The organism is Streptomyces sp. NPDC099050, from assembly GCF_044759865.1.
In the GTDB taxonomy this organism is placed as follows: domain Bacteria; phylum Actinomycetota; class Actinomycetes; order Streptomycetales; family Streptomycetaceae; genus Streptomyces.
Genome location: NZ_JBIWAE010000016.1, coordinates 102,493 through 216,896 on the forward strand (window position 1 = coordinate 102,493; position 114,404 = coordinate 216,896).

Genomic DNA, 114,404 nt, shown 5'->3' on the forward strand with positions numbered 1-114,404 from the left:
CGGCCACCTCGGCGACGGTGACCGCGGCCGAACCGGCGCACAGCCGGAGCGCGAGGACGTGCTCGGCGCCGAGGGGGGCGCGCGGGCGCACCCCGGTCGCCGTCACCAGCGACAGCAGGTCGAGGGCGACGGACGCTCGCGTCCGCCCGCCGCTCGCGGTGTACGGCCGGATGACCCGGCCCGCCGAATCGTCCAGCCACGGCGCGTCGCGCGGTCCCCCCGGTGCCGTCGCCCCCCTGGCGCGGGCCCTCATCGCTCCGCGTCGGCGACGGGCCGCCTCGGCGGGGCGGCCAGGTACGGGCGGACGCTCTTGACCAGCATGGCCATCTCGTAGCCGAGCACGCCCGCGTCGGCCTCCCGGTCGGCCAGTACGGCCAGACAGGTGCCCGATCCGGCCGCCGAGACGAAGACGAGGGCGGTGTCGAGTTCGACCACCACCTGCCGGACCTCGGCGCCCTCCGCGAACCGCGACCCGGCGCTGCGTCCCAGGGCGTACAGCCCGGAGGCGAGGGCCGCCAGGTGGTCGGCGCTGTCGGCGTCGAGTCCGTGCAGGCAGGTGACGAGCCCGTCGGCGGTCAGCAGGACCGCGCTGCGCGTGTACGGAACCCGCTGGACCAGTCCGCTGAGCAGCCAGTCGAGGTCCGAGAGCCGGGTGGTCGTCGTACTGATCGTGGTGGCCGTGCTGATCGTGGTGGCCGTGCTGATCGTGGTCGCCGCTTCGCCGCCCATGGGGGTGCGCTCCTTAGCTGTCGGGTGAGGGGCCGGGGTCACGTCTGGTGCTCCGACTGGGCGAGGCCGAAGCCCCGTTGGAAGGCGGCCATCAGGCCGGGGTCGTGTAGGGGCCGCTCCGCACCCTCGCCGCCGCCCGGCCGGGGTGCGGGGGCCTCCCGCAGCTGGGGCACGAGGTGCTCCTGGGCCCGCCGGCGGGGCAGCGGGGGCCGCTCGCCGCCGTCCCTGGCGGCGGGTACGGCGGAGAGCGGCGGGGCGGGGGGCGCCGGCACGGTCCTCACCGGCGCCGGGACGGCGGGCGCGATCGGGGCGCCGGAGGGCTCCGGCCCGGGCCGTACCCGTACGGGCTCCAGGCGTGCGGCTCCCACCCCCTCGCCGGTCCCCCAGGCGGTGGCCCGGGAGCCGCCCAGGGCGTCGGCCGCGCTCGGCGCCTCGGCCCCCAACAGCTCCTGGGGCAGGACCAGTACGGCGAGCACGCCGCCGTAGATGTTCGACTTGAGCTCGACGGCGATCCCGTGCCTGCGGGCCAGCGCGGAGACGACGAACAGACCGATCCGCCCGTCGGCCAGCAGGTGCCGGACGCTGATCTGGTCGGGGTCGCCGAGCAGGGCGTTCATCCGGTGCGCTTCCTCGGGCGGCATGCCGAGGCCCCGGTCCTCCACCTCGACCGCGATCCCGGCCGTCACCCGCTCCGCGCGCACCACCACGTCGGTGTCGGGCGCGGAGAACACGGTGGCGTTCTCGACGAGTTCGGCGAGCAGGTGCACGACGTCGGCCACGGCGTGGCCGCGTACCGAACCGCCCGCGGGGGGCACCACTTTGACCCGGGTGTACTGCTCGACCTCCGCGACCGAGGAGCGCAGTACCTCGCTCAGGTCGACGGGCCGGGTCCACTGGCGGCGCGAAGCCGCTCCGCCGAGCACCGCGAGGTTCTCCGCGTGGCGCCGGATCCGGGTGGCGAGGTGGTCGACGTGGAAGAGCTCCTTGAGCAGGTCCGGGTCCTCGACCGTGTCCTCCAGGTCGTCCAGCAACGAGATCTCGCGGTGCACGAGGGACTGGAGGCGGCGGGCGAGGTTGACGAAGACCTCGACCTTGCGGTCGCTGTCGGAGGGCGCGACGGGGCCGCCGAGGCGAACCAGGGTCGCGTGGGCCTGTTCGCGGGCGCCCCGCAGTTCCTGGGCCAGCAGCCAGAACTCGTCGACACCGGCCGTCTCGGGGCCGAACGACGGCGCGGCCGGCCCGCCGCGCACCGGGCGCGCGGGCAGTTCGCCCCGCTCCAGCCGGTCGGCGGTGGTGTGCAGCTCCTGGCGGCCGCGGACGCTGGAGCGGCGCAGTGCCTCGCAGCGGTCGCGGACGGTCTTGGCCGTGCGCTGGGCCCCGAGCAGGGCGGCCGAGAGCGCGCCCGCGAAGAGCAGCGCGCAGCCGCTGAGCACCGGCCACAGCCGGGGGTCGCGGGCGCCCGCGCCGCCGCCGAGCTGGAGCGCGAAGATCACCGCGGCGGCGCCGCTGAGCCCGGCGGCCAGCGTGGGCAGCAGGGCGGCGCGGATCAGCTGGGGCCGTATCTGCCGACCGGGACCGGTGACGGCGTGTCTCGACGGGGAGTGGCGGGCGGCGCGGAGTCCGGACATCGGCGTCCTCGGTAGGTGGGGCCCGGCCCCCGGGCTTCCCGGGATCCGGTGTTGATCACCGGATACCCACGCTAGACCGCATGCTCGGCCCCAGGACGGCCAGTTGGGGAACTTCGCCCGGGTGCTTCCCGCTCCCGATGGAGCGCTCGTACGACAGCCCGAATGCGCCGGGAGCGCGCACTCCCCGGCGCCCCGCGGGCACGCGCCGCCTCCCGGAGCCCCCGCCCGCACCTCGCCCCCCTCCCGCCCCACCGACTGCGCTCGGCTACCGAGGAGTCACATACTCCACTTCGGCATATGCGGTCCCATTTCGAGAATCCCCTAGGTAGATGCAGCCATAAAGGGCTGCTAGAGTCCGCATGCGCTGCTCATGACAGAGCGGCGAAAGGGCCGAGTCCGTACCCCTGGCCTGCCCCTGAGCGGCGTACATCCGCGAGGCAGGCAGCCGTTGTGATGCCGTGACAGCTCCGCACCCACGACGACTCCCGTGCCGCAAGGCTCAGCCGATCGCCCAGCGCCATTCACCCATCACCCATCACCCAGCACCCAGCACCCAGCAACCCATCGAATGGGGAGATCCACATGACCGCAGGACTTCTGCGCCGCTTCGCTGCGGGCAGGACGCTGCTCCTGGGCGCCGTACTGACCCTGGCCGTGCCGGGAACCGCCTACGCCAACACCGTGAGCGTGACCGTGAAGACCCCCGGAGCCACCAGCGGGCCCGGCTCCGCCAACTCCGAGATATCGACGCACGCGGACTGTTCCGGCGGCCTGATCTCCGGCGGCGGCATCAGCCAGGCCATCGGCACCGGCGCTGGTGTGAACGGCAACCATGTCAACGGCACCTCGCCCAGCTCCGACGGCACCACCGAATACACCGGCTCCACCGGTGTGGTTGGCACCGACGTGACGCACTGGCTCGGCATCGGCGGTACCGGGGGCCAGGTCAACGCCTCCTTCTCCAGCACCCCGTACGCGATGTGCTTCACCAGCAACCTGATCAACCACACCCAGGTCGTCATGAACAAGGCCAACACCCCCACTACCGGGGCGACGGTGGGACGCGTCACCGCGACCTGCCCGGCCAACACCCGCCTGCTCGGCGGCGGCGCCCGCACCACCCCGGGCAACACAGGCAGCTACAAGGTGATCGCGAGCTTCCCCACCTTCAACAACTCCGGCCACAGCTACGGCGCGAAGGCCGCGGCGGACGGAGAGACCAACCACGACTCCTGGACGGCCGTCGGCTGGGCCGGCAGCTCCAACAGCGCCAACTACACCTACGCCTACGCGATCTGCAGCGGAAGCGGCATCAACGTCAGCGGCGCCACGGTGAAGGTCCGATTCAGCGAGGTCAGCGGCCCGACCTCCGGCAGCACCGGACAGACGGCCACCGTGGGCTGCGCCGGCGGTGACGGGAAGCTGGTCAGCGGGGGCGCCGCCATCAGCGGAGGCAGCGTGACGACCACCGACTTCACCGGCCCGGGGGCGGGCGGCGACCACCTCAACGGAAGCTTCCCCAGCACCTCCGGCGGCAGCCCGGTCGGCGACGGGACCACCACGGCGGCCTACTGGACGGCCGCCGCCCACACCGGCGGACAGTCCTCGCCCGGCACCTACACCGACGTCTGGGCGCTGTGCGCCGACGACGGCGTCTGAGACAGCGATTGCGGACGACCGGCCACGCACAAGGAAGCAAGAGAGAGAAGACCGATGATCACGAAACTCCGGCGGGGCTCCGCCACCGGCAAGGCCCTGATCCTGGCCGCCCTGCTGACCGTGGCGGTGCCGGGAGCCGCGTACGCCAAGACCGCCGATGTCACCGTCATCACTCCCGGGGCCACCATGGGCCCCGCGACCCCCTTCACCGGGGTCTCCTCGCACGCGGACTGCCCCAACGGCCTGGTCTCGGGCGGCGGCGCCGACCAGACCATCGGGAACGACGGGAGTTCCAACGGCAACCACGTGATGGGCATGGTGCCCAGTGCCGACGGCGCCAACGAGTACACCGATACGCCGGGGATCGTCGGCAGGGACGCCACGCACTGGATGGCGTTCGGCGGGAGCGGCAGCCACAGCAGTGCCGCCTTCTCCACCACCCCCTACGCGATCTGCCTCCAGAGCAACCTGATCCGGCACACCCAGGTGGTCATGAACAAGGCCCCCGGGCCCTCCACCGCGCTGACGCACCGTCTCGTGACGGCGACCTGCCCGGCCGGCACGGTCCTGATCGGCGGCGGCGCCCGCACCACCCCGGCCAGCGTCGGCAGCCTCAAGCCGATCGCCAGCTTCCCCACCTTCAACGACGCCGAGCACCACTTCGGCTCGATCGCCGCCGGTGACGGCGAGAGCGACCCCAACTCCTGGACTGCGGTCGGGGGGATCGGCGGCGGACGCGGCCAGGACAACATGACCTACGCCTACGCGATCTGCAGCGCGGACGACATCAACCTCAAGCACGTCTCCACGACGGTCCGCTTCACCGAGGTCAGCGGCCCGAACACGGCCTCCACGGGACAGACCGCCACAGCCGGCTGCTCCCGCGAGGACGGACAGCTGGTCAGCGGGGGCGCCGCCATCAGCGGAGGCAACGTGACCACGACCGACTTCAGCAAGGCGACTTCGGGCGGCCCGCACCTCAACGGCAGCTTCCCCAGCACCTCTGGCGGCAGCCCGGTCGGCGACGGGAGCTCCAACCCGTCGCACTGGACGGCAGCCACCCGCAGTGGCGGTTCGCCCTCCCCGGGCAGCTACTCCGACGTCTGGGCGCTGTGCCTGGACGTGCAGCACGGGCACCGGCGGTAGCTTCCCTCCGGGCGGCACCGCGACACCCGCAGCACCACCGCGACACCGCAGCACACCGGAGCGGGCCCTCCCGCATCAGGAGGGCCCGCTCCGGCTCCGTTCCAAGCCGAGGGGTCTACGACCCCACCGCCTCCGGCTCCTCACGGGTCACGGCTGTCGGCCTCCCGACCACGGCGGGCCGGGCCGCCGTGACCGGCGGGGGCGAACCCGCGGCCACGAAGGGCCGCCACCACGGCGCGCTCGGCGCGTCCGCCGCACCCGGCTCGAACGGCTGCCCCGGCACCGGCAGGGCGATCGCCGCCCCGACACCCTCGGCGGCGGTCACCGTGCCCTCGCCCGGCTCGTCCCACGGATGCGGGGCCAGGTTGAAGGTGCCCCAGTGGATCGGCAGCATCGTGCCGCGCGCGGCCCCGCCCTGGAGGTCGAGGTGGGCGCGCACGCCCTCCTCGGGCGTCATGTGGATGTCGGTCCAGAACTCCGAGTACGCCCCGATCTGGATCATCGTCGCGTCGAAGGGGCCGTGCGCCGCGCCGATCTCCTTGAAGCCGGAGAAGTAGCCGGTGTCCCCGCTGTGGTAGATCCGGTGCTCGTCGCCCGCGACGACCCAGGACGCCCACAGGGTGAACTGCTGGTTGCGCAGGCCGCGCCCGCAGAAGTGCTGGGCCGGGGTGGCGGTGAGCGAGAGTCCGGCGACCTTGGCGCTCTCGTTCCAGTCGAGCTCGCGCAGCCGGTCGGCCGGGACGCCCCAGCGCTCCAGGTGCGCGCCGACGCCGAGCGGGACGGCGAATACCGTGTCCGTGCCGGCCAGGGCCTTGATGGTCGGCAGGTCGAGGTGGTCGTAATGGTCGTGCGAGATCACCACCACGTCCACCTCGCCCAGCGAGGCCAGCGGTACGGGGACCGGGTGCAGGCGCTTGGGCCCGGCGAAGGGGAAGGGGGAGCACCGCTCGCCCCAGACCGGGTCGAAGAGGACCCGGCGCCCGTCGATCTCCGCGAGCACGCTCGAATGGCCCATCCACGTCAGCCGCAGGCCGCTCGCCGGGGGCTTCGAGAGCTCCGCGAGGGTGGTCGGGTAGACCGGGATGGGAGCCCCGGGGCTACGCCGGAGCCGCTGCTCCTTGTGGAAGTAGATCTTGGCGAACTCGGCCATGGATCCGGAGGGTCTGGTCCTGGTACCGGCCGGGTTCTGGAAGATTCCGTCGGCGAAGTTCGGCGAACGCCGGATCCGCTCCAGCCGGGCACCGGACGGGTCCGCGCCGAAGGCTTCGGGCCGCAGTGCGCGCAGCCGTGGACGCAAGGGACGGGAGCCGGTCAAGGCGCCTCCAGTGTGGGGGGTGCGGGCAGGGCGTTCTCATGATTACCACCATCCCAACGCGCGACACCCCCCAAGGATTCCGCCGCGCGCCCGCGAACGCGCCCCGCCCCCTGCCCGCCGGGCCCCGCGCGACCTCCCGTTCCTCGCCTACAGCGGCAGCAGGTCCGGCCGCTTCGGCTCCACGTGGTCGCCTGAGGACTCCCCGCGCAGCCGCCGGCCGATCCACGGCACGAGGTGCTCACGGGCCCAGTGGATGTTGTCGCGGGTGGTGTCCACCGAGCCGCGCGGCCGCATCGGCGGCCAGGGCTGGTCCGGATCGGCCGGCGTGTCGAGGCCGAGCACCTGGGCGGCGCGCAGGGCGACCCTGGTGTGCCCCTCGGGCGAGAGGTGCAGCCGGTCGCCGTCCCAGGCCCGCCGGTCCTGTATGGATTTCAGCGACCAGAGGTCGAGTACGGGGCACTCGTACCGGTCGGCGATCGACCGGACGTGCGCGCTGAACGTCGCGATCTTGCCCCGCATGTGCTTGAGGACCGGGACGTCGCGCGTGTCGAAGCCGGTGGTGATCACGACCAGGCCGACGGATCCGGTGAGGTCGCGCACGGCCGCCTCGTACCGCTCGGCCACGTCGTCCGGATCGCTGCCGGGCCGGATGATGTCGTTGCCGCCCGCGCAGAAGGTCACCAGGTCCGGTGCGAGCTGCTTGGCCCGGGGGACCTGCTCGGCCACGATCTGGTCCAGCAGCCGGCCCCGTACGGCCAGGTTCGCGTACCGGAACGCGCCGGAACCGGCCTGCGCCCCGGATTCGCCCGCCCCGCCGGGGCCGCCGGGGCCGCCGAAGTCGTCGGATGCCCCGGAGTGCTCGTACCGCTCCGCGCACCGATCGGCCAGGAGGACGGCCAGCCGGTCCGCCCAGCCGAGGAAGGTGACCCCCGGTCCCGGGTCCCCCACGCCCTCGGTGAAGCTGTCCCCGAGCGCCGCGTACGAGCCAATGGTCTTGGTCTTGAATGTCGTCGTCGCTGCCACGGGAGCCCATACTTCACCGCGGATCATGACCTACGCGACCGTAGCCAGGGCCTTACGGACCGTGATCTTCACCACCCCGCGCCATAATGGAGGGAACGGCGGGTGGAAGGGGACGTCCCGTGCCATCGGCTCTGCCGGGGGGCGAGGAGACCCACGGCCCGTTCTGGTCCGAGCCGGGGGCGCTGCTGGAGCACGTGCCCGTGGCCGTCTTCGGTGTCGATGACGGCGACCTCGTCTGCTACTGGGGGCCCGGTGCGCGGGACCTCTTCGGGTACGACTCCGCCGCAGTCCTGTCCGAGCCCGGCGCCGTTCTCTTCGCCGACGGGTCCCGGAGCGGCTCCGGTTCCTGCGCCCGGCTCACGGAGCGGGGCCGGACCCTGGGGTACTGGAGGGGCCGGCTGACGGCGCGGCATCGTGACGCCACGGTCTTCGCATGCGGTTTCCGGGCCTTTTCCGTGCGGGGAGCCGGAGGACGTTCGGTGGTGATGGTCCTGGCGAGCCGCAGCGACGAGCTCGACCGGGTCAAGACCAACCTCGCCTTCCTCGACGCCCTCTTCGAGACCTGCCCCATCGGCCTGCTCATGCTCGACCCGGACCTGCGGTACGTCCACCTCAACCAGGCGCTCGCCGACATGGACGGCCTCCCGGTCGAGGCGCACCTCGGGCGGCCCATCGACGAGTTCATGCTCGTGTCCGACGGCGGCGAGTACCGGAGCATGCTCCGGGCCGTCGCCCTGGGCGGGCCGCCGGTCGTGGGGGCGCTGGTGGGCACGCGCCCGCGCGGGCATCCGGACAGTGACCAGGTACGGTCGGTGAGCTTCTTCCCCCTGACCCAGGCGGTCGGCTCGCGCCCCGGAGTGGGCGGGCTGATGGTGGACGTGACCGACCGGGAACAGGCCATCCTGGAAGCCACCGCCGGCCGTCGGAGGCTGACCCTGCTCGCCGGGGCCTCCACGCGCATCGGGACCACCCTCGATCTGAACCTCACGGCCCAGGAGCTGGTCGACGCGTCGATGCCGGACTTCTGCGACGGCGCGGTGGTCGAACTCGTGCAGTGGACGGACGAGGCAGCGGATTTTGACCCGGGGCGACCGCTCGTCACCCGCCGGATCGCATCGGGGACGATCCTGCCCCCTCCGGCCACCGAGCTCGTGAGCGGGGTGGAGACGGTGCGGTATCCGCCCGGCTCCGTCATCCACGACATGCTGCGGACCGGCCGCGCCATCTCCGCCGTGGTGAACGAGGAGTTCCTGGCCCGGACCGTCCTCATCGAGTCACGTGCGCGGCTCCTGGCCGAGAGCGGATTGGCCTGTGTGCTCATCGCCCCGCTCATCGCCAGGGGCACCGTCCAGGGAATCGCCATGTTCGGCCGGTCCGCCCACCGGCCGGCCTTCACCAGGGACGACGTCAGCCTGGCCGGTGAGCTCGCCTCACGTGCCGCGATCTGTCTGGACAACGCCCGTCTCTACGGCCGCGTCCAGGACATCTCGCTCACCCTGCAACGGGCTTTGCTGCCCAGCGTGCTGGCGACCAGCCCGTACGCGGACGTGGCCCACCGGTACGTACCCGGCAGCCGCATCACCGAGGTCGGCGGCGACTGGTACGACGTGATCAACCTGCCCGACGGCCGGGTCGTCCTCGTGGTGGGCGACGTGATGGGGCACGGGGTGTCGGCCGCCGCGGCCATGGGCCGCCTCCGCATCACCACCAAGGCCCTGGCCAGGCACGACAGCGAGCCCTCCGACCTGCTCGCGGAGCTCGACGCGTGCGCCCAGGAGGCGGGCATCGAGCTGGCGACGTGCCTGTACATCGCCTACGACCCGAAGAGCGGCCGCGCCCGCGTCGCCAGCGCCGGCCATCCCCCGCCCCTGCTGCTCAGGCCGGACGGCACGGTCGAGACCATCGACGACGTGCTGGGAGTCCCTCTCGGCGTCGGCGGGTTCCCCTTCCGGACGACCGAGATCGAACTCCCCGGGAGCACGACCCTCGCGCTGTACACCGACGGCCTCATCGAGGCGCGCGGCCGGGACATCGACACCGGCCTGGAAGCGTTGCGGGTCGAACTGCGGGGAGCCCCGGGGCCGCTGGAAGCGATGGCGGACCACATCCTCGCGAGCCTGCTGCCCACCCCGCCGACCGACGACACCGTCCTCGTCCTCGCCCGCGTCCACCGCGCTCCGTAGACCGCGTGTGAGACCGCGTGTGCGCGATGGGGGCGATGGGGGCGATGGGGGCGATGAGGGGGTCACGGGTGTCCGGGAGGCCGTAACAGGTTCCGGAAGGCAGGCTGGTCCCATGGGGTCACATCCTCGCCCGCCTCCCGGCCGAACGGGGGGTCACGGAGCGCTCCTGTTCGCACTGGCCCAGTGCGCGCCCTTCGCGATCGCGCTGGGCGTGCTGGGCATCGAGCTCTCGCCCGCACACGACCTGGTCACCGGCCCCGTCCTCACCACGACGCCGGCACTGGCCGCCCTGACGATGGGCCCGGTGGGCACGCTGTCCGCGGCAGCCCTCGCCGCGGCCGTGAACGCCACCTCCGCGACGTACAACCAGTCCTGGGGAACCCAGACCCAGCTCATCATCGGCAACTTCCTGGGCATCGTCGTCGTGTCCGTGGCCGGCGTCACCCTGAGTAACGCGGTACGTGCGCGCAGGCAGAGCGAACTCGACCAGGTCCGCCGGATCGCGGTGGCGGCTCAGGAGGTCGTCCTGCGGCCCGTTCCCGAATTCCTGGGCCCGGTGCGGGCGGCCAGCATGTGCCTCGCGGCCGGGACGGGAGCACAGGTGGGCGGGGATCTGTACGAGGCCGTACAGACGCGCTACGGCGTCCGGCTGATCGTGGGGGACGTGCGGGGGAAAGGGCTGTCCGCCATACGCGCGGTCGCGGTGGCCCTGGGCGCGTTCCGGGAGGCCGTGCACTACGAGCACGAACTGCAGGAGGTCATGAACCATTGCGCGGCCGCGCTGCGGCGGGAGGCGACCGTCCCGGGCACCTACTCCCAGGCGGAACTCCCCGAAGTCCTCCTGGAGGGATTCACCACCGCGCTCATCGCCGAGGTGCCCGACGAACCGGTGGTGCACCTGGTCAGCCGCGGCCATCCGCCTCCACTGGTGCTGCGCCAGGGCAAGGTTCAGGCCCTGATGCCCGCCTCCCCCATGCCGCCGCTCGGTCTCGAAGACCTCGTCAGCGGCCCTCCCGCCCCACCTGAGAGCCATCCGTTCCTTCCCGGTGACCGGCTGCTGCTCTACACCGACGGCGTGATCGAAGCCCGCAACCGTGCCGACGAGTTCTTCCCCCTGCCGCAGGCCATGGAGCGGATACCCGCGGGCACCTCCCCCCAGCAGTTCCTGGACGAACTGCACCAGGCGTTGATCCGCCACACCGAGGGCCTCTTGACGGACGACGTGGCGATGATCCTCATCGACCGGCTCCCGCGCAGCGCCCTCGGCTGATCCACCACCGCATGAGCTGAGCCCACGAGCACAGTCCGCGCCGAATCGGCGAACCCCCGACCCCATGCATCACTCTGCGTCGCATCGGCAGTCGCCCGGGCTCTCCGGCGGGCAGCCCGCATTACGCGGCAAGCAGTGCCCGGCCGGCGACCCCGGGATCTGAGTCTTCATCAGAATGCTTGCCAGATTGACTACTTCAGTGTCCGGGCATCGCCCATAGGTGGCCCCGGCCGGCCCGCAGCCCAAGGGGAAGTGATCGAGTCAGGCGACGGCGCGGCGGGAGCGGGCCACGACCAGCGCACCGAGGCCCACGCCGATCAGCGCGAGCACCACGGCCACGACGGACCCACCACGCCCGGAGCCGCTGCCGACACCCCCGTCTGCCCCGGCCAGAGCAACCACACCAACGATCAACCCGACCAGCCCCAGCGCCAGACCCACGATGGCCCTGACCCGTACGTTGGCCGCACCGCCCCGACTGGCGGCCCGCAGGGACAGTGCACCGAGGACCACGCTGATCAGGGCGAACACCAGGGCCACAGCGGAGGGACCTCGCCCGGATCCGCCGTCGCCTTCGGCGAGCAAGACGTTCGCGGACGCCGGTGCGGCAAGCCAGAACCCCGCGAACACGGCGGCTGCGGTGGCGGGAAGCAAGTGACGGACGGACATGGGGACCCCTTCAACCTTCATGACTGGAACAGGGGAAAGCGTAAGTACCTGCGTATTCACTGGTCGTCATGCCGTGGTAGCCGTTGTGCCTACCTTCGGGGCGGTACACCTTCGAGGTGACGCCTGCTGTTGCAGCAGTCGTCTACTGCAACCGCAGCATTCGCTCGCAGATCTCCGAGCCTCCGCAGCGGCAATCTGAGTGCCAATGGCCGCTGGCGGCCGTTCTGTCCGCAGTTACCGGCCGCCTGCCGAAGGAACCAGATCAAACGCCCGTCTCAGCAGCCCGGAGCATCCGGGAAATCCCCGGCCGGTCGAACCCACTTCGGCAACTCGGTTCGCCGAGGCGGAAGCACCCGGCGCGTTCAAGTTTTGATGATTGACCCATCCGACTGCCGCGGGCTATCGTCCAAGCGGCCTACGCCGATCCAAACCAATTGACAATAAAATCGGGGGACTTCATGAACACGCAGGAAAACTCACCGGGGATCAGATCGGGCCGGGCCGTAGACATCGCCCTATGGACGTGCCAGGCACTCTTGGTGCTGGTCTTTCTGGCTGCCGGCTCCGCAAAGCTCCTCGGCGCCGAGGCCATGGTCGAAGCCTTTGACGACATCGGAGCCGGCCAGTGGCTCAGGTACTTCACCGGCGTCGCCGAGGTTGCAGGCGCCCTCGGCCTGCTCGCGCCGCGCCTTGTGGGACTCGCCGCGCTAGGACTGGCCGGCTTGATGATCGGAGCGGTGATCACGAACATCATCACCGACGCGTTCTCCGTCCTGGCAGTGATTCTGCTCCTGCTCAGCGCCACGGTTGCGTGGGGGCGCCGGGAACGCACCAGGACCCTGCTCCGTCCTGCCACCGTCGGCTAGGGTGATCGCCTCCCTGGCGAGGGCTTCGTTCTCGGCCGGGACAACCTTGATCGCCATGTTCCCTCACCCGTCGAGGGACAACAGCAGGTTGCCGGCGGCGCCATGGGGCGCTGCCGGCAACCTGAGTCGGTCCCGCAGTAGATCAGCCGCCGTTCAGCTTCCGCTGAACGAACTCGTAGCTCAGGTCACCGATCTGCGGTGCGTACTGGTGCGTGGCCGCGATCGCGGCCGGGAAGTTCTCGCCGCCCCAGACCCGGCTCTCGCCGCAGTCCTTCGCGAAGTCGGTCCAGTTGCTCCACTGCAGGTTCATGTCGTTGGCGGGGGTGACCCCCGGCTCGACCAGCGAGGAACCCTTGGCCACCGGCACGTTGATGTGGGCCGCGTCGGTGCCGGTGAAACGTCGGACCTGCTGAGCGAAGGCGAGGCAGAGCGAGGACGAAACGGAGGGGTACTCGGCGGAGTCTGCTGAATTCCCGTTCAGGTATCCCTTCCACTCCTTTCCGCTGATGTCGCCGACCGTGCCCTTTCCGACCCCGCCCCATGCGGTGACGTTCTTGTCCCCGTACAGGTAACGGACCGCGCTCACCGGCCGGACGGAGTCGAACTTCCGCTTGAAGTGCCACGTGGCAATGGTGACGTCGACGAAGGCGACGTCGGAAGAGGTGATGTACTGCACCATCTTCTCGATGTCGTACTTGCCTGCGGTGACCACAGGAGTTCCAGCGGTGGTGCCGAACGTCACGACCTTGTCGTTGAAGAGCTCGGCCGCCATCTTCTTTCGGTCGTCCAGCTGCGCCGACGCCTTCAGGACCTCGTCGGCCTGAGCCTTGTAGGCCTTGCGGTTGTGGTGATTGCTGCTGGTCGGCGGCGACACCGCGAACCGGTCGGGGCTTTCATACGTGAACGGCTTCACCCGGCCGTAATAAGGGGTCGCGAACTGCTGAGCCTTGTAGACGTTGTTCGACGAGGTGACGTTCGGCTGCCAGCGGGACGGGTTGCGGAGCCAGTCCACGGTGTTGGCCGGCTGATATCCGGTGTAGTCGCTATAGGGCTGCCGGTTGTACTTGCGGCCACCCTCATCGCCGTCCCGGTTGGAACCGTCGCCCTTCCTCGCCGCAATCGCATTCTTTGCGGCGAGAATTCCGATTCCGCTCGGAGTGGTCGGGTCTTCCGCGGTGTTGTTGGGATCGAGGCCCGCCGACTCCATCATTTCGAGCCAGCGCGACTTGTACTGCGGAAGGAATGTGTTGAGCGAGGTGAAGGCGGAGTAGATGACCGCAATGTTCTTGTTGCGTGTCGTGTGTTCCGCTGCCGGCCGTCGGCCGAGGTCCGAGAAGATGCCCTTGGCCGTCGGGTGGTACGGGGCTATGGCATCGAACCACGGCATCTCGATCAGTATCGCGTGGTCCACCGTCAGCGTCACCGCACGGCCCGAGCTCTGGTCGCGCGACACCCGCTGGAACTTCGGATAGACGACTCCGATCAGGGCGTTCCCCTGATCGAGGTCGAAGGTTGCGGTTGCCGCCTGCGGCGCCTGCGGAGCCGCGGGCGCCGCGCTGGCCAGCGATCCCACCAGTGCCAACGAAGCGGCGATCGCCACCATGTATCCCGGGCGCGGACTCTGCAGCCGCCTCAAATTCGTCACCGAAAATTCTCCTTTGGATCGAACTTCGAGTCTTGAAGCGATCGTCTACGGGAGGGAATCGGGATGTCTATTACTAGCGCCGCCATGCCCTGCCAATCGCCATGAGATTCAAAATGAGGCTAGTCGAGGCACTTCCTCCAGTCCACTGCTCGATCGAGTAGTTTCCACTACTCGACATGAAGCCTTGGGGGCGTTGCTCGCAGCGAAACCCCGGGCCATGATGGTGCGGATGCAGCCAGGAATGCATACGGCCTTCCGGGGACGGAATTCTCCCACCTATCGAAAGGCGCGTATTTCGATGCGGCATGATCAAGAGCCCCCGGAATCGGAAGATCCCGAACACGCCCGGCTCGTGGCCGCGGCGCAGGACCTTCCCCCGCTCCTCATGCCATGGGGCACCGCACAGGTCATCGAGGGCCTGCATCGGACGCCATCGGCGAAGCCCCGGGGTGACCGGCTCCGGACCGGGCTGCGGCGGCTGCTCCGGAGGATCTTCCCGTCGCGGTGAAGGCCATCCGGCAGCGTCCGCACGCCGGCCGGGGGCGCCGGCGCCTCAGGAACCGTTCGGGGCCGTTCCCTTCGACCATGCCTCGATGAGGTCGGTGGCCTGTTCGGCGTTGAGGCGCGGATCGCACAGCGAGGTGTAGCGACGCCGCAGATGTTCCTCGCTCTCCACGGAACCGCCGATGCATTCCGTCACGTCGTCCGCCGCGACCTCCAGGTGGAGGCCGCCGGCATGCTGCCGGTTCTCCTCGAGGACGGTGCGGAATCGCACCGCCTCCGTGATCACGTCGGCGAGATGGCGTGTCTTCAGTCCGGACGGTGTGGCCACCGTGTTGCCGTGCATCGGGTCGCACAGCCAGATCACCGGATGCCCCGCATTCGCCACACTGCGCACGAGGGGCGGCAGTGCCTCCTGGATCCGGTCCCGGCCCATCCGCGGTATCAGGATGAGGCGGCCGGGCTCACGCCGCGGATCGAGCGCCTCGCAGACCCTCAGCACATCGTCAGGACTCGCGGTCGGTCCGATCTTGCACCCCACCGGGTTGGCCACGGAGGAGAGCATGGCGACATGCGCGTGGCCCGGTGCGCGGGTCCGTTCTCCCATCCACGGCAAGTGCGTGGAGGACAAGTACAGTTCGTCCGTCTCCGGGTCCCCGCGGATCAAGCGGGACTCGTAGTCGATGACCAGGGCCTCATGGCTCGACCACACTTCCTCCCCTGCCGGCGCACGTCCGCCGTCCCGGCCGCGCGTCCGCATCACCCGGTGCACTTCGGCGGCGGCCTCGTAGGCCATCACCATGCGCCGCGGATTGTGCTGCCGGGTCAGCACCGTGGGAATCGCCGAGTTGATCAAATGTCCCCGGAAGGAGGGGATGGTCTGTCCGCCGTGGCGTTCGGTCTCCTGTGACCGGGGTTTGGCGAACTGTCCGCCCATGCGGCCGACCCGGACGACACTCTGCCCGGTAAGTGCACCGAGCCGGTCTCCCAGCCTGTCGATGAGCCGCAGCTTCTGCGTCACGTGCCCAGGCGTGCACTCGTAGAAGCTCTCGGCGCAGTCGCCCAGTTGCAGCAGGAGGGCGTCGGACGGCTCCAATCGCGACAGCGCCCCTCGCAGTCGCCGCACCTCGGCGCCCGTGACCAGGGGCGGAGCCGAGGCCAACTCATCGCACGCTTCGGCATAGGCGGCGTGATCGCGCCAGTCCGGTTGCTGGTCCGCCGGCATGTCCTCCCACGGGCCGAGTGGGGCGAGGTCTGCCGTAGCGCTGGATCGCTCCATCAGCACGCAGCGCCTCGTACCCGCTGGACCACGGCAGCCGGGTCGAAGGGGACCTCGTTCCCCCGCCAGGCCACGTGATGGTCGGGCCTGAGCAGGACGAGGTCGCGTTCCCATGTCCGGCGGGCGGTCGCGTCGGTCACCACCTGGTGGCTGACCGGCAGACCTTGAGCCGCCGCCGCTTCCAGGAGCGCGTCGGCCCTGCCGTCCCCGGCGAAGTCGATGAGGGTGAAGGACGGGCCGAACAGCTCGTAGATCGCTTTGCCGTCCTCCAGGAGGAGACTGGGCGGACGCCCTCCGGGCCAGGTCGTCGGCGTGTACTCGGCCGGGCTGTACGGGGGTTCGGCGGCGTCCTCGTGGCAGATGACGGGCGAGCCGTTGTACCGGTAGCCCAGTTCGATTCCCCGGTACTCGTTCTCGCCGCGCTCGGCTTCGAGGAAGGCTGCGACGGCCTCGAGCGGGGCGCCCCCTCGGAGGAGTTCCCCCGCCTTGAGGTGCACGCCGAGGTGCCGGTGCGACGTGTGGACGTTGCGCAGACCCACCGGGTAGCGCTCGGTCTCATAGCTGTCGAGCAGGCCTGGGCCGCCGAAGCCCTTGATGAGGGCCGCGAGCTTCCAGGCCGCGTCGACCGCGTCGCCGATCCCGGTGTTCATTCCGTACGCGCCCGTCGGGAACATGCGGTGGGCGGAGTCCCCCGCGAGCAGGACCCGTCCGTCGCGGTACCGGTCGGCGATCATGAAGCCGGGGCGCCAACGGGAGGTCAGGAGGACCTTGTCGATCTTCAGGTCCGTCTGCATCGTTTCGAGCAGGAAGGCCTCCGGATCGGCCGGCGGCGTATCGAACTCGGCGGGGTCCATGCCGTTGACGTGCACGGTCCAGGTGTCCACCTCGTCCTGGGCGATGATGATGTAGCGGAAGGCGAAGTAGTGCCAGAACCGCCCGTGCCGGTGCAGGGTGTCCAGGTCGCGGCTCTTGAAGTGCACCATGAAGGCGCCCGGCAGTCCGGGTACGTCGAAGCTCTCCTCCCCGATGCCCAGGGCAAGGCGGACCTGGCTCGAGGCACCGTCGCAACCGATCACGTACCGGGATCGGAGTCGGACCTCCTCACCGGTCATCTCATCGACCAGCAGGCTGGCCACCGCCTCGTCGTCCTGGGTGAGCGAGTCGAACCGCAGCCCGCAGCGCAGCTCGATGAGGGGCTCGCGCAGGCAGTGGGCACGCAGGACCGGCTCCAGCTCGATCTGGGAGATCCGCTGGCCGGGCTGGCCCGGTTCGGTGCCGTCGTTGATCTCGGTGATGCGTAGCCACTGCTCGGACACCGAGGGAAGGTTCCACGAGGTGATCGGCTCACCGGCAAGGCCGGTCGACCAGATCACGTCGGCCTCGTGCTCGGGGCCGACTCCGGCGGACCGGACATCGTCCGCTATGCCGAGTCGCCGGAAGAACTCCATGCTGCGGGAGCTGACGTAGTCCAGCTTGGGATGACTGGACGTCTCGAACTCGCGGTCGACGAGAACACTGGGCACGCCTTGGCGGGCGAGTTCCAGGGCGGCGACCATGCCGACTGGGCCCGCGCCCACGATCAGAACCGGTACCGGATCCACGTTTGCCCCTCCAAAGGGGTGTGGGGCGGCTCGACCGCCCCACACCGTTCGCGGTTGTTCAGCGTGCTTCGCTGGGGACCGGGGTCTGCCGGTCGAGCTGGTCCGCGCCGTCGGCCGGCGCTTCCTTCCGAGCCGGAATGACGGCCCCCGTGAGGGCACGGACCTGCATCTCGGCGAAGGCCGCGTCGTTGCGCTCGCTGCTGGTGATCGTGCCGATGTAGCCGAGCAGGAAGGCGACGGGTATGGAGACCAGTCCGGGCTCGAAGTCGACGAACTTGAAGTCGGCGTCGGCGAAGATGGCCGCCTCGTCACCCGACACTCCGTTGGAGAACACGACCAGGAACATGGTCACGGCGATCCCGCCGTAGACCGCCCACTTGAGTCCCGCGGTGTTGAAGCGCCGCCAGTACAGCGAGTAGACGACCGCCGGCAGGACCGCGGCGCCGCCGAGGTCGATGGCCGTCGGGATGAAGACGTGGGTGAGCACCGGCAGCATCGCGACACCGGCGACCACGGAGACGATCCCGATGATCGCGACGTTGCGCCGGATGGCCTTCAACTCGGCTTCGGGTCCCAGCTTTCGGCCGCGCACCACGCTGATGTCCTTGCTGATGGACGTCACCACGTTGATCAGCAGGGCCGCCAGGACCGCGGCGACCACCAGCAAGGAGATCGCACCGAGTGCGCCGACCATGGCCGGCCCGCCCAGTTCGTCCGCGAGCTTCGGCAGGGTGGTGTCACGGTGGGCCGCGATCACGCCGATTTCCTTGCCGCCGAGGATCGCGACGGCGCCGAGGCCGAGAAGGGACATGCAGGCGTAGAAGCCGACGACGAGCATCGATGCCCAGCCGACCGACTTGCGCGCGTCCCGTCCGCTGCGCACCGCGTAGTTGCGCATGAAGAGGAACGGGATGCCGGCGGTGCCGACGACGATGGAGAAGACCTTCGACAGGTGGACCCACGGGTCCGCCTCCGGCGGAGCGGAACGCGTGGAGCCCTCTCCGAACAGGCGGCCGGGGCCCAGCAGGTCGTAACCGCGCTTGTCCGGCTTCGCGTTGGCCTGGGCGTCCTCCAGCAGGCTGAAGACGTTCAGGTTGTACTTGGCCAGTGCGAACACGGTCAGCACTGCCACGAGTCCCATGACCAGAACGGCCTTGACCATCAGCATCCGGGTGACGCCGAGCATCCCGCCCATGAACACGTACAGCACGATGATCAGGCCGACGACGATGGTCACGGCGGCCACTGCCGGCAGGGACTCGAGGCCGAACAGCCGGTAGATGACGAAGGCGAGCGCGGCCATGGTGACGATCAGGAACATGACGTAGGTCAGCAGAACGACCACGGCCGACGCGGTCCGTGCCGTGCGCTCGTCGGCGCGCAGGGCGAACAGGTCACCCAGCGTGTGCCCGCCCACGTTGCGCAGCGGCCCGGCGTATATCAGCAGCGATACCACCATGGACATGGTGAAGGCCGTCAACAGGAGTACGGCGTCGAAGCCGTTCAGCGCGATGTGCCCGGTGATGATGACCATGGTCGAGTACATGATCGGCGCCGTGGCGAACGCGAGGGTGTTCTGCGGGACGCTGATCCGCCGGCCCGCGATGAGGAAGTCCGAGGAGGTGCGTGCGCTGCCGCGCGCCTTCCTCACGATGACGAAGAGCAGGATGCCGATGGCGACGGCGATGGGGATGGCGACGGCCGGCGCCGCCCAGGTGTTGTCCACCGGGGGCGGCGGGTCCGCGAGGAATACGGCGATCCGGGACGACGGATCAGCAAGAACGTCGGTCATCGGAGGTCTCCTTCCAGGTCGGCCCGGATCTGCTCACTGAGGGGATCCAGCTGGGTGCGCGCAAATCGCAGGTACACGCCCGAGAGCGTCACCACGAGAGCGAACGACAGGAGGACGAACAGCAGGCCCACGTTCATGGGGCCGGCGATCCCCTGCCGGAAGAAGTCCGGCGCGAACGCGGCCAGCACGATGACGAGGAACCACCACCCGAGGAAGATGACGCTCGCCCAGAGCGTGAAGCCGTTCGATCGTCGTTTTAGGGCCTGGAACGGAGCACTGTCGTATACAGCGACATAGCGGTCACCGTCCACTGGCGAGTCCATCGTGTCCATGACACTCCCCTGTTGAGGACGTCGCACAGGACGACGTCGCGATGTGGTGGTTAGTACGGCAGTCTCGGCCATCCCTCCCGCCGGGGCATGGCCCATTCACGGGAACTCCGGCGTGCCGTGGAGAGATGGCGTGATGACCCGGCCGAACCGCGCGAACGTGTGATGTCCTGCGGCGGCGGCGGGGCCGATGGTGTCCGAATGACGCCAGTACCGGAGACAGACGCATGGACGTACGACGACTTCACGAGCGGTGAACTCGATCCCGCTCGCTGGACCGTCATGGCAGTACAAGGGGTCGACGGGCAGCGGCACCTCTACCAGGACCGCAACGCGCTCGTGCGAACCGGTGACGGGCGACTGGAGTTGACCGTCGACCCGTTCACCCGCTTCCACGACACGGACCCGCGGCAGAACAACGCCAAGCAGATGTACCAGTCCGTGCGGCGCTTCCCCGTGCCGGCGACGGGGCAGCTGACGTTCGAGGTCGACATGGGGGTACGGACCCTTGGCCAGATCCCCTACGACCCGGTCGACGCCTTCGGCACGGTGAACCTGTTCGACCTGGACACCGGCGTCGTGCTCAACACCGCCGCGACCAACGACACCGTGTACGCGGTCGTCGAGCGACTGGTGCTACCGGGCGTGACCGCGCCGCACGACCACTACATGCACAGGGTCATCCTGGACGTGCCGACGGAGCCGGGGCGTGAGCACCACTACGCCATCACCTACCGGGCTGAGACGCAGGAGGCCCAGTGGTACGTCGACGGCCGGCTCACGTACTGGGCGCGGCTTCCGGTACCGGTGGCCGCCTTCAGCGCGGGCATGGCCCTGTTCTCGGCCCGGGATCTCTCCCGCTACACCCGCGCGGAGCGGGAGCACGGACAGGGCGCGGCCGGCTGGTGGGGGCCTTGGCGGGTCAGGACGAGCGCCGGCTGAGCACGGCTCAGATGAGCACGTCTCCGCCGTCGATGTTGAGGTTGACACCGTTGACCGAGCGGTTCCGGAGCAGGAACGTGATCGCCTCGGTGCAGTCCTGCATCGTCACCGGCCGCTTGCTCAGCGCACGCGTTTCGGCAGCCTCCCGCGCGCCCGGCTTGTCGCTCCAGAACGGCGTGTCGGCCACGATGCTCGGGTGCAGCGCGTTGACCCGGACCGGCGAGAGTTCCACTGCCAGCGTTCTGATCAGCGCGCCGATGCCGCCGTTGGCGGTCGTCACGGTCGTCGAGCCGGGGTAGGGCCGGTGACTGGCAAGACCGCCGAGCAGTACGGCCGCGCTGTCGTCCGTCAGCTTCGGGGCGAGAGCGTGCAGGACCGCGGTGTAGCCGATGAGCTTCACCGTCAGGAGGCGCGCCGCATCGGCCGGGCGGTACTCGCGCACCGTGTTGAAGTCCCGGTCGAGCGCCGAGAGCACCAGCCAGTCGACTCGTTCCACGTCGGCCAGGGCGGCCGCGATCCCTTCCGTGTCGACCAGGTCCAGCGCGATTGCGCGGGTCCGCCCGCCGATCTCGTCGGCTATGGCCTTGGTCCGGTCCTCCGTGCGGCCGGTGATGACCACGTCGTGCCCTTGCTCGGCGCACGACTGGGCGAAGTGCCGCCCGATTCCCGACGTTCCACCGATGACGACTACCTGGGTGCGGTCGGACATTGAGGCATTCCTTTCTCTTCGCTCCGTGCGGCGGACCGCGGAGCGAATCACGTGAACAGGGGATGGTTTCGCGTGGGTGACGCGGCCGGCTACTGCTGCAGGTCGGACAGCACGTCATGCGTGGACAGCGGCACCGCGCAGCGGTCCGCGGCGTAGCGCAGGGCCATGAGATGGTCGTCGAGCGACAGGTCGGCCAGTGCGTCCGCCACCAGGAACGGTTGGATGTCGCGGCTGAACGCGTCGCTGGCGGTCATGAGGCAGCCCATGTGCGCGTAGACGCCGCAGACGATGAGCTGGTCCCTTCCCAGTCGCCGCAGGCGTTCCTCCAGATCGCTCCGGTAGAACGCGCTGTAGCGCCACTTGGTCAGCACCGCGTCGTCAGGCTCCGGGGCGACATCGTCGGCGATGCCGCGGTCGGCCTCCTCGACGCCCATGCCAGGACCCCACAGGTCGTGCAGCAGCCCGCGGTCCCGGCGGCTCATGCCACCCGGCTGAGCCGTGTACATCACGGGCACTCCGGCCTTGCGCGCCGTGGCGAGCAGGCTCGAGACGTTGGAGACCAGTTCGGTCATAGGAGACTGACCGGCCGGGAACGGGCGCAGGAAGTACCGCTGCATGTCGTGCACCAGCACGACGGCCCGGTCCGGGTGCGGGCGCCAGGGCACCGCGGCGTTCGGCAGATCGCCGTCGCCGGGCATCCGGTACGGCGCGATCGGGGACATGGCCATGATTCACCTTCTGTTTCGTCCGATGGCCTCACGCATGCAGCGCTGCGCCGCCGTCCACGTACAAGTCCTGCATCGTGATGTGACCCGCTTGGTCGGACACGAGGTACGCGACCGCCTCGGCCACGTCCTGCGGCCGGGCCAGCTTCCCCAGCGGAATGCCGACGCGGTACGCGGCCGGCGAGCCCTCGATCACTCCTCTCGCCTCGGTGTCCTCACCGAGCATCGAGCGGAGCATGGGTGTGTCGGTCGATCCCGGCGAGACGACGTTGCACCGGATGCCGTGGTCGGAGAGCTCCAGCCCCAGGCATCGGGTGAACTGGGCGGCCGCGGCCTTCGAAGCGGCGTACGCGGCCATCTCCGTGCGCGGCACGCCCGCGGCGTTGGACGCCACCGTCACGATCGCACCACGGCGGCGGCGGAGCATCCGCTGGGCCACGGCGCGGGACACATGGAACACGCCCCCCGCATTGACGGAGAAGGTCTCCTGCCACTGCTGGTCCGACAGGTCGACCACCCTGCCGGTGTGCAGGACGCCGGCCGAGTTGACGAGGATCCCGATGGGTCCCAGCTCGTCCTCGATGTCCCGTACGAGGGCCTCCACCGCGTCGCTGTGGCACACGTCGACGAGATAGCCGTGGGCCGACCCGCCCCCGGCCCGGAGTTTCTCCACAACGGTTCCGAGCGCCTCGACGTTGCGGTCCACAACGGCGACGTGCGCTCCCGCGCCGGCCAAAGTGGACGCCACGGCGGCTCCGATGCCCTGGGCGGCACCGGTGACCAGTGCGACCGTCGAGTCGATTCCGGTCAGTTCCATCAAGCGCTCCTGCTGCTCGTGACGGCTTGCTCGGCGTCGTACCCGAACAGCCACTCGTGCCTGTCGAGACCCGACGCGGTCTGCGCGGCAGAGTCGCGGTGACGCTGCGCTCCTCCGTCCTCCAAGTGGAAGGTCTTGGCGTTGTCGCGGGACTGCTGCTGGATGCGGGTGGTGCGGGGAAGGCGGATGCGCTCGTAGCGGCGCAATGCCGCGGTCAGCCGGTCGGGGCCCGCGACGGCCAGGCAGGCCGCGAGCACGACCGCGTCTTCGATCGCCTGGTTCGCGCCCTGCGCCTGGAAGGGCAGCATCGGATGCGCGGCGTCACCGATCACGGTCACGCGTCCTGCGCTGAGCCGGTCCATGCTCTCGCGGTCGTGAAGCGCCCATCGGCTGACGGTCTGCGCCGCCCCGATGAGGTGCGTGACGTCCGGGTGCCAGCCCGCGTACGCGGCTGCGAGCTCGGTGACCTCGCCCCGCGCCGCCCAGGACTCCTCCCGCCAGTCCGTGGCGGGGAGGGTGGCGCCGAAACTGACCTGGCGGCCGGCCGACACCGGATAGCAGACGACGTGCTGGTCCGGTCCGAACCACAACCGCACGCGTGGCTCGGTGAGCAGATGGGGCACCCGTTCCGCCGGAACCAGGCCCCGGTAGATGGTCTGCCCCGAGTACCGCGGCCGGTCGGCCACGATCTGCTCGCGCGCGACGGAGTGGATGCCGTCGGCTCCTACGATCAGGTCCGCCTCGACCGTCGTACCGTCGGACAGGTGCAGCAGCGCCTCGTCCGATTGCTGCGTCACGCCGACGCAACGGGCACCGAGGTGCACCCGGTCGGACGGGACGAGCGAGAGCAGAGCGCCGTGCAGGTCAGCACGGTGCACGGTGTAGTAGGGAGCCCCGAACCGCCGTTGGCACGAGTCCCCCAGCGAAGTCCGTTGCAGCAGCGTGCCGCTGTCCCAACGGCGCATCTCGATCGCCTGCGGGGTGACCGCGAGGTCGCGCAGCCGATCGCGCAGGCCCAGCCGGCGCAGCAGCCGCGTGGCGTTGGGGGCCAGTTGGATTCCTGCCCCCACCTCCGCCAGGCGCTCCGTCTGCTCGTAGAGGTGGCAGTCGATCCCGGCCCGGCGAAGGGCTGCGGCGAGGGCGAGGCCGGCGATTCCGGCCCCGGCCACGACGACCCTCATGTGCGGCATATCGAACCCATCAGTAGTAGAGGAGCGCTTTGCCCCAGTCCTCGTCGGGACCGAACAGGCTGCGGGGCTTGACCACGTCGGGCATGCTGGTCAGCGCGTCGTGCGGGATCAGGGTCCCGGGGGCCAGTCCGACGACCTCGGTTTCGACGCCGAACTCGGCCCGCACCAAGGCGGCCAACTCCGCTGCGGCGGCCGCCCGGTGCTCCTCGGGCACCTCGATCTCGATGCGCAGGACCGTCGGTTCCGCCCTAGCGCGCCAGAACAGCACCTCGTACGAGTCCGGGAGGGTGAACACGAGTTCCTCCAGCCCGTACTGGGTGATGCTCCGGGAGCCCACCCGGTAGCCGAAGGCCGCTCTGCCGAGCACCTTGACGGTGGGCAGGTTCCAGCCGCACGCGCAGTCGTCGTAGGAGACCGACACGTCGTCCTCGAGGTTGTAGCGCAGCAGGGGCATCGCCTCGCGGAACAGCGGCGTCACCACGAGCCGGCCCTCGCCGTCCGCCCGGACGGTGCCGGTTCGCGGGTCGTACACCTCGAACAGCGCCCGGTCGGCCCACAGGTGCAGACGGCCGTTCGGGCACTCCCCGGCGAGGCTGCCGGTCTCCGTGGAGCCGTACTCCTCGATCACCGGCACCCCCCACAGCCGGCTGATCCGGCTCCGTCGCGCGGGGGTGAGGGGCTCGCCTCCGACGAACAGCGCGCGCAGTGCCGGGAAGTCAGTGCCGGGCCGGTGGCCGGCAGCGGTCGCCGCGGCGGCCCAGATGAGGCATTCGGTCGGCACCGACCAGGTCAGCGTGACGTCGAGGTCGTGCATGACCCGTTCCACACGGGCGTACGGCATGGCCAGCGACCGGTTGTCGCCGGGGACCACGGTGGCCCCGTGCAGCCGGGCGGCGGCGTGAGCGAGATGGCCCGTCAGCAGCAGTGCGTACGGTGTGCGCACCAGGAAGACGTCCTCGGCGGACATGCCGATCCACTTGCGGGCGAAGCGCTCCGCCAGGTCGACCCAGTCCTCCGCCGTGTAGTAGGAGGGCGTGGGATTGCCCGCGGTCCCGCTCGACTCGTGGTAAGTGGCCAGCCGGGCCTTGGGGACGGCGAGCATCCCGAAGGGATAGTTGTCCCGCAGGTCCTGCTTCGTGGTGAGCGGCAGGGCGGCCAGGTCGGCGATGGTCGTCGGCAGGGCCGCCGCGTCCAGTCGCTCGCGGTAGAACGGCGAGCGGGCCGCCCAGGCGACGGTCTGCTGCAGTTGTTTCTCCTGAAGGAGAAGCAACTCCTCCGGCCCGCTCCACTCGCCCAGCTGCGGCAGGTTCGAGCTTGGTTGATTCACCACTTTTCCTCTCCCAGTAATCGGATCGCGTTGCCCCAGGCCACCTGACGCCACTGATCGGCGGGTATGCGCAGCGCCTGGAACTTGGCCAGCTCCACGGACGGGTGCTGGAGCGGGTACTCGGATCCGAACAGCACCCGTCCCGCGCCGAGGCGGTTCAGTGCCGCCTCGGCCACGCAGGTGTAACCGCCGGAGGTCTCCAGCAGGATGTTGAGGTCGTCCTGGATCAGGGTGAGCGCGTAGAAGTCGATGTTGCCGATGCCGCTGTGCCCGAGAACGAAGTTCACCTGCGGGAAGCGGCGGGCGAGATCGACGAGGTCGGCCACGCCCGCACCACGGCGGTCCAGGCACACGACGTACACCGGGTGGCCGAACTCTGCCGCGACTGACATGAGTTCGGCGATTCGGGGATCCGACAGGCCGACGCCGTGCACCGCCGGCGAGATCTCCAGGCCGCGGAACTCCCCCGCCCTGTCCCGGTACAGCGTGGGCGGACGGTGCGGATTGGCGAAGTAGAACGGCACCAAGCGCCCGCCGGATCCCGAACAGGCTTCCAGCACCGCGTCGTTGTCGGCGTCGGTCTCGACGTACCCACCCTGAATGAGCTGGCGGGACAGGCGGTCCAGGTCGATCGTGCCGCCCGCGCACACCACCGCCCGTTCCAGCCCGCAGTCGTCGAGGGTCGACAGGAGCCGCTCACGGGCCCCCGGGCGGGGGGCCAGACGTACGTGGAAATCCAGGACGGGCGGTGCGGTCGACGCGGCCGCCGCCCGTTCCCCGGTGGGGGCGTCGCTCACTTCTCGATGCAGAACTCGTCGATCGGGTAGCCGACGTGGCGCTTCTCGACCGGCAGGTAGCCGAGCACCTTCGTGCCCGGCGTCAGCTCCGTGACGTTCAGCACCGAACCGCCGGGACCGAGGATCCGCACGTGCCAGTCGTCCTGAACGATGAGGTTGACCGTCACCCCCGAGGGCGAGACCGCGTCGATCGCGAGCAGCGGCCGCGTCTCGATCTTGACCCGGCCCACGGTGACGACCCGCGACTTCCCCTTGGAGTCGACGGCGAGCACGCGACCGCCGGAAACGAGCTCGCTGAGGTAGTTGGTACGCCCGTTGGCCGACATCGTGTACGAGTGCAGGGCGCCGGCGTTGACCCGGAACGGCCGGGTCGGCATGTACGGGAGGGGGTGGGTCTCGCTGCAGGAGAGGATCATGCCCGTGGAGTGCGAGCCGACGAGGATGCCCTCGTCGAGACCGAAGTTCGTGCAAGTGTCGACGCAGGCCCGCTCGCCCATTCCCGCGCGCCGGATCCCCGTGATCTCGAGCTCCACCAGCGACAGGTCCGCCGCCTTGCTGACCGCGGCAGCCTTCAGCTCCGTGGCGTCGCCCGGGACACGGGGAGCGAGCATCACGCCGTCGGAGCCGTGTTCGAGGACGCCGAAGACGATCTCACCCTCCTCCACATCGGCAACCTGCGTGATGATGCTGCCGTCGGACCCGGCCGCGGCGGCCAGCACGATCTCCAGCGGGATCTTGGTGGGGTCCCGGAAGTACAGCAGGCTCCACTTGTCGAGCCGCGCCGCCCGGCAGGCGTCCTCCAGGCTGTCGGCATCCTTGATCTCCACGTACCGGCCGAACTCCACATCGGGGTACAGCTGCGCCAGCTCGGCGGGCTCTCCGTGACGAGCCGGGTCGACTATGACCAGGTCAACGGCGTCCAGCTTCTCCGGCAGCGGCTGGTTCAGCGGAAACAGCACCTTCTTCACCGTCGGGGGCAGCAGCTCCAGGTCGGCCGGATCGGCCGCCACAATGGCGTCCACCCGCTGGTGGATGGCTTCTTCGACGATGGCTTCCTTGGCTCCGTTGACGTTACGGATGTCCAGCCAGCACAGCTTCACGGGTTTCTCCTCAGCAGAAGGCAAGGGAATTTCACGACAAAAGGGCAAGGCGGTCGTTCACACCGTCCCGATCCGGGACGCGCGGCAGTTCGTGCACCAGCCGTGCGATGGTGGTGGCCATCCAGCCGGGCCGCTCGGCCTGGAAGACGTTGCGTCCCATGGCCACGCCCGCCGCACCGCCCCGCAGTACGTCGGACACGTAGGCCTGGACGGCTCCGGGGTCGGCCGACCGCGCACCGCCGGCGACGATGACCGGGATCGGGCAGGCCCGTACCACGTCCGCCATCTGTTCGGGTGTGCCCGCGTAGTCGGTCTTGACGATGTCCGCGCCGAGGTCAGCGGCCAGCGTCGCCGCGTGCGCCACCAGTTCGGGCGCGTGGGAGTCGCTGATCTGCGGTCCGCGGGCGTACACCATGGCGAGCAGCGGAACGTTCCAGCGGTCGCACTCCTCCGCCACGGCCGCCAGATCGGCGATCTGGCGGGCCTCGTGCCGCGACCCCATGTTGACGTGGACGCTGACCGCGTCGGCGCCCAGCCGCAGTGCCTCCTCGACGTGGGCGACGAGGTACTTCGCGTCCGGATCGGGGGCGTGCCGGGTGCTCGCGTTCAGGTGCAGGATCAGCGACATGTCGCCGAACCAGGTGGGGTCGACGTGGCGGAGACTGCCCTTGTGCAGCACCACGGCGTCGACGCCCGTGCCGGCGAGCTCGCCGACCAGTGAATCCAGGTCGCCCGGCCGCAGCGGTCCGTCGGTGACGGAATGGTCCAGCGGAACGACGAGCAGGCGCCCGTCGCCATGCCGGAACAGGCGTCGCAAGCGGAGACTTCGAGCGAACGAAGCATTGTGTACAACCACTGGGTGTCCTGCCTCTCAAACGGTGGCGGAACGGCCGGAGGTCGCTGACGCGGCGTCCATCGGCATGTCCCGGTCGAGGTGGAATTCACGGTGCAGGGCCTCGACCGCATCGACGGTGCGTTCCTGCGGCACGATCACGGAGAGCCTCATCTGGGATGTGGAGATCCAACTCGTCGGAATCCCCGCCGCGGCCAGTGCCGCCATGAGCCGGGCCGTGTACTCGGGACGGCTGAGCAGGCCCATGCCGACCACCGAGACCTTGCCGACGTTCTCATCGAAGTGCACGCCACCGCCGTAGGAGACGGTCACCGCGTGCAGCGCGGCCCGGACGGAGTCGGTCTGGCTGCGCCGGATCGTGAATCCCATGCGGAACTCGGTTTCGTGTGGACCGGACCTGGCCACCAGGTCCACGACCGCCCCCTGTGCGGCCAGTACCTCGAACACGTCGGGAGCCAGGTCCCGACGGCTGTCCCGGCAGTGCACCAGCACACGCGCGACATCGGTGTCGTGGGTCACTGCCACGACAACCCGTCGCGTCTCCAGCGACCGGTCGTCCTGCCGGTCGGCGACGATGGTTCCGGGCGCCTGCGTCGAGGCGTTCCGAACGCGCACTTCCACTCCTTCCATGGCGGCCAGTTCGATGCAACGGGTGTGCAGGACCTTCGCGCCCGCGAAAGCCATCTCCGCCATCACGCCGGGGTGAACCCACGGCAGGCATCGCGCCGCGGGCAGGATGCGGGGGTCGGCGCTGAAAACGCCGTCCACGTCGGTATGGATCTCGCAGGCCGAAGCACGAAGTCGAGCTGCCAGCGCGACCGCGCTCGTGTCGGAGCCGCCACGCCCCAGCGTGGCGGTGTCCCCGGTCTGGCCGACCCCTTGGAATCCTGTGACCACGGCGACCTTGCCGCCTTCCAGGGCCTCCAGAACGCGTCCCGCCCCGATCCTCGAGATGAGCGCGTCGCCGTGCCGGTCGGTGGTCTCGATCCCGGCCTGATGGCCGGTCAGTGAGATCGCCGGCACCCCCAGCCCGTTCAGGGTGAGGGCCATCAGCGCCGCCGACTCCTGTTCACCGACGGCCAGCAACTGATCCAGTTCCCGCGACGGGGACGTCGTACCGATGTCGGCCGCGAGTCGCAGCAGCTCATCGGTTCTGCCGCCGCGTGCGGAGACGACCACGGCCACGGACGATCCGCTCCGACGCGCCTCCGCGATACGGAGGGCGGCGTGACGAACGCGGTCAAGCGTCTGCAAAGAGGTACCGCCATATTTTTGGACCAGCACATCCACAGTCGTATTCACCGCTCTCGTCGAACTGGCATGCCACGACACTAATCACGGTGAAGCACCCAGCCCACTACCCACCCGAGTAGTGCGACCTTGTTCAGTTGTTCACGCCATACGGGAGAGCCGTTACCTGAAACACGTGATGGCGGCTTCACGTGATGGTGCAACACCTTTTGGACCCTCAATATCGAGAGGGGTAATCTGATCTCACGCAAAGGGGAGCGATATGTATGGGACGGATTCGAGCATGGCCGGCCCCCCGGATGTCCTGGCCGGCCTCGGCGAGGACGGCCGCGCCTTCGCCCTGCTCTACCGGCCCGGCTCAACGCAGAACGCTCGCGTGGAGGTCCTGACCGGTGAGGTCTGCGAGGTGCGCGGCCTCGCCGAACTACCGCTGCCCGACGACACGGCGGGCGGCGCGCAGCACGACCTTCTCGTCGCGGTTCCGTACCGTCAGGTCACCGAACGCGGCTTCGACTGCCTCGATGATCACGCACCCCTGCTCGCCATGCGCATCCACGAGCAGGCCGAGCTCAGCCACAGTCAGGCCGTCGAAGGCCTGCCCGAGCTGAACGTGGGCGTGTCCGAGGCCGGATTCGACATCAGTGACGAGGACTACGCGGCGATCGTCGAGCGGGTGTTGCGTGACGAGATCGGGCAGGGCGCCGGGTCCAACTTCGTCATCCGGCGCTCCTTCGGCGCACGGCTGGACGACTACTCGCTGCGCACGGCGCTCGCCATCTTCCGGCGGCTCCTGACCGGCGAGCTCGGATCGTACTGGACGTTCCTGTTCCACACCGGGGCGGAGACGTTCATCGGTGCGTCGCCGGAACGGCATGTCAGCGTGGCCGATCACACCGTCTCCATGAACCCCATCAGCGGGACCTACCGGCACCCCTCGACCGGCCCGGACATTTCCGGGATCCTTGAGTTCCTGAACGACCCCAAAGAGGCAAACGAGCTCTACATGGTCGTCGATGAGGAACTGAAAATGATGGCGCGCATGTGCACCTCGGGCGGCAGGGTTCACGGTCCGTTCCTCAAGGAAATGGCGCGCCTCACCCACTCCGAATACGTGCTGACCGGGCACAGCGATCTCGACGTGCGCGACGTGCTGCGCGAGACCCTGCTCTCACCGGCCGTCACCGGCAGTCCGCTCGAAAATGCCTTCAGGGTCATCCGCCGTCACGAAACGACGGGCCGTGGCTACTACGGCGGCGTCCTCGCGCTGATCGGCCGCGATGCCGGGGGAGGCCGTACGCTCGACTCGGCGATCATGATCCGGACCGCGGAGGTGGCCGACGACGGCCGGCTGCGCCTGGGCGTCGGCGCCACCCTCGTCCGTGACTCCGACCCCGACTCGGAAGTGTCCGAGACCCGGGCCAAGGCTGCGGGTGTGCTCCAGGCGCTCGGCCTCACACCGCAGGCCGCCGGCGCCGGCCCGGGCGGCGCGGCGACCCCGGTGGGTGTGCGGGCGTCACCGGCCGCCGATCCTCGGGTTCGCCGGGCGCTGAGGTCCCGCAACGGCACGCTTTCGCGCTTCTGGCTCGACGGTGCGCACCGGACCACATCACACCCGGCGCTGGACGGGCGCCACGTGCTGATCGTCGACAACGAGGACACCTTCATGGGGATGCTCGGCCATCAATTGCGAGCGCTCGGGCTGCGGACCACCCTCACTCGATTCGACAGCCCCGTGTCTCCGGAGGAGTTCGACCTCGTCATCGTCGGCCCCGGCCCCGGCGATCCCCGGAACGCTCAGGACCCGCGCATCGGCACGCTCCGCGCGCTCACGCGCGAGCTGCTCGGCGGCGGTGTTCCGTTCCTGTCGATCTGCTTGGGCCATCAAATACTCGCCACCGAGCTCGGGCTCGAACTCGTACGGCGTCTGGTGCCCAACCAGGGCGTCCAGAAACTGGTGCACCTCTTCGACCGGGACGAACTCGTCGGGTTCTACAACACCTACGCCGCTCGCGCCCCGCACGATTCCCTTCCCGGCACCGCACATCGCAAGCCCGTGGAGATCAGCCGGAATCCTCGGACCGGCGAAGTGCACGCCCTGCGGGGATCGGGCTTCCGATCCGTGCAGTTCCATCTCGAATCCGTCCTCACCCAGCACGGACCGCGGATCCTCGGCGAGCTCCTCAGCTCATTGCTGGACGAGGCGGGGAGTGCCCTTGCTCCCGGGGCGCCCGCGGGAGCACGTCACCGGTAGGACAGCCATGGCACGTCCCCTGACCGGAAGGCGGCCTGAACGTACTGTGCGGGCGGTAGTTGACGCTCCTCCATCAGAGGGACTCGCCCGGGACAAGATCCGGTTAGGGTGCGCCTATGAGCACACAACTGTCCCGCATCTGGGCCCAGGTCAGGGACTGGGTGATCGCGTTCGGCGTGGCGGCGGTGCTGCTGTTCACCTCGCTGTCCGAGGATCACGTCACCACCAACCTCGACCTGCTCGGCTACGCGCTGGTGGTGACGAGCGGCCTCTCCCTGGCCGCCGGCCGCCGGACCCCGGTACCCGTCCTGGTCGTCACGGCTCTGTGCGTGGTGGGCTACAACGCGGCCGGCTTCGAAGTCCCCGCCGTGGCCTACCTGTTCGCGGTGTACGCCACCGTGCGGTCGGGGCACCGCCTCGCCACCGCGGTGGTGTCCGTGGTGCTGCTGCTCGGCCTGCCCTACGCGGTCATGGCCTCCCCCGCGGGCGTGCCCGTAGGGGACGCGTACGCGCAGGCGCGCGGGGTCCTCCAGCTGGCCTGGCTGGTCGCTGCCGCCGCCGCGGGCGAGGCGCTGCGGCAGGCCGAGCGGCGGGCGGACGAAGCCGAGCGCACCCGTGAGGAGACCGCGCGGCTACGGGCGACGCAGGAACGGCTGCACATCGCCCGGGAGTTGCACGATTCGCTCACCCACCAGATCTCGATCGTCAAGGTGCAGGCCGAGGTCGCCGTCCATCTGGCGAGGAAACGTGGCGAGCAGGTGCCCGAGTCCCTGCTCGCCATCCAGGTGGCCGGCCGTGAGGCGACGAGGGAGTTGCGGGCCACCCTGGAAACACTGCGGGACGACACCAAGTCCCCGTCGTACGGACTCGACCACGTCCCCGAACTGGTCCAACGCGCCCATGGGATCGGCCTGACGACAACGCTGACGATCGAGGGGCAGCGTCCGGACGTGTCGGACGCCGTCGACCGGACCGCGTACCGGATCGTCCAGGAGTCCCTCACCAACGTCGCGCGCCACGCCGCCTCCGCCACCGCGTCGATCCGGATCGACTACCTTCCGGACTCCCTCGCCATTCGGATCGACGACGACGGTACGGCCAAGGCGGGCTCCGTCCCGGTGCCGGGCGTCGGACTGTCGGGGATGCAGGAACGCGTCACGGCCCTGGGCGGCCGCCTGCGGGCGGAACCACGCTCCGGGGGCGGCTTCTCGGTCCTGGCCGAACTGCCGGTGGCGCGCATCTCATGATTCGTGTGCTGCTGATCGACGACCAGCCGCTGCTCCGCAGCGGGTTCCGCGCGCTTCTCGACGCCGAGGACGACATCGAGGTGGTGGCGGAGGCCGGCCACGGCAAGGAGGGGCTGGCCCTGGCCAGGCAACACCTGCCCGACATCGCACTCGTCGACATCCAAATGCCGGTGATGGACGGCATCGAGACGACCCGTCAGATCGCTGCGGACCCCTCCTTGGCCGGGGTGCACGTGGTCATCCTGACCAACTACGGCCTCGACGAGTACGTGTTCAACGCACTCCGCGCCGGCGCCGCGGGGTTCCTCGTCAAGGACGTCGAGCCCGATGATTTCCTGCACTCCGTACGGGTCGCCGCGCGCGGCGACGCCCTGCTCGCGCCGTCGATCACCAGAATGCTGATCAGCCAGTACGTCGCCAAGCCGCTCGGAGCGGAAGTCGCCGAAGGGTTGGAGGAGCTGACCAACCGCGAACGCGAGGCCGTCGCCCTGGCCGCGCAGGGCCTGTCCAACGACGAGATCTCCGGCCGCATGGTGATCAGCCCGCTGACGGCGAAGACCCACATCAACCGGGCCATGATGAAGCTCCACGCCCGTGATCGCGCCCAACTGGTGGTCTTCGCCTACGAGTCCGGCCTGGTGGTGCCCCGAAAGAATTGAGAAGCAGTCAGCGGACCCGGCGGGGGTCCGGGTCCGCTGACCGTATGTGAGGCTCAACCGATCGCCGTGATCTTCGGTTGGGCCGGATGGGGTTAGATGAAGTCCATGGTCCCGGCCGCCCACTTGTAGTGCGACTCGAGCTTGTAGTACTCCCCCTCGGGCGCCAGCGCGACACCATAGACGAACTTGCGGTCGGCGCCACCGTAGGGAACACCGCTCACGAACTTGTCGATTTCCGGTTCGATCTGGACGGGAAGGGCCTCCAGGTCCGTCGTCGTCACCGCGAAGCAGATCCGCTCGATCTTCGACGAATCCCAGCTCAGCGTGACATAGAGACCGAATGCCTCCTGCCCGAGCTTGAGCATCTGCTCGCTCGGCTCCGCGAATCCCAGTTCGTGGAGCATCGACGCGATCGCGTTCGACTCAAGGCACTCGGCGGGCACGTCGTTGAAATATACGTTCACCGTTCTGTTCTGGTAGTCGATCCCGATCACACCGACTTTGTCGTCCAGTCCGTGGCGGGTGAAGAACTCACCGTTGTCGGCCAGGCTGCGCGGCATGGAAGGCAATTCCACGAACTTGGACAGCTGCTGCAGGTCATCCGGGGTGAAAAACGCGTAGATTTTCTTGAACCCGCCTACGACACCGATGTCGATGGCGTGACTGTCGATGGGCAACCGTGCCTGCATCTCGGAGAGCAGGGCCCCGACCGGGTGATCCGTCCCGGCCACGAGGCCGTTCGACAGAGCGAGGGCGTACGGGTCCTGCTTCTTCGGATACGTCGTGAAGCGGCAGTCGAGCTCGCCTACGTGACGCACACCGGTCGCCACCCTGAAAGCGACCACGGTCGAGTCGTGCGCGAAGGTCTCCCCGTACGTGTTCAGGATGGGCCAGACCTTGTCGGGCGAGCAGGCTACGTCCAGGAGCCGAGCTGATTCCTCAAGGATCGAATAGAGTTCCGTCGACGCAGAAGTGCCGGACATGCATCCTCCAATGGGTTCCCGCCGAGCGAGAAGCTGATTTCGTGAAAGCGCGGGCCCGTCCCGGAACCATCTGGCGGTCGCCGTGACCGGCAGTCGCGGCACTGGAATCGCCAGTGCCGGCGCTCCGTCGGCGTCGGCGTGCTCACCGAGCGGGACGGCCTTGCCGTGGGCCCGTCCGAGGCGGCGAGCTGGTCCTTTGCCGTGCCGGGGTGGTGGCACGGCTGGCATCGAGTACGACCAGAGCCCGGTCGGTACGGTGCTCGATCTGCCCTTCCACATCGATCCGCCCGTCCCCGCTCGCCTTGGTGATCAGGTCGAGTTGATCCAGGTCCCCGACCTCCTCTCCCGGCCGAGGGGGCGACCACGCGTATATTCAATCTCGCAGTCCCATGAATTACCGAGATCACGTCATTTCGAGCACAGGCTGCAAGCCCTGCCAAAATGGGCGTCGGCCCAGCTGGTTTACGAAACGGCTCATCCACGCCTCTATGCCGCCCCACACGTGATCAACACGCTTCAACACTAACCACGGGCCGTCAACCTGCCCACTACTCACGCAAGTAGTGACCGAGTGGTGCAGGTCGCGTGCGCTACTCAAGACCCACTTAGCCGAGCGGATGGTCCTACGCCCACTGAATGAGAGACTGACTGGACTGCATATTCCAGCCCTCCGAACACCGGAGATTATTGGATCCAAGCAAAGTGTCATGGCGTGACACAGGGAGCAGTCTGCTCGGATGATGTTCAGGGCAACACGGGGGTAAACATGAATCCATTGATAGGGCGTGAACACGTACTGTCGACGCTGGTCAGCCATTTGGATGCCGTATCACAAGGTTCCGGCGGCTGCGTCATAGTGGAGGGGCCGTTCGGTATAGGAAAGACTCACCTGCTGAAGGCCGCAACCATGGAGGGGGCGGAACGAGGCCTGACCGTGGTCGCCGGGCAGGCAAGCGGATCCGATCAGCCTGTCCCCATCCACTTGCTGATCAACCTGTTGCGGCACGTGATGTCCGGTGAGGCCGACTTCGACGATCTGGTTCGCCCGGACAGAAATCCGTTCTGGCTGATGGACCGGGTGGGCGAACTGGTCGAATGCGCGGCACGCAGGCACCCCCTCGTGATCGTTCTGGACGATGCCCAGCGGATCGACGATGTCAGTGGTCTGGCCCTGCGGGGGCTCGTGCAGTCCCTCGCCTCCTCACCCGTGCTGTGGCTCCTCGCACATCGTCCTGTTCCCACCCGGTCGCTCGCCCAGCACGCCCTCGGCTGGCTGCTCGACCATGCGGCGGTCAGACTCCCCCTGAGCGCGCTGGACCAGGAGGCGGTGGCCGAGCTGTCCGCCGGCATCCTCGGTGCCGCACCCGATGCGTCCGTGCTCGGCTGGGTGGACAGCTGTGGCGGTAACCCCTGGCTGGTCGAGAACCTGCTCGACGCGCTCGTCCAAGCGGGACAGGTCGTCATCGTCGACGGCAAGGCTTCGGTGGTGGCCGACCGTCTGCCCGAAGGTGTGGTCCGCGCCGTCAGCAGCCTGTTGGGCGAGATGCCCCACGCGGTTCGGCGTCTCCTCGTTTCCGGCCGACGGATCGGCCGTACCTTCAGGGCCGAGGAGGCGGCCGCCTCGCTCGGCGGGTCGGCCCCCGATGTCTCCTCGAGCGTCGACTGGGCCGTGAGCGTGGGTCTGGTGCGAAGGGAGGGGGCGGAGCTGGCGTTCCGTCACGGGGTGATCGAGGAGGCGCTTGCCCACGGCGCGTTCCAGGAGCACGAGCCCCTCGTTCCCGAGACTGCCGACGGGGATCCTCAGACCCCACCCGCGGACCCGCCCTCGCCCGTTCTGGACCGGCAGCCCGCCGTGGGCGGCGTCGCGAGCGCCCAGCACGAACTGCCGGAGCGGGTCCCGGCCCCGCCGATCGTCATGCTCGCGGCCCCACCAGCACCGCAGTCGGCCGAATGCGCTTGCTACGGCACGGCCGCTCGGGCCCTGTCAGCCCTGGGTGATGCGTTCGACGAAGTACCGAGAAGGCTCGCAGGAGCCCTGCGTCTGCTTGCCGGGGCAGGGCGGGGCACCGAAGCCGTCCGCCTCGCGGACCTCGCCCTGCGCCCCGGTATCGCGGCGGCGGCCGAGGCACAGCTGGTGCTCCAATTGAGTCAGGGGTTGCGGGACACCGATCGCTCCAGCCTGTCGGCGGAGTTCCTCCGCCGAACGCTGAGCCGGCACGACGTCGGGGAGTCGGATCGTGCGGAGCTGCACGGCGCGCTCGCGGAGATCACGAAGGGCGCCGACGGCATCGCCGATCCGGCGACGACTCCGCGACCCGCCCGGTCCAATGGCCCCGTACCGGCGGGCGTGTCCCGTCGGGGCCCTGGATGGGGGCTGCGGCCTGCGGCTAGTTCGACCTGCGACACGTGCGAGCGCCCGCTGTGGACGTGGCTGGTCCGCGCCCTCGGCGCCACCGATCAGTTCGAGGAGGCGACGGCAGTTCTCGAAGCCGTCAAGCAGGAGGCTGAGCGGTTCAACGAGGCCTGGCCCGAGTTGCTCTGGTACGGCCATCACGCCGAGCTGCTGGCAGCGACGGGCCGGCACGAGGAAGCGCGTGGCGAAGCCGAGGCCGCTCTTCGGTTGGCGGACCGGTCGGCACCGGAGGACACCGTACCCGCACGAGTCGTTCTGGCCCGGCTCAGCATGCATCGCGGCGATCTCGCCACCGCTGAAGCTCAGTTGCGCGTGACCGAGCAGCTGGTGACAGGCGAGGGAGTGGCCGACAAGGGTCGTCTGGACTGGGCGCTCGCACTGTTCCACGCCGCGAGCGGGCGTCCGGCGGCGATGGTCCGGACGCTGATCAACATCGAGGGGCGGGTGGCGCCCGACCCGCTCCTCTTCACCGAGTCCCGGACGGCGGCCGCCATGCTCGTACGGCTCGCCAAGCAGGCCGGATTGGCTACCGAGGCCGAACGGGCTGCCGAGTTCGCCCGGCACATCGCCTCCCGCAACCCGGGCGTGCAGTCCCTGGCAGGTTGCGCCGAACACGCGGAGGGTGTCCTGCGGAACGACATGGTCGCCTTACACCGTGCCGTGGAGCTCTATCGGCACGCCCGGCCGCTGGCGGCGGGTAGCGCGCTCGAGGACGCGGCAGAGGTCGAGCGGAGCATGGGGAACAGGACCCGAACCATTCGGCTCCTCGAGTCCGCGATGGATCTCTACCTGGATTCCGGTGCGCAGCGCGACATGGCCCGGGCACAGAAGAAGCTGCGCCGCCTCGGCGTGCACGAAGTGCGTGAACCGGGTGCCGACCGGCCAAAGTCGGGATGGGAAAGCCTCACTGGTGCGGAGCTCCGCGTCGTGCGGGCGATCGTCGACGGCAAGACCAACAGAGAGGCGGCGAGCATGCTGTTCCTGTCACCCCATACCGTGGACAGTCATCTCCGGCGCGTGTTCTCGAAGCTCCACATCAACAGCCGGGTGGAGCTGACCAAGCACTTCATCGTGCACGGCCCCTCGCCCATCACGACCACATCCCATCGACCCGGATCCGCCTGCTGATTCACGTTGTTGCCACGGACGCGGCTGCGGCGGCCGGCGCGGAGCGCCGCGCCGGCCAGCCCGCCCGCTCCACGCCGGGAGCCCGAAGGCCTGCGGTGCCATCGAGTGGAAGGCTGGCAGGTCCGCCGGTTCGTGATGCGGCGGACCCCCCGCTCGGACGGCCCGGGGCCGACTTCCGCCCGCCTACGCCACGGCCCCCCGGACAGTCGAATCGAGAGACGCCGCGTCTCGCCCCGCCGTCCGAGAGGCCGTGACCTACTCCCCTTCGATCGAATAGATCGCAGCTCTACTCGAATAGGTCGCAGCTCCGCGCGCCAGTTCCAATCGACTGTTGATATTCAGCTTCCTGTACACCTTCCTGAGGTGATAGTTCACCGTGTGAGCGGATAGGTGGACACGCCTGGCAATCTGTTGATTCGTCATCCCCGTGCTCACGAGGCACGAGATGCGCCGCTCCATGTCGGAGAGACCCGACCAGCAAGCGGCATTCACCAGCGATGACGCCTCCTCGGACATCCCCTGCGAAGGATTCGAAGGATCCGAAGGATTCGAGGGACTCGACGGATTCGCGGGAAGCCAGGCAGAATTCTGCCTGCGAACGGGCGACTTCGCACCCTTGAGCTTGGCGAGTTCCTCTGTCGCCAGCGCGACCGAGTTCGGATCCGGCGACTGTGCGATCACGCGCGACAGTCCCCCCGCATCTCCGTTTGCCACAGCGTTCGCGTGCATGGCACCGAGGCTGAGCACGGAAATTCCGGGATTGTCCCCCGCGAGTCCGTCCACTGTGTCGAGGACACTGCGCTTGAGGCCGGCGTCACCCACGTCCAGCGCAAGGCGGACCAGGAACGCAGCGGCAGCCGGGTCCTCGATGTACAGACCGCGCTGAGTCGGCAGATAGCCGTACTTACGGGAAAACAGATCGACAGCAGCCCTCGGACCCTCCCTTTTCACCGCGATACGCACTTCCGTCCAGGCGTACTGCGGCGAGTAGAGCACGGCCTGATCCGTCTCGAATTCGCTTTGCACCCGCTCCAGGTACTCAGTCGCCCTGGGCAAGTCCCCCGTGTAGAGGGCGACGGCACTGAGCACCGAGTACGCGAGGGGCCGGAGCACGGGAACGGCATCCCGCTCGACCGCCGCGGTCGCCAGCTCCGCCTGCCGGCGAGCGTCGCCGAACCGTCCAGCCTGGAGGAACAAGCGAGAGCGCATTGCCGCGGGCGCGGCGTCCCAGACCCGCGTGCCCAGTTCACGCAGGCCGGCTTCCGCGTCATTTATCAACGCCTCGGCCTTCTCGAATTCCCGCAAGTTCGCAAGCTTCCCGGCCAGAGCCAGCCGGAACTGAAGGCGCCAGAGGGGGTCAGCACTGTCGCTGTACCGCACCGCGGCGCGCCCCAGGCTGAGACCCTCACCCAGCTCCCCGGCGCGCCAGCGGGCATTGGAGAGCGCCGTCAGCGCCATCAGCGCGGCGACATCACCCCGCCCTCTTCCCCGCTCCCTCAAGATCCTCTCGGAGCGGTTCTCCGCTTCTTCCATGCCGAGCAGGGAGTATCCCAGGATCACAGAAGCTTCCGCATCGAGCCGGGCGGGAGCCGAACTCACGGTGCTGGCCATGACGCGCTCCGCCGCGCGTATTCCAGCCGTCGCCTTTCCGTCCATGATCAGGCCATGGGACCTGGAGTACGCCTCACCCGCCTCCGCTCCGACCCCATAGGGCGGGGCGGCCGGACGGTCGGCCGTCCACAGGGGCGTCCCCGTCACATGAAGCTGCCGATCATGAGACTCGGCGCGCCTGCCGGAGTGCCCCTTCGCCTCGCGTTGCAATGCACCACGCACGGGGGCGGGGATCGACTCGATCACCCCCATCAGGAGGAAATCGCTCTGGAACACGAGTTGATGTTCGTCTGCGGCGACGAAACCCGCATCGATCGCCTCGTCCAAGGAAGAGAGCAGACTGGCCGAGGACTTGTCCAGCATCCTGGATACGTCCTCCAGCATGAACGATCTACCCAATACCGCGGCAACCTTCAAGAAGCGCTGACAGTTCATGCTAAGATCATTTAAGCGGCGCTTCACGAATTCCAGAGCGCGGTCAGGGAGTCGACGTTCGGTCAGACGGACCGTGCCATCGCGTTCCCTTACCAGCCCTTCCTCGACGAGTCCGAGAGCGAATTCGGCCAACAGTCGAGAGTTTCCGCCGGCGTCGACCGTGAAGTCCAGGAGACCTTGGTCCGGTTCACCACCGAGGATGTCCCGCAAGATCTGCCCGTCAGAATCTTCACCATTCAGCTCACCAAAAGCCCGGCGCTGGGTGACAATTGCACCGTCGCTCAGCACTCTCGACCCATTGCATGCCATTGTTAGTTTCGTTGTCATAACCCCGGCTTACCCCCGTATATAGTCCGGCGTGCTGCAACTTGCACACTTATTGCATTCAGTTGTTCGCCGAGCGTCCAAGCAGGACCTTGTTGACATTTTCGGCGAGTAAAATCCAAACCTCCCGTGGCGATCTTACCGAATCCTTACCCGCAACGTAAGAGAAGCGATGCGGATTCAAATGTTCCACTTTTGACTTGGTAAACACTTGGGATAGCGCCATGCATTCCATTTGACGGATGCGAAACCGTGACATAAGTAAGGGGCCGCACACGAGGTCGGCACGTCCGGCTCGTCGGTGATTGACGGCGTCTGGGACGCAAAGTGCGGGGAACCCGCCGAGGGTTCCCCGCACTTCGACTCGGGGAAGGGTCAGACCCTTACCTCTTCTTCCTCGACTCCGGCCCGTGGAGCCGGGATCGTCTTCGGTGCCTTGCGGCCAGGCATCCACCAGTTGGCGTTGCCGCACAGTTCCATCACCGCGGGGACCAGGATCATCCGGATGACGGTCGCGTCGATGAGCACGGCGACGGCCATGCCCAGGCCGATCTGCTTGATCGAGACGTCGGAGCCGAGCAGCGAAGTCGTGAAGACGGCGACCATGATGGCTGCCGCGGCCGTGATGACCTTGGCGGTCCGAGCCAGCCCGTGAGTGACGGACCTCCGCGTGTCTCCGGTGCGCTCGTACTCCTCACGGACCCGCGAGATCAGGAAGACCTCGTAGTCCATCGACAGACCGAACAGGAGCGGGAACATCATCATCGGCACCCAGGTCGTGATCGACATTTCGGTCGGGAACCCGAGGGCCGAGCCGAGCCATCCCCACTGCACGACCGCGACGAGCACACCGTAGGCGGCTCCGATCGACAGCAGGTTCATCACGGCGGCTTGCAGCGCGATCGTGACCGACCTGACCAGTGCGACCATCAGCACCAGGGACATCAGGATGACGATCGCGACCATCCAGGGCAGGCGGCTGCTGGTCTCCTCCGAGAAGTCGATCGCGCCGGCATTCGGGCCGCCGACGTAGACCTTCTCGCCGGCAGATGCCTGGAGCAGCACCTCATCGCGGAGCTCGTGCACCAGATCGGCGGTCGCCGCGTCCTGAATTCCGGTCTTGGGGAAGGCCATGAACGTGGCGGCCTGCTGATCCTTGCTGACCCGCGGCTCCGTGACGTAGGCGATGCCCTCGGTCTTCCTGACCGCTTCGACCACAGGGCTCAGATCAGTGCCCTTGGAGTCGACCCGGGTGGCGAAGATCAGGGGTGCGCCGTAGCCCGGGCCGAAGCCCTCAGAAACGATCTTGTACGAGGTGTAGCTGCTCCTGTCGCGGGGCTGGACGCTCGCGTCGGGCAGGCTCAGCTTCATCGACAGCGCGGGGACTGCCAGTACCAGCAGGCCCGCGCCGGCCAGGACGGCGGCGAGCAGCGGCTTGCGCTGCACCACTGCCGCCCAGCGCTCGGCGGGAGTGCGGCGCTCCCGGGACGGGGCGCCGTCGGTCCGCTGCCCGCGGGGGGTACGGCGGGGCAGGCGCAGCGAGTTGATCTTGTATCCGGTGAAGCCCAGGAACGCCGGGAGCAGGGTCAGGGCGGCGACCATTGTCACCAGCACGGTCACCGACGCGCCGATGGCCACGCCGGTCATGAGCCGCTGTCCCATGGCGATCAGGCCCAGCAGTGCGATCACTACGGTCGTACCGGCGAACAGCACCGCGTGTCCCGCCGTGCTGATGGACTTGACCGTGGCCGTCTCCGGGTTGTCACCCGCCTCCAGGCTCTCGCGGTAGCGGGTCACGATGAACAGCGCGTAGTCGATGCCGACGCCCAGCCCGATCAACGCGGCGACGAGCACGGTGAAGTCCGGCGAGGGGACCAAGAATCCGACGATCTTGATCAGGGCGATACCGCCGACGATGGCCATGAGCGCGGTCACGATGGGCAGACCCATCGCCACCAGCGACCCGAAGGCGATGAACAGGATCACCGCTGCCGCCAGGACACCCACGCTCTCGGCCGGACCCTGCGGAGGCGTCTCGGCCTTCTCTGCCTTCTCTCCGCCCAATCCCAGCGTCAAGCCGTCACCCGAGGCATCCTTGACCAGCGTCACCAGGGGCTTGACCTCGGTCTTCTTCACATCCTGGTCGGTCAGCGGAATGGTCGTACGGGCGATACGGCGATCCTGCGTCACCAGCTTCTCGTCCTGATACGGCGAGGTCACCGGACCCGTGATGGGCGAGGCATCCAGATCGGCGACGAGCTTCTCGATCTTCTGCCGAGTTGCGGGATCATCGATCCCCTTCTCCGCCTTGATCGCGAGCGTCAGGGTGTCCCCTTGCTGTTCGGGGAAGTGCTTCTCGATCAGAGCCTGCGCCTTGGCCGACCCCGAATCACCACCGGTGAAGTCGTTGTCGGGGGCGGCGCCAAAGCCGAAGCCGACGAACGCCAAGGCGATCACGCCGACGATCCACGTCATGAGGACCAGGCGGCGGCTCCGGAAGCAGAACCGGGCCAGCCTCGCCAGAGCTCCATCCATGTGGGGAGTCTCGGTTGGCATGATCTCTCCTCGAGTTGTTGAGCGTTGGGCCCAATGCTCGCGGCCGGACTCCCCTGCGTCGATGTGCATATGCAGGCACTATGGCTCTACTGCTACTGCGGTTGGTGTACTGCTTCCGCGGTACTCGGGGTCTTCTCCTGACCGTCAAGTGGCCCGCAGATGAAGCTCGGTGGCATCCGCACGGTCGGACAGCGACCACGAGCGGGCCACCTGATCCGGCGCGATCGCCCTAAGGCCGTGACGGCCGGGGTGGGGGCGGTGGCCGGGATCGGTTCCGAGATCCCGTCCGGTCGAAAGATCGGGCGGGATCGTCGCCGTTTCAGGGGCCGTTGGGGCACGCGGAGCGGCCCCGGATACCCGGGGCCGGCGAGGTGCGACACAGCGGACGGTCCGGAATGCCGCGGAACGAATGTCACGGAGAGTAGGGTCCGTGCGCTTGGTGTTCGTTCGGGAGGCTGCATGAAGATCGCTCCGCGATGCCCCATGTGGCACCCGTGCAAAGCGGGTCTACCGCATCCAGGCCAAACGTACGCCCGAGGAGTCCAGTTCCCCACAGTCCTCTCCGGCGAGAAGGCCGTGGACTGTGTCATCTCACCCTGAATCGGAGAGAAACCGTGAGCTCTGATGCGCCGCCCCCGCCAGACATCTTGCTGGACCCGGAGGTTCTTCACGAGGCGGACGGGATCTGCGTCTGGCACACCGGGCTGGTGCGCGGGCCCGCCGGTTCGGTCCTGACGCTTGTCGTGGACGCACCGGAGGGGCGGATCGAGGGGGCCGAGTGGGAGGAGTTCGACCCGCTGGGCCCTGCCGGGATGACTCTCCGCGGGCCGGACATCCCGGGATTCCTCGTGCCGTTTCACGACGTGGAACGTGAAGCACGCCGTTACCGGGCGACGGGACAGTTCGGCGATGTCCGAGTGGACGATGCCCACCTGCAGTTCTGGGTACGCCCACTGGGTCTGCGGCTGATCGACTTCATCGGTGAGGCCCAGACCGGGCGCCGGCTGGCCTTCGTGGTCGAGCCCGAGGTGCTCTATCGGGAGCAGGGCAGGGCCGTCTGGCACCCGGGCGTGGTGCGAGGGCCGAGCGGGCTGTTCAGCTCCCTGGAGGTCCGCGCAGAAGGCGGCGCGGAGACAGAACTCCTCGGCGCCGGCTGGCAGCTGGGGGACCGCCCTGAGAACGCTCCGCTGCCGCTCAGGATCACGGCCGAGTCCGGTGAGGCCCTCCTCGACCTGCCCACAACCGTGCTCGGCAGCGAACGGGCCCTGCGGGCGTACGGCTGGCTCGCCCCGGAGCGGAGTCCGGGCCTGCGCCTCCACTACGAGGTGCCTCCCCTTGGAGTACACGTCGTCCGCGGCATCCCCGGCAACGCCTGCGGCTGACACCTGCGCCACGAGCACCTTGAGCACCTTGAGCACAAAGGATTCCAAGGCCACGCCCCCATCCTCCCCGATGGTTCATACCTCGATTACGTCCGCTGGTAGACAGTGTGATGGGGTGGGTCCGCGCGAGATGTGCAGCGCATGGACACAGAGGGGCACGAAAATGCAGGACACCACACGTCGACATGGGCCGTGGCTGAGGGCTGCGGGAGTCGTCGTCGCGGCGTTGGCGGTCAGCGCGGGCACGGTGATGCCGGCGGCCGCCGATACCGACTCGTGGGGCTACCTCACGAAGATGAAGGCCCGGGAGATGTGGAAGGTTGCGGACGGCAGCGGCATCACGGTGGCCGTCATCGACAGCGGCGTCAAAGACGGCTCGGGCTGGAAGAGCTCGTCCGTGCTTCCCGGCGTGTCTTACATCGAACCCCCCTTCGAACGACCGGACATCACGTACCCGCCGCACGAGGACTTCGTGGGGCACGGAACCAGCATGACCGCGGCGATCGTCGGCGACGGCTCGTCAGGAGGCCCCAAGGGCCTGGCTCCCGGTGCCAAGGTGCTGCCCATCCGTACCAGCGTCGGCACGCCCATGGCGTTCGCCGTCGCCTCCGAAGCCGCCCGGGGCATCCGGTACGCGGCCGACAACGGTGCCAAGATCATCAATCTCTCCATCGGCGTGACTCCGGACTGGCCGATGGACAAAATCAAGCCCGCCGTCGAGTACGCCCAGAGCAAGGGCCTGCTCGTCTTCGCCGCCATGGGCAACGAGGGCGAGCGCAAGAACTGGTCCAACGCCATCGCCGCCCTGCCGGGGGTCATCGGGGTAGGAGCCGTCGACGAGACCGGCAAGGCCATGCCGTTCAGCTCCCACGGGCCCGACACGGACCTGACCTCCATCGGTGACGAGGTCCAGATCCGCTGTGAGGAGAACAGGGGCTGGTGCGTGGGGAACGGCGGCACCTCGTACGCGACGTCTCTGGCCTCCGCCTCCGCCGCGCTCGTCTGGTCGGCCCACCCCGACTGGACCGCGAACCAGGTGGCCCGCGTCCTCATCCAGACCGCCGGCGGCCCCGTCGACGGCTCCACGCGCAGCGACTGGATCGGCTACGGAACCATCCGCCCCCGCAAGGTGCTGCTCGACCACGAGGGAGACCCGGGAGCGCCCGAAGTCGACCCCCTGGCCCCGCCGGCCCCGGCGAAGGCCCCCACCCCCAGCACCGACCCGACAGCTGCGGCGCCGCTCCGGGCGGAAGCCGCGGATGCGGAATCCGGCCTCCCCTGGCAGTGGCCGGCCCTCGGCGCCTTCGCCGCCGTGGGCCTCGGCCTCGTCGCCACGGTGATCGTCAAGCGGCGTCATCGTTGACCGTCCGAGGCCACCCGGCCCTCATTCGCTCCGGAGCGAGCTTCGACTGGCCCAAGGCGGTGATGATCCACGGCGCACGGCGCAGAGTCGCAAGCTGGCGACATGGGTGGGACCGGGACCCCCCTCCGGTCCCGGCCCCACGGTTCAGGCCCCACGGTTCAGGCGAGCAGCCGGGTTTCGGCGCTCGGTAGGTGGTTCCACCAGTGGCCGTAGCGCCGGTAGACCTCCGGTTCGCGGTCGGCCAGGAAGGCCGTCAGCGCCCGGGCCTCGCCGGCGAGGGCCTGCCAGACCTCCTCCGGCAGCGGGTGGAAGGCGGTGGCCTCGATGCCGGCGCCGGACGGCCGCCACACGCCGGCGACGTGACCGTCGACCAGCAGGGTCGCCAGGGTGTCGCCGTTCATCCGCGCGACAAGCTTGCGGTAGGGCGGCGGAACGATGCGGCTCCGGTCGGCGTAGGCCAGCAGCACGCTGTCCCACATGGCCATCAGCCGGGGCGGCGCCGGCGTGTCCTCCTGCGGACGCGGCGCGCCCTGGACGTCGAACAGTTCCTCGCCCGCCGGTCCCGTCAGCCGGTCGAGCCGTCCGGAGTGCTCCAGCGCGCCAAGGGCCCGGCGCACCCTGGTCCGCTGGACCAGGGAGAACTGCGCCACGTCCGCCACCGACGCCGGCCCGAACCCCTCCAGGTAGCGCAGGACCAGCGTCCGCAGGGATTCCTCCGAAGCCTCCGGGTCCGCCGGTACGGTGCGCGGCCGGCTCGGGGGCGCGACGTACGAGGGACGTTCCCCGAACGACCACGGCGCGGCGGTGGGCGCGTGCAGCAGCGGTGCGTACTGCCGCAGTCCCCACCACGCTCCCGGCCGCGGCGCGGCCCCCAGCCGGTGTCCGAGCCAGGCCTCGCACTCCGCCGTCGTACGGGGCCGGTCGGCGAAGTCCAGCAGCTCCGGCACGAGGGCGTCGGCGTCCTCGGCCGTCAGCCCCGAGTCCGTGAAGCGGGTCCCGAGCCGGGCGGCCCGTACGGACGGCTGCACGGCCTCCCGGAAGGCCGGGTAGTCCTGCGCGTGCACGGCGTGCAGGGTCAGCCGCATCAGCGTCGACTTGAGGACCTCGCGCCCCGTGAAGGCGGCGTCGAGGTCCGACGGGTCGAAGCCGGCGAGCCGGTTCCACAGCGCGAGGTACGGCGAGGCCGCGAGCTGCGCCTGCAGGGCGACCACCCGGCGGACCGCGTCACCGACGCCCATCACCTCGCGCCGCAGCAGCAACTGCCGTGCGAGGGTGGAGCGGTTGAGCTCCCTTGCGCTGATCTTCATGCCACGCCCGTCCCGTCCCGTGCCGGAACGCGCAGCCTAACCGGCACCTCCGACAGCGCCTCGGATTCAGATGCTGACGCCCTTCGACCGCAGGTAGGCCAGCGGGTCGATGTCCGAGCCGTACGAGGGCCCGGTGCGGATCTCGAAGTGCAGGTGCGGGCCGGTCGAGTTGCCGGTGGAACCGGAGAGGCCGATGCTCTGGCCGCCGGTGACGCTCTGGCCGGACGAGACGGACAGCTGGGAGAGGTGCGCGTACTGGCTGTACTTGCCGTCCGTGTGCCGGATGACCACCTCGTTGCCGTACGAGCCGCTCCACCCGGCGGAGACCACGGTGCCGGCGCCGACCGCCCTGACGGTGGTGCCGGTGCCGGCGGAGAAGTCCACACCGGTGTGGTAGCCGCTGGACCACATGGAACCGGCGGTCTTGTACGCGGTGGAGGGGCCGCCGCCGACCGGGGCGACGAAGCCGGTGGACGCGGAACCGCCCTGCTGCTCGGCGGGCGCGGCGTCCTCGGGGGCGGCCGCCCCGTCGTTGGAGCCCGACTCGGAGGAACCCTCACCGGAGGAATCCGACGAATCGCCAGAAGTGGAAGAACCGAACGAAGCGGACTTCTTGGCCGGCTTCGGCGTTCCGGCCGGCGCGGACTCGGCGGCCGCGGCCGGAGCCGCGCCCTTCGCGCCGAGGGTGAGCTCCAAGCCCGGGTGGATCAGCGACGGGTCGGTGCCGACGGCCTCGCGGTTGTCCGCGTAGAGCTGCTCCCAGCCACCGGTGAGCTGCTGGCGCTCGGCGATCTTGGAGAGGTAGTCGCCCGGCACCACGGTGTAGACCGTGGGGGCGCTCTGCGCGGCGGCCGGCGCGGCCTGGAGGGCGGCGCCCGCCTGCAGAGCCACGGCCTGCAGAGCCACGGCCTGCGCGGCCGCCACCTGCGGGGCCAGGACCGGAGCGGCGGCGGGCGCCGCGGCCGGGACTCCCGCGGCGTGGGCGCCGGTGGCGCCGAGCAGCGGAAGCGCGAGGGCCGCGCCGCCGGTGCCGGCGGCGGCGAATCCGCGGGATATCGAGCGGGACTTGGGACGGCGGTGCTTACCCGTTCCGTGCATGGTGAATTCCTCTCCGACGCCTGCGAGGTGAGCTGTCGGGTTCGGACTGGAGATGTCCGGCCGCCCCTGTGCCGGTGAACAGCACTTGTACGGCTTCACCCCGAGCTGTCCCGTTGTAAAGATCTCAACCGGAGATCCGGAACAGCGGCTTACCTGGTTCCCCCGCTCCTGCCGCGCGCGTGAATAGTCGGGTGCGGTTTCCGGTCGGCGGCAGGATTAGGCGGTCCGTCCGGATCGATCGCGAACGTAATCGAGTGCGGCCGCAGGGAACAAGTCATGAATTCCCCAATGGAATCTTGAAGATGACGGGCCGCCGGAATTCTGGTCACCCTCCGTCCATTCCGCGCCTCCAACAACCGCCCCAGCAAGGCAATTCGACATTCGCGATCAGCCACTCAACGTCACCGTATGATCTGGCTCACGGAGGCGTGTCCGATCTCGCCTCTCGCTATGGCAAGTTGGCCATAACCGGCGCAATTCGGACACCATCAACGACGACCACACGGAGGAGCCCGGTGACCCAGCCGATACCCCAGAGTCCGCACGAGGAGCCGGCACTGACCGGAGTGCGCAACTTCCGCGACGTGGGCGGGCTGCCGACCACGGACGGCCGCAGGGTCAAGTCGGGACTACTGTTTCGAAGCGGACATCTGGCGCATGCCACCGAAAGCGACGCGGAATTCCTCGGGTCGCTCGGACTGCACACCGTCTTCGACTTCCGCAACGGAGCCGACCACGCGCTGGAGGGTCCGGACGTGGAGCTGCCCGGGGTGCTCAACGTCAACATCCCGCTGTCCGATCCGGCCGACGGCAGCGAGTTCTGGAAGATGGTCCGCAACGGGGAGCTGGCGGACCTCCGCGAGCTCCTGGGCGAGGGCAGGGCCGCCGACCGGATGTCCCGTTCGTACCGGGCGATGATCCGTACCCGTACCGCCGAGCACAGCCGGGTGGTGCACGCGCTCGCCGAGCACAGCGTCCCGGCCCTCATGCACTGCGCGGCCGGGAAGGACCGGGCCGGCCTGTCGATCGCCGTCACCCTGCTCGCGCTGGGCGTGGAGCGGGAGGCGATCCTGGCGGACTACCTGGAGTCGAACGCGCCGCACAACCGCTACCGGGTCCGCCGGGGCAGCGACGCGCCCGAGGCCCGCGCCCCCGAGGTGATGGAGCTGCTCGCCCCGCTCTTCGACGCCCGCGCCCCGTATCTGACCACGGCCTTCGACACCATCGACGAGGAGTGGGGCGGCGTGGAGCGCTACCTCGCCGAGGGCCTCGGGCTCATGCCCGAGACCCTCGCCAGCCTCCGCGAGCGGCTGCTGGACTGACGCCCCACGAGGTGGGCCGTCGCCGACCGCCGAGCCGCCGGCTCAGCGGTGCTCAGCGGTTGGCGACGGCCTGCTTCACCAGCGTCCGGCCGAAGTCCCACATCAGCGCGCCGCCTCCGTGGGCCTCGTCCATGACCGCGCGGAAGGCGCCGACGAACCGGTCGACGTCCGCCTCGTCCACGATCAGCGGCGGGATCAGCTTGATCACTTCCAGGTGGTCCCCGGAGACCTGCGTGAGGATCCGGTGCTTCTGCAGCAGGGGCACCACGACCATCTGCGCGAACAGCCCCTTGCGCGCCGCCTGCAGCATGGTCCAGCGGCTGCGCAGGCCCAGCGAGGACGGCCGGCCGAACTCGATGCCGATCATCAGCCCGCGTCCCCGTACCTCGTGGAGGAGTTCGTACTCGTCCACGAGCGCGGCGAGCCGCCCGCGCAGCAGGTCGCCCGTCGCGCGGGCCCGGGCCACCACCTGCTCGTCCTCCATGACGGAGAGGACGGCGAGCCCGGCCGCCATCGCCTGCGCGTTGGAGCCGAAGCTGGCGGAGTGGACGAGCACCCGGTCCATGGAGGAGTAGACCTTCTTGAAGATCCAGTCCTTGCCCAGGGTCGCGCCGACGGGCACGTAGCCGCCGGACAGGGCCTTGGCCACGCAGACCAGGTCCGGTTCGACTCCGGGCTCGTGCTGGTAGGCGTAGAAGTCGCCGGTCCGTCCGAGGCCGGTCTGCACCTCGTCCGCGATCAGCAGGGCCCCCCGCCGGTGCAGGAGCTCCTGCGCGGCGAGCAGGAAGCCGGGCGGCGCGGCGAGCACCCCCTTGCCCTGGATCGGCTCCACGACCAGGGCCGCCACGTCCCCCTTCCCCAGCTCCCGGTCCAGCGCCTCCAGGTCCCCGAGCGCGATCGCGGTGTCCGGCAGCAGCGGCGCGAAGCCATCGCGGAAGCCCGCCTCCCCGTTGACCGAGAGCGAGCCCGTGGTGAGCCCGTGGAAGGCGTGGTCGCAGTAGAGGACCCTGGGGCGCCCGGTGGCGTACCGGGCGAACTTCAGGGCGGTCTCCACCGCCTCCGTGCCGCTGTTGCCGAAGAAGACCCGGTCCAGGTGCGGACTGTGGGAGAGCAGCTTCTCGGCCAGCAGCCCGGGCAGCGGCTGGCAGTCGAAGCGGGTGAGGTCGGCGAGCTGGGCGTCCAGCACGTCGTGCAGGGCGCGGCGGACCACCGGGTGGTGGCGGCCCAGGCCCATCACTCCGAAGCCCGCCAGCATGTCGAGGTAGTCGTTGCCCTCGGCATCCCAGAAGTGGGCTCCCTCGGCCCGCACGTACACCTTGTCGAACCCGATGGTGTGCAGCATCCGGGGCAGCTGGTGGTTGAGGTGGCGGGCGTGCAGTTCGTACCGCTCGCCACCCCGCTCGGCCAGCAGGGCGCCGAGATCGAAGCCGGTCATGCCGACTTGTCCCTGCTCCCGCCCCCCACGGTCTCGCGGACGGCCCGCAGCGACTCCTTGAGCGAACCCATGGTGGCCAGCACGGCCGTGGGCTCGTACCCGCAGTGCGCCATGCAGTTCGCGCAGCGCGGGTCCTTCCCGCGGCCGTACTTGCTCCAGTCGGTGTCCTCGATCAGTTCCCGGTACGAGGGGACGTACCCGTCGCTCATCAGATAGCAGGGGCGCTGCCAGCCGAAGAGCGAGTAATTCGGAATGGCCCATGCGGTGCAGGGGAAATCGGCTTTGCCTTCCAGGAAGTCCAGGAAGAGCGGGGAGTGATTGAGGCGCCAGCGCCGCCGGTTGCCCCCGGCGAAAGCCTTCTTGAAGAGTTCTCGGGTCTGTTCGACGCCGAGGAAGTGCTCCTGGTCGGGAGCCTTTTCGTAGGCGTAGGCCGGCGAGATCATCATCTCGTCCACCTGGAGATCGTCATTGAGGTAGTTGAGGACCTCGATGATGGTCTGCGGGGTGTCGGTGTTGAAGAAGGTGGAGTTGGTCGTCACCCGGAATCCGCGCTTCTTCGCCTCCTTGATGGCCTCGACCGCCTCGTCGAAGACGCCTTCCTTCGCGACCGACTCGTCGTGGCGCTCGCGCAGTCCGTCGATGTGCACGGCGAAGGCGAAGTACGGGGAGGGCGTGAACTTCTCGATCTTCTTGCGCAGCAGCATCGCGTTGGTGCAGAGGAAGACGTACTTCCGCTTGGCCACCAACTGGCGCACGATCTCGTCGATCTGCGGGTGCATCAAGGGCTCGCCACCCGCGATGGACACCATCGGCGCGCCCGATTCCAGCACGGCGCCCACCGCCTGGGCCACGGGCATGCGCTGCTTGAGCACCCCGGCCGGGTGCTGGATCTTCCCGCACCCCTCGCAGGCCAGGTTGCAGGCGTAGAGCGGTTCCAGCTCGACGATCAGCGGGAACTTCTCGCGCTTGCGGAGCTTCTGTTCGAGCAGGTACGTCCCGACCCTGATGGTCTGTCGCAGTGGCATGGCCATCTGGCTCACCTCCTGGGGAGCAGCAAAGAACGGTGCCATTCGTAAAACGCGGGCAGTACGGCACGCAGTACGCGAAAGGCCGATATTCCCCCGCGGACGGTGCCGATACGGACGAGCTCATGCTCCGGAGCGTCCACGATCACCCGGACGGCCGCAACCGGGCGGTCCGCGGCCCCCGGGACGCTCCCGCCCCGGGTCGCGGTCCAGAGGGTGGCGGCCGATTCCATGTCGACCCCGACGGCGCCGCCGGCGCGCAGCCGGGCGCGCTCCTGGCCCCGGACGACGTGGTCGGATCCGGTCAGTGCACCGAGGTGTACGGTCCGGCCGGGTACGGCCCGGGCCAGCGCCTCGGCGAGCAGGGCGGTACCGGCGCAGGCGACCGTGCCGCGCGGGTCCCGGGTCTCCTCGGCGACGATCAGGTCGCCGGGGCTCATGCCGGGCAGCAGCCCGGCGCAGAAGCCGGTGGCGAGCACGGCGGCGCCGTGCAGCCGCGGCTCGGCCAGTTTGCGGCCGACGGCGCGCTCGGCCGCGCGCGGGCCCATGCCGGTGCGCAGGACCTCGTACCGCCCGGGCGCGCCGCTCTCGCGGACGCCGCGGTACGAGGTGCTGCGCAGGGCGGTCATCTCGATGCGCAGGGCGCAGGCGATCAGCAGCGGCGGCGGGGCGGCCGCGGCGGGGCCGCCGGTCATCGGGCTTCCCCGGGGGACGGGGCCGCGTGAAGGAGGGCGGCGGGATCCGCGTACCGCCCGCCCGGGCCGAACGGTTCTCCGTACAAGTAGCGGCCCAGCGCGGTGAGCGGGAAAACCTGGCGGTACAGGTGGTAGTTGATGGAGAAGTCCCAGGGGAATCCGGTACCGGTGAAGTACGGCTCGTCCCAGGTGCCGTCGGGGCGCTGCGTGGAGACGAGGTAGCCGATCCCCCGCCGCACGGACGGCGCGTCGCGCTCCCCCGCCGACAGCAGGGCCATCAGCGCCCAGGCCGTCTGCGAGGCCGTCGAGGCGCCCTTCCCCGCCCAGGACGGGTCCTGGTAGGAGCGCTGGTCCTCACCCCACCCCCCGTCCTCGTTCTGTACGGATTCCAGCCAGTGCACCGCCCGCCGGATCGCGGGGTGCGAGGGGGCGAAGCCGGCGGCGGTCAGCGCCGGGACCACCGAGCCGGTGCCGTAGACGTAGTTGGTGCCCCAGCGGCCGAACCAGCCGCCGTTGGGGTCCTGTTCGGCGAGGAGCCAGGCGATGCCGCGCCGGGTGCGCGCGTCGCCCGCCCGGCCCTCGACGGCGAGCATCTCCACGACGTGGGCGGTGACGTCGGCCGAGGGCGGGTCGATGACCTCGCCGAAGTCGCAGAAGGGCAGCTTGTTGGGGAAGGGGCTGGTGTTGTCGGCGTCGAAGGCGCCCCAGGCCCCGTTCTTCGACTGCATGCCGAGGTTCCAGGACACTCCCCGGGCGATGGCCCCCTCCATCCGCGCCGGGTCGGGGTGCTTGACGCGGCGCAGGGCGAGGACGACCTCGGCGGTGTCGTCGATATCGGGGTAGTTGTCGTTGTGAAACTCGAACGCCCAGCCACCCGGGGCCAGTTGGGGCCGCCGTACGGCCCAGTCCCCGCTGCGCACGATCTCCTCGCCGAGCATCCAGTCGGCGGCCTTGACCAGGGCGGGGTGGTCGGGGCGCAGTCCCGCGTCGGCCAGCGCGATGGCCGCCAGGCAGGTGTCCCACACCGGGGACTGGCAGGCTTCGATCATGCGGGCGCCGTCCGCGCGCCAGACGGCGAAGCGGTCCAGGGACTCCAGTCCGGCGCGCATCACCGGGTGCCGCAGGTCGTAGCCGAGCAGGTGCAGGGCGATGACGGAGTACACGGCCGGCGGCTGGATGCCGCCCCAGCAGCCGTCGTTCTCCTGCCGTTCCACGATCCAGCGTCCGGCGCTCGCCATGGCCGCCGCGCGCAGCCGGCGCGGGGCGAACCGGCGGTAGACGTGCAGGGCCTTGTCCATCCGCTGGAAGGCGCCACTCCAACTGGCCAGCGGCGCAAGCTTCTTGGCGGGGTACGGGGTCCGCGCGTCGGCGTGCAGCTCGTCCAGGGCGAAGGGGCCCGGGCGGACCGGGCGCAGGGCCGATACCACGGTGAGCGGGACGATCGTCTGCCGGGCCCAGCAGCCGAAGTCGTAGATGTTCAGCGGCACCCAGGGCGGCAGGAACAACAGTTCGGGCGGGAGTTCGGGCAGATGGTCCCAGCTCCACCAGCCGAACAGCGCCAGCCAGATGCGGGTGAAGACGCGGGCGCCCGCCAGTCCCCCGTGGGCCCGGATCCACGCCGAGGCGCGGGCCATGTGCGGGGCGTCGGGCGCGTCTCCGGCGAGGCGCAGGGCCACGTACGCCTCGATGGTGGCGGAGAGGTCGCAGGGGCCTCCGTGGAAGGTGGCCCAGGTGCCGTCGTCCTGCTGCTCCCCCCGGATGAACAGGGCCGCGGCCCGGGTGGTGGCCTCGTCCCGGATCCCGAGGAACTGGCGCAGCAGCAGGTCCTCGGCGTCCATGGTGACGTTGGTCTCCAGGTCGCCCTTCCACCAGCCGGCCTCGTCCTGCCGCTCCAGCAGGTCCCGGACCGCCCGCTCGATGGCCTCCCGAACCGCGCGCAGCCCGGCGGGGCCGGGGATCGGTCCGGGGTCCGGTCCGGGGTCCGGGCCGGCGCCCGGGGCCGGGCCCGGCGGTCCGGCGGCGCGCCCGGGACCGGGCTCGTTCGGGTCGGCGCCGCAGGCATGGGCGCCGCCGTTGGTCGTCGCAGTCATGGCTTCCCCTATGCGTGCAGTGTCCTCTGCTGTCATCCGCTGTACTGGGGGCCGCCGTCGGACGGTACTACCGGCAGGCAGTACCGTCCGGCGACTCGCGATTCATATGCGCGTACGGGTGGCGATCACCTCTTGCGCACGACGACGAAGTCGGCGAGCGCGACGAGCTGGTCGCGCACGCGCTGGTCCATGTCCACGTCGTCGAGGGCCTTGATGGCGATCTCGTACTGGCGGCGCGCCTCGTCGGCGGTCCACCGGCGGCCGCCGGCGGCCTCGATGAGCGCGGCGCGGGCCGCGAACTCCTCCTCGGAGAAGTTCTCGAAGTCGTTGCTCTTGGCGTCGGCGGCGAGCAGTTCGGTGAGTTCCTCACTGGCCGGTCCGCCTGCGGCGAGGGCGGCGACGACGGGGAGCGACTTCTTGCGCTGGCGCAGGTCGCTCCAGGTCTGCTTGCCGGTGGACTCCGGGTCGCCCCAGATGCCGAGGAGGTCGTCGACGGCCTGGAAGGCGAGGCCGAGGTGGTAGCCGTACTCCTCCAGCTTGTCGGCCGTACGGTCGTCCGCGCCGCCGAGCACGGCGCCGATGGAGACCGCGCAGGCGAGCAGGGCGCCGGTCTTGTTGCCCTCCATCTCCAGGCATTCCTCGACGCTGACGCTCTCGCGGTGCTCGTAGGAGATGTCCTGGGCCTGGCCGTCGATGAGCTTGCGGCTCGCGGTGGTCAGGCGGCGGGCCGCGCGGCCGGCCTCGACCGTGCCGAGTTCCAGCAGCACCTCGTTGGCCAGGGCGAACAGGGCGTCGCCGACCAGGATGGCGAGGGCGGGTCCGTGGACCTTCCACACCGTGTCGCGGTGGCGGCGCTGCTCGTCGCCGTCCATCAGGTCGTCGTGCAGCAGCGAGAAGTTGTGGACGAGTTCGACGGCGACGGCGCCGGGGATGCCGACCTCGGCGGCGGCGCCGGCGGCTTCCGCCGAGAGCAGGGCGAGGGCGGGGCGCACGGCCTTGCCGCCGTCGCCGTCCGCCGGGTTGCCGTGGGCGTCGATCCAGCCGAAGTGGTAGGCGGCGACGGTGTCCATGGGCGCGGCGAGCCGGTCCACGGCGGCGCGGAGCACGGGCGTCGAGAGCGTACGGCCTCGTTCGAGGAGGGCGAGCGTGTCCGCCTTCTCCCCGCCGGCCGGGCCCGCACTGGCGTCCGTGTTCTCGACGGCCGGATTCCCCGGGTTCACTGGCTCTCCTCTGGTTCCTGTACGTACTGCGATGCGTGGTGCTGCGGTGCGTGGTGCTGCGGTGCGTGAAGCTGTGGTGCCGGCGGCGCCGGTACCGGTGGCGCCTACGGTGCCGGTGGTGGTCATACCGCCTCCTGCAAGGGGTGTTCGCGGTGGCGGCCCAGCGGCACGAGCGCGGCATGGGCCGCGCTCAGTCCGCTGCGGACGGCGCTCTCCATGGTCGCGGGCCAACCCGTCGCGGTCCACGCACCGGCGAGGTAGAGCCCCGGCGTGTCGGTCCGGGCTCCGGGCCGGAGCCGTCCGACGCCGGGGCTGGGGGCGAAGGTCGCGGTGCGCTCCCGGGTGACGAAGAAGTCGCGCACCTTGGCTCCGCGCGCGGCGGGCAGCAGCCGTTCCAGCTCGGGCAGGTACTTGGCGCGCAGGACCGAGACGGGTTCGTCGATGTCCTCGTGCGCGACGGACTGGGAAAGCGCCAGGTACTGGCCGCCGTCGGGGAGTCCGGAGGAGTCGGTGCGGTCGAAGACCCACTGCACCGGGGAGCCGAGGGCCGCGAAGAACGGCTGCTTCAGCACCTTGCGGTCGTACACGACGTGCACGTTGAGGATCGGCGCGGTGCCGATGTCGAGCAGTTTGTCGGGGTCGGCGAGCGCTCCGGCGGGCAGCAGCCCGTGCGCCTCGCGCTGCGGGACGGCGAGGACGACGGTGCCGGCCTCGAACGAGTCGCCCTCGGTGGCCACCCGCCAACCGCCCTCCGGAGTACGGGAGATGTCCGTGACCCGGGTGCGCAGTTCGGTGCGGACCCCGGCGGCGTCCAGGGCCTTGCGGGCGAGGGTGTCGTGCAGGTCGCCGAGCGGTACCCGGGCCCAGCCGATGTCGGCCGCGCCGTTCTCGGAGAGCAGGCCGGTCTTGAACACCATGGCGGCCAGACCCAGCGAGGACTGCGCGGCGGTGGCGTTGAGCGTGGCGATGCCGACGAGGTCCCACAGCGCCTCGATGGTGCGCGGGGACTGGCCGTACCGGCCGAGCCAGGTCGCGAAGTCCACGCCGTCGAGCGCCGGGTCGGCGGGGTCGAGGCGGCGCAGCGCGAGGGCGGCGCGCCCGACGGACGCCCGCTCGGCGAGCGAGAGGTGCGGGTAGCGGGCCAGCGAGGCCGCCAGGTGCAGCGGTACGGGCAGGGCGCTGCGGCGCAGCCGGCCGAGCCGGGGGCCGCCGGGGTGGGCGACGTCGAGGACGGGTACGTCGAGCCGGTCCTGCAGCGGCGCCAGGCCGGCGCCGTCGACGCGGTCGAGGAACCACCGGTAGGCGGTGCAGCAGCGCAGGTAGACGTGCTGGCCGTTGTCGACGGTCAGTTCCCCGCGCTTGAAGGAGAACGCCAGGCCGCCGAGGCGGGGCCGGCCCTCCAGCAGGGTCACCCGCAGGCCGGCGTCGGCGAGTTCCAGCGCGGTGGTGACACCGGCGAGTCCGCCGCCGACGACCACGGCCCGGTGCGCGCTCATGCGTCCTCCTCCGTCACTCCCACGGACGCCGCCGGGCGCCGCGGGGTTGCTCCCGTCCGCGCTGCTGCCGTCCGTGTTGCTCCCGGCCGCGTTGCTCGCGTCCGTGTTGCTCCGGTCCGCGCTGCTCCCGCCCGTGCTGCTCCCGGCCGCCCCGCCGACGCGGCTCGCCGGCCCGCCGTCATCAGAGCCGCCTCCTGGTGCTCTGGCGCGCGATGGTCCGCGCGTCCAGGCCGGAGAGGCCGCGGACCGCCACGTACGCCTTCTCGTGCGGCGGCAGCGAGACCCGGCCGCGGAGCACGGCCTCCGGCTCGCGCTCGATGCGGTCGAGCAGACGCCGGTAGATGCCGGCCATGGCCGCGACGCAGGCGCCGCTGCGCCGGTCGAGCAGGGGGAGCAGCCGGTAGCCCTCCACGAACAGGGCGCGGGCGCGCCGGACTTCCTGGTGGACGAGCCCGGCGAAGTCGGCGCCGCTGGGCATCCGCGCACTGTTGAAGCCGTCGGAGCAGCCGAACTTGGCGAGGTCCTCGGCGGGCAGGTAGGTCCGCCCGTTGCCCGCGTCCTCGCGAACGTCCCTGAGGATGTTGGTGAGTTGCAGGGCGAGACCGAGGGTGTCGGCGTATTCGCCGGCCCGTGCCGCGTCGTGCCCGGCCGCGCCGGCGTGCCCGCCGGAGTGCGCGGTGCCGAACACGCCGAGCGAGAGCCGGCCGATGGCTCCGGCCACGCAGCGGCAGTAGACCTTGAGGTCGTCCCAGGTCTCGTACGTCTCCCCGCGGACGTCCATGAGGACGCCGTCGATGAGTTCGTCGAGCCCTTCGAGCGGGATCGGGAAGCGGCGCGAGGCGTGCGCGAGGGCGACCGCGACCGGGTCGGTGTCGTCCTCGTCGACCTCCTCGGCGCGGATCCGGCCCAGCAGGGTGCGGGTCTCCTCCAGCCGGGCCAGTTTGACCTCGTGCGGCAGCGTGCCGTCGCCGATGTCGTCGACCCGCCGGGAGAAGGCGTACAGCGCGGACATCGCCTGCCGCTTGTCGGCGGGCAGCAAGCGGATGCCGTAGGCGAAGTTGCGTGCCTGCGAGCCGGTCACGGCCTCGCAGTAGCTGTAGGCGGCCGAAATCGGTGCGGACATCGCCGTCGGCACGGACGGCGCGCCCGGTGCGGACGCGTGTGTGGGGCCCTCCACGATCGGGCTCACCCCTTTCTCGGCGCTGTGCGCAGGACGGCGGCCACCTCGCGGAGCAGGACGCTCTTGGTGGCCTTGGGCGGGCCGGGGAGGACGTCGAAGCCGGCGGCGGTGACGGCTCGCAGGGCGGCGCGTCCGCCTCCCACGAAGCCCGCGAGCAGCAGCCGGAGCCTTCCGTGGACGCTGCCCACGAGCGGCGTGCCTTCGTCGAGGAGCTCCCGCGCCCGTTCGGTTTCGAAGGCGACGAGGGCGCGTACGGACGCACCCGCGGACGGGGCCTTCAGGTCGGTCTCGGTCACGTGGAAGCGGCGCATGTCCTCGCCCGGGAGGTAGATCCGGTCCCGGGCGAGGTCCTCGGCGACGTCCTGGAGGTGCTCGGCGATCTGCAGGGCGGTGCAGACGGCGTCGGAGCGGCGGATCCGCTCGGGGGTGCTGGTGCCGGTGAGGTCCAGCACGAGCCGCCCCACCGGGTTGGCGGAGAGCTCGCAGTAGCCGACGAGGTCTCCGTACGTCGCGTAGCGCGCGACCCGCTGGTCCTGGCGGTTGGCTTCGATGAGCGCCAGAAACGATTCGGGGGTGAGGCCGTGGGCGCGCACGACGGGCTGCAGGGCCAGCATCAGGGGGTGGCGCGGGGGCCCGTCGGTGCCGCCGAAGACGCGCTTCAGGTCGGCTTCGAGGGCCTCGAGCATGGCGAGCCGGTCGTCCGTGGCGGCGGGGTCGAGCCCGAGCAGCACGGCGTCGTGGCCGCCCGGGGCGAGGTCGCCGTCGCCGATGTCGTCGACCAGGCGGGCGTACCCGTAGACCGCCATCAGGCCCTCGCGCCAGGCGCGGGGCAGGAAGGCGGGGGCGACGGGGAAGTTCTCGGAGCGCGCCTTGCCGAGGGTGGCGGCGCCGGGGCGGGCGGGGAGGGAGCCGGAGAAGCCGGACGGCTCGTGCGGCCGGGAGCTGGTGCCGTGCCCCGGGGTCACCGCCCGCCACCCGCGGCGGGGACGGCCGTCGTGCCTGGGGGCCGGAGAATTCCCGTAGCCATTGCCGTCACATCTCCCGTTCTACACTGCCAACCTAAAACATCCCATTTCGGACACGCCGCCGCACTTTCCCCGGGGCGTACCGGGATATTCACCTATGGGGGGAATCGCCCCTTCTTGCCCACGATTGAGGCCTGGCCCAGCTTACGCTGTACAACGCCGCCGGACCTCGACGGGTATTCGCTCCACCACACAATGTCGCCCGCGCACCGCTCACGCGAAAAGGCGCGGTCCCGCGCGCCGGGCACCCGTACGGCATGCGTACGGCATGCGACGGCCCCCGCCGCCGGACGCGGTGGGGGCCGTCGGTGCCGAACCGTCAGTTGGTGGCCTTCTCGTACGCCGCGACGACTTCCTCGGTGGGGCCGTCCATCAGGAGTTCGCCCCGCTCCAGCCACAGCACCCGGTCGCAGGTGTCGCGGATGGACTTGTTGTTGTGACTCACGAGGAAAACGGTTCCCGCGGTCTTGCGCAGTTCCCGGATCCGCTCCTCGGAACGCACCTGGAACTTCCGGTCACCGGTGGCCAGCGCCTCGTCGATCATCAGGACGTCGTGGTCCTTGGACGCGGCGATGGAGAAACGCAGGCGGGCGGCCATGCCGGAGGAGTAGGTCCGCATCGGCAGGGAGATGAAGTCCCCCTTCTCGTTGATGCCCGAGAAGTCGACGATGTCCTGGTAGCGCTCCCGGATCTGCGCGCGGGTCATCCCCATCGCGAGACCACCGAGGACCACGTTGCGCTCGCCGGTGAGGTCGTTCATCAGCGCCGCGTTGACACCCAGCAGAGAGGGCTGGCCGTCGGTGTAGACCTTGCCCGACTCGCAGGGCAGCAGGCCCGCGATGGCCCGCAGCAGGGTGGACTTGCCGGAGCCGTTGGAGCCGATGACACCGATGGCCTCGCCCCGGTACGCCGTGAAGGAGACCCCGCGCACGGCGTGGACCCGGCGGACACCCGGTGCGTCGCCGCGCCGGCGGACTATCTTGCTGAGCGCCGCCGTGGCGCTGCCCTTGCCCGCGCTGCCGGTGTTGACCCGGTAGACGATGTGGACGTCGTCGGCGATGACGGTGGGGACGTGCCCCTGGTTGTTCTCAGCCACGGCCGTAACGCTCCTCAGCCTTCCAGAAGTACACGAATCCGCCGATGCCGAGCAGGAGGGCCCAGCCGACCGCGAAGGCCCAGACGTGCGGCGGCAGGTTCTCCCGGCCGTACCCGTCGATGAGCGCGAAGCGGATCAGGTCCATGTAGATCGCGGCCGGGTTCCACTGCAGGATGTCCGCGATCCACGGGGGCTTGCCCTCGAGCATCGTGTTGATCGAGAACATGACGCCGGAGGCGTACATCCACGTACGCGTGACGAACGGCATGAGCTGCGCAAGGTCGGGGGTCTTGGACCCCATCCGGGCGAAGACCAGGGCCAGGCCGGTGTTGAAGGCGAACTGGAGGATCAGCGCCGGGATCACGAGCAGCCACGACAAGGACGGGTAGTTGCCGAATCCGATCGTGACCACGAACACGACGACCATCGAGAACATCAGCTGCTGGAGCTGCTGCAGCGAGAACGAGATCGGCAGCGAGGCGCGCGGGAAGTGCAGGGCGCGGACCAGGCCGATGTTGGCCGGGATCGCTCTGACACCCGCCATCAGCGAGGTCTGCGTGAAGGTGAAGACGAAGACACCGATCACCAGGAAGGGGATGTAGTCGTGCTTGTCGATGCCCCGCCCGGCGTTCAGGATCAGCCCGAAGATCAGGTAGTAGACCAGCGCGTTCAGCAGGGGGGTCGCCACCTGCCAGATCTGGCCGAGCTTCGCCTGGCTGTACTGGGCCAGCAGCTTGGCCCGGGAGAACGCGATGATGAAGTGGCGGCGCTCCCAGAGCTGGCGCACGTACTCGACCAGGCTCGGTCGGCGTCCGCTGACGGACAGGCCGTACTTCCTGGCGAGCTCCGCGGAGCTCAGCCCGGCGTCTTCGGACGGCCGCCTGCTCGTGGCAAGGGTTCCGTCCTGGGTTGTGTCACTCACAAGATGAAACTTTCCGTCTTCATGATGCGGCAGAAGGTGGCATCGGGCCTGAGTCGATCGGTTCGTGATCGCGCCATGGTCTCAGACCCGGACGTTTCAGATGACAGGCGGTCGGCCCAGCCGGGTCAGCCGCCAGACCGTACGCCATCTCATGGGGCGCCGGGGACCGCAGGAGGTGGTCCAGCCCTCCTTGAAGCCGCCGAACCAGGCCTTGAGCGCGGGCCCCGAGGGCTTGCGCAGGAGCGTCAGCAGGAGCCAGACGCCCACGTAGACCGGGACCAGCGGGGCGGGCAGGTTGCGGCGGGCGAGCCACACCCGGTTGCGAGCCACCATACGGTGGTAGACGGCGTGCCGGGACGGGGCCGTGGTGGGGTGCAGGAGCACCATGTCCGCGCGGTAGTCGATCTGCCACCCGGCGTCGAGCGCCCGCCAGGCCAGATCGGTCTCCTCGTGCGCGTAGAAGAACTGCTCCGGGAGGTCTCCGACCTGTTCGAACACCTTCGTGCGGACGGCGTTGGCGCCGCCCAGGAAGGTGGTGACGCGCGAGGAGCGCATCGGGTCGGAGGCGCGCAGCCGGGGGACGTGCCGTCGCTGCGTCTCGCCGCTCTGCGGATCGGCGATCCGGAAGCTGACGATGCCCAGCTCGGGGTCCTCGGTGAAGGCCTGCCGGCACAGCTCGGCGGTGTCGGTGCGCTCCAGCAGTCCGTCGTCGTCCAGGAAGAGCAGGACGTCCACGTCGAAGCCGCCCGAGCCGGCCGACCCGTCGGCGCCCGCGGTGCGGAAGGCCTCGATGCCGACGTTGCGGCCGCCCGGGATGCCCAGGTTCTCGGGCAGCTCGACGGTGCGCACGCCCGCCGTCGGGTCCGCCAGGCCGGGGAGCGGTACGCCCTGGCCGACGACGACCACCTCGACCGGGGCCCCGTCCTGCCGGGCCACGGAGTCGAGGAGCGCCTTGAGCTCGTCCGGGCGGTTGCCCATGGTGATGATGACGGCGCCCAGCCGCAGCGGCGCCGTCACTTGAGCCTGCTGGAGGCCAGGACCGACACCAGGTGCAGCACCGTCTGGAGCAGCGCGATGCCGGCGAGCACCGCGACGCCGAGGCGGGAGAAGTACAGGTCGCCGCGGACCTGGTCCAGGACGGCCAGCACCAGGATGAGCAGCGAGGCCTCGATGCCGAGGACCAGCCGGTGGAACTTGAGCGCGGCGGCGGCCCGGCGGGCGAGCGCCATGCCGGAGGAGCGCGGCGTGGCCGCCGCGTCCTGGACCACGGGCTTGCCGGCCTGGTGGCGGGCGACGCCGACCAGGTCGGTCTCGGCCTTGATCAGGATCGCGCCGAGCGCCGCGAGGGTGCCCAGGAAGGCCCACAGCCAGTCGATGCGCCCGGTGCCCCACAGGTCGGAGGCGCGCAGGCCGAAGCCGACGAGCACCGCCGCGTCGCACAGGTAGGCGCCGACCCGGTCGAGGTAGACCCCGGACAGCGAGAACTGCTTCTTCCAGCGGGCGACCTCGCCGTCGACACAGTCGAGCAGCAGGTACATCTGCACCGCGACCACGCCGAGGACGGCGCCCCAGATGCCCGGCACCAGCAGGGCCGGGGCGGCGAGGACTCCGGCGAGGGTCATCACGTAGGTCAGCTGGTTGGGCGTGACCTTGGTGGTGACCAGGAGGCGGGTGATGCGCAGGGAGATCTCGCGCATGTAGAGGCGCCCGCCCCAGTGCTCGCCGCTGACCCGGTCCTTGACGCCCGCCGGGTGAACGACGGGCCGGAGTTCAGCTACGGATGGTCTTGGCATAGTCGGCGTAAGCGTCCCTGATCTCGGCGGCGGACAGGTTGAGGTGCTCCAGGATGGTGAACCGTCCCGGACGGGTCTGGGGTGCGTACTCGACTGCCGCGACGAACTCGTCCACGCTGAACCCGATCTCCTCGGGCAGCACGGGCAGGCCGTGACCGCGCAGCACCTGGACGAAGAGCTCGGACTGCTCCTTGGCTCCCCGCAGGTGCATGGCGAAGGCGGCACCGATGCCGACCTGCTCGCCGTGGAGCGCGGAGCGTCCCGGGTAGAGCAGGTCGAAGGCGTGGCTGATCTCGTGGCAGGCGCCGGACGCAGGGCGGGTGTCCCCGCTGATCGACATGGCGATGCCGGTGAGGACCAGTGCCTCGGAGAGCACGGTGAGGAACTCGTCGTCGCCGCAGCCGCCGGGGTGGCGCAGTACGGACTCTCCCGCGGTACGGGCCATGGCCGCGGCCAGACCGTCCACCGGCTCGCCCGTGATCTTGTGCGAAAGCTCCCAGTCGGCGATCGCCGAGATGTTGGAGAGGCAGTCGCCGATGCCCGAGCGGACGAACCGCACCGGGGCCTCGCGGATCACGTCGAGGTCGATCACCATGGCGATCGGCGTCGGGACCCCGTAGGAGCCCCGGCCGTTGTCGTTGTCCAGGGTGGCGACCGGTGAGCAGATGCCGTCGTGCGCCAGGTTGGTGGCGACGGCCACCATGGGCAGGCCGACCCGCGCCGCGGCGTACTTCGCCACGTCGAGGATCTTTCCGCCGCCCAGGCCCACGACCGCGTCGTAGCGGTTCCCCTTTATGTCGTCGGCGAGCTTGACCGCGGAGTCGATGGTCCCGTCGATGACGGGATACCAGTCGGCGTGCGGCAGCACGGGCTCCAGCTTGGCGCGCAGCACCGCGCCGGAGCCGCCGCTGATGGCGATCGCGAGCTTGCCGGACGAGGAGATCCGCTGGTCGGCCAAGAGGCCGGCCAGGTCGTCCATCGCGCCGCGGCTGATGTCGACGACCAGGGGCGAGGGGATGAGCCTCGTCAGTACTGGCATGCGATCGTCCGGCCCTTGGCGAGGTCGTCGTGGTTGTCGATCTCGACCCACTTGACGTCACCGATGGGGGCCACGTCGATGGTGAAGCCGTCGTTGACGAGCTGCTGGTAGCCGTCCTCGTAGTAGAGGTCGGGGTCACGCTCGAAGGTGGTCTTCAGGGCCTCGGCCAGCGCCTCGGCGGCCTCCGGCTCGATGAGCGTGACGCCGATGTACTCGCCGGTCGCGGTGGCCGGGTCCATCAGCTTGGTGATCCGCCGAACGCCCTTCTCGCCGTCGGTGATGACCTTCATCTCCTCGTCGGCCAGGCTCTTGACCGTGTCGAGGGCGAGGATGATCTTCTGGCCCTGGCCGCGGGCGGCGAGCAGGGTCTTCTCGACGGAGACGGGGTGGACGGTGTCGCCGTTGGCGAGGATCACGCCCTGCTTCAGGACGTCACGGGCGCACCACAGGGAGTAGGCGTTGTTCCACTCCTCGGCCTTGTCGTTGTCGATCAGCGTGATCTTGACGCCGTACTTGGCCTCCAGCGCCTCGCGGCGCTCGTACACGGCTTCCTTGCGGTAGCCGACGACGATGGCGACCTCGGTCAGGCCGACCTCGGCGAAGTTGCCGAGCGTCAGGTCGAGGACCGTGATGCTCTCCTCGGCCCCTTCGGGTCCGACGGGCACGAGGGCCTTGGGCAGGGTGTCGGTGTAGGGACGCAGGCGGCGTCCGGCTCCGGCAGCGAGGACGAGGCCGATCATGCTGGTTCTCCTTCGTCATGTACGGCGGGTGCCCCGGAGGAAACCCAGAAGCGGATGCTCTCCACGAGCACCACGAGTGCCACGAACACGGCGAGGGCCGTGAGCGCGACGGGGAAGTCGACGGCGCGCGACGCCAGGACGGAGGCCAGGACCGTGATCAAGAGGATCCGGCCTTCGTGCCCGCCGATCGTCCGCACCAGCCAGTGCGGGGGGGCGCCGGTGCCACCGCGGATGCGGTAGACCGTGTCGTAGTGATGGTAGGCGACCGCCGCGACCAGTCCGAATGCCGCCGGAAGGGCCCCAGGGACGTCCGCCTTGGCGGCGAGGATCAGGACGGTGGTGTATTCGGCGGCCCGGAAGACGGGCGGCACGAGCCAGTCGAGGGCCCCCTTGAGGGGCCGGGCGACGGCCGCGCCGGCGAGTACGGCGTAGAAGGCGGCGGCGACGATCACCTGGCTGCTGCCGAACCCGTAGGCCCAGGCGGCCCACAGCAGGGCGCCCGAGCCGACGACGGCCGCGGCGATCCCGGCCCCGGGGGCCATCCGGCCCACCGCGCGGCCCGTGAGCTCGGCGACCGGGCCCGAGTCGGCCAGGTCCGCCAGGGCCTGGGCGGCCCGGTCGGTCCGCTTCGCCTTGCGGGTCAGCGAGCGCAGGACCCGGCCGGCCGTGGTGTACAGCGCACCGAAGGCGCAGCCGGCGAGGAGGGCGTAGAAGACGATCCGCGGGGTGGTGAAGGCGATGAGGACCGCGATCATGGCCCAGCGCTCACCGATCGGCAGGATGATCATGCGCCGCACCCAGACCGTCCAGCCCCGACTGTCGAGCTTGTCGGAGAGGGCCGCCGTGGGGCTGGTGTTGGCCGTGGCGTCGTGGTTGGCCTCGTTGAAGGCGAAGTCCACGACGTGCCGGCAGGTCATGAGGATCATGGCGCCCAGGGCCAGGGCCCAGACGTCATCGCCGTTCCTGGCCGCGCCGAGCGCGAGACCCGCGTAGAAGGAGTACTCCTTCGCGCGGTCGAAGGTGGCGTCGAGCCAGGCGCCCATCGTCGAGTACTGGAGCGAGTAGCGGGCGAGCTGCCCGTCCGTGCAGTCCAGGACGAAGGAGACCAGCAGCAGCACGCCGGAGGCCACGTAGCCCCAGCGGTCGCCGGTGGCGGCGCAGCCGGCCGCGATCAGCGCGGTGATCAGCGAGGCGGTGGTGACCTGGTTGGGGGTCAGTCCGCGGCGCGCGCACCAGCGGGCGATGTAGCGCGAGTACGGGCTGACGAAGAAGGTGGTGAAGAACCCGTCGCGGGACTTCACGGCGGTGCGCAGCCGGACGGCCTCGTCGTCGACGGCCGCGACGGCGGCGTCCGCCGCCCTGCGCTCGGCGGTGGTGGCGGGCACGGAGGCGACGAGGGTGCCCAGCTCGGGGCGGTGCACGGGGGTGCCGTCGGCCTCGACGGCGGCGGCGAGCCGGTCGGGGTACGGGCCGTGGCCCGCCGGGGCGGACGCGTCGAGCGCGGCGGCCCGGTCCAGGGCCGCGCGGGCGCCGGACTGGACGGCGAGGGCTCCGGTGACGGCGCAGGCGTCGAACCGCGGGTCGGTCAGTGCGAGCCGCAGCGCGTGCACGTGTCCGACGAACTCCGCGTCCACGACGGCCACCCGCTGCTCGGCGGGTACGCGCGCCAGGGCGGCGGCGGTGTCCGACGGGGTGGCCGCGGGGTGGACCTCGAAACCGAGGGAGCGCAGCTCATCGGCGAGCGCTGATCCGGGCACCGGCAGGCCGGTAAGGATGACGGTCGGCAGACGAACTCACTCCTTGCACACACACGGGTAACGGGCGCCGGGTGGGCCGGCGGCACGTCGGCAGAGGCTATCGGATGAACGGAAGCAGGGGTTCACCGCCTGTTTACGCTCCGATAAGCCGAAAATCACGGGCCTGTCGGTCCTGTGCCGATCATCATTGACGATCGGTGGGAGCGATCACAAACCAGCCTGCGCACCGCTGCTGTTAGGGTGGTCGCAGACGCGTACGAGTTCCGCCAAAGCGTCCCAATCGCCCGAATGTCACACGAGACGTGACGAAAGAAAGAAAGAGGTGGGGTTGATGACCGTCGCAGGCGTCGCCGCCCAGCGCAGCGCACTCCGGTACATCCCCCTCTCCTTCCGGGCGTCCGGCCGGGCCTGATCACACCGATCACCCGCGTCGGCCGGAGCCCCCTTTCAAGGGTTCACGTTGACCGACCACACCGGTAACACAAGCAACTCCCACACCACCGACTTCAGCACCCGGGGCGACCTCTTCTTCGAGGCGTTCCTGGAGCTGCACCGCGGCCTGCCCCGGCAGTCCCCCGGTTCCGAGGCGACCACCCGCCACCTGCTGTCCCTGTGCGGACCGCTGCCCGAGCGGCCCCGCGCCCTGGACCTGGGCTGCGGTCCCGGCCCCAGCGCCCTGCTGCTCGCCGCCGAGGCGGGCGGCCTCGGGGCCGACGTCACCGCCGTCGATCTCCAGGACGGCTTCCTCGACGAGCTCCGGACGGCCGCCGCGGCCCGCGGGCTCACCGACCGCGTCCGCGCCGTCAGCGCGGACATCGGCGACCTCTCGGCGCATCCGGACGGTTCCTTCGATCTCGTCTGGGCCGAGGGTTCGGCCTACAACATCGGCTTCGCCACCGCGCTCGCGCGGTGGAAGCGGCTGCTCGCCCCCGGCGGCACCCTGGTGCTGAGCGAGTGCGAATGGACCGTCGACGAACCCTCCGCCGGAGTCCGCGCCTTCTGGGACCCGCACTACGCGCTGCGCTCCACCGCCCGCAACCTGGCCGCCGTCCAGGCCGCCGGCTACCAGGTGCTCGCGGTCCACCGGCAGCCCGATTCCGACTGGGCCGCCTACTACGGTCCGCTCGGCGAGCGGACCGCCGCGGCTCCGGAACCCTCGGGTCCCGAAGCCGCGGCCGCGCTGGGCTTCGTACGCGAGGAGATCGATGTACGGGAGCGGTACGGACACGAGTACGGGTACACCGCCTACGTCCTGCGGCCGGTGACGGCCGGGGACGGCGACGCGTGGCCGGTCCGCCCCGAGACGGCCGGGGACGCGGCCGCCGTGCACGCGGTGAACTCGGCCGCCTTCGGGACCCCGGCCGAGGCCGACCTCGTGGACGCGCTGCGCGCGGACCGCTCCTGGCTGCCGGGTCTCTCCTACGTGGCCGAGGGCCCGGACGGGTCGGTCGCGGCGCACGCCCTGCTGACCCGGTGCGAGGTGGACGGGGCGCCCGCCCTGGCGCTCGCCCCGGTGGCGGCCGCTCCCGGGCTCCATCGCTCGGGCGCCGGCAGCGCGGTCGTACGGGGGCTGCTCGCGGCGGCCGCGGAGCGCGGGGAGAACCTCGTGCTCGTCCTCGGGCATCCCGAGTACTACCCCCGCTTCGGGTTCGTGCCGGCTTCGCGCTTCGGAATCCGGGCACCGTTCGAGGTGCCCGACGAGGCGATGATGGCGCTGGTGCTCGACGATTCGGTGCCGGTTCCGGCGGGCACGATCAAGTACCCGGCCCCGTTCGGGGTTTGATGCCGGGTCCGGCCCGCGGCCGGACGAACTGACGGATCCGCACGCTCCGCTCCTCGCCGCATATCACGCGGCGGGGGGCGGACATGCGCGGATCACCGAAGTGGGGGCAATCCCCATTTGTACGGCAGACTGAAAGCCGAAGTCCGAAGCGAAGGATGGGTATGCCGACCACACCAGCCACCGCCGCGAACAGTGCGACCACCGGCACCGGCGCTCAAGAACCGATCATGCTCGAACTGGTCGACGAGTCCGGCAACACCATCGGTACGGCGGAGAAGCTCTCCGCCCACCAGGCCCCCGGTCAGCTGCACCGGGCGTTCTCGGTGTTCCTCTTCGACGCGCAGGGCCGGATGCTGCTCCAGCAGCGCGCACTCGGGAAGTACCACTCCCCCGGCGTCTGGTCGAACACGTGCTGCGGTCACCCCTACCCCGGGGAGTCGCCGTTCGCGGCGGCCGCCCGGCGGACCCACGAGGAGCTGGGGCTGTCACCCTCGCTGCTCGCGGAGGCGGGGACGGTCCGCTACAACCATCCCGACCCGGCGTCGGGGCTGGTGGAGCAGGAGTACAACCACCTGTTCGTGGGACTCGCGCAGCGATCGGCGCGGCCGGATCCGGAGGAGATCGCGGACACCGCCTTCGTGACCGCGGAGGAACTCGCGAAGCGGCACGCCGAGGTCCCGTTCTCGGCCTGGTTCATGACCGTGCTGGACGCGGCCCGGCCCGCGATCCGCGAGCTGACGGGCGACGCGGCGGGCTGGTAGTCGGCCCTCGGGCCGGTGGCCTTCGAGCTGGTGGCCGTCGGGCCGGTGGCCGTCGAGCTGCTGGCCGTCGAGCTGGTGGCCGTCGAGCTGCTGGCCGTCGAGCTGGTGGCCGTCGGGCCGGTGGCCTTCGCCGGCAGCGGTCGCCGGTGGCCTTCGGGCCCGGCCGGGCTCAGACCGCCGAGGTCGGGGTGGCCGCGGGTGACGCGAGGGCCGTGGTGAGCGGCAGCGCCGCCCAGATCACCTTGCCGCCCGTGGAGGTGTGCTCCACGTCGCAGACCCCGCCGGCCTCCAGCGTGATCTCCCGGACGAGGAGGAGGCCCCGGCCGCCGGTCTGGCCGAAATCGGCCTCCAGCGCCTTGGGCCGGTACGGGTGGTTGTCCTCGACGGCCACCCGTACCCACTCCCGGCCGATGGCCACCTCCACCGCCACCTCCGGCGAGAGCACGGCCGCGTGCCGGACCGAGTTCGTCACCAGTTCGGAGACGATCAGCAGCAGGGAGTAGACCAGGTCGCGGTCGGCCGGCACCTCCTGGCGGCCGAGCAGGTCACGGACCGCACGGCGGGCCTGCGGAACGGATTCTTCTACCGCGGGTGCCGTGAATCGCCACACTCCCTCGTATGCGAGGGGGGCGGCCTCGACCTCCGGCTCGTCCCCCTTGACTGGCGGGACGCTCCCGCTCACATCCATCTCCCGGCCCCCGTCTTCACGCTCGATCGTCTGCACACGTCAAGAGTGGGGACCGGACCGCTCCGGGCCGGACCACTGACCAGAAGTCAGCAGCAATCGGACACTTTCTGACCGCTGGCGTATGACAGAGTCAGTTGTTCGACCGTTCCTGATCTTCTGGCAGGCTCTTCTCGGGCGCTACGGGCGTCTCGGGCGCGGGCGCTCCCGCCCCGGCCGGCGTCAGCGGAACCTCGTCGTCCCTGACCAAGCCCAGGATGCGGCGGGCTCCCATGCCCACGGCGATCAGACTCAGGCCGTCGAACAGCAGCGCGAGGGAGAAGAACGCTCCGATCACGTACAGGCTGCTGCCCGGCCAGTTCGCGAGGATCAGCAGGCCCAGCAGGATGCCGAAGGCGCCCTGGACCAGCGTCAGCCCGAGGTGCGCCCCGCGCACCACCACGGCGCCAGCCAGCCGGAACACCCCTCCGGTGAGGAACAGCAGCGCGGCGAACATGGTGAGCGCCTCCGCGCTCGCCTCCGGGCGGCGCAGGATCACGAAACCGGCCGCGATGTTGATCGCGGCGACGATGACGGCGAGCCAGAAGTAGTTGCTCTTGCGCGACTGGATCGCCTGGAGCAGGCCGACCACGCCGCCGAACAGCAGCAGCCAGCCGAAGAGGAACATCGTGGTCAGGGTGGCTACGCCGGTGTAGACGAGGCCCACCAGACCGGCCACCACCAGGAGCGCCCCGAGCAGGGCCATCCACGCGAAACTGCGGCTGACCTTCTTCTTGTCGGCCTTCACGTCCTGTGGACCCGTACGGTCCCCACGATCGCCACGGTCTGCGCCCATGGACGCGCCACCTTTCCGCTGCCCCCCGACGGACCTTCGGACCCCGCGACTGCCTGCCGGTCCACCGAGCTGCTGGCGACCGGTCTCTTGATCATAGGTTTGACCGTCCGGGATAGCATCCGGCGCATGGACGCCGCCCTCCTCTCCTCCGTCGCCGACGGGGTCGCCACCGTCGTGATCTCGCACCCCGCCAAGCGCAACGCCATGACGGCCGCGATGTGGCGCGGCCTGCCGGAGCTGCTGGCCGGGCTCGCGGCGGATCCCGCCGTACGGGTGCTGGTCCTGACGGGGGCCGGCGAGACCTTCTGCGCGGGGGCCGACATCTCCTCCCTGACCGGGGACGAGGACCCGCAGGCCCTGGCCGTGGCGGCGGAGGAGGCCCTCGCCGCCTTCCCCAAGCCCACGCTGGCCGCGATCCGCGGGTTCTGCGTGGGCGGGGGCAGCCAGCTGGCCGCCGCCTGCGACCTGCGCTTCGCGGAGGAGGGTGCCTCCTTCGGGGTGACGCCGGCGAAGCTGGGCATCGTGTACCCGGCCTCGTCCACCCGGCGCCTGGCCTCACTGGTGGGCCCGTCGGCTGCCAAGTACCTCCTCTTTTCCGCCGAGTTGATCGACGCGGAACGGGCGCTGCGCACCGGGCTGCTGGACGAGCTGCTCCCGGCGGGCCAACTGTCGAAGCGCGTGACGGAGTTCACCCGGGTCCTGGCCACGCGCTCCCAGCTCACGCAGAGTTCGGCGAAGGAGTTCACGGACGGCCGCACGGACCGGGACGCCTACTGGGCGGCGCAGGCCACGGCGAGCGGGGACATCACGGAGGGGGTCGCCGCGTTCCTGGAACGGCGCGCGCCCGCCTTCACCTGGACTCCTCCTTCGGAGTGACCGGGGCCGTCGGGGTGACCGAGCGGAGCAGCGCGACGATCTCGGCGGGCGCCTTGTCCGGGGAGCCCGCGTCGTAGGGCGGCTTCGGGTCGTACTCCGTCATGAGCTGCACGGCCTGCGCGTACGCGTCCCCGGCGATGCGGCCGAGGAGCGCGAGCCCCATGTCGATCCCCGCGGACACCCCGGCGGCGGTCACGTACTTCCCGTCGAAGACCACCCGCTCCGAGACGGGCTCCGCACCGAACGGGGGCAACCGGTCCAGGTACAGCCAGTGACCGGTGGCCCGGCGCCCGTCGAGCAGGCCGGCCGCGGCGAGCAGGGTCGAGCCGCTGCAGACGGAGGTGGTCCACGTACTGGTGGCGTCGACGGCCCGCAGCCAGTCGAGGACCACGGGGTTCCGCATCTCCCGGTCCGTGACCTGACCCCCGGGCACCAGGACGATGTCCGGCCGCGTCACCTCGTCGAGACTTCACCCGGCTCGGGCTGCTGACCACCGTGCCGGCCCTCGCCGCCGCGGTGACGGCCCTGTGGGCGGCCCTCCCGCTCCTCGGCACCTGACCCCCGGGTCCCGGGCCGGAGCCCCGCCCCGGGACCCGGGGCCCGGACGTGCGGGGCGCGGATAGGATCGGGGCATCATGACTGCAACCCTCGTCGCCAAGAAGCTCACCGCCGCGCACGGTGAGCGCACGCTCTTCGCCGATCTCGACCTCGTCGTCGCCCCGGGCGATGTCATCGGCCTCGTCGGCGTCAACGGCGCCGGGAAGTCCACCCTGCTGCGGATGCTCGCCGGGCTGGACGCACCCGAGACCGGTGAGCTGCGCCTCTCCCCGCCCAGCGCCGCCGTCGGCCACCTGCCCCAGGAGCCCGAGCGGCGCCCCGGCGAGTCGATCCGCGAGTTCCTGGCCCGCCGTACCGGTGTGGGCGCGGCGCAGGCCGAGCTCGACGCGGCGACGCAGGGTCTGGTGGACGGCACCCCGGGCGCGGACGACGCGTACGCGGACGCCCTCGACCGGTGGCTGAACCTCGGCGGGGCCGACCTCGACGAGCGGGCCCTGCAGGTCGCCGACGACCTCGGACTGTCGGTCGGTCTGGACCTGCCGATGACCGCGCTGTCCGGCGGCCAGGCCGCCCGCGCCGGACTGGCCTCGCTGCTGCTGTCCCGCTACGACGTCTTCCTGCTCGACGAGCCCACCAACGACCTCGACCTCGACGGTCTGGAGCGTTTGGAGCAGTTCGTGAAGGGGCTGCGCGCCGGCACCGTCGTGATCAGCCACGACCGCGAGTTCCTCACGCGCACCGTCACCAAGGTCCTCGAACTCGATCTGGCGCAGCAGCAGATCAACCTCTACGGCGGCGGCTACGACGCCTACCTGGAGGAGCGCGAGCGGGCCCGCAACCACGCCCGCGATCAGTACGACGAGTACTCCGACAAGCGCTCCGCCCTGGAGGACCGGGCGACGATGCAGCGCGGCTGGATGGACAAGGGCGTGAAGAACGCCAAGCGCAAGTCCACCGACAACGACAAGTCCGCCAGGAAGTTCAGCGCGGACGCGAGCGAGAAGCAGGCCTCGAAGGCCCGCCAGACGCAGCGCGCGATCGAGCGGCTCGACGTGGTGGAGGAGCCGCGCAAGGAGTGGGAGCTGCGGATGGAGATCGCGGCGGCCCCGCGCTCCGGTTCCGTCGTCGCCACCCTGCGCGAAGTGGCGGTCCGGCGCGGGGACTTCGCCTTCGGACCGGCGAGCCTGCAGATCGACTGGGCGGACCGGGTCGCCATCACCGGCGCCAACGGGGCCGGCAAGTCCACCCTGCTGGCCGTGCTCCTGGGCCGGCTCGCCCCCGACTCCGGTTCCGCCACCCTCGGCTCGGGCGTCCTGGTCGGCGAAGTGGACCAGGCCCGCGGCCTGTTCCTCGGCGACGAGCCGCTCATCGAGGCCTTCTGCGCCGCCGTGCCCGACACCGAACCGGCGGAAGTCCGCACCCTGCTGGCCAAGTTCGGCCTGAAGGCGGCGCACGTGACCCGCCCCGCGGCCACCCTCTCCCCCGGCGAGCGCACCCGGGCGGCCCTGGCGCTGCTCCAGGGGCGCGGGGTGAACCTGCTGGTGCTGGACGAGCCGACGAACCACCTCGACCTGCCGGCGATCGAGCAACTGGAGGCCGCGCTGGAGGCCTACGAGGGCACCCTGCTGCTGGTCACGCACGACCGCCGGATGCTCGACGCGGTCCAGGTGACCCGCCGCCTGCACGTCGCGGACGGCAAGGTCACCGAGGTCTAGAAGGTCACCGAGGTCTAGACCGAGTCCGGCCCAAGATGCCGAGCGGCGCGTGCGCGACTAGCCTTTGTGAGTGAGAGCCGCAACCGCGGAGCACGCCCCCATGGCCGGACGTCGCACGTCGCCAGGGCAGGCGGACCTGTATTTCCGCACTTCGGCGGCCCTGTATCCGATCCCGCGCTGCGCCCACGCGTACGCAGCCCGCGGTTTCGTCCTTCGCGCCTCGCAGAGGTTCGAGGAGGGCGGAAGGAAAGGGAAAATCCTCATGTTTGCAACGAGAGCGAAGCGCCTCTTCGTGGTCTCCGCCGCCGGTCTCCTGATGGCCGGCGGGGCCGCGCTCGGCACGGCGGGCACCGCCTCGGCGGCGACCCCGGCCCAGCACGTCAGTTACGTCGCCGGTGGCTGGGGCCACGACGACGACAACGGCTGGCACCACGGCGGCTGGTGGGACGACGATGACGACTACGGCTACGGCGGCTACGGCGGCCACGGCGGCTATGGCGGCTACAACCACGGCGACTGCTGACCCCTCCTCCAACCCAGGCGTGCGCGGCCCTGCCCCAGGGCCGCGCACCGGGCTGCCGCGAGGCTCGCGTCAGCTCCCGTCCGGCCGGTCCGCCGGAGCCCGCCGGGTGCGGGCCATCTTCCGGGCCACGAACCCGCGCGGGAGGTGGCGGGCGGCCAGCGCGTACGCCTGGTAGCGCCGGCCCGTGATGCTCACCGGGCGGCGCCGGGCCAGGTCCTTCAGGGCCCGGGCCACCACGGCGTCCGGCTCCAGCCACACCGCGTCGCGCAGGGCGCTGACGTCCATCCCGGCGCGCTCCTGGAACTCGGTGCGGGTGAATCCCGGCACCACCGCCAGCACCCGGACCCCGTACGGCTCCATGTCCACGCGCAGCGACTCGCTGAAGGCCGTGATCCAGGCCTTCGCGGCGCCGTAGGTCCCGGTCGGCAGCAGTCCGGCCACCGAGGAGACGTTGAGGACCGCGCCGCGGCGGCGCTCGCGCAGGCCCGGGAGCACCGCGTGGGTGAGCCGGAGCGGCACCCTGACCAGCAGGTCGAGCATCCGCTCCTCGTCCTCGACCGGGTTGTACGGGAACGGCGCCGGGAGCCCGAAGCCCGCGTTGTTGACCAGCATGTCGACGGGCCGGGCCCGGTCGGCGAGCCGGTCGGCGACGGCGCCGAGCCCGCCCTCGTCGAGCAGGTCGGCGGGCAACACCTCGCAGACGGTGCCGAATTCCCGGGCGAGGCCGGCGGCGACGGCTTCGAGGCGGTCCTTGTCGCGGGCGACGAGGATGAGGTCGCAGCCCTTCGCGGCGAAGCCGCGGGCGAAGGCGGCGCCCAGTCCGGCGCTGGCCCCTGTGATCAGTACGGTGGTGGTCAAGAGACGTTCACTTCCTGGCTGTCGGGCGTATCGCGTGTCTCACGCGGTGAAACCGGCCGTGGCCGGTGAGGCGTAGGCCTGGGCCACGTCCACGAGGAAGCGGGTCTCGCCTTCCAGGTCGCCTCCCTCGGCCGAGGTCTGGAGGGCCGCGGGCAGCTCCAAGGCGTTCCCGTCGGGCCGCTGTTGCGGGATCCCGGCGAGCTTGGCCTGCCGTGCCTCCTTCAGTACGCAGGCCAGCGCGGCCGCGCCCGCCCGCTGTTCGGGTACTCCGCTGCCGGCCACGTGGCTGCGCGCGAGCTCCGGCACGCCCGGGGCGACGTACTCCCCCAGGATCAGGATGGCGTCGCGGGTCTCGATGACCTTGCGGTACACGAGCAGGTTGCGCGGGACCGGCGGCCACAGCAGTTCCAGCACCCGGCCGCCGCGCGGCTGGTTGAGGGCGACGTGCGGGACGGCGTGGACCAGGTCGCGCCAGAGCGGCCACAGGCGCCAGGCGGTGGCGGTGTCGGCGGCCGTGCGGCGGAAGGTGAACAGTGTGGGGACGAGGATCGCGGCGGCGCGGAGCAGTCCGTGCGCGTTCATCAGGAGCGGGTTCGCGGGCATCGCCCAGGTGAAGCCGAAGACCGCCTTGAGCAGGTACACGAACCAGAACGCCCCGGCGAGCGCGGTGCCCAGGCCGAACAGCAGCAGTCCGGCGGCGAGGCCCCGGCTCTCGGCGCGCCGGCTGTACCGCCAGCAGACCAGTACGCAGACGGTGTTGGCGATCAGGTGGGCGGAGATCAGCACCAGCCAGTACGCGAGGGAGGGCACCGGGTCGCCGGCCGGCGGGATGGTGTGCGTGCCGTGGGCGGGCGCGGCCGCGTCCAGGGCGACGAGGACGGTCAGCCAGAGGACCGTGCCGGCGCCGGAGGCGATCTGGAGCCGGCGGCCACGGGTGGCGGCGGCCACGAAGTAGAGCACGGCGCCGGCCGACAGGACGCCGATGAGGTTGCGCACCAGCCCGATGGTGTGCGCGTAGCCCGGGTCGCGGCCCATGGCGTAGGCGACGACGTCGGGGAGGTTCAGGGTCATCGCGGCCGCGGCGGTGGCCACGGCGAGCCACAGGCCCCGCTGGTGCGGGGCGCGCAGGGCGCCGGGTGCGCGGAGCAGGACGGCGACCCAGAGGCACACGACGCTGGGAACGGCGAGCGCGTCGCCGAAGGCGATCAGATCAGAAGCCACGGTGGACCGGCCCCCGCCCGCGTCGCTCGTAGCCCATCGCGGACTCCAGCCGGGCGAGCGTGTCCCGCCCCGTGGGGCCGTGGCCGAGGTGCGGGCCGCGGGTCCCCGTGCGGATGCGGATCATGCTGGCGAGCATCTCCGCCTCCCGCTCCTGGCGGGTGGTGTAGTTGGTGCGTCCGAGCACGGTGGGCACGGGTCCGTCCGGCCCGCCGGCGCCCGGGGGGTCCTCGACGGGGACTTCCAGCGAGTGGTGCCCGAAGAGGATGTGGCCGAGCTCGTGGAGCACGATGTGCTCCCGGTGCAGCGGGGTGGTCTGGGCCTCGTAGAAGACGTAGTCCACGTCGGCGGTACCGACCCACAGGCCGCACACTCCGGACTCGGCCGCCTCCCTGGGCAGCGGGTGGAGCCGGATGGGGCGGCCCCGCTGCTCGGCTATCCGCTCGCACAGTCCGTCGAGGGAGAAGGGATGTGTCAGGTCAAGACGGCCGAGAATCGCCTCGCACCGTTTGCGCAGACTGGGCTGAGGGTGGCGCATGTGTTCCCTCTTCGGACCCTTTCTCGGGCAACGATGGTAGGCGTGCGTGGGCTGGAGCATGGCGTCCTTGGTCTTCAAGGCGGCCTCGGGAGTGCTGTCCCGGGGGGAGAAAGCGGAAGCCCGCTCGCCGGAAGACGAACGGGCGTTCCGTCATGCCTACAGATCATCCGGATGAGTTGGCAAGGTATGTCCCCATGTCGGGTGCCTATTCAGCCAATCCGGCACGCACTGTCACGAACGGCTAGCGGCCCCGGCCGCCCTGCTGGTCGGGGCCGCTGAGTCCCGCGCGGCGCAGGGCGTCGGCCATCGCGCTGTTGGCGGGGGCCGGAGCGCCGCCGCCCTGGCGCTGGCCGCCGCCACCCTGACCGCCCTGGCGCTGGCCGGCGCCTCCCTGACCGCCCTGACCGCCCTGGCGGCGGCCCTTGCCGCCGTCGCGGGAGCCGCCCTGACCGCCCTGGCCCCGCTCGCTGCCACCCTGACCGCCCTGGCCGCCCGCGCCGCGCTGCTGCGGGGGTCGGCCGCCGCCTCGCCGCTCGCCCCGCTCCTCGCGCTGCCTCGGCGCACCGCCTTCGGCGCCGCCGCGCTCCGCCTCGTCCTCCAGGCGCAGGGTCAGGGAGATCCGCTTGCGCGGGATGTCCACGTCCATGACCTTGACCCGGACGATGTCGCCCGGCTTCACCACGTCCCGCGGGTCCTTGACGAAGGTCTTGGACAGCGCCGACACGTGCGCGAGCCCGTCCTGGTGGACGCCGATGTCGATGAAGGCGCCGAAGGCGGCCACGTTGGTGACCACGCCCTCCAGGATCATCCCGGGGGCCAGGTCGCCGATCTTCTCGACCCCCTCCTTGAAGGTCGCCGTCTTGAACGCGGGCCTGGGGTCCCGGCCCGGCTTCTCCAGCTCGCGCAGGATGTCCGTGACCGTCGGCAGGCCGAAGGACTCGGTGACGAACTGCTCCGGCCGCAGCGAGCGCAGCACACCGGTGTTGCCGATCAGGGCCGCCACCTCGCTGCCCGCCGTCTTGCCCATGGTGCGGACCACCGGGTAGGCCTCGGGGTGCACGCTGGAGGAGTCCAGGGGGTCGTCCCCGCCGCGGATCCGCAGGAAGCCCGCGCACTGCTCGTACGCCTTCGGGCCGAGCCGGGCCACGTCCTTCAGCCCCTTGCGGTTGCGGAAGGGGCCGTTGGCATCGCGGTGCGCCACGATGTTCTCGGCGAGCCCGCCGCTGATGCCCGACACGCGCGAAAGCAGCGGCGCGGAGGCGGTGTTGACGTCGACGCCGACGCCGTTCACACAGTCCTCGACCACGGCGTCGAGCGAGCGCGAGAGCTTCACCTCGGACAGGTCGTGCTGGTACTGGCCGACACCGATCGACTTCGGGTCGATCTTCACCAGTTCGGCGAGCGGGTCCTGCAGGCGCCGGGCGATGGAGACCGCGCCGCGCAACGACACGTCCATGTCGGGGAGTTCCTGCGAGGCGAAGGCGGAAGCCGAGTACACGGAGGCACCGGCCTCCGAGACCATCACCTTGGTGAGCTTCAGCTCGGGGTGGCGGGTGATGAGGTCCGCGGCGAGCTTGTCGGTCTCCCGGGAGGCGGTGCCGTTGCCGATGGCGACGAGCTCGACCGCGTGCTCCTTGGCGAGGCGGGCCAGCTTGGCGAGCGCGTCGTCCCACTTGTTGGCGGGAACGTGCGGGTAGATCACCTCGGTGGCGACCACCTTGCCGGTGGCGTCCACCACGGCCACCTTCACGCCGGTGCGGAAGCCCGGGTCCAGCCCGAGCGTGGAGCGGGTGCCGGCGGGTGCGGCGAGCAGCAGGTCGCGCAGGTTGGACGCGAAGACCCGTACCGCCTCGTCCTCGGCGGCGGCGCGCAGCCGGGAGCGCAGGTCGATGCCGAGGTGTACCTGGATCTTGGTGCGCCAGGCCCAGCGGACGGTGTCGGCGAGCCACTTGTCGCCGGGACGGCCTCGGTCGTTGATGCCGAAGCGGCGGGCGACCATGCCCTCGTACGTGGAGGGCCCGGGCGTCTCACTCGGTTCCTCCGGCTCCAGGGTGAGGTCGAGGACGTCCTCCTTCTCCCCGCGGAGCATGGCGAGCACGCGGTGCGAGGGGAGGGCGGTGAACGGCTCGGTGAAGTCGAAGTAGTCGGCGAACTTGGCGCCCGCCTCCTCCTTGCCCTCGCGGACCTTCGCCGCGAGCCGGCCGCGGCCCCACATCCGCTCGCGCAGTTCGCCGATCAGGTCGGCGTCCTCGCCGAACTTCTCGGTGAGGATCGCGCGGGCGCCCTCCAGGGCTGCGGCCGGGTCGGCCACGCCCTTGTCCGTGTCGACGAACGCGGCGGCCGCCACGGCCGGTTCCTGCGAGGGATCGGCCAGCAGCCCCTCGGCGAGCGGCGCGAGGCCGGCCTCGCGGGCGATCTGTGCCTTGGTGCGGCGCTTGGTCTTGAAGGGGAGGTAGATGTCCTCCAGCCGCGCCTTGGTGTCGGCCGCGTTGATGCGGGCCTCCAGCTCGGCGTCGAGCTTGCCCTGCTCCCGTACGGAGTCGAGGATCGAGGCGCGCCGGTCCTCCAGCTCGCGCAGGTAGCGGAGCCGTTCCTCCAGGGTGCGCAGCTGGGCGTCGTCGAGCATCTCGGTCGCTTCCTTGCGGTAGCGCGCGATGAACGGCACGGTCGAGCCGCCGTCGAGCAGCTCGACGGCGGACTTGACCTGCCCCTCCCGTACGCCGAGCTCCTCGGCGATCCTGCCTTCGATGGACATCGTCACTGTGCGGTCCCGCCTGCCTTCGTACGTGTACGTGACGCCGCGTGGTGCGTGCTGTGTGCTGCGTCGGAAGGCTGCCAATTGTGGCAGGTGGCGGCCGCGGACGTCGGGAGCCCTGTCCGTACGGGGTCTCAGGCCTTGCCCATGAGGTCCCCGGGGAAGGCTCCGGCGACGAAGGCCCGCACGGTGAACCCACCGCCGATCTCCGCGAGCCGGGCGACCGCGGCCGCGCCGAGGTGCTCGTACGGAGCCTCGTCCAGGCGGTCGGTCTCCGTCTCCAGAGCTTCGCGCAGCGCCGCGCCCCCGGGGGTCAGCTCGCCCTCGGAATCGAGCAGTCCGCGCTCGCGCAGTCGGTCCGCGGCCGCGTCCAGGTCGGACTGCTCCCAGCCGCGGATGTACTTGAGGTACTTCGGCGTCATGCCGTGGCCGCTCGCCGTGTGGCTGACCAGGGCCTCGACCGGGTCCAGGCCGACGGTGAGCAGGGCGACCAGGTGCCCGTCGCCGCGGTGCTCGCGCAGCAGGGTGGTGGCGTGCCACAGCTTGAGGTGCGGCTCCTCGGGTACGGGGAGGTCCGCGTGGGCGGAGTAGAGCGTACGGGCGTGCCGGGTACAGGCCTCGCTCGCGCGCATCGCCAGGGTGGCCGCCTCGGCCATCTCGGGGGACGCGAGGGTCTCGTCGCCGAGCAGCCGGCGCAGCGTGCTGTCCGCGGCCCGCAGCCGGGCGGCGAGGACCTGCGCGGGGGTGGCGGTGTCCCATACGGCGGGGAGGTGCCGGGCCACGAGGTCGTGGCGGTAGTTGTAGAAGGTCGCCGTCACCGTGCCCGCGCCGACCGCGCCCATGGCGGCGGAGCGGGAGGCGAGGTTGACGGCGTTGCGGTCGGTGATCCCGAGGGCCGCGAACTCCTTGCCGAGGTCGGGCGAGAAATAGACGGTCGAGTGCAACGGGTTGATCGCCCCGTGCCAGCAGCTGCGGGCGGCGCGCGCCGGAAGAGTCATGGCGCGCAGGCTAACGACTGCTTGGTATGGAGAGAAGGGCGGGGTACGGCCGGACCGGTGGCGACCCGGTAACGGGAAGGGGCCTTCCGGCCCGCGGGACCGGCCCGCGGGCCGGTCCTACGGGGGCGCGGCTACTTCAGTTCGGCTCCGGTGGCGACGACCACCCCGTAGAGCTCGGTGACCGTGGCGAGGGCCGCCTGGTGGATCTGCCGCGCCGCGAGGGCGCCCGCCGGGCTCTCCAGCGCCCGGGTCGCCGAGGCGTCGGCGACGACCGTCGGGGCGTAGCCGTGCAGGAAGGCGCCCTCGGTGGTGAACAGGGTGCACATGTTGGTCATGAACCCGGCGATGATCAGGTTCTTCCGGCCGGTGGCCCCGATGATCTCGTGGAGATCGGTCCCGTGGAAGCCGTTCGGGACGGACTTGGTGACGACGGCCTCGCCGGCCCGGGGGGCGACGGAGGCGTGGAGGGTGCCCGGCTCGGTGTCGACGCCGTAGCCGCCGTCGCGGATGTGGACGACGGGGGTGCCGGCCTCGCGGGCGCGGGCGAGGAGCCGGGAGGCGGAGGCCAGCGCCGGTTCCCAGCCGTCGAGTTCCATGACGCCGCCGGTGTAGGTGTTCTGGTAGTCGACCAGGACCAGGACCGCGTCCTCGAAGGTCGCGGGGGTCTCGTCGAAGCCGTTGAGCTGACGCAGGGTGGTCGTAGCCATAAGGGTGCCGTTCTCACGAGGGTGGGGTGGGTTCGCGGCCGGCGCGGGGCCACATCGGCAACGCTAGGACGCGGCGAGGGCCCGGGCAATGACGGCCGGGCCGCAGATCCGGACATCGGTCCGCGCAGGCCGCGGGCGGTGCACCGGGTCTCTCCGCCACCCTGACCGGGCGTGTTCGGCACGGGCGTTTTTCAGACGCATGGCGATCATGTGACAGGAGGGGCCATGGACATGACGTGGGGTCCTGGGCATGAATACGGTCGAACGGAAGCCACTCCCCTACCCATTTGGAGTTCAAGGTGCACCGCAAAGTCATCGCTCCGAGCGTGCTCGCCGCCTCCCTTCTGCTGGTGATCCCGGCGTCGGCGGCGAGTTCCGTTCCGGGCGCACCGGGTATCGGCGATCCCTACTACCCGGCCAGCGGCAACGGCGGGTACGAGGTGTCGCACTACGACCTGCGCCTCCGGTACCAGCCGAAGACCGACCTGCTGGAGGGCACCGCCACCCTGCTGACCACCGCCAAGCAGGACCTGTCCCGCTTCAACCTCGACTTCGGCCTGGACGTCAGCGAGATCCGGGTCAACGGGGTCAAGGCGAAGTTCGCCAAGTCCGGCGTCTCGGAGCTGGAGGTCACCCCGGCCTCCCCGCTGCAGCGGGGCAAGCAGTCGAGCGTGGTCGTCAAGTACGCGGGCAAGCCCTCGGAGTTCAAGGTCGACGGCTGGTCGGCGTGGCAGCGCACCCCGGACGGCGGCGTCGCCGCGCAGGAGCCCGATGCGGCGGCCTGGTGGTTCCCGAGCAACGACCACCCGCTCGACAAGGCCACCTTCGACGTGTCCGTCAACGTGCCCGACGGCACGCAGGCCATCAGCAACGGCGTGCTGCAGTCGCAGAGTTCGCGGCTGGGATGGACCCGGTACAACTGGCGCTCGAACAAGCCGCAGGCCACGTACCTCGCCACCCTGGCCGTCGGCAAGTTCGACATCACCACCGACAAGACGGCGAGCGGGCTGCCGATCCTGAACGCGTACAGCCAGGACCTCGGCGACAACGCGGGCGCGGCGCGCGCGAGCGTGGAGCGGACCGGTGAGGTCGCGGAGTGGCTGGAGGGGGTCTTCGGGCCGTACCCCTTCAACGCGCTCGGCGGGTACGTGCCGAACGTGCCCAGCGGGTTCGCGCTGGAGACGCAGACCCGGCCGTTCTACAGCCCCCGGCAGTTCGCGAACGGTGCGAACGTGTCCGTGGTCGTGCACGAGATCGCCCACCAGTGGTACGGGGACAGCGTGTCCGTCGACAACTGGAAGGACATCTGGGTCAACGAGGGCTTCGCCCGCTACAGCCAGTGGCTGTGGTCGGAGAAGGAGGGGGAGGGCACCGCGCAGGAGCTCGCCGACTGGGCGTACGGACAGCGTCCGGCCGAGGACCCGTTCTGGCAGGTCAAGCCGGGTGACCCGGGTCCGGAGAACCAGTTCCACGGGGCCGTCTACGACCGTGGTGCGATCGCGATCCAGGCGCTGCGCAACCACGTCGGCGACGAGAAGTTCTTCCGGATCCTGAAGGGCTGGCCGACCGAGCGGGCCTACGGCAACGCCAAGGTCGGCGACTTCGTCCGCTACGCCGAGAAGATCTCGAACCAGCCGCTCGCGCAGCTCTTCGAGACCTGGCTCTACACCCCGGGCAAGCCGGCCGCCTCGGCCCTGAACCCGGTGAAGGCCTCGACGGCTCCGGGCCCCCGCACCCTGCGCGCCCCGGCGGCCGGCAAGGCGGCCGAGCCGAAGTCCTGGAAGAAGATCGCCGCGACGAACACCGTGCACGACGCGCACTGACCCACCACCGTACGAAGCTGCGCGCCGTCGCCCCTCAGCGGGCGGCGGCGCGTACGCGCGCCCGGGCCGCGCGGGCGATCGGGAGGTAGCGCAGGCGCTCCGGCAGGAGGGGTACGAGGAGGCGCAGGACCGTACTGAACCGGCGCAGGCGGCGTTCCTGGGCCGGAGTCCACTCCAGGCCGATGGCGGCGCGCGCCTCGGGCGGCATGTAGCCGGCGGTGACGAAGGCCCGGAAGTGCAGGAAGGCGGCCCGCAGGACGGGCCAGGTCAGCCGCAGCAGGAGCCGGACCGGCAGCGGGCCTCCGGCGGGGCGGGGCAGGGGCGCGTCGGTGGCGAGGAGTTCGCGGGCGACCTTGGTGGGCTCGATCTCCTCGGCCAGCATGCGGTGGTAGTACGGCCAGTACTCCTCGATGCTCTGCGGCATGTCCCGGTCGTGCAGACCGAGGATGCGGCCGACCTGGAGCCACTCGCGGTAGAGCTGGCGCTCCTGCGCCGGGGTGAAGGGGCGCAGCAGGTAGCGCCCGGCGTACAGGTAGACCGGGAAGCCGGTGGCGTGCACCCAGGCGTAGCAGGCCGGGTCGAGCGAGTGGTAGCGGCGCCCCCGGGTGTCGGTGCCCTGGATCTCCTTGTGCAGGCGGCGCACCCGGCGCCCCTCGGCCGCGGCGTCGGCCCCGCCGTACACCCACAGCTGGACGGAGCGCAGGGAGCGCTCGCCGCGGCCCCAGGGGTCGGTGCGGAAGACGGAGTGCTCGTCGACCCCGGCGCCGATGGCGGGGTGGGCGACCTGCAGGGTGAAGGCGGCGGGCAGCATGAGCAGCGCGCGGACGTCTCCGGCGATGGTCCAGAGCACTCCCCCGGGCGGTGGGGGCTCGGGGTCGCGCCGCTCCGTCGTGCTCATGCGCGTGCCCCCAGGGTGTCGAAATTGCCGTTCTCCCAGTATGCAGGGGGTCCGGTGGCTTCCGCCGGAGCCTGTGGACGGTGCATCCTGCGGCCATGAACCTGTCCCCCTCGGCCTGGCTGCGGGAGCTGGCCCCCTGGATGCTGGCCGGCACCGCCGTGACGCTGGCCCTGGTCTTCGCCGTGCTCTTCGCGCTGTGCGCGGCGGCGTACTTCCTCCAGCGGTTCCGGCGGCGCCGGGAGGACGCCCCGGGCGCCCGCGACACCTCCGGCGCCGCGGAAGCGGGCGGTCTCGGCGGCTTCACCTGGACCTCCGCGCAGGACGAGGACCGGCGGGCCGGCTGAGGGACCGGCCCGGAACGCCGAAGATGTACCCCCTGCGTCCAGAAACCCGTGTCACAGGTGTTACCGCGAAGTAACCCTGGCTGCTTGGATGGCGGAGCCGATCTTCCCCCACAGGAACGAGGGAACCTCCATGCCCAAGACCCAGCCCCGCGGGACCCGCGCCGCCTCCGCGGCCGTCGCCGCGATCGCCGTCGGATCGCTCGTGGCGACCGCGGCTCCGGCCGCCACCGCCGCCGAGAGCGCCGCCGCGCCGCGGCTCAGCGTCCTGTCGTACAACGCGTTCCTGATGAGCAAGAGCCTGTACCCCAACTGGGGCCAGGACCACCGGGCGGCCGAGATCCCCAAGGCCTCCTGGTACCAGGGCCACGACGTGGTCGTCCTCCAGGAGGCCTTCGACAACGGGGCCTCCGACGCCCTGAAGGCCAACTCGTCCGCGCAGTACCCGTACCAGACCCCGGTCCTGGGCCGCAGCAAGAGCGGCTGGGACGCCACGGGCGGCGCCTACTCCTCCACCACCCCGGAGGACGGCGGCGTCGCGATCCTCAGCAAGTGGCCGATCGTGCGCAAGGAGCAGGTGGTCTACAAGGACGCCTGCGGCGCCGACTGGTGGTCCAACAAGGGCTTCGCCTACGTCGTGCTGAACGTGAACGGCACCAGGGTCCACGTGGTCGGCACCCACGCCCAGTCCACCGACCCCGGCTGCGGCGCGGGCGAGGCGGCGGAGATGCGCGCCCGCCAGTTCCGGAACATCGACGCGTTCCTGGACGGCAAGAACATCCCGGCGGCCGAGCAGGTCATCGTGGCGGGCGACCTGAACGTCGACTCGCGCACCCCGGAGCTGGCCACCATGCTGGCCAACGCCGACCTGGCCGGCTCCGACACCCGCACGGGGCACACGTACTCCTTCGACACCGCGCTGAACTCGATAGCGAAGTACCGCTACCCGACCGACCCGCGCGAGGACCTGGACTACGTGCTCTACCGCAAGGGCAACGCCCGCCCGGCGAACTGGGAGAACAATGTGGTCCTGGAGCAGTCGGCGCCCTGGACGGTCTCCAGCTGGGGCACCTCCTACACGTACAGCAACCTCTCCGACCACTACCCGCTGATCGGCCGCTGATCCTGCGCTGATCGGGCACCGCGAAAGGGGGTGTGTCCGCCGCGATCCGGCGGGCACACCCCCTTTCCGCCCGTGGGCCTGAGGCGATCAGCCGTTCGCCTTCGCCCGCTCCCACTCGCTCGCGTAGTCGTTGAAGATGGCCCGCAGGTGGTGGCCGATCTTCAGGTAGTCCAGGTCGTCGAGGTTGGCCAGGGAGACGCGCACCGACCACTGGGGGCCGTCGAAGCCGCCTCCGTTGAGGAGGACCACCGAGGTCTGCTCGGCGAGCCGGAACAGCGGGTCGACGGGCTCGTAGTTCTTCTCCAGGAAGTCCGCGAAGTCCTTGCCGTGCACCCGTTCCGCCTCGGCCAGCAGGTCGAGCTCGATGTAGTACCCGGCCCGCTTGTCGTCCTCGGAGATCTTCATCTGGGCTCCCTCCAGGAGGAGGTCGAGCCTGCGGTGGACGATCTGCCGGATCCGCTCCTTGTACGCCTGGCCCTCGCCCAGCATGTCGAAGAGGGAGAAGAGCACCATCATCGTCTGCTGCGGCAGCGAGAGGCCGGCCGTGTGGTTGAGGGCCACCGACCGGGAGTCCGCGACGAGCCGGTCGATGAAGCGGATCTTCTCCGGCTCCAGGCTGAGGGTGCCGTACCGCTTGGCGAGGCGGTCCTTCTGGTCCTGGGGGAAGTTCGCGACCATCTCGTCGATGACGTTGTCGTCGTGCAGCCCGATGACGCCGAGCCGCCAGCCGGTGCAGCCGTAGTGCTTGGAGTACGAGTACACGAGCAGGGTGTTGCGCGGCAGGTCGGCGGCGATCGAGCGGAAGCCGGGCACGAAGGTGCCGTACACGTCGTCCGTGACGATCAGCAGGTTCGGGTTGCTGGTGGCGACGATGTCCTTGATCTGGTTCGCCACCCGGTCGCTCAGCGCGAGCGAGGGCGGGTTGGAGGGATTGACCAGGCAGACGAGCTTCACGGCGGGGTCGGCCAGCTTGGCGACCTCCTCCTCCGGGTAGCGCCACTGGCGCACGCCGGTCTCGGCGAACAGGCTCGCGGAGACGTTCACCACCTCGAACTCGAAGGTGTCGAGCTCGGGGATCTCGATGTACGGGGTGAACACCGGGGTCATCAGGGCGATTTTGTCGCCCTTCTTCAGGACCCCGTTCTTCATCAGGGAGTCGAAGATGTAGCACATGGCGGCGGTGCCGCCCTCGGTCGCGAACAGCGACAGGTTGTTGCCCTCCGGCGGCCTCTTGCCGAACATCTCGTCGGCGACGTAGCCGCGCACGATGTGCTCCGCGTGGGTCAGCATCCGGTCCGGGACCGGGTAGTTGTCGCCCGTGATGGAGTCGGTCAGCTCGTGCACGAAGGCGTCCTTGTCGAACGGCCAGCGCGACAGCGCGTACTGGACGCACGCGGACAGCATCTCCACGCCCGGCAGGTCGGGGTGGCGCCGGGCCCAGGACTCGAACCGGTCCCCGATGCCCTTCTTCTCCGGCATCCCGCCGAGGTTGTCGGCGGTCCACACCCGCCGCGACTCCTCCAGCGCGAAGTAGCCCAGCGCGTAGAAGGCCTCGCGCGGCCCAGTGGCGATCCAGTTCGGGTTGCCGCGGCCCGCGTTGAGCATGGCCCGGGCGGTGGTGTCCTTCTGGCCCGGCTTGTCGGCCTGGGCGGCCGTGGCGAGCTGGATGAACTTGTCCTTCAGCTCGAAGGGGCTGAGCTGCGCGAAGGACTGGATTTCCTCGCGGCTGAAGGTGGTCTCCGGCACGGTGGCTTCCTTTACTCCGAGGGGCTTTGCTTCGAGGGGCTTTGCTTCGAGGGGGCTTCGTTCAGTGGTTGAGGATGACGATCACTGCGCCCCAGATGGTCAGCAGCACGTTGCTGATCGCGTAGGGAATCGTGTAACCGAGCGTCGGCACCTGCGATTTGGACTGTTCGTTGACCGCGCCGATCGCCGCCGTCGTGGTCTGGCCGCCCGCCAGGACGCCCATCAGGATCGGGAAGCGGATCTTCTGGACGTGGTGGCCCACGAAGAAGCCGACCAGGAGCGGGATCAGCGTGGCGATGGCTCCGAAGAGCAGCAGCCCCCAGCCGGCGGTGGCCAGCCCGCTGGTGAAGCTGGGCCCGGCGTTGATGCCGACGACCGCGACGAAGAGGCAGAGCCCGAGGGTGTCCATGAACCACTGGGCGCCGGGCGGGACGTTGCCGTACGTCGGGTACTTGCCGCGGATCCAGCCGAAGACCAGGCCCATGATGAGCGCGCCGCCCGAGGTGGACAGCGAGATCGGGACCCCGCCCGCGGTGAGCGCCGGGATGCCCAGGCAGCCGCCGAGGAAGATGCCCAGGCCCACCCAGATCATGTCGGTGGCGAAGCTGGTGGGCACCGGCTTGCCGATGGCCTTGCCGGCCGGGTCGACCAGCCGCTTCGGGCCCGACAGGATCAGGGTGTCACCGCGCTCCAGCGGGGTGGCGAGCCGGTAGGGGAACTCCGTACCGGAGCGGTAGAGCTTGTCGATGAAGACCCCGACCATGAACGGCTCGGCGCGCAGGTCCGCGATGGTCTTGCCGAGCTGCGCCTTCTCCGAGGCGACCACGTGCAGCGTCTCGGTCTGGTAGCCGAGGAGTTCGACGTCGTCGGTCTCGGGGCCGATGTGGGTGCGGGCGTCGAAGTCGACCAGGGACCCGCGCAGCGCGCTGACGGCGACGACGTCGCCTTCGAGCAGGGTGGTCTGCTGGGTGTGGTCGATGATCTTCCCGTCCCGGCGGATCCGGGTGAGGTAGATGCGGTGGCCCAGCGCCTTCTGCTGGTTCTCGAAGTCGTCGATGGTCCGGCCGACGAGATCGGGCCGCTGGATGGTGTAGGCCCGCAGGACGATCTCGTAGTAGCCCTCGTGCAGGTCGGGGTTGTCGCTGGGAGCGTCCATCTCCTTGGCGATCTGCGCGCTCTCGGCCGCGAGGTTGCGCCGGTAGAGCCGGGGCAGCACGTTGGCCAGGAGCATCGCGCAGAGGATGGTGCCGAGCGGGTAGGTGACCGCGTAGCCGACGGCGACGAGGTTCTCCTGCTCCTTGATCTGATCGGGCGAGAGGCCCGGAAGGTTCCCGATGGCGTCCTGGGCCACGCCGATGACGGCGGACTGGGTGAGCGCGCCGCCCAGCAGGTCCCAGCCTGACAGAGCGGCAAAGCCCCAGGAGACCAGCAGACCGGCACCGCAGACGCGGCTGGTGCTGCGACCCTGGGGCAGGCCGTCGTTCTTCGGGTCCCGCAAGAACTGCGAGCCGACCTTGCGGTCGGTGGCGAAGAGGAACATCTTGAATCCTCCCCCTCCTAGTGGAGGGGGATTCCTGGCTCACGCTGCCTGGCGGACCAGCGGCCCGCCAGGACTTCCGCGATCAGCGCCAGCCGGGTTGAAACCAGCCCGGAAAACAGCAACGCCAAAGCGGATGTGCGCACTTGGTTCTCGTAACGCACTGCTCGCAGTGCGCGATACCCGCTACCGAGGTTCATAAGGGGCCATCCGTGTCAGAGGGCGTCAAGCACCGAGGATCCCGACGAGGATCGGTCCGGTGAGCGGGAGCAGGAAGTTGGACAGCGCGTAGGTGATCGTGTAGCCGAGCATCGGCACCGAGCTCTGCGCCACCTGCGTGACCGAGGTGATGGCCGGTGTGGAGCACTGCTGGCCGGCGATGGCGCCGATCAGCAACGGCTTCTCGATCTTCAGGAGCTTGCGCCCGACGACCAGCGAGATCGTGGCCGGTACGAGAACCATGGCGATCCCGGCGAACGGCAGCAGGGCCCCGTACTCCTTGAGCAGCGGCCAGGCCTGCGGGCCCGAGGTCAGCCCGGTGCAGGCGATGAAGACCGCGAGCCCCATGTCCTTGATGGTGGTGGCGGCTTGCGGCGGGAAGGCGCCGAAGGTCTGCCGGCGGGAGCGGAACCAGCCGAAGAGCAGACCCGAGATCAGGCAGCCGCCGCCGGTGCCGAGCGAGAGCGGGACCCCGCCGAGGCGGACCACGAGCTGACCGATGAGCGAGCCGACCGCGATCCCGAGACCGAGGTAGATGAAGTCGGTGGCGTCGTTCTTGGCCACCGTGCCGATCTTCTCCACGATCCGGTTCAGGCCCGAGCGGGCGTCCACGAGGGTGACGACGTCACCGCGCTGGACGACGGTGTCCGGGTTGGCGGGCAGGTGCTGCTCGCCGCGGAGCACGTCGGTCACGTACACGCCGCTGCGCCCGAACTCCAGGTGCGTGGCGCGGATCGTGTCCAGCGACTTGCCGACGACCGCCGGATCGGCCATCGCGACCTGACTGGTGGCGAGCGGGGTGTCCCCGCCCGGGATCCCGTGGGTCTCGGGGCCAATGCCGCGGCCGGCCTCGATCGCGTCGGCGCGCCGGCCGACGACGAGGTCGGAGAGGGGGAGTTCGAGGTTGGGGGTGGGGTGAGGTTCTTGGAGCCGCGCCTGACAGCCGCCACGGTGACCCCGCCGCCGACGACCGGTTCCAGGTCCCCGCTGGTGCAGCCGGCGGAGTGGGGGACCAAGCGGGCCCGCCCGACCAGGCCTGACAGCGCCTCGCGCTCGTCGCTCGCCCGGGAGCCGCCGCCCTGCGCATCCGCTCCCGGGACTCGCGCGAGTCCCGGAGGTTGATGCGCAGCAGCATCGGATCGGCATGATCTGGCTGGTTTGAAGTTCTCTCCCGGCTGATGCCGGGAGACTCCCGCCTAGCTCGCGCTGGTGGGTTTGACAGGTCAAACCTGTCCGACGACGACCCTCCCGGCCGCCGGGGCAAGTGCGAGACTCGCCCAAGTCATGCTGTACTTCGGCGACTTCAGCTTGGTTGTCGCTGACGTCGCCGACGATCCTAGCGCACTCTCCCACGCCGCGCCTCCGCGTCGGGCTCGATGAAGCAGAGCGCGAAGAAGCGCAAGCTCTTGCGGTTGAGGTTGGCGAAGAACTGCGGTCCGGCCATGTAGCCGAGGGCGAAGATGAAGAGTGCGAAGAAGATCGTCTTCACATCGGCGTCGATCTCGATCTCGGCCCAGGCGCCGAGCAGCAGCGACACGATCAACGTGCCGCAGATGCCGCCGAGGGTGATCGGGCCGACGCTCAGCTTGCCGACGAGGTATCCGGCCGCCAGGCAGAGGAACAGGGCGAGTTCGGGGTGGTCTTGCAGCACACCCATGGGCGATCAGCCGCCCTTGCCGGGCGGCGTGGCAAATTCAGGGCATATGCACATTTTCTCACCCTTGCCCGGTGAGCATCCATCCGCTCACCGGGCAGGGCCGTTCGTGTGGCGGACCTTCCTACGAAGCTTCGTGCGGCCCGGGCTGCGGCTCCGCGTACAGCCCGTCGATCAGCTCCGCGTACTTCTCCCGGATCACCCGGCGGCGCAGTTTCAGGGACGGGGTCAGCTCCCCCGACTCCGGACCCCACTCCTCGGTCAGCAGCCGGTAGCGCTTGATCTGCTCGGTGCGGTTGAGCCGGGCGTTGGCGGCCGCGACGGCCCGGGCGATCTCCTCCCGTACGGCCGGGTGCGCGGCGAGCTCCGCGGGCGTGGCGGCTTCGATGCCGCGGGCCTGCGCCCAGGCCGGGCCGAGTTCGGGGTCCAGGACGAGGAGGGCGACGAGGTAGGAGCGGCCGTCGCCGTGCACCAGGGCCTGGCCGATCAGCGGGTGTTCCTTGACGGTGTTCTCCACGAGGGCGGGAGAGACGTTCTTCCCGTTCGAGGTGATGATCAGTTCCTTCTTGCGGTCGGTCAGCCAGAGGAACCCCGCCTCGTCGAGCCGCCCGATGTCCCCTGTCGGGAACCAGCCCTCGTCGTCGCAGGCGCTCTCCACCGAGCCGTCCGGGAGGAGGTACCCGCCGAAGACCGTCTCCCCGCGCGTGAAGATCTCCCCGTCCCCGGCGATCCGCAGCTCCAGCCCCTCGATCGGGCGGCCCACGGAACCCAGCCGGAAGCCGTCCGGGCTGTTGACCGTGCACACGCCGGAGGTTTCTGTCAGCCCCCACGCGTCCATGATGGTGATCCCCCAGCCCGCCCAGAAGCGGACCACGTCGATCGGCATCGGCGCGGTGGCACTGGCCGTCCAGACCAGCCGGTCCAGCCCGGCCAGCGTCAGCAGCGGGTCCAGCACCCCTTCCCTCGCCCGGGCGTACGAGGCTTCGAGCGCGGCCGGGACCTCCTCCCCGCGCTCCCGGTGGCCGGCCCGCTCCCGCGCCAGGTCGTTGGCGGCTTCGATGGCGCGCTGCTGCTCCTCGGGCAGCCGCCCGAGCACCGCCCGTACGGAGGCGGCCAGCTTCTCCCAGACCCGGGGCACGCCGAAGAACTGCACCGGGTGCAGCTCGCGGACCGCGACCGATACGGCGGCCGGGTCGGCGCACAGCCGGACGTGCGCGGCCCGCAGGAGCGGGAGGTAGATGCCGAGGATCCGCTCGGCTATGTGCGCGAAGGGCAGGTAGCAGAGGTGCTCGGCGTGCTCGGGCAGCTCGATGTGCCCGTCGAGGCGGACGGACTGGAGCACGATGTTGCGGTGGGTCAGGCGCACTCCCTTGGGGTCGCCGGTGGTGCCCGAGGTGTAGACGACGGTCAGCGGGTCCTCGGATCGGGTCTCCCGCCAGGCCTTCTCGAAGGCCTCGGAGCGGTGCAGCCGGGCGCCGCCGGCGTACACCGACCCGTAGGTCGAGTGCGGGCCCGCTTCGGGGGCCTCGGCGACGACGAGCCGTTCGAGGGGGGTCCCGGGGTCGGCCAGCAGCGGCTCCCACCGGGCCAGCTCCCGGGCGCCCTCGACCACGGCGAGCCGGGCCCGGCTGTGGCGGGCTATGTGGGCGATCTGCTCGGGCGCGGAGGTCCCGTACACGGTGACGGGGACGGCGCCGAGGTGGACCAGGGCGAGGTCGGTGAGCCAGTGCTCGGGGCGGTTGCCCATCATCAGCAGGACGTGCTCGCCGCGTCCGACGCCCAGGGAGGCGTATCCGGCGGCGAGGACGGCCACCTTGCGGCGGACGTCCGACCAGCTGAGGGTGGTCCAGGCCGCGCCGTCGGGGCCTTCGCGCCACGAGAGGGCGGGAAGATCACCGTGCTCGGCGGCGTTGCGCGCCAGCAGGGCGGGCAGGGTGAGCTCTTCAGGAGGTGCGGGCAGTCGCAGTTTCGTGGGCATGGGCAGCTCCTTGCCGTTTCACATCGTTGGTGCGACAGCAATACTGTTGAACACGAACCGTGTCGGCGTGCTGATCAGAGAGCAAGGCGGAGAGCCCATGACCACCCAGGCACCGGAGCCGGCGTCGCTGACCGTCGACGAACTGGCGGCCAGGGCGGGTGTGACCGTCCGCACCGTACGGTTCTACAGCACCCGCGGGCTTTTGCCCCCTCCCGTGATCGGACCCCGTCGGGTGGGCCGCTACGGGCCGGAGCACCTGTCCCGCCTCGCGCTCATCGAGGAGTTGCAGCACCAGGGCATGACCCTCTCCGCCATCGAGCGCTACCTCGACGCCCTGCCCGACGACCTGAGCGCGCACGATCTGGCCATCCACCGCGCGCTGGTGGCGACCTGGGCCCCGGACGCGGCGCTGGACTCCTCGCGCGCGGAGCTGGAGAAGCGGGCCGGACGGACGCTGACGGAGACCGACATCCGGCGGCTGACGGCCATGAACGTGCTGACGCCGACCCCGGAGGGCTTCCGGGTGGACGTGGGACTGCTGCGCCTCGGCGTCGCGCTGCTCGACGTGCCCATCGCCCACGAGACGATCCTGGCCGCGCGCGAGGTGCTGCTCGGGCACGCGCGGACGGCGGCCCACCAGCTGACCGCGCTGTTCCGGGACGAGGTGTGGGGGCCGTTCACGGAGGGCGAGAGCGATCCGGAGCGGGTGGAGTCGATGAAGGCGCTGTCCGCGCACATGCAGCCGATGGTGGTGCAGGCCCTGGTGACCGCGTTCCAGCGCTCGCTGAAGGAGGAATTGCGGGCTGCCTTCGTCTCGGAGCCGGTAGGTTCAGGCCATGGCGATGATCTACAAGACCACCATGAAGCCCGGTAAGACGGAGCTTCTGACAGCCTGGCTTCCGACGCGGCCGTGGTACGCGTCCACCGGACAGGCCCCCGAACTCGACCGCTCGGGCGGCTTCCGGCTCGACGACCCCGAGGGCGAGGTCGGCATCGAGTTCATGGTGCTCACCGACCACTCGGGCGGCCGGGAAACCTCCTACCTCCTGCCGCTGACCTATCGCGGAGCCCCGCTCGACGGCGCCGAGGCCGCTCTGGTGGGCACCTCCGAGCACGGGGTGCTCGGCACCCGCTGGATCTACGACGGCGCCCACGACCCGGTGCTGGTGGGCCAGTTGCTCGCGCTGATCCAGGGCCGCGCCGTGGCGCAGGACCAGTGCGACAGCGGTACGACCGACCCCTCGGTCACCGCGTGGTGCGCGGGCCCGGGGCTCCCGGAGGCTCTCCAGGGACGGCCGGAAGTCACCGACACCGTGCGGGGCACGGAGGTGCGCCTGCCGGGCGCCCCGGTGCTGGTCCTCACGCGTGTCCTGCGGCCCGGGGATTCCGGGCCGCAGGACGCCTCGGCGGCCGTCGGCCGGCTCACCGCCGGCTGGACCACGCTGGACGGGGCGGCGTACCGGGGCGTGTTCGCGGAGCTGCGCACCGCCGGCCATGGCGCCTCCTGATCCCGCCGATCGGTCCCTTCAGACCGTTCAGTCCGCGTACGTCTCTCCCCGCCCGGCCTTCTCCACCAGGGAGGCGGGCGGGGTGAAGCGCTCGCCGTACTTCTCGGCCAGCTCGCGGGCACGGGCGACGAACCCGGGCAGCCCGCCCTCGTAGCCGTTGATGTACTGGATCACGCCGCCGGTCCAGGCCGGGAAGCCGATGCCCATGATGGAGCCGATGTTGGCGTCGGCGTACGAGGTCAGGACCCCCTCGTCGAAGCAGCGGACGGTGTCCAGCGCCTCCGAGAAGAGCATCCGTTCCTTCATGTCGTCGAACGGGATCCCGTACCCCACCTTGGTGAAGTGCTCCCGCAGCCCCGGCCAGATCCCGGCACGCTTGCCGCTCTCGTCGTACGCGTAGAACCCGCCGCCGCCGCTGCGCCCGGGGCGCCCGAACTCGTCGACCATCCGGTCGATGACGGTGTCGGCCGGGTGCTCCGGCCAGTCCCGGCCCTCGGCCTCGAAGGCCTTGCGGGTCTCGTTGCGGATCTTGCGGGGCAGCGTGAGGGTCAGCTCGTCCATCAGGGAGAGCACCTTGGCCGGGTACCCGGCCTGGGCCGCGGCCTGCTCGATGGAGGCGGGCTCGATGCCCTCGCCGACCATGGCGACGCCCTCGTTGATGAACTGGCCGATGACCCGCGAGGTGAAGAACCCGCGCGAGTCGTTCACCACGATCGGGGTCTTGTTGATCTGCCGTACGAGGTCGAAGGCGCGGGCGATGGCCTCGTCACCGGTGCGCTCGCCCTTGATGATCTCGACCAGCGGCATCTTGTCCACGGGCGAGAAGAAGTGCAGTCCGATGAAGTCGGCGGGCCGCGAAACCCCCTCCGCGAGACCCGTGATGGGCAGCGTGGAGGTGTTGGAGCAGAGCAGCGCGTCGGGGGTGAGGTACTCCTGGATCTCCTGGAACACCTTGTGCTTGAGGGCGGTGTCCTCGAAGACGGCCTCGATGACGGCGTCGCAGCCCGCCACGTCGGCGGGCTCGGTGGTCGGGGTGATCCGGGCGAGCAGCTCGGCGCGCTTGGCGTCGGTGGTACGGCCCCGGGACAGGGCCTTGTCGAGCAGCTTCTCGGAGTACGCCTTGCCCTTGGCGGCGGCCTCGGGGGTGACGTCCTTCAGCACCACCTCGATGCCCGCGCGGGCGCAGGAGTAGGCGATGCCCGCGCCCATCATGCCGGCGCCGAGGACCGCGACCTTGGAGACCTTGCGCGGCGCCACGCCCTGCGGGCGGCTGCGGCCGGCGTTGACGGCCTGGAGGTCGAAGAAGAACGCCTGGATCATGTTCTTGGCGGTCTGTCCGGTGACCAGCTCGGTGAAGTAGCGGGCCTCGATGGTCAGCGCGGTCTCGAAGTCCACCTGGGCGCCTTCGACGGCGCAGGCCAGGATGTTGCGCGGGGCCGGGTACGGGGCCCCGCCCAGCTGCTTCTTCAAGTTGGCCGGGAAGGCCGGGAGGTTGGCGGCGAACCGCGGGTTGGACGGCGTCCCGCCCGGGATCTTGTAGCCGGGGACGTCCCAGGGCTGCTTCGATTCCGGGTTGGCGTCGATGAAGGCGTGCGCCTTGGCGAGCATCTCCTCGGGCGTGGCCGCCAGTTCGTGCACCAGGCCGTTGTCCAGGGCGCGCCGGGGGGTGTACTGGGTCCCCTGCAGCAGCACCTTGAGGAGAGCGTCGGCGATGCCCATCAGGCGGACGCTACGGGTGATGCCGCCGCCGGCCGGGAGCAGACCGAGGGTGACCTCGGGCAGGCCGATCCGGGAGCCGGGCGCGTCGAGGGCCACACGGTGGTGGGAGGCCAGGCAGATCTCGTAACCGCCTCCGAGGGCAGCGCCGTTGATGGCCGCGACGACGGGCTTGCCGAGGGTCTCGATACGGCGCAGCGAGGCCTTGATGGCGGTGCCGGTGTCGAAGGCCAGCTGCGCGTGCTCGGGGCGCAGCCGGACCATGTCCTTGAGGTCGCCGCCCGCGAAGAAGGTCTTCTTGGCGGAGGTGAAGATGATGCCGCGGATGGAGTCCTTCTCGGCCTCGGCGCGCTCCGCGACCCGGGCGATGGAGTCCTTGAAGGCCTGGTTCATCGTGTTGGCGGACTGGTTGGGGTCGTCGAGGACCAGGGTGACGACGCCGGTCTCGTCCTGTTCCCAGCGGATCGTGGTGGACTCGCTCATGGTTCGCAACTTCCGTGTCGGGGGTGGGATCAGGGATCGGGGATCAGGACGGGGTTCAGAGGCGTTCGACGATGGTGGCGACGCCCATGCCGCCGCCGACGCAGAGGGTGACGAGGCCGTAGCGCTTGTCCTGGCGCTCCAGTTCGTCGACGACGGTGCCGAGGATCATCGCCCCGGTGGCGCCGAGCGGGTGGCCGAGCGCGATGGCGCCGCCGTTGACGTTGACCTTGTCCAGGGAGACGCCCATGTCCTTGACGAAGCGCAGTACGACGCCGGCGAAGGCCTCGTTGATCTCGATCAGGTCGATGTCGTCGATGGTCAGTCCGGCCTTGGCGAGGGCCTTGCGGGTGGCCGGGGCGGGGCCGGTGAGCATGATGGTGGGCTCGGAGCCGGAGACGGCGGCCGAGACGATCCGCGCGCGGGGCGTCAGGCCGTTTCGCTCGCCCGCCTCGCGGGAGCCGATCGCGACGAGGGAGGCGCCGTCGACGATGCCGGAGGAGTTGCCGGCGTGGTGGACGTGGTCGATCTTCTCGACCCAGTGGTACTTCTGCAGGGCCACGGCGTCGAAGCCGCCGAGCTCGCCGATGTCGGCGAAGGAGGGCTTCAGCCGGGCGAGGGTGTCGGCGGTGGTGCCGGGGCGGACGAACTCGTCGTGGTCCAGGACCACCAGGCCGTTGCGGTCGGTGACCGGGACGATCGACTTGGCGAAGCGGCCGTCCTTGATGGCCGCGGCGGCCCGCTCCTGGGACAGCGAGGCGTATTCGTCCACGTCGCGCCGGGAGAATCCCTCGATCGTGGCGATCAGGTCGGCGCCGATGCCCTGCGGGACGAAGTCGGTGTTCCAGCCGGTCATCGGGTCGTTGAACCAGGCTCCGCCGTCCGAGGCCATCGGGACGCGGGACATGGACTCCACGCCGCCCGCGAGGACCAGGTCCTCCCAGCCGGAACGGACCTTCGCGGCGGCCATGTTGACCGCTTCGAGGCCCGAGGCGCAGAAGCGGTTCTCCTGGACGCCGGCCACGGTGTCGGGCAGCCCCGCGGCGATCGCCGCGATCCGGGCGATGTCGGAGCCCTGGTCGCCGACCGGGCTGACGACGCCGAGCACGATGTCGTCGATGGTGCCGGGGTCCAGGCCGGGGTTGCGCTCGCGCAGGGCGTGGATGAGGCCGACGACCAGGTCGATCGGCTTGGTGCCGTGCAGGGAGCCGTTGGCCTTGCCCCGTCCGCGCGGCGTGCGGATCGCGTCGTATACGTACGCTTCGGTGCTCACTGGTCAAGCCTTTCGGGGGTGCGGAGGCGTGGGGAGGATCAAGTGGGGAGTATCAAAGGGGGACAGGGAGAGGTGGAGAGGTCAGGCCAGCAGGGAACGGCCGATGATCTCCTTCATGATCTCGGTCGTGCCGCCGTAGATGGTCTGGATGCGGCCGTCGGTGAAGGCTCGCGCGACCCGGTACTCGGTCATGTAGCCGTATCCGCCGTGCAGTTGCAGACAGCGGTCGGCGACCCGCTTCTGGAGTTCGGTGGCCCACCACTTGGCCATCGAGGCGTGGACGTGGTCCAGTTCCCCGTTGGAGTGGTCGGTGATGCAGCGGTCGAGGAAGGTACGGGTGACCGCGCACTCGGTGGCCATCTCGGCGATCTCGAAGCGGACGTGCTGGAGCTTGGAGAGCGGCCGCCCGAAGGCCTCGCGCTCCTTGACGTACTGCGTGGTGATCTCCAGCAGGTACTCGGCGGCGGCGATGCCGGCCATCGCGATGCCCATCCGCTCCTGCGCGAGATTGGTCATCAGGTGGACGAAGGCGCCGTTGAGTTCGCCGAGCAGGTTCTCCTTGGGGACGCGCACGTCGTTGAAGAACAGTTCGGCGGTGTCCTGCGCCTTCTGGCCGATCTTGTCGAGGTTGCGGCCGCGCTCGAAGCCCTCCGTGCCGCGCTCCACGACCAGCAGGGACATCCCGTGCGCCCCGCCCTCGGGGGTGGTCTTCGCGACCACGATCACCAGGTCGGCGAGGATGCCGTTGGAGATGAAGGTCTTGGAGCCGTTGAGCACCCAGTGGTCGCCCGCGTCCTCGGCGGTGGTCCGGATGCCCTGGAGGTCGGAGCCCGCGCCCGGTTCGGTCATCGCGACGGCGGTGATGATCTCGCCGGAGCAGAAGCCGGGCAGCCAGCGGCGCTTCTGCTCCTCGGTGGCCAGCGAGGTCAGGTACGGCCCGATGATGTCGTTGTGCAGGCCGATCGCGAGTCCGGCGGCGCCCGCCCGGGTGAACTCCTCGGCGATCACCGCCGCGTACCGGAAGTCGGTGTTCCCGCCGCCCCCGTACTCCTCCGGGACGGCCAGGCCCAGCAGCCCCTGGCGGCCGGCGGCCCGCCAGGCCTCCCGGCTGACGATCCCGTCCTTCTCCCACTGCTCGTAGTGCGGCAGCACCTCCTTGCTGAGGAAGGTGCGGACGGTCTCGCGGAACGCCTCGTGGTCGGCGTCGAAGAGCCGGCGTTTCATGTGAAGGGCCTCCTAGGACCAGTTCTTGACGGTTGCGACGAGCCGGGCCGGATCGGCTCCCACGGGGGTGACGTTGAGCATGGTCGCTCCGGCTTCCCGGAAGGCCCCGGCGCGCTCGCGCACGTAACCCCCGGCCCCGCACAGCGTGGTGAGTTCGCACAGCTCGTCCGGTACGGCGGGGGTGCGGCGCGGGTCCGCGGCGTGGTCCAGCATCATCGAGATTTCCATCAGGCGTCCTTCTCCATCAGCCCCGGTACGCCCCAGTCGGCCGCCACCGACTCCGTGTGCGCGCCGGGCAGCGCGGGTCCGCCCACCGCGGTGGCCGGGGTGGCGGAGAACCGGGGCGCGGGGGCCGGCTGGGTGATCCCGGCGGCCTCGACGAAGGTGCCCCGGGCGGCCAGGTGCGGGTGGTGCGGGGCCTCGCGCAGCGAGAGCACGGGCGCCACGCAGGCGTCGGTGCCCGCGAAGACGGCCGTCCACTCCTCGCGGGTACGGGACTTGAAGCGTGCGGCGACGGCCTCGCGGAGCTCGCCCCAGCGGGCCAGGTCCTTGCGGGCGGGGGCCTCGTCCTTGATGCCGAGGAGCTCCACGAAGGTGTCGTAGAACTGCTGCTCCAGCGCGCCGACCGCCATGTACCCACCGTCGGAGGTCTCGTAGCTGCCGTAGAAGGGACAGCCACCGTCCAGCAGGTTGGCCCCGCGCCGGTCCTGCCAGCCTCCGGCGGCCATCATCCCGTGGATCATGGCGGTGAGGTGGGCGGTCCCGTCGACGATGGCCGCGTCCACGACCTGGCCGGTGCCGCCGGGGGTACGGGCGTGCTGGAGGGCGGCGAGGACGCCGATGACGAGGTAGAGGGAGCCGCCCGCGTAGTCGCCGACCAGGTTGGCGGGGACGGCCGGGGGCTCGCCCGGGTTGCCGATCATGCCGAGGGCGCCGGTGACCGCGATGTACGCGATGTCGTGCCCGGCGGTGTGGGCGAGCGGGCCGTCCTGGCCCCAGCCGGTCATCCGGCCGTAGACGAGCCGGGGATTGCGGGCGTGGCAGTCGGCCGGTCCCACGCCGAGCCGTTCGGCGACCCCGGGGCGGAAGCCCTCGATGAGCACGTCGGCGCGCTCGACCAGGTCCAGCACGCGGGCCGGCCCGTCGGCGGACTTCAGGTCGACGAGGACGGAGCGCTTGTTCCGGTTGGTGATGTCGTAGGCCGGGTTCACGGCCAGTCCGCCGCCGCCGGGCCGGTCCACCCGCACCACGTCGGCCCCCAGGTCGGCGAGGACCATGGCGGCGAACGGGCCCGGTCCGATGCCCGCCAGCTCGACGACGCGCACGCCCGCGAGCGGGCCCCCGCCGCCTCCGGGCACGCTCCCCGTCACGTTCCCTGTCACTGCCATCGAGCCCCCAGCATCCGGTGGCACCACTGCGGCCACTGTGTGACACAACTGATGTAACACCAGCGATGCTAGGAACCTGTTCCACGGAGCACAAGAGCAAGCGCTTAGCCGGTTGGCGTGTTTCCCGCGGCGCCGGGTCCGGGGGCGGGTCCCGCACCGGGTCGCGCCCCGGATTCGGTGGCCCGCGCGTCGAGCTCCTTGAGGTCCCGCTTGAGCGCGACGGTCCGGTAGCTCTCCTCCACCCATTCGCACAGCACCTCGGCGGAGGGCGATCCCTTCTCCCCCAGCGGCAGCGAGACCCAGCCGGCCTTCCCCAGCCCGTATCCGGTCGGCTCCGCGCCGGGCGCGGTCATGGCGTGACCGTGCAGCGCGTCGTCCTTGAGCTTCACGGAGATCCCGGGCGACGGACCGTCGGTGTTCCCGAGGAAAAGGAAGATCTTCTTGTTGACCTTCACCACGCAGTCCTCGGGACCCCACGGGAACTCCTCCCGCGCCTGCGGCAATCCGAGGGCGAACTCCCGGACCGCCTCCCACTTGCGCACCCCAGCCTTCACGCGGACCTCCACTCGCCGCGGGCCGCACCCGATCGCACGGACCGCCCCCCTCCACGCTAGGGCCTGTCGTCAAACTCCCGCCTGCCCCACGACGCCCGGCACCCGCGAGGCCGTCCCTCTCGGATCTCGCCTGGGAACGGGCCCCCGACACGGCCGCGCGACGGACACCCGCTAGCCTCAGCGACCACCGACACCGTCTGGGAGGCTCCCGATGAACGCAGCTGGCCGGCACGAACCGCGCACCGCGGAACGGGAGTACGACCTCGTGCTCTTCGGCGCGACCGGGTTCGTGGGGGCGCTGACCGCCGAGTACCTCGCGGCGCACGCCCCCGCGGACTGCCGCTGGGCCCTCGCGGGGCGCGACCTCGCGAAGCTGGAGCGGCTGCGCGAGCGGCTGACCGCCCTCGACCCGCGCTGCGCGGACCTGCCGCTGCTGCGCGCCGACGCCCGGGACGCCGCGGCGACGCGCGAACTGGCCGCCTCCACCCGGGTGCTGGCCACGACCGTGGGGCCGTACGTCTGGTACGGGGCCCCGCTGGTGGCCGCCTGCGCCGCGGCGGGCACCGACTACCTGGACTTGACCGGCGAGCCGGAGTTCGTGGACCGGATGTACGTCGAGCACGACGCGCGGGCCCGCGAGAGCGGGGCCCGGATCGTGCACGCCTGCGGCTTCGACTCGATCCCGGCCGACCTCGGGGCGTACTTCACCGTCGGCCAGTTGCCGGCCGGGGTCCCGCTGACCGTGGACGCGTTCGTGCGCTCCAACGCCCTGTTCTCGGGCGGCACCTTCACCACCGTGCTCACCGCGCTGGGCCGCGGACCGCAGAACCTGTCCGCCGCCCGCGCCCGCCGGATGCACGAGCCCCGGCTGCTGGGCCGGCGGGTACGGGTCCCCGTGGGCGCACCGCGCTTCAGCCGGGAGACCGGCACCTGGGCCCTGCCGCTGCCCGTCCTGGACGTCCAGGTCGTGGCCCGGTCGGCGGCGGCGCTGGAGCGGTACGGCCCGGACTTCCGCTACCGGCACTACGCCTCCGTACGGCACCTGCCCGTCGCCGTGGGCGGTACGGCGGCGATCGGCGGGGTGGCCGCCCTCGCGCAGATCCCGCCGGTGCGCCAGTGGCTCGCCGACCGCTGGGAGCCGGGCCAGGGCCCCGACGCGGAGCGCCGGGCGCGCAGCTGGTTCAGCGTGCGGTTCGTGGGCGAGGGCGGCGGCCGCCGGGTGTTCACCGAGGTCTCGGGCGGCGACCCGGGGTACGGGGAGACCGCGAAGATGCTCGCGGAGTCCGCGCTCTGCCTCGCCTACGACGCCCTGCCCGAGCGCTCCGGCCAGCTGACCACCGCCGTGGCGATGGGCGACGCCCTGCTGGACCGGCTCCGGCACGCGGGCATCCGCTTCCGGGTGGCGGCCTCCGACTGAGGCACCGGCTCGGGCGGCCCCCGCACGGCCCCGCGCGGCCCCTACGCCGTGGCTTCGCGCAGGGCCCGCCGGCACAGGGAGTCGGCGTGCCGGGTGCTCTCCGGGATCCGGAAGCGGGGGCTCAGCGCCAGGGCGTGCGCGCAGGCGTTGTCCAGGGACACCCGGTGGCCCACCGATACGTACACGGGCTTGATCCCGTCCTGCGTCCGCAGCGCCCGCCCGACGACGTCGCCGTCGGGTGCGAGGAGCGGGGAGAGGTCTCCGCGCCGGGCGCCCGGTTCCCCGTAGGTGAAGGTGAACGGGTTCTTCGCGACGCCGATGGCGGGCAGGCCGGTGACCACCCCGAGGTGGCAGGCGAGCCCGAAGCGGCGCGGGTGGGCCAGCCCGTAGCCGTCGCAGACGACGAGGTCCGGCGTGACGGTCAGCGCCTCCAGTGCGGCGAGCACGGTCGGCAGCTCGCGGAAGGCGAGCAGTCCGGGTACGTAGGGGAAGCTGACGCGGCCGACGGAGGTGGCCTCCTCCACGACGCGCAGGGTGGCGGCGTCGAGGACGACGGCAGCGGCGGCCACCAGGTCGCGCTCGTCGTCGTAGGCCACGTCCACCCCGGCGATCAGCCCTTCTCCGGGCGGGGGTCCGTTTTCGGTCAGGACGACCCTGCCGCGCAGTTCGTCCTGTATCGCCTTGGCTTCGGCCTCGTCGGCGGGAGTCTTCGCACTCGTCATAGTGGTGCGAGAGTAGCCTGGCGATCATGTTCGTCATGGAGCTCACCTACACCGCGCCCGTCGAAGCCGTCGAAGAGGAGATGGACGCGCACATCGCCTGGCTGGACGGCTACTACGCGGCCGGCATCTTCCTGGCCTCGGGCCGCAAGGTCCCGCGCGACGGGGGCATGATCCTGGCCGGCGGGGTCTCCCGCAAGGAGATCGAGAGGATCGCGGCGGAGGACCCCTTCACCGTGGCCGGCGTCTGCGCCTACCGCATCACCGAGTTCATCGCGACCAAGACCTCGGCGGACCTGGCGACGGTACGGGAGAGCCCGGATTTCTAGGGCGTCCCTTTGAGGCGGTTCCCTTGCTTTGGGCCTGTGGAGTGAGCGGGAACCGGCCGTACTGGAACCCCTCCGGAGCCCACCGGCAGGTCCCGGATCCCCGCGCCGCCCGTCACCCTGTGCGATCACACAGGCGTGTTCAGGCCATTCGGTGACACAGCTCACTCCGGTTCGCGTGCACGGATTCACCGCATCACGCGTCTATCCCGTTGCCGGACCCCCACCCCGCGGTCCGGCACGAGATCCGCCGCAAGGGAGCGAGCCTTGATCACTGTCATCGAGCAGGCCGTGCAGGCCCGACTGATCGCCACCGCGCCGAAGGTCGACACCGTACCCGTCACGCTCTGCTACGACCGGTCGGATCCCTTCGCCGTCCGGATGGCCTTCCCCGCACCCGCGACGCTGGAGGGCATCGAGGTCTCGTGGACCTTCTCGCGGGAGCTGCTGGAGTCCGGGTTGGGCCGCCCGTCCGGCTGCGGGGACGTGCGCGTGCGCCCGTACGACGCCGACCGGACCACCGTGGAGTTCCACGCCCCCGAGGGGGTCGCGATCGTGCTGATGGTGACGGCCGAGCTGCACCGCTTCCTGGAGCGGGCCTCGACGATCGTGCCGCCCGGCCTGGAGCACCTGTACCTCGACATGGACCAGAGCCTCGCCGAGCTGATGCGCGGCTCCCGCTGACGCGCGGCTCCCGCCGGCGCCCCGCTTCGTTCGTCTAATTCGTTTGCCGACGGCTCCGGCCGCGCCGTAGCTTCGTAGACGCCCCATCGCCGTCGAAACGGAGCAGGACGTTGCTTCTCTGAGGTCCGAGACACCGACCCACCGCCTTCCGTCGCGGTCCGCTGTGTCTCCCCCGCGTTGCATTCCCCACTCACGCAACCTGGAGGCCTCCATGAGTCCTGCTCCCACCTTCGTCACCTGCTCCGACCTGTCCTTCGACTGGCCCGACGGAACATCCGTCTTCGATGGGTTCCACCTCACCGTCGGCCCCGGCCGCACCGGCCTGATCGGGCGCAACGGCTGCGGGAAGTCCACCCTGCTGAAGCTCGTCTCCGGAGAACTGACGCCCACTGAGGGCCAGTTGGCGGTGGCCGGCACCGTCGGCCGGCTGCCGCAGACCGTCACCTTCGACACCACCCTGAGGGTGGACGAGGCGCTCGGCGTCCACACCGCCAGGGCCGCCCTGCACGCCATCGAGGCGGGCGAGGTGAACGAGGCCAACTTCACCGCGGTCGGCGACGACTGGGACGTGGAGGAACGGGCCCTGGCCACGCTCGAGCAGCTCGGGCTCGGCGGGATCGGACTGGACCGCACCACCGGCGAGCTCTCGGGCGGGGAGTGCGTACTGCTCCGGCTGGCCTCCCTGCTGCTGAGCCGTCCGGACGTCCTGCTGCTGGACGAGCCCACCAACAACCTCGACCTGCGCGCCCGGCACCGGCTGTACGCGGCCGTCGCATCCTGGTCCGGGGTGATGCTCGTGGTCAGCCACGACCGGGAACTGCTGGACCGGGTCGACCAGATCGCCGACCTCCGCGACGGCGAAATCCGCTGGTACGGCGGAAACTTCACGGACTACGAGGAGATGCTCGCGGCCGAGCAGGAGGCGGCCGAGCGGATGGTCCGGGTCGCGGAGGGCGACGTACAGCGCCAGAAGCGCGAACTGGCGCAGGCGCACGCCAAACTGGCCCGGCGCAAGCGGTACGGCCAGAAGATGTTCGACAGCAAGCGCGAGCCGAAGATCGTCATGGGCGCGCGCAAGCGGTCGGCACAGGAGTCGGCGGGCAAGCACCGGATCATGCACACCGAGAAGCTGACCGAGGCCGAGGAACGCCTCGACCAGGCGGAGCTGGCGGTGCGCGACGACGCCGAGATCCGGATCAAACTGCCCGCCACCCAGGTCCCGCCGGGCCGCCGCGTGCTCACCCTGAGCGGGTTGCACCCGGCGCACGGCGCCGCGATCGAAGGCGAGTGGGAGCTGCGCGGTCCGGAGCGGATCGCGCTGGTGGGGGCCAACGGCTCGGGCAAGACCACCCTGCTGCGCACGATCGCGGGCCAACTGGCCCCGCTGTCGGGCGAGTCGGTGACCCATGTCCCGGCCCGGTTCCTGCCGCAGCGGCTCGACGTACTGGACGACGACCGCTCGGTCGCGGAGAACGTGGCGCGGTTCGCCCCGCACGCGACGAACAACCTGATCCGGGCGCGGCTCGCGCACTTCCTGTTCCGGGGAGCGCGGGCGGACCAGCCCGCGGGCACACTGTCGGGCGGCGAGCGGTTCCGGGCGACGCTGGCGGCGCTGCTGCTCGCGGAGCCGGCCCCACAGCTGTTCATGCTGGACGAGCCGACGAACAACCTGGACCTGGGATCCGTACGGCAGTTGGCCGACGCCCTGGATTCTTACGAAGGGGCGCTCGTGGTGGCGAGCCATGACGTGCCGTTCCTGGAATCGATCGGCATCACGCAGTGGCTGCTGCTCGACGACGGGCTGCGGCCGACGACGGCCGAGGAGGTCCACCGGTCGCTGTGGCACGGGTGACCCGCGCCAACGGTTGATCCGCGGCACCGGGTGGCCCGCGCTAGCGCGGCAAGGGCAGTAACGCCCAGGACTTGGTGCCGCCCATCGGGGTGAGCACGGGGGTGAGCCCCCAGTCCCCGCCGCAGGCCTCGACCACCGCCGACAGCAGCCACATCCCGCGGCTGCGGCGCCGCCGGCACTCCTCGCTCGCCTCGGGCGAGGAGTGCGCGGGGTGCTGGTCGAAGACGACGATCCGCAGCGCGTCGAACTGCCAGCGGACCTTGAGCACCATCTCCTTGTCGGGAGTGAACCGGTAGGCGCAGGCCACGAGTTCGGAGGCGGCCAGGGCCGCGTTGTCGCACAGGTCGGGCAGTCCGTGCCGGTCGAGCAGCGACCGCAGGGCGCCCCGGGCGCTGCCCGCGCAGTGGGCACCGCCCGGCAGACCTATGGAATAGCTCAGTTTCTCCGCCCCTGGCGGGGCCTGCCGGAACTCGTGGACCGACCGCAGGCCACGGAGAGTGCCCGTCATCGTGCTGCTCCAAGGTTCTGAGGTGCCGAATGCGCTGATCGCCGTGTGGTCATACAAGAGCGGAAGGTCGCCCCGTGTGAGACTTGCGCTACCGACCGTAGCGCAACGTGGTGCACAGTGCTACTACTTGTACGACGACTTGATGTTTTCTCATGTCATTTCCGGACTCACGAGGGCGCTCCCGCATGCCCCGGCCGGAGGAGGGGGACCCGTGCCACCGAGGAGTACGCCGACCGCACGCCAGCAGCGCCTGGGCTCCGAGCTGCGCAAACTCCGCGAGCAGTCGGGCATGTCGGTGCAGCAGGCCGCGGCGCTCATGGGGGTGGACCGCACCAGGATCCCCAACATCGAATCCGGCCGGATCGCGATCGGCGCCGAGCGTGTCCGCACCCTCGCCTTCAACTACGACTGCCCCGACACGGGGCTGGTCGACCTGCTCGCCTCGATGGCCCAGGAGCGCGACAAGGGGTGGTGGGAGCAGCACCGGGGGATGCTGCCGCCCGCCCTCCTGGACATCTGCGAACTGGAGCACCACTCCGTCGCGTTGCACACCGCCGTGACCACGCACATACCCGGCCTGCTGCAGACCGAGGCGCACGCGCGAGCGGTCTTCGACACCGCCGACCCGCCACTGCCCGAGCCCGACCTCCAGGCGCGGCTCGCCCTGCGGATGCACCGCCAGCAGGTGTTCGCGCGCGAGGCACCGCCGCTGTACGAGGCGGTCGTGCACGAGGCGGCGCTGCGCATGCAGTTCGGCGGCCCGAAGGTGGCGCGGGCGCAGCTCGAACACATACTGGAGCAATCGGAGCGGGCGCGTACGACCGTGCGCGTGATTCCGTTCACCGCCGGCGGGTTCCCCGGCGCCGGCCAGTCCTTCACGTACGCGGCCGCCACGATCAGCGAGCTGGACACCGTGCAGCTGGACAGTTCGCACGGCTCGATGTTGCTGGATTCGCAGATGAAGCTGCTCCGCTACCGGGGCCTGCTGGAGCGGCTGCGCTCCCTGGCACTACCGGCCCGCGACTCCCGCGATTTCATCCGCGCCATCGCACTGACCCTCTGACCGGGCCGACCGGCCGACCGGCCGACTGACCACCGAGCCGGATCCGACGAGGAGACAAGAGAACGACATGGGCACGACGACCACGACCACGACCACCCCGGCGACCGCGTCGACGACCGCGTCGGCGACGGCGGGAATCGCCTGGGACGAGGCATTCTGCAGCGAGGGAGCCAACTGTTTCCGCTTCGGGCGCGACGCCGAGGGGCAGGCGTACATTGGAACCACCGGGTCCGGGGCCTACGTCACCGACTCGATCGACGCGCTCCGTGCGCTGATCTCGGCCGTCAAGGCGGGAGCCGCGGATCACCTGCTGGCGTGACTTTAGTCCCTTCAGGCCACTCCACACCCCCCTCAAACTGCGCGAATAACGGGATGTAACCGGACAGAGGTCCCCATGGGGCTTGGCTGGTCTTGATGTCGCGCTTAACCTACGACTCCGTAGGCTACGGAACCGTAGGTAAGTCTCTTTGCACTCAGGAGTACCCGTGACGATCACCTCTCCCCACCTCGGCAGCTCGGAGGCGTGGACGGACGCCAAGCTGCTGTTCGCGCTGGAAGAGGTGGTCGAGAAGGAACTCAACCGCCATCTGAAGGTCACCAAGGACTGGATGCCCCACGAGTACGTCCCGTGGAGCGACGGCCGGAACTTCCTCGGCTTCTTCGAGGACGGCGAAGCCTGGGACCCGCAGCAGTCCAAGGTGACCGAGATCGGCAAGATCGCGCTCGTCGTCAACCTGCTGACGGAGGACAACCTCCCCAGCTACCACCACGAGATCGCCTCGCTTTTCGGCCGCAACGGCGCCTGGGGCACCTGGGTGCACCGTTGGACCGCCGAGGAGGGCCGTCACGGCATCGTGATGCGCGACTACCTGCTGGCCTCGCGCGCCGTGGACCCGGACAAGCTCGAAGCGTTCCGGATGCACCACATGTCGGAGGGGTTCGAGTCCGACAACCGCCACTCGATGCTCCACTCCGTGGCGTACGTGGCCTTCCAGGAACTCGCGACCCGCATCTCGCACCGCAACACCGGCCACCAGTCCGGCGACCCGGTCTGCGACCGCATGCTGGCCCGCATCGCGCAGGACGAGAACCTGCACATGGTCTTCTACCGCAACCTGCTGGGCGCGGCCTTCGAGCTCGCTCCGGACCTGACGATGCAGGCCGTGCGGGACGTCGTCGTCGGCTTCCGGATGCCCGGACACGGCATGCCCGGCTTCGAGCGGATGGCCGCGCAGATGGCGATCGGCGGGGTCTACAACCTGCGCATCCACCACGACGACGTACTGAGCCCCGTGATCCGCTTCCTGAAGATCATGGACATCGACGGCCTCGGCCCCGACGGGCAGAAGGCCCAGGAGGAGCTCGGCCTCTTCATGGACGGCCTGGACTCCGAGGCCCGCAAGTTCGACGAGCGGCTCGCCGCCCGCGCGGCGCGCATCGCGGCCCGCAAGGCCTGACCGGTTTCCGCTCGCTCGGGCGGGTGACGACGATTGCCCTGGCAGAGCACCGCTCTGCCAGGGTTTCTCGTCATGACCGCCATGACGCCGCTCCAGGTCGAGATCGACCAGCTGGCCCGCCTCAGCAACGCCCTGGACACCTCCCTGGCCGCCCTGCGCGAGGCCCGGCGGGAGCTGGAACACGTACGGGCCGACCAGCTGGGCACGGCGGACCTCGACGCGGCGTGCGACGGCTTCCAGGAGAGATGGGGCCACGGCACCAAGGAGCTCGCCGGGCGGATCAAGACCGTCCGCGAGGGCGTGCGCCGCAGCGCCGCCGAGTACGCCGAGCTCGACGAGGCCATCCGCGCGGCCTTCCGGCAGGCGGCGGCCACCCGTGGCTGACTCCCCCGCGGCCGGCTCCTCGTCGGCCGGATCCCCCGCGGCCGGCTCCTCGTCGGCCGGCTACGCCTCGCTCGGCTTCAATCCTGCCCCGGGCAACCCGGACGCGGTACGGGCCCTGGCAAAGAAGCTCCGCTCCTCGGCCGACTCCCTCGCGGAGACCTCCCGCGTCGTCGACGCCCTGGTCTCCCACAGCTCGTCCTGGCAGGGCGAGGCCGCCACCGCCTTCCGCGCCACGCTGTCGCGGGACCTGCCCCGCCACCTGCACGCGGCCCACACCTCCCTGGCGGAGGCGGCGCGGCGGCTGAGCGGCTGGCACGACACGCTGGCCGCCCACCGCACCCTGGCCGAGCGCTACGCGTCCCGGGCCGCCTCGGCCACCACCGACGAGGACCGCACCGACGCCCGCCGCCTGGCCGCCGAACTGGCCTCGGAGCACTCGGCGGCGGCCCGCCGGGTGGCGGACACGCTGACCGCCACGGCGGACCGGCTGGCGCCGAAGGAGCCCGGGATGCTGGAGTCCGTCTGGAACAAGATCGTCAACGATCCGGCGGACGCCCTCTCGAACGCCGCGGCCATTCTGGGAGCCGCCGGTGCGGCCGTCGCCCTCTTCTTCCCGCCGGCCGGGCTGGCCGTCATGCTGGTCGCGGGCGGGCTCTCGCTGGCCGCCCTGACCACGCACCTCGCGGACCCCGCCTTCCGCAAGCCGCTGACCGAGGGCTTGACCCGGGGCAAGTTCGACGCCGCCTTCTGGAAGAACGGCGTGACCCTGCTCGGGGACGGCCTCGGCGCCGTTCCGGGCGTGGCCGCGGTCGCCTCGGGCGCCAGGGCCGGTACGGTCGCGGCCCGCGCGGCCATGGCGGTTCCGGAGGCCGGGGCCCTGGCGGGGGTCTCGCCGGGCGCGGGTGCGTTCGCCCGTACGGCGTGGAACACGGCGGACGAGCTGCGGAAGGTGGAGAGCCCGCTCGCCTCCTGGGCACTGCGGTCGTCGACGCCCGAGGTCCGGGAACGGGTGGCGGTGGGCGTGGCCACCACGGGAGCGGCCACGGCCGCCGCCGACTACGCCGGTGACGACGAGTCCGTGGACCGCGGCTCCACGGCCGTGGACGGTACCCGTGTCGTCCTGGAGGACGGTCCGTCGACGGCCGCGAAGACGGCCCGGCTGTGGACGCTGGTGCAGCCGTGACAGCCGTGACTGCCGTGACGAACCCGCCCGTTCCACCCGTCTGGTTCCGGCTGCCTCCCGGTTTCCACGACATCGGCCCCGGGGACCGGGACGCCCTGGAGGAGGTCGCCGCGGCACTCGGGGCGCTGGGGGCCTCCGGGACCCCGGGCGGCTTCGGTGACGGCGACGTCGCGGGTGCGGGGTCGCAGCTCGCCCGGCTGATGGACTGCCTCGACGCATTCGCCGCTCAGCCCGGCCTGCACCTGCTCCACAGCGCGGTCGGTCTCCACCCCGAGGGCCCGGAGACCGTCTCCACCTCGCTCTTCTCCCTCGCCGTCCGGCCCTCCGAAGACGCCGGAGCCGGGGCCGCCGTGGCGCGCACGGCCCTGGCGCTCGCCCGGTCCGCCCCCGGGAGCGGCGCGACGCGCAGGTTCGTCGACCTGGCCTCGGGCCTCCCGTGCGCCCTCGTCTGCGGGGTCCTCCCCGGCCCCGGCACCGGCGGCCGGGGGCTGTTCCAGGCCAGGGCCGTCACGGCGCATCCGGAGGGACGTCACCTGCTCCTGCTCGACCTCACCAGCGCGGCCACCGAGCACGCCGACGCGTACACCGCCATCCTGGAGGCGGTCGCGCACACGATCGCCTTCGCGGATCCGAGCCCCCGGCCGCCCGGGCGGCCGGACGGCGGCGGGACCTCGCGGATCCTGGAACTGCTGGGGTGACGCCGCTGGTCAGGGCCGGCGGCGCAGGGCCTGGCGCTCGGATTCGGACAGGCCGCCCCAGACTCCGAAGCGTTCGTCGTTGGTCAGCGCGTAGTCCAGGCAGGGCTTGCGGCCCTCGCAGGCCCCGCAGAGCTTTTTGGCGTCGCGCAGCGAGGAGCCGGGCTCCGGGAAGAAGAAGCCCGGGCCCGTCTGGGCGCAGAGGGCGAGCTCGTACCAGGCCGGGGTGGCGGTGGCGGTATAGGTATCGGTGGTGTTCATCGACATGCCGCAGAGCCTGTCCGCCGGTGATGGACGTCCGATCAACGCCTGATCAACAGGACAGAGTGAACGACCGTGCGTGCGATGACTTCGGTACCATGGCCGCATGGCAGACGGACGCGTGGAGCGCGGGAACCAGACGCGGCGGACCGTCCTGGAACGGACGATGAGCATCGCCTCGGTGGACGGCCTGGAAGGGCTGTCCCTGGGGAAGATCGCCACCGATCTGGGGCTGAGCAAGAGCGGTGTGTTCGCCCTCTTCGGCTCGAAGGAGGAGCTGCAGCTCGCCACGGTGCAGGCCGCCCGTGCCGTCTTCGTGGAGCAGGTCGTCCGGCCCGTACGGGACGAGCCCGCCGGGCTCGCCAAGGTGTGGCGGCTCTGCGAGAGCTGGCTCGGCTACTCCGGGCGCCGGGTCTTCCCCGGCGGCTGCTTCTTCTATTCCGCCTCGGCCGAGTTCGATTCGCGTCCCGGGCCCGTCCACGACGAGATCGCCGGGATCCGCACCGACTGGACGCGATACATCGAGCGGCTGCTGGACGAGGCCCGGCTGGCGGGCGGGTTCCGCGAGCCGGCCGGGGCCGTGGATGTGGCCGTGGACGTGGACGTGGACGTGGACGTCAAGCAGCTCGCCTTCGAGATCATGGCGATGATGGAGCTGGCCAACGCCCACTCCGTGCTGCACGAGGACACCACGGCCTACGACCGGGCCGCTCGGGGCATCCTCGCCCGGCTGCGCGCGGCGACCGCCGCCCCGGAGGAACTCCCGGAGCGGCCGCCCGTACTCGCGTTCCCGGTCGCCGGTTACTCCGCCGGCGACGCCCGTGCCGTCAGCCTCCCGGCCGCGTCCGCCGCACCGGCTCAGCCGGACCGCTGAGCCGCATCGAGGCTCCCGCGACCGCCGCGCCCAGCGCGGTGAACGCGATCAGCAGGAAGACTCCGCGCCAGTGGTCCCCCGTACCGGCCCCGCTGAGCAGGGCCGCCGTACCGGCGACGCCGAGCGCCCCGCCGAGCTGCCGGGCCGTCATCAGCAGGCCGGTACCGGCCGCGAAGCGCTGCGGCGGGAGACCCGCCGAGGCCGTCGTGGACAGCGCGGTCACCACGATCCCGATGCCGAGGCCGCCGAGGAGTCCGGCGGGCAGGAAGATCTGGGCGTACGAGGAGGATTCCCCGGCCCAGCCCCACAGCAGCAGGGCGTTGGCGGCGAAGAGCAGTGATCCGACGGTGACGGCGGCCCCTTGGAGACGGGCGGGCACCCGGCGCCCGACGACGAGCGCGCCGGCCATGGCGAGGACGGCGCCCGGTGTGACGCCGAAGCCCGCTTGCAGCACCGAGTAGTTCCAGCGCTCGATGAGGTAGGACGGGCCGGTCAGCAGCCAGGCGTACATGGCGGCGCCGAAGAACAGGGCGCCGATGTTGGCGCGGGCGAACAACGGCTCGCGCCACAGGTCCCGGTCGACGGCCGGGGCGGGATGGCTCCGCGAGCGGCGCAGCGCGAGGGTGCCCGCGAGGGCTCCGCCGATGACCGGGGCGAGCACCTTCGGGTCGGTCCAGCCCCACTCCGTGCCCTGGGAGAGCCCGGCCACCACTCCGGCGATGCCGAGGGCGAGGGCGGTCGTGCCGACGGGGTCGGGGAGCCGGCGTCCGGTGCGGGGCTCCCTGGGGATGACACGGGCCGCGGCCCAGCCGACGGCCAGGCCGAGCGGGACGTTGACGAGGAAGATCGCGCGCCAGTCCCACCACTCGACGAGCAGTCCCCCGATGCTCGGGCCGACGGCTGCGGCCAGTCCGCCCGCCGCCGACCAGGCGCCGAGGGCGGCGGCCCGGCGGGCGGGCGGGGTGTGGGCCAGTACGAGGCCCAGCGCGGCGGGGATCATCCCGGCGGCGGCCGCTCCCTGGAGGGCGCGGGCCACGATGAGCAGGTCGGCGGTGGGGGCCGCGCTGGCGGCGAGCGAGGTCAGGGTGAAGGCGAGGGTCGAGCCGAGGAAGAGGGTCCGGCGGCCCAGGGTGTCCGCGAGCCGGCCGGCCGCGGCGAGCAGGGCGGCGAACAGTACGGCGTAGGCACTGACGACCCAGGTCAGGCGGGCCAGTGACACCTCGGGGAAGGCGCGGCGCAGGTCGGGGAAGGCGACGTTGACGACGGTGGCGTCGAGGAACGCGAGGAAGGTGACGGCACTGGCGAGCGCGAGCACCCGCCCGCCGCCGGGGCCGCCTGCCGGGCCGGCCCCGGCCCCTCGTCCCCCCGAATCGGGGGTGGGCCCGGATCCGGGGACGGTCGCGGGCGCGGTGGGCCCGGAGGCGGGGGCGGTCGCGGGCGCGGTGGGCCCGGAGGCGGGGACGGTCGCGGGCGCGGTGGGCCCGGGGCGGGTGGAGGTCATCGGGTGGCTCCCGCGGTCCCGGCCGGGCTCGCCGTACGGGTACGGGAGGGGGGCGCGCTCAGGAACTCGACGGTGGTCGCGATGACTTCGGGGTCGAGGAGGATACGGCGGTGGCCGAGTCCGCTGGTCTCGATCAGGCGGGCCCGCTCCCCGTAGGCCGCCGCGAGGGCGCGGGACTGGCCGGGGGCGGCGGTGTCGTCGTCCGTGTCGTGCACGAGCAGGATCTCCGAGGGGATCTCCTCGGGGGCGCGGCACGCGTCGAATCGGGGC

The 114,404-nt window shown here is 70.6% G+C and carries 95 protein-coding genes, 5 pseudogenes and 1 riboswitch (2 of these 101 only partly in view); of the genes and pseudogenes, 35 read left to right on the plus strand and 65 right to left on the minus strand.

The annotated features are described in order from the left end of the window. The 3 genes in view from ACIQV3_RS25605 to ACIQV3_RS25615 are tightly spaced (at most 38 nt apart) and all read right to left on the minus strand, a layout consistent with a single transcriptional unit that may run on beyond the window. A protein-coding gene (locus tag ACIQV3_RS25605; RefSeq protein WP_403715528.1) for a DUF742 domain-containing protein crosses the window boundary here: on the minus strand, positions 1 to 253 show its 5' portion. It extends 167 nt beyond the left edge of the window; the window shows 253 of its 420 coding nt (coding positions 1-253); its start codon is at positions 251 to 253; the stop codon falls past the left edge of the window. Next, entirely contained in the window at positions 250 to 729 is a 480-nt protein-coding gene (locus ACIQV3_RS25610) for a roadblock/LC7 domain-containing protein (RefSeq protein WP_403715530.1), read from the minus strand. The genes ACIQV3_RS25605 and ACIQV3_RS25610 overlap by 4 nt, the downstream gene beginning before the upstream one ends. Positions 730 to 767: 38 nt before the next feature. Next, the gene (locus ACIQV3_RS25615) at positions 768 to 2,357 is read right to left on the minus strand and encodes a sensor histidine kinase (protein ID WP_403715532.1); all 1,590 of its coding nucleotides are present in this window, start codon (positions 2,355 to 2,357) and stop codon (positions 768 to 770) included. A 582-nt stretch (positions 2,358 to 2,939) separates the two neighbouring features. Between ACIQV3_RS25615 and ACIQV3_RS25620 the strand changes: the two genes are divergently transcribed. Continuing rightward, positions 2,940 to 4,016, plus strand: a complete 1,077-nt coding sequence (locus ACIQV3_RS25620; RefSeq protein WP_403715534.1) for a hypothetical protein — start codon at positions 2,940 to 2,942, stop codon at positions 4,014 to 4,016. Between the two features lie 54 nt (positions 4,017 to 4,070). Further along, positions 4,071 to 5,162 (plus strand): hypothetical protein, encoded by a 1,092-nt coding sequence (locus tag ACIQV3_RS25625; RefSeq protein ID WP_403715538.1) that lies wholly within the window; start codon positions 4,071 to 4,073, stop codon positions 5,160 to 5,162. Positions 5,163 to 5,277: 115 nt separating this feature from the next. On the opposite strand, the gene ACIQV3_RS25630 is transcribed toward ACIQV3_RS25625, so the two are convergent. After that, positions 5,278 to 6,477 carry an MBL fold metallo-hydrolase gene (locus ACIQV3_RS25630; RefSeq protein ID WP_403715540.1) on the minus strand — a complete coding sequence of 400 codons (1,200 nt, stop codon included), beginning with the start codon at positions 6,475 to 6,477 and terminating at the stop codon, positions 5,278 to 5,280. Positions 6,478 to 6,624: 147 nt separating this feature from the next. Continuing rightward, positions 6,625 to 7,527 carry an SGNH/GDSL hydrolase family protein gene (locus tag ACIQV3_RS25635; RefSeq protein WP_403715542.1) on the minus strand — a complete coding sequence of 301 codons (903 nt, stop codon included), beginning with the start codon at positions 7,525 to 7,527 and terminating at the stop codon, positions 6,625 to 6,627. A gap of 92 nt (positions 7,528 to 7,619) precedes the next feature. Between ACIQV3_RS25635 and ACIQV3_RS25640 the strand changes: the two genes are divergently transcribed. Next, the gene (locus tag ACIQV3_RS25640) at positions 7,620 to 9,683 is read left to right on the plus strand and encodes a SpoIIE family protein phosphatase (protein ID WP_403715545.1); all 2,064 of its coding nucleotides are present in this window, start codon (positions 7,620 to 7,622) and stop codon (positions 9,681 to 9,683) included. Positions 9,684 to 9,795: 112 nt separating this feature from the next. After that, positions 9,796 to 10,953 carry a PP2C family protein-serine/threonine phosphatase gene (locus tag ACIQV3_RS25645; RefSeq protein WP_403715547.1) on the plus strand — a complete coding sequence of 386 codons (1,158 nt, stop codon included), beginning with the start codon at positions 9,796 to 9,798 and terminating at the stop codon, positions 10,951 to 10,953. Positions 10,954 to 11,214: 261 nt separating this feature from the next. Here the strand turns inward: ACIQV3_RS25645 and ACIQV3_RS25650 are convergent, their stop codons facing one another. Continuing rightward, positions 11,215 to 11,622, minus strand: a complete 408-nt coding sequence (locus ACIQV3_RS25650; RefSeq protein WP_403715549.1) for a DUF6223 family protein — start codon at positions 11,620 to 11,622, stop codon at positions 11,215 to 11,217. Between the two features lie 458 nt (positions 11,623 to 12,080). On the opposite strand from ACIQV3_RS25650, the gene ACIQV3_RS25655 reads away from it, so the two are divergent. Continuing rightward, positions 12,081 to 12,488, plus strand: a complete 408-nt coding sequence (locus tag ACIQV3_RS25655; RefSeq protein ID WP_403715551.1) for a DoxX family protein — start codon at positions 12,081 to 12,083, stop codon at positions 12,486 to 12,488. 142 nt (positions 12,489 to 12,630) lie between these two features. On the opposite strand, the gene ACIQV3_RS25660 is transcribed toward ACIQV3_RS25655, so the two are convergent. From ACIQV3_RS25660 to ACIQV3_RS25680, 5 genes are all read right to left on the minus strand, one after another. Next, on the minus strand, positions 12,631 to 14,091 hold the full coding sequence (locus tag ACIQV3_RS25660) for a DUF6851 domain-containing protein (protein ID WP_403715553.1): 1,461 nt from the start codon (positions 14,089 to 14,091) through the stop codon (positions 12,631 to 12,633). 595 nt (positions 14,092 to 14,686) lie between these two features. Next, positions 14,687 to 15,913, minus strand: a complete 1,227-nt coding sequence (locus tag ACIQV3_RS25665; RefSeq protein WP_403715747.1) for a 3-deoxy-7-phosphoheptulonate synthase — start codon at positions 15,911 to 15,913, stop codon at positions 14,687 to 14,689. Further along, the gene (locus tag ACIQV3_RS25670) at positions 15,913 to 17,514 is read right to left on the minus strand and encodes an FAD-dependent monooxygenase (protein WP_403715556.1); all 1,602 of its coding nucleotides are present in this window, start codon (positions 17,512 to 17,514) and stop codon (positions 15,913 to 15,915) included. The genes ACIQV3_RS25665 and ACIQV3_RS25670 overlap by 1 nt, the downstream gene beginning before the upstream one ends. A 58-nt stretch (positions 17,515 to 17,572) precedes the next feature. Continuing rightward, entirely contained in the window at positions 17,573 to 19,306 is a 1,734-nt protein-coding gene (locus ACIQV3_RS25675) for a cation acetate symporter (protein ID WP_403715558.1), read from the minus strand. Beyond that, positions 19,303 to 19,638 carry a DUF485 domain-containing protein gene (locus ACIQV3_RS25680; RefSeq protein WP_403715560.1) on the minus strand — a complete coding sequence of 112 codons (336 nt, stop codon included), beginning with the start codon at positions 19,636 to 19,638 and terminating at the stop codon, positions 19,303 to 19,305. Before ACIQV3_RS25680 ends, ACIQV3_RS25675 begins: the two co-directional genes overlap by 4 nt. A 198-nt stretch (positions 19,639 to 19,836) precedes the next feature. On the opposite strand from ACIQV3_RS25680, the gene ACIQV3_RS25685 reads away from it, so the two are divergent. Beyond that, positions 19,837 to 20,577 (plus strand): DUF6081 family protein, encoded by a 741-nt coding sequence (locus ACIQV3_RS25685; protein WP_403715563.1) that lies wholly within the window; start codon positions 19,837 to 19,839, stop codon positions 20,575 to 20,577. Between the two features lie 7 nt (positions 20,578 to 20,584). Here the strand turns inward: ACIQV3_RS25685 and ACIQV3_RS25690 are convergent, their stop codons facing one another. The 9 genes from ACIQV3_RS25690 to ACIQV3_RS25730 form a co-directional block, all read right to left on the minus strand. Further along, positions 20,585 to 21,286 (minus strand): SDR family NAD(P)-dependent oxidoreductase, encoded by a 702-nt coding sequence (locus ACIQV3_RS25690; protein ID WP_403715567.1) that lies wholly within the window; start codon positions 21,284 to 21,286, stop codon positions 20,585 to 20,587. Positions 21,287 to 21,375: 89 nt separating this feature from the next. Continuing rightward, positions 21,376 to 22,014 (minus strand): isochorismatase family protein, encoded by a 639-nt coding sequence (locus tag ACIQV3_RS25695; RefSeq protein ID WP_403715570.1) that lies wholly within the window; start codon positions 22,012 to 22,014, stop codon positions 21,376 to 21,378. Positions 22,015 to 22,042: 28 nt separating this feature from the next. Next, complete coding sequence (locus ACIQV3_RS25700; RefSeq protein ID WP_403715572.1) at positions 22,043 to 22,828, minus strand: 2,3-dihydro-2,3-dihydroxybenzoate dehydrogenase; 786 nt, start codon at positions 22,826 to 22,828, stop codon at positions 22,043 to 22,045. Next, complete coding sequence (locus ACIQV3_RS25705) at positions 22,828 to 24,018, minus strand: FAD-dependent monooxygenase (RefSeq protein ID WP_403715574.1); 1,191 nt, start codon at positions 24,016 to 24,018, stop codon at positions 22,828 to 22,830. The genes ACIQV3_RS25700 and ACIQV3_RS25705 overlap by 1 nt, the downstream gene beginning before the upstream one ends. 10 nt (positions 24,019 to 24,028) lie before the next feature. Further along, entirely contained in the window at positions 24,029 to 25,345 is a 1,317-nt protein-coding gene (locus tag ACIQV3_RS25710; protein ID WP_403715576.1) for a phenylacetate--CoA ligase family protein, read from the minus strand. Beyond that, complete coding sequence (locus tag ACIQV3_RS25715; protein ID WP_403715579.1) at positions 25,342 to 26,142, minus strand: amidohydrolase family protein; 801 nt, start codon at positions 26,140 to 26,142, stop codon at positions 25,342 to 25,344. Before ACIQV3_RS25715 ends, ACIQV3_RS25710 begins: the two co-directional genes overlap by 4 nt. Beyond that, positions 26,139 to 27,242 (minus strand): 3-dehydroquinate synthase II family protein, encoded by a 1,104-nt coding sequence (locus ACIQV3_RS25720; protein ID WP_403715581.1) that lies wholly within the window; start codon positions 27,240 to 27,242, stop codon positions 26,139 to 26,141. Before ACIQV3_RS25720 ends, ACIQV3_RS25715 begins: the two co-directional genes overlap by 4 nt. Before the next feature lie 31 nt (positions 27,243 to 27,273). Next, the gene (locus tag ACIQV3_RS25725; protein ID WP_403715583.1) at positions 27,274 to 28,098 is read right to left on the minus strand and encodes a 2-amino-3,7-dideoxy-D-threo-hept-6-ulosonate synthase; all 825 of its coding nucleotides are present in this window, start codon (positions 28,096 to 28,098) and stop codon (positions 27,274 to 27,276) included. A 15-nt stretch (positions 28,099 to 28,113) separates the two neighbouring features. Further along, a complete protein-coding gene (locus tag ACIQV3_RS25730) occupies positions 28,114 to 29,385 on the minus strand; it encodes an aspartate kinase (protein ID WP_403715586.1) in 1,272 nt (423 codons plus the stop codon). Between the two features lie 244 nt (positions 29,386 to 29,629). On the opposite strand from ACIQV3_RS25730, the gene ACIQV3_RS25735 reads away from it, so the two are divergent. The 3 genes from ACIQV3_RS25735 to ACIQV3_RS25745 all read left to right on the plus strand — a co-directional run bounded on the left by ACIQV3_RS25735 (position 29,630) and on the right by ACIQV3_RS25745 (position 33,503). Beyond that, positions 29,630 to 31,597: an anthranilate synthase family protein gene (locus tag ACIQV3_RS25735; RefSeq protein ID WP_403715588.1), complete on the plus strand. Its 1,968-nt coding sequence runs from the start codon at positions 29,630 to 29,632 to the stop codon at positions 31,595 to 31,597. Positions 31,598 to 31,713: 116 nt separating this feature from the next. Then, complete coding sequence (locus tag ACIQV3_RS25740) at positions 31,714 to 32,844, plus strand: sensor histidine kinase (RefSeq protein ID WP_403715592.1); 1,131 nt, start codon at positions 31,714 to 31,716, stop codon at positions 32,842 to 32,844. Further along, a complete protein-coding gene (locus tag ACIQV3_RS25745) occupies positions 32,841 to 33,503 on the plus strand; it encodes a response regulator (RefSeq protein ID WP_403715594.1) in 663 nt (220 codons plus the stop codon). The genes ACIQV3_RS25740 and ACIQV3_RS25745 overlap by 4 nt, the downstream gene beginning before the upstream one ends. A gap of 92 nt (positions 33,504 to 33,595) precedes the next feature. Here the strand turns inward: ACIQV3_RS25745 and ACIQV3_RS25750 are convergent, their stop codons facing one another. Next, positions 33,596 to 34,486: an aromatic prenyltransferase gene (locus ACIQV3_RS25750; protein WP_403715596.1), complete on the minus strand. Its 891-nt coding sequence runs from the start codon at positions 34,484 to 34,486 to the stop codon at positions 33,596 to 33,598. Between the two features lie 766 nt (positions 34,487 to 35,252). Between ACIQV3_RS25750 and ACIQV3_RS25755 the strand changes: the two genes are divergently transcribed. Further along, on the plus strand, positions 35,253 to 38,027 hold the full coding sequence (locus ACIQV3_RS25755) for a BREX system ATP-binding domain-containing protein (protein ID WP_403715598.1): 2,775 nt from the start codon (positions 35,253 to 35,255) through the stop codon (positions 38,025 to 38,027). Positions 38,028 to 38,282: 255 nt separating this feature from the next. Here the strand turns inward: ACIQV3_RS25755 and ACIQV3_RS25760 are convergent, their stop codons facing one another. Both ACIQV3_RS25760 and ACIQV3_RS25765 read right to left on the minus strand, forming a co-directional pair. Beyond that, positions 38,283 to 40,361 carry a LuxR C-terminal-related transcriptional regulator gene (locus ACIQV3_RS25760; RefSeq protein ID WP_403715601.1) on the minus strand — a complete coding sequence of 693 codons (2,079 nt, stop codon included), beginning with the start codon at positions 40,359 to 40,361 and terminating at the stop codon, positions 38,283 to 38,285. Positions 40,362 to 40,772: 411 nt separating this feature from the next. Then, positions 40,773 to 42,932, minus strand: coding sequence for an MMPL family transporter (locus ACIQV3_RS25765; protein ID WP_403715603.1), 2,160 nt, complete (start codon positions 42,930 to 42,932; stop codon positions 40,773 to 40,775). 635 nt (positions 42,933 to 43,567) lie between these two features. Between ACIQV3_RS25765 and ACIQV3_RS25770 the strand changes: the two genes are divergently transcribed. Together ACIQV3_RS25770 and ACIQV3_RS25775 are read left to right on the plus strand one after the other, a co-directional pair. Continuing rightward, positions 43,568 to 44,335, plus strand: a complete 768-nt coding sequence (locus tag ACIQV3_RS25770; protein WP_403715607.1) for a hypothetical protein — start codon at positions 43,568 to 43,570, stop codon at positions 44,333 to 44,335. Between the two features lie 163 nt (positions 44,336 to 44,498). Next, positions 44,499 to 45,698, plus strand: coding sequence for a S8 family serine peptidase (locus ACIQV3_RS25775; protein ID WP_403715609.1), 1,200 nt, complete (start codon positions 44,499 to 44,501; stop codon positions 45,696 to 45,698). Positions 45,699 to 45,856: 158 nt separating this feature from the next. Here the strand turns inward: ACIQV3_RS25775 and ACIQV3_RS25780 are convergent, their stop codons facing one another. After that, on the minus strand, positions 45,857 to 47,005 hold the full coding sequence (locus ACIQV3_RS25780) for a winged helix DNA-binding domain-containing protein (protein ID WP_403715611.1): 1,149 nt from the start codon (positions 47,003 to 47,005) through the stop codon (positions 45,857 to 45,859). A 66-nt stretch (positions 47,006 to 47,071) separates the two neighbouring features. After that, entirely contained in the window at positions 47,072 to 48,103 is a 1,032-nt protein-coding gene (locus ACIQV3_RS25785; RefSeq protein WP_403715614.1) for a peptidoglycan DD-metalloendopeptidase family protein, read from the minus strand. Between the two features lie 2 nt (positions 48,104 to 48,105). Continuing rightward, a riboswitch (cyclic di-AMP (ydaO/yuaA leader) is annotated at positions 48,106 to 48,303 on the minus strand. Positions 48,304 to 48,618: 315 nt separating this feature from the next. On the opposite strand from ACIQV3_RS25785, the gene ACIQV3_RS25790 reads away from it, so the two are divergent. After that, positions 48,619 to 49,425, plus strand: a complete 807-nt coding sequence (locus tag ACIQV3_RS25790) for a tyrosine-protein phosphatase (protein ID WP_403715616.1) — start codon at positions 48,619 to 48,621, stop codon at positions 49,423 to 49,425. A 52-nt stretch (positions 49,426 to 49,477) separates the two neighbouring features. On the opposite strand, the gene ACIQV3_RS25795 is transcribed toward ACIQV3_RS25790, so the two are convergent. From ACIQV3_RS25795 to ACIQV3_RS25865, 15 genes are all read right to left on the minus strand, one after another. Continuing rightward, the gene (locus ACIQV3_RS25795) at positions 49,478 to 50,860 is read right to left on the minus strand and encodes an aspartate aminotransferase family protein (protein WP_403715618.1); all 1,383 of its coding nucleotides are present in this window, start codon (positions 50,858 to 50,860) and stop codon (positions 49,478 to 49,480) included. Then, complete coding sequence (gene hpnH / locus ACIQV3_RS25800; RefSeq protein WP_403715620.1) at positions 50,857 to 51,891, minus strand: adenosyl-hopene transferase HpnH; 1,035 nt, start codon at positions 51,889 to 51,891, stop codon at positions 50,857 to 50,859. The genes ACIQV3_RS25795 and hpnH overlap by 4 nt, the downstream gene beginning before the upstream one ends. Before the next feature lie 5 nt (positions 51,892 to 51,896). Beyond that, entirely contained in the window at positions 51,897 to 52,580 is a 684-nt protein-coding gene (locus tag ACIQV3_RS25805; protein ID WP_403715622.1) for a 1-hydroxy-2-methyl-2-butenyl 4-diphosphate reductase, read from the minus strand. Then, a complete protein-coding gene (gene shc / locus ACIQV3_RS25810; protein ID WP_403715624.1) occupies positions 52,577 to 54,670 on the minus strand; it encodes a squalene--hopene cyclase in 2,094 nt (697 codons plus the stop codon). Before shc ends, ACIQV3_RS25805 begins: the two co-directional genes overlap by 4 nt. A 125-nt stretch (positions 54,671 to 54,795) precedes the next feature. Next, positions 54,796 to 55,890 carry a polyprenyl synthetase family protein gene (locus ACIQV3_RS25815; RefSeq protein ID WP_389433068.1) on the minus strand — a complete coding sequence of 365 codons (1,095 nt, stop codon included), beginning with the start codon at positions 55,888 to 55,890 and terminating at the stop codon, positions 54,796 to 54,798. Between the two features lie 122 nt (positions 55,891 to 56,012). Next, positions 56,013 to 57,386, minus strand: a complete 1,374-nt coding sequence (hpnE, locus tag ACIQV3_RS25820; RefSeq protein ID WP_403715627.1) for a hydroxysqualene dehydroxylase HpnE — start codon at positions 57,384 to 57,386, stop codon at positions 56,013 to 56,015. Positions 57,387 to 57,567: 181 nt separating this feature from the next. After that, on the minus strand, positions 57,568 to 58,509 hold the full coding sequence (hpnD, locus tag ACIQV3_RS25825) for a presqualene diphosphate synthase HpnD (protein ID WP_403715629.1): 942 nt from the start codon (positions 58,507 to 58,509) through the stop codon (positions 57,568 to 57,570). 62 nt (positions 58,510 to 58,571) lie between these two features. Next, positions 58,572 to 59,531, minus strand: a complete 960-nt coding sequence (gene hpnC / locus ACIQV3_RS25830; RefSeq protein WP_403715633.1) for a squalene synthase HpnC — start codon at positions 59,529 to 59,531, stop codon at positions 58,572 to 58,574. Between the two features lie 379 nt (positions 59,532 to 59,910). Continuing rightward, positions 59,911 to 60,687: an ABC transporter ATP-binding protein gene (locus tag ACIQV3_RS25835; protein WP_403715635.1), complete on the minus strand. Its 777-nt coding sequence runs from the start codon at positions 60,685 to 60,687 to the stop codon at positions 59,911 to 59,913. After that, positions 60,680 to 61,609, minus strand: coding sequence for an ABC transporter permease (locus tag ACIQV3_RS25840; protein WP_403715637.1), 930 nt, complete (start codon positions 61,607 to 61,609; stop codon positions 60,680 to 60,682). Before ACIQV3_RS25840 ends, ACIQV3_RS25835 begins: the two co-directional genes overlap by 8 nt. A 96-nt stretch (positions 61,610 to 61,705) precedes the next feature. Next, a complete protein-coding gene (locus tag ACIQV3_RS25845; protein WP_403715749.1) occupies positions 61,706 to 62,587 on the minus strand; it encodes a glycosyltransferase in 882 nt (293 codons plus the stop codon). A gap of 35 nt (positions 62,588 to 62,622) precedes the next feature. Continuing rightward, on the minus strand, positions 62,623 to 63,402 hold the full coding sequence (locus ACIQV3_RS25850) for a CDP-alcohol phosphatidyltransferase family protein (protein ID WP_403715639.1): 780 nt from the start codon (positions 63,400 to 63,402) through the stop codon (positions 62,623 to 62,625). Beyond that, positions 63,380 to 64,441 (minus strand): iron-containing alcohol dehydrogenase family protein, encoded by a 1,062-nt coding sequence (locus ACIQV3_RS25855; protein ID WP_403715641.1) that lies wholly within the window; start codon positions 64,439 to 64,441, stop codon positions 63,380 to 63,382. The genes ACIQV3_RS25850 and ACIQV3_RS25855 overlap by 23 nt, the downstream gene beginning before the upstream one ends. Beyond that, positions 64,429 to 65,181 carry a sugar phosphate nucleotidyltransferase gene (locus ACIQV3_RS25860; RefSeq protein ID WP_403715642.1) on the minus strand — a complete coding sequence of 251 codons (753 nt, stop codon included), beginning with the start codon at positions 65,179 to 65,181 and terminating at the stop codon, positions 64,429 to 64,431. The genes ACIQV3_RS25855 and ACIQV3_RS25860 overlap by 13 nt, the downstream gene beginning before the upstream one ends. Next, the gene (locus ACIQV3_RS25865; RefSeq protein ID WP_403715752.1) at positions 65,178 to 66,968 is read right to left on the minus strand and encodes a DUF5941 domain-containing protein; all 1,791 of its coding nucleotides are present in this window, start codon (positions 66,966 to 66,968) and stop codon (positions 65,178 to 65,180) included. Before ACIQV3_RS25865 ends, ACIQV3_RS25860 begins: the two co-directional genes overlap by 4 nt. Before the next feature lie 511 nt (positions 66,969 to 67,479). On the opposite strand from ACIQV3_RS25865, the gene ACIQV3_RS25870 reads away from it, so the two are divergent. From ACIQV3_RS25870 to ACIQV3_RS25880, 3 genes are all read left to right on the plus strand, one after another. Continuing rightward, positions 67,480 to 68,721 carry a methyltransferase domain-containing protein gene (locus ACIQV3_RS25870; protein ID WP_403715754.1) on the plus strand — a complete coding sequence of 414 codons (1,242 nt, stop codon included), beginning with the start codon at positions 67,480 to 67,482 and terminating at the stop codon, positions 68,719 to 68,721. 161 nt (positions 68,722 to 68,882) lie between these two features. Further along, positions 68,883 to 69,482: an isopentenyl-diphosphate Delta-isomerase gene (idi, locus tag ACIQV3_RS25875; protein WP_403715644.1), complete on the plus strand. Its 600-nt coding sequence runs from the start codon at positions 68,883 to 68,885 to the stop codon at positions 69,480 to 69,482. A gap of 15 nt (positions 69,483 to 69,497) precedes the next feature. Next, complete coding sequence (locus tag ACIQV3_RS25880) at positions 69,498 to 69,701, plus strand: hypothetical protein (RefSeq protein ID WP_403715646.1); 204 nt, start codon at positions 69,498 to 69,500, stop codon at positions 69,699 to 69,701. On the opposite strand, the gene ACIQV3_RS25885 is transcribed toward ACIQV3_RS25880, so the two are convergent. Beyond that, positions 69,652 to 70,206 (minus strand): ATP-binding protein, encoded by a 555-nt coding sequence (locus ACIQV3_RS25885; RefSeq protein ID WP_403715649.1) that lies wholly within the window; start codon positions 70,204 to 70,206, stop codon positions 69,652 to 69,654. The two genes, ACIQV3_RS25880 and ACIQV3_RS25885, sit on opposite strands and share 50 nt — an antisense overlap. Positions 70,207 to 70,300: 94 nt before the next feature. Further along, complete coding sequence (locus ACIQV3_RS25890) at positions 70,301 to 71,002, minus strand: HdeD family acid-resistance protein (protein ID WP_403715652.1); 702 nt, start codon at positions 71,000 to 71,002, stop codon at positions 70,301 to 70,303. A gap of 126 nt (positions 71,003 to 71,128) precedes the next feature. On the opposite strand from ACIQV3_RS25890, the gene ACIQV3_RS25895 reads away from it, so the two are divergent. Further along, positions 71,129 to 71,878 (plus strand): enoyl-CoA hydratase/isomerase family protein, encoded by a 750-nt coding sequence (locus ACIQV3_RS25895; RefSeq protein WP_403715654.1) that lies wholly within the window; start codon positions 71,129 to 71,131, stop codon positions 71,876 to 71,878. Here ACIQV3_RS25895 and ACIQV3_RS25900 read toward each other — a convergent pair. Then, positions 71,853 to 72,335: pseudogene (locus tag ACIQV3_RS25900) on the minus strand (DJ-1/PfpI family protein); the annotation flags it as partial. The gene ACIQV3_RS25895 and the pseudogene ACIQV3_RS25900 sit on opposite strands and share 26 nt — an antisense overlap. Positions 72,336 to 72,513: 178 nt before the next feature. Between ACIQV3_RS25900 and ACIQV3_RS25905 the strand changes: the two are divergent. Further along, positions 72,514 to 74,151 (plus strand): ABC-F family ATP-binding cassette domain-containing protein, encoded by a 1,638-nt coding sequence (locus ACIQV3_RS25905; RefSeq protein ID WP_403715657.1) that lies wholly within the window; start codon positions 72,514 to 72,516, stop codon positions 74,149 to 74,151. Positions 74,152 to 74,413: 262 nt separating this feature from the next. Next, entirely contained in the window at positions 74,414 to 74,674 is a 261-nt protein-coding gene (locus ACIQV3_RS25910; RefSeq protein WP_403715659.1) for a hypothetical protein, read from the plus strand. 69 nt (positions 74,675 to 74,743) lie between these two features. On the opposite strand, the gene ACIQV3_RS25915 is transcribed toward ACIQV3_RS25910, so the two are convergent. From ACIQV3_RS25915 to ACIQV3_RS25940, 6 genes are all read right to left on the minus strand, one after another. After that, positions 74,744 to 75,532, minus strand: coding sequence for an SDR family NAD(P)-dependent oxidoreductase (locus tag ACIQV3_RS25915; RefSeq protein WP_403715661.1), 789 nt, complete (start codon positions 75,530 to 75,532; stop codon positions 74,744 to 74,746). Between the two features lie 39 nt (positions 75,533 to 75,571). After that, positions 75,572 to 76,753 carry an MAB_1171c family putative transporter gene (locus ACIQV3_RS25920; RefSeq protein ID WP_403715663.1) on the minus strand — a complete coding sequence of 394 codons (1,182 nt, stop codon included), beginning with the start codon at positions 76,751 to 76,753 and terminating at the stop codon, positions 75,572 to 75,574. Beyond that, a complete protein-coding gene (locus ACIQV3_RS25925) occupies positions 76,743 to 77,288 on the minus strand; it encodes a hypothetical protein (RefSeq protein WP_403715665.1) in 546 nt (181 codons plus the stop codon). The genes ACIQV3_RS25920 and ACIQV3_RS25925 overlap by 11 nt, the downstream gene beginning before the upstream one ends. Before the next feature lie 241 nt (positions 77,289 to 77,529). Further along, on the minus strand, positions 77,530 to 80,049 hold the full coding sequence (locus tag ACIQV3_RS25930; RefSeq protein ID WP_403715667.1) for a Tex family protein: 2,520 nt from the start codon (positions 80,047 to 80,049) through the stop codon (positions 77,530 to 77,532). Between the two features lie 128 nt (positions 80,050 to 80,177). Then, a complete protein-coding gene (locus ACIQV3_RS25935; protein ID WP_403715673.1) occupies positions 80,178 to 81,041 on the minus strand; it encodes a hypothetical protein in 864 nt (287 codons plus the stop codon). A gap of 131 nt (positions 81,042 to 81,172) precedes the next feature. Continuing rightward, the gene (locus ACIQV3_RS25940) at positions 81,173 to 81,748 is read right to left on the minus strand and encodes a cysteine hydrolase family protein (RefSeq protein WP_403715675.1); all 576 of its coding nucleotides are present in this window, start codon (positions 81,746 to 81,748) and stop codon (positions 81,173 to 81,175) included. A 299-nt stretch (positions 81,749 to 82,047) separates the two neighbouring features. Between ACIQV3_RS25940 and ACIQV3_RS25945 the strand changes: the two genes are divergently transcribed. After that, complete coding sequence (locus ACIQV3_RS25945; protein ID WP_403715677.1) at positions 82,048 to 83,571, plus strand: M1 family metallopeptidase; 1,524 nt, start codon at positions 82,048 to 82,050, stop codon at positions 83,569 to 83,571. A 34-nt stretch (positions 83,572 to 83,605) separates the two neighbouring features. Here the strand turns inward: ACIQV3_RS25945 and ACIQV3_RS25950 are convergent, their stop codons facing one another. Continuing rightward, positions 83,606 to 84,469, minus strand: coding sequence for an oxygenase MpaB family protein (locus ACIQV3_RS25950; protein WP_403715681.1), 864 nt, complete (start codon positions 84,467 to 84,469; stop codon positions 83,606 to 83,608). A 95-nt stretch (positions 84,470 to 84,564) separates the two neighbouring features. On the opposite strand from ACIQV3_RS25950, the gene ACIQV3_RS25955 reads away from it, so the two are divergent. After that, positions 84,565 to 84,813, plus strand: coding sequence for a hypothetical protein (locus ACIQV3_RS25955; RefSeq protein ID WP_403715683.1), 249 nt, complete (start codon positions 84,565 to 84,567; stop codon positions 84,811 to 84,813). A gap of 130 nt (positions 84,814 to 84,943) precedes the next feature. Continuing rightward, entirely contained in the window at positions 84,944 to 85,933 is a 990-nt protein-coding gene (gene sph, locus ACIQV3_RS25960; protein ID WP_403715685.1) for a sphingomyelin phosphodiesterase, read from the plus strand. Positions 85,934 to 86,020: 87 nt separating this feature from the next. Here the strand turns inward: sph and ACIQV3_RS25965 are convergent, their stop codons facing one another. From ACIQV3_RS25965 to ACIQV3_RS25980, 4 genes and pseudogenes are all read right to left on the minus strand, one after another. Beyond that, on the minus strand, positions 86,021 to 87,679 hold the full coding sequence (locus ACIQV3_RS25965; protein WP_403715687.1) for a bifunctional aspartate transaminase/aspartate 4-decarboxylase: 1,659 nt from the start codon (positions 87,677 to 87,679) through the stop codon (positions 86,021 to 86,023). A 61-nt stretch (positions 87,680 to 87,740) separates the two neighbouring features. Next, positions 87,741 to 89,225: pseudogene (locus ACIQV3_RS25970) on the minus strand (aspartate:alanine exchanger family transporter); the annotation flags it as partial. Between the two features lie 216 nt (positions 89,226 to 89,441). Next, positions 89,442 to 91,092: pseudogene (locus ACIQV3_RS25975) on the minus strand (TrkA C-terminal domain-containing protein). 121 nt (positions 91,093 to 91,213) lie between these two features. Next, positions 91,214 to 93,067 carry an AMP-dependent synthetase/ligase gene (locus ACIQV3_RS25980; protein WP_403715690.1) on the minus strand — a complete coding sequence of 618 codons (1,854 nt, stop codon included), beginning with the start codon at positions 93,065 to 93,067 and terminating at the stop codon, positions 91,214 to 91,216. A gap of 97 nt (positions 93,068 to 93,164) precedes the next feature. Here ACIQV3_RS25980 and ACIQV3_RS25985 point away from each other — a divergent pair, with 97 nt between their 5' ends. Further along, a complete protein-coding gene (locus ACIQV3_RS25985) occupies positions 93,165 to 93,941 on the plus strand; it encodes a MerR family transcriptional regulator (protein WP_382973064.1) in 777 nt (258 codons plus the stop codon). After that, a complete protein-coding gene (locus ACIQV3_RS25990) occupies positions 93,904 to 94,575 on the plus strand; it encodes a 1,4-alpha-glucan branching protein (protein ID WP_403715692.1) in 672 nt (223 codons plus the stop codon). The genes ACIQV3_RS25985 and ACIQV3_RS25990 overlap by 38 nt, the downstream gene beginning before the upstream one ends. Before the next feature lie 27 nt (positions 94,576 to 94,602). On the opposite strand, the gene ACIQV3_RS25995 is transcribed toward ACIQV3_RS25990, so the two are convergent. From ACIQV3_RS25995 to ACIQV3_RS26020, 6 genes and pseudogenes are all read right to left on the minus strand, one after another. Beyond that, complete coding sequence (locus tag ACIQV3_RS25995; protein ID WP_403715694.1) at positions 94,603 to 96,774, minus strand: 3-hydroxyacyl-CoA dehydrogenase NAD-binding domain-containing protein; 2,172 nt, start codon at positions 96,772 to 96,774, stop codon at positions 94,603 to 94,605. Between the two features lie 55 nt (positions 96,775 to 96,829). Further along, entirely contained in the window at positions 96,830 to 98,044 is a 1,215-nt protein-coding gene (locus tag ACIQV3_RS26000) for an acetyl-CoA C-acetyltransferase (RefSeq protein ID WP_403715696.1), read from the minus strand. 81 nt (positions 98,045 to 98,125) lie between these two features. Further along, a complete protein-coding gene (locus ACIQV3_RS26005) occupies positions 98,126 to 99,268 on the minus strand; it encodes an acyl-CoA dehydrogenase family protein (RefSeq protein ID WP_403715698.1) in 1,143 nt (380 codons plus the stop codon). 12 nt (positions 99,269 to 99,280) lie between these two features. Then, positions 99,281 to 99,445 (minus strand): annotated as a pseudogene (locus ACIQV3_RS26010) (LLM class F420-dependent oxidoreductase); the annotation flags it as partial. Positions 99,446 to 99,495: 50 nt separating this feature from the next. Then, the gene (locus ACIQV3_RS26015; protein ID WP_403715701.1) at positions 99,496 to 100,656 is read right to left on the minus strand and encodes a CaiB/BaiF CoA transferase family protein; all 1,161 of its coding nucleotides are present in this window, start codon (positions 100,654 to 100,656) and stop codon (positions 99,496 to 99,498) included. 182 nt (positions 100,657 to 100,838) lie between these two features. Beyond that, a pseudogene (locus ACIQV3_RS26020) lies at positions 100,839 to 101,222 on the minus strand (MmcQ/YjbR family DNA-binding protein); the annotation flags it as partial. A gap of 199 nt (positions 101,223 to 101,421) precedes the next feature. Between ACIQV3_RS26020 and ACIQV3_RS26025 the strand changes: the two are divergent. Then, entirely contained in the window at positions 101,422 to 102,627 is a 1,206-nt protein-coding gene (locus ACIQV3_RS26025; protein ID WP_403715703.1) for a saccharopine dehydrogenase family protein, read from the plus strand. 41 nt (positions 102,628 to 102,668) lie between these two features. On the opposite strand, the gene ACIQV3_RS26030 is transcribed toward ACIQV3_RS26025, so the two are convergent. Then, a complete protein-coding gene (locus tag ACIQV3_RS26030; protein ID WP_403715705.1) occupies positions 102,669 to 103,349 on the minus strand; it encodes an endonuclease V in 681 nt (226 codons plus the stop codon). 26 nt (positions 103,350 to 103,375) lie between these two features. Between ACIQV3_RS26030 and ACIQV3_RS26035 the strand changes: the two genes are divergently transcribed. From ACIQV3_RS26035 to ACIQV3_RS26045, 3 genes are all read left to right on the plus strand, one after another. Beyond that, on the plus strand, positions 103,376 to 103,675 hold the full coding sequence (locus ACIQV3_RS26035) for a YciI family protein (protein WP_403715708.1): 300 nt from the start codon (positions 103,376 to 103,378) through the stop codon (positions 103,673 to 103,675). A gap of 264 nt (positions 103,676 to 103,939) precedes the next feature. Next, positions 103,940 to 104,356: an SsgA family sporulation/cell division regulator gene (locus ACIQV3_RS26040; protein WP_403715710.1), complete on the plus strand. Its 417-nt coding sequence runs from the start codon at positions 103,940 to 103,942 to the stop codon at positions 104,354 to 104,356. Between the two features lie 211 nt (positions 104,357 to 104,567). Beyond that, on the plus strand, positions 104,568 to 106,208 hold the full coding sequence (locus ACIQV3_RS26045) for an ABC-F family ATP-binding cassette domain-containing protein (RefSeq protein ID WP_403715714.1): 1,641 nt from the start codon (positions 104,568 to 104,570) through the stop codon (positions 106,206 to 106,208). A gap of 40 nt (positions 106,209 to 106,248) precedes the next feature. Here ACIQV3_RS26045 and ACIQV3_RS26050 read toward each other — a convergent pair whose 3' ends face one another. After that, positions 106,249 to 106,716 carry an ATP-binding protein gene (locus ACIQV3_RS26050; RefSeq protein ID WP_274550398.1) on the minus strand — a complete coding sequence of 156 codons (468 nt, stop codon included), beginning with the start codon at positions 106,714 to 106,716 and terminating at the stop codon, positions 106,249 to 106,251. Positions 106,717 to 106,927: 211 nt separating this feature from the next. On the opposite strand from ACIQV3_RS26050, the gene ACIQV3_RS26055 reads away from it, so the two are divergent. The 6 genes from ACIQV3_RS26055 (at position 106,928) to ACIQV3_RS26080 (ending at position 111,501) form a co-directional block, all read left to right on the plus strand. Continuing rightward, positions 106,928 to 107,779 carry a helix-turn-helix domain-containing protein gene (locus tag ACIQV3_RS26055; protein WP_403715717.1) on the plus strand — a complete coding sequence of 284 codons (852 nt, stop codon included), beginning with the start codon at positions 106,928 to 106,930 and terminating at the stop codon, positions 107,777 to 107,779. 67 nt (positions 107,780 to 107,846) lie between these two features. Further along, positions 107,847 to 108,098 carry a hypothetical protein gene (locus ACIQV3_RS26060; RefSeq protein ID WP_403715720.1) on the plus strand — a complete coding sequence of 84 codons (252 nt, stop codon included), beginning with the start codon at positions 107,847 to 107,849 and terminating at the stop codon, positions 108,096 to 108,098. Between the two features lie 166 nt (positions 108,099 to 108,264). Continuing rightward, entirely contained in the window at positions 108,265 to 109,236 is a 972-nt protein-coding gene (locus ACIQV3_RS26065; protein ID WP_403715722.1) for an acyl-ACP desaturase, read from the plus strand. A 72-nt stretch (positions 109,237 to 109,308) separates the two neighbouring features. Continuing rightward, positions 109,309 to 109,620: a hypothetical protein gene (locus ACIQV3_RS26070; RefSeq protein WP_403715725.1), complete on the plus strand. Its 312-nt coding sequence runs from the start codon at positions 109,309 to 109,311 to the stop codon at positions 109,618 to 109,620. Further along, positions 109,613 to 110,803 carry a hypothetical protein gene (locus ACIQV3_RS26075; protein ID WP_403715727.1) on the plus strand — a complete coding sequence of 397 codons (1,191 nt, stop codon included), beginning with the start codon at positions 109,613 to 109,615 and terminating at the stop codon, positions 110,801 to 110,803. The genes ACIQV3_RS26070 and ACIQV3_RS26075 overlap by 8 nt, the downstream gene beginning before the upstream one ends. Further along, positions 110,800 to 111,501: a hypothetical protein gene (locus ACIQV3_RS26080; RefSeq protein WP_403715728.1), complete on the plus strand. Its 702-nt coding sequence runs from the start codon at positions 110,800 to 110,802 to the stop codon at positions 111,499 to 111,501. The genes ACIQV3_RS26075 and ACIQV3_RS26080 overlap by 4 nt, the downstream gene beginning before the upstream one ends. A 9-nt stretch (positions 111,502 to 111,510) precedes the next feature. On the opposite strand, the gene ACIQV3_RS26085 is transcribed toward ACIQV3_RS26080, so the two are convergent. Continuing rightward, on the minus strand, positions 111,511 to 111,765 hold the full coding sequence (locus ACIQV3_RS26085; protein WP_403715730.1) for a WhiB family transcriptional regulator: 255 nt from the start codon (positions 111,763 to 111,765) through the stop codon (positions 111,511 to 111,513). A 100-nt stretch (positions 111,766 to 111,865) separates the two neighbouring features. Here ACIQV3_RS26085 and ACIQV3_RS26090 point away from each other — a divergent pair, with 100 nt between their 5' ends. Next, positions 111,866 to 112,633, plus strand: coding sequence for a TetR/AcrR family transcriptional regulator (locus ACIQV3_RS26090; protein WP_403715732.1), 768 nt, complete (start codon positions 111,866 to 111,868; stop codon positions 112,631 to 112,633). Here the strand turns inward: ACIQV3_RS26090 and ACIQV3_RS26095 are convergent. Both ACIQV3_RS26095 and ACIQV3_RS26100 read right to left on the minus strand, forming a co-directional pair. Continuing rightward, entirely contained in the window at positions 112,587 to 114,134 is a 1,548-nt protein-coding gene (locus ACIQV3_RS26095; RefSeq protein ID WP_403715734.1) for an MFS transporter, read from the minus strand. The two genes, ACIQV3_RS26090 and ACIQV3_RS26095, sit on opposite strands and share 47 nt — an antisense overlap. Further along, positions 114,131 to 114,404: the end of an alpha/beta fold hydrolase gene (locus ACIQV3_RS26100; protein WP_403715736.1), read on the minus strand. It continues 617 nt past the right edge of the window; only the last 274 of its 891 coding nucleotides appear in the window; its start codon lies off the right edge, out of view; the stop codon is at positions 114,131 to 114,133. Before ACIQV3_RS26100 ends, ACIQV3_RS26095 begins: the two co-directional genes overlap by 4 nt.

Excerpts from the sequence above, each read along its gene's own strand:
- ACIQV3_RS25635 (WP_403715542.1), bottom strand. The coding sequence starts at position 7,527 with ATGATCCGCGGTGAAGTATGGGCTCCCGTGGCAGCGACGACGACATTC.
- shc (WP_403715624.1), bottom strand. The coding sequence starts at position 54,670 with ATGACTGCGACGACCAACGGCGGCGCCCATGCCTGCGGCGCCGACCCG.
- ACIQV3_RS25905 (WP_403715657.1), top strand. The coding sequence starts at position 72,514 with ATGACTGCAACCCTCGTCGCCAAGAAGCTCACCGCCGCGCACGGTGAG.
- ACIQV3_RS25645 (WP_403715547.1), top strand. The coding sequence starts at position 9,796 with ATGGGGTCACATCCTCGCCCGCCTCCCGGCCGAACGGGGGGTCACGGA.
- ACIQV3_RS25695 (WP_403715570.1), bottom strand. The coding sequence starts at position 22,014 with ATGGCCATGTCCCCGATCGCGCCGTACCGGATGCCCGGCGACGGCGAT.
- ACIQV3_RS25735 (WP_403715588.1), top strand. The coding sequence starts at position 29,630 with ATGGCCGGCCCCCCGGATGTCCTGGCCGGCCTCGGCGAGGACGGCCGC.
- ACIQV3_RS25855 (WP_403715641.1), bottom strand. The coding sequence starts at position 64,441 with ATGCCAGTACTGACGAGGCTCATCCCCTCGCCCCTGGTCGTCGACATC.
- hpnE (WP_403715627.1), bottom strand. The coding sequence starts at position 57,386 with ATGAGCGCGCACCGGGCCGTGGTCGTCGGCGGCGGACTCGCCGGTGTC.
- ACIQV3_RS26095 (WP_403715734.1), bottom strand. The coding sequence starts at position 114,134 with ATGACCTCCACCCGCCCCGGGCCCACCGCGCCCGCGACCGTCCCCGCC.
- sph (WP_403715685.1), top strand. The coding sequence starts at position 84,944 with ATGCCCAAGACCCAGCCCCGCGGGACCCGCGCCGCCTCCGCGGCCGTC.
- ACIQV3_RS25910 (WP_403715659.1), top strand. The coding sequence starts at position 74,414 with ATGTTTGCAACGAGAGCGAAGCGCCTCTTCGTGGTCTCCGCCGCCGGT.
- ACIQV3_RS25925 (WP_403715665.1), bottom strand. The coding sequence starts at position 77,288 with ATGCGCCACCCTCAGCCCAGTCTGCGCAAACGGTGCGAGGCGATTCTC.
- ACIQV3_RS25980 (WP_403715690.1), bottom strand. The coding sequence starts at position 93,067 with ATGCCCACGAAACTGCGACTGCCCGCACCTCCTGAAGAGCTCACCCTG.
- ACIQV3_RS25780 (WP_403715611.1), bottom strand. The coding sequence starts at position 47,005 with ATGAAGATCAGCGCAAGGGAGCTCAACCGCTCCACCCTCGCACGGCAG.
- ACIQV3_RS25650 (WP_403715549.1), bottom strand. The coding sequence starts at position 11,622 with ATGTCCGTCCGTCACTTGCTTCCCGCCACCGCAGCCGCCGTGTTCGCG.
- ACIQV3_RS25655 (WP_403715551.1), top strand. The coding sequence starts at position 12,081 with ATGAACACGCAGGAAAACTCACCGGGGATCAGATCGGGCCGGGCCGTA.
- ACIQV3_RS25940 (WP_403715675.1), bottom strand. The coding sequence starts at position 81,748 with ATGGCTACGACCACCCTGCGTCAGCTCAACGGCTTCGACGAGACCCCC.
- ACIQV3_RS25745 (WP_403715594.1), top strand. The coding sequence starts at position 32,841 with ATGATTCGTGTGCTGCTGATCGACGACCAGCCGCTGCTCCGCAGCGGG.
- ACIQV3_RS25860 (WP_403715642.1), bottom strand. The coding sequence starts at position 65,181 with ATGATCGGCCTCGTCCTCGCTGCCGGAGCCGGACGCCGCCTGCGTCCC.
- ACIQV3_RS25985 (WP_382973064.1), top strand. The coding sequence starts at position 93,165 with ATGACCACCCAGGCACCGGAGCCGGCGTCGCTGACCGTCGACGAACTG.
- ACIQV3_RS26045 (WP_403715714.1), top strand. The coding sequence starts at position 104,568 with ATGAGTCCTGCTCCCACCTTCGTCACCTGCTCCGACCTGTCCTTCGAC.
- ACIQV3_RS26060 (WP_403715720.1), top strand. The coding sequence starts at position 107,847 with ATGGGCACGACGACCACGACCACGACCACCCCGGCGACCGCGTCGACG.
- ACIQV3_RS26050 (WP_274550398.1), bottom strand. The coding sequence starts at position 106,716 with ATGACGGGCACTCTCCGTGGCCTGCGGTCGGTCCACGAGTTCCGGCAG.
- ACIQV3_RS25610 (WP_403715530.1), bottom strand. The coding sequence starts at position 729 with ATGGGCGGCGAAGCGGCGACCACGATCAGCACGGCCACCACGATCAGC.
- ACIQV3_RS25895 (WP_403715654.1), top strand. The coding sequence starts at position 71,129 with ATGGACGCCGCCCTCCTCTCCTCCGTCGCCGACGGGGTCGCCACCGTC.
- ACIQV3_RS25995 (WP_403715694.1), bottom strand. The coding sequence starts at position 96,774 with ATGAGCGAGTCCACCACGATCCGCTGGGAACAGGACGAGACCGGCGTC.
- ACIQV3_RS25805 (WP_403715622.1), bottom strand. The coding sequence starts at position 52,580 with ATGACCGGCGGCCCCGCCGCGGCCGCCCCGCCGCCGCTGCTGATCGCC.
- idi (WP_403715644.1), top strand. The coding sequence starts at position 68,883 with ATGCCGACCACACCAGCCACCGCCGCGAACAGTGCGACCACCGGCACC.
- ACIQV3_RS25615 (WP_403715532.1), bottom strand. The coding sequence starts at position 2,357 with ATGTCCGGACTCCGCGCCGCCCGCCACTCCCCGTCGAGACACGCCGTC.
- ACIQV3_RS26090 (WP_403715732.1), top strand. The coding sequence starts at position 111,866 with ATGGCAGACGGACGCGTGGAGCGCGGGAACCAGACGCGGCGGACCGTC.
- ACIQV3_RS25755 (WP_403715598.1), top strand. The coding sequence starts at position 35,253 with ATGAATCCATTGATAGGGCGTGAACACGTACTGTCGACGCTGGTCAGC.
- ACIQV3_RS25625 (WP_403715538.1), top strand. The coding sequence starts at position 4,071 with ATGATCACGAAACTCCGGCGGGGCTCCGCCACCGGCAAGGCCCTGATC.
- ACIQV3_RS25740 (WP_403715592.1), top strand. The coding sequence starts at position 31,714 with ATGAGCACACAACTGTCCCGCATCTGGGCCCAGGTCAGGGACTGGGTG.
- ACIQV3_RS25690 (WP_403715567.1), bottom strand. The coding sequence starts at position 21,286 with ATGTCCGACCGCACCCAGGTAGTCGTCATCGGTGGAACGTCGGGAATC.
- ACIQV3_RS25685 (WP_403715563.1), top strand. The coding sequence starts at position 19,837 with ATGACGCCAGTACCGGAGACAGACGCATGGACGTACGACGACTTCACG.
- ACIQV3_RS25845 (WP_403715749.1), bottom strand. The coding sequence starts at position 62,587 with ATGGGCAACCGCCCGGACGAGCTCAAGGCGCTCCTCGACTCCGTGGCC.
- ACIQV3_RS25705 (WP_403715574.1), bottom strand. The coding sequence starts at position 24,018 with ATGCCGCACATGAGGGTCGTCGTGGCCGGGGCCGGAATCGCCGGCCTC.
- ACIQV3_RS25620 (WP_403715534.1), top strand. The coding sequence starts at position 2,940 with ATGACCGCAGGACTTCTGCGCCGCTTCGCTGCGGGCAGGACGCTGCTC.
- ACIQV3_RS25785 (WP_403715614.1), bottom strand. The coding sequence starts at position 48,103 with ATGCACGGAACGGGTAAGCACCGCCGTCCCAAGTCCCGCTCGATATCC.
- ACIQV3_RS25890 (WP_403715652.1), bottom strand. The coding sequence starts at position 71,002 with ATGGGCGCAGACCGTGGCGATCGTGGGGACCGTACGGGTCCACAGGAC.
- ACIQV3_RS26035 (WP_403715708.1), top strand. The coding sequence starts at position 103,376 with ATGTTCGTCATGGAGCTCACCTACACCGCGCCCGTCGAAGCCGTCGAA.
- ACIQV3_RS25935 (WP_403715673.1), bottom strand. The coding sequence starts at position 81,041 with ATGACTCTTCCGGCGCGCGCCGCCCGCAGCTGCTGGCACGGGGCGATC.
- ACIQV3_RS26085 (WP_403715730.1), bottom strand. The coding sequence starts at position 111,765 with ATGTCGATGAACACCACCGATACCTATACCGCCACCGCCACCCCGGCC.
- ACIQV3_RS25775 (WP_403715609.1), top strand. The coding sequence starts at position 44,499 with ATGCAGGACACCACACGTCGACATGGGCCGTGGCTGAGGGCTGCGGGA.
- hpnH (WP_403715620.1), bottom strand. The coding sequence starts at position 51,891 with ATGGCCATGCCACTGCGACAGACCATCAGGGTCGGGACGTACCTGCTC.
- ACIQV3_RS26005 (WP_403715698.1), bottom strand. The coding sequence starts at position 99,268 with ATGAAACGCCGGCTCTTCGACGCCGACCACGAGGCGTTCCGCGAGACC.
- ACIQV3_RS25795 (WP_403715618.1), bottom strand. The coding sequence starts at position 50,860 with ATGACCGGCTTCGATCTCGGCGCCCTGCTGGCCGAGCGGGGTGGCGAG.
- ACIQV3_RS25765 (WP_403715603.1), bottom strand. The coding sequence starts at position 42,932 with ATGGATGGAGCTCTGGCGAGGCTGGCCCGGTTCTGCTTCCGGAGCCGC.
- ACIQV3_RS25700 (WP_403715572.1), bottom strand. The coding sequence starts at position 22,828 with ATGGAACTGACCGGAATCGACTCGACGGTCGCACTGGTCACCGGTGCC.
- ACIQV3_RS25990 (WP_403715692.1), top strand. The coding sequence starts at position 93,904 with ATGGCGATGATCTACAAGACCACCATGAAGCCCGGTAAGACGGAGCTT.
- ACIQV3_RS25660 (WP_403715553.1), bottom strand. The coding sequence starts at position 14,091 with ATGGTGGCGATCGCCGCTTCGTTGGCACTGGTGGGATCGCTGGCCAGC.
- ACIQV3_RS26070 (WP_403715725.1), top strand. The coding sequence starts at position 109,309 with ATGACCGCCATGACGCCGCTCCAGGTCGAGATCGACCAGCTGGCCCGC.
- ACIQV3_RS26025 (WP_403715703.1), top strand. The coding sequence starts at position 101,422 with ATGAACGCAGCTGGCCGGCACGAACCGCGCACCGCGGAACGGGAGTAC.
- ACIQV3_RS26015 (WP_403715701.1), bottom strand. The coding sequence starts at position 100,656 with ATGGCAGTGACAGGGAACGTGACGGGGAGCGTGCCCGGAGGCGGCGGG.
- ACIQV3_RS25955 (WP_403715683.1), top strand. The coding sequence starts at position 84,565 with ATGAACCTGTCCCCCTCGGCCTGGCTGCGGGAGCTGGCCCCCTGGATG.
- ACIQV3_RS25680 (WP_403715560.1), bottom strand. The coding sequence starts at position 19,638 with ATGGACACGATGGACTCGCCAGTGGACGGTGACCGCTATGTCGCTGTA.
- ACIQV3_RS25675 (WP_403715558.1), bottom strand. The coding sequence starts at position 19,306 with ATGACCGACGTTCTTGCTGATCCGTCGTCCCGGATCGCCGTATTCCTC.
- hpnD (WP_403715629.1), bottom strand. The coding sequence starts at position 58,509 with ATGTCCGCACCGATTTCGGCCGCCTACAGCTACTGCGAGGCCGTGACC.
- ACIQV3_RS25750 (WP_403715596.1), bottom strand. The coding sequence starts at position 34,486 with ATGTCCGGCACTTCTGCGTCGACGGAACTCTATTCGATCCTTGAGGAA.
- ACIQV3_RS26030 (WP_403715705.1), bottom strand. The coding sequence starts at position 103,349 with ATGACGAGTGCGAAGACTCCCGCCGACGAGGCCGAAGCCAAGGCGATA.
- ACIQV3_RS25665 (WP_403715747.1), bottom strand. The coding sequence starts at position 15,913 with ATGGAGCGATCCAGCGCTACGGCAGACCTCGCCCCACTCGGCCCGTGG.
- ACIQV3_RS25850 (WP_403715639.1), bottom strand. The coding sequence starts at position 63,402 with ATGCCAAGACCATCCGTAGCTGAACTCCGGCCCGTCGTTCACCCGGCG.
- ACIQV3_RS25950 (WP_403715681.1), bottom strand. The coding sequence starts at position 84,469 with ATGAGCACGACGGAGCGGCGCGACCCCGAGCCCCCACCGCCCGGGGGA.